This window comes from Sorangium sp. So ce834, assembly GCF_051521425.1.
In the GTDB taxonomy this organism is placed as follows: Bacteria; Myxococcota_A; Polyangia; order Polyangiales; family Polyangiaceae; genus Sorangium; species Sorangium cellulosum_D.
Genome location: NZ_CP150351.1, coordinates 6,387,501 through 6,502,843, shown reverse-complemented (window position 1 = coordinate 6,502,843; position 115,343 = coordinate 6,387,501). Strand labels below are relative to the sequence as shown.

The 115,343-nt window shown below is 71.9% G+C and carries 86 protein-coding genes and 1 pseudogene (1 of these 87 only partly in view); 35 read left to right on the top strand and 52 right to left on the bottom strand.

Translation table 11 applies throughout. The features are described from left to right. Window positions 1-1,057 carry the 5' portion of a sensor histidine kinase gene (locus WMF20_RS23535; protein ID WP_437616850.1) on the bottom strand. Its footprint begins 218 nt before the window's first position, so 1,057 of the gene's 1,275 nt are visible here — the first part of the coding sequence; the start codon lies at window positions 1,055-1,057; its stop codon lies off the left edge, out of view. A gap of 195 nt (window positions 1,058-1,252) precedes the next feature. Beyond that, window positions 1,253-2,752, bottom strand: a complete 1,500-nt coding sequence (locus WMF20_RS23530) for a cobalamin B12-binding domain-containing protein (protein ID WP_437616849.1) — start codon at window positions 2,750-2,752, stop codon at window positions 1,253-1,255. A 199-nt stretch (window positions 2,753-2,951) separates the two neighbouring features. Between WMF20_RS23530 and pucL the strand changes: the two genes are divergently transcribed. From pucL to WMF20_RS23500, 6 genes are all read left to right on the top strand, one after another. Beyond that, window positions 2,952-3,797, top strand: a complete 846-nt coding sequence (pucL, locus tag WMF20_RS23525; protein ID WP_129576441.1) for a factor-independent urate hydroxylase — start codon at window positions 2,952-2,954, stop codon at window positions 3,795-3,797. Between the two features lie 33 nt (window positions 3,798-3,830). Beyond that, window positions 3,831-5,510 (top strand): lipase maturation factor family protein, encoded by a 1,680-nt coding sequence (locus WMF20_RS23520; RefSeq protein WP_437616848.1) that lies wholly within the window; start codon window positions 3,831-3,833, stop codon window positions 5,508-5,510. 446 nt (window positions 5,511-5,956) lie between these two features. Next, complete coding sequence (locus WMF20_RS23515; RefSeq protein WP_437616847.1) at window positions 5,957-7,669, top strand: DUF1592 domain-containing protein; 1,713 nt, start codon at window positions 5,957-5,959, stop codon at window positions 7,667-7,669. A 1-nt stretch (window position 7,670) separates the two neighbouring features. Next, entirely contained in the window at window positions 7,671-9,041 is a 1,371-nt protein-coding gene (locus WMF20_RS23510) for a DUF1552 domain-containing protein (RefSeq protein WP_437616846.1), read from the top strand. Between the two features lie 164 nt (window positions 9,042-9,205). Next, complete coding sequence (locus WMF20_RS23505) at window positions 9,206-10,213, top strand: NAD-dependent epimerase/dehydratase family protein (protein WP_437616845.1); 1,008 nt, start codon at window positions 9,206-9,208, stop codon at window positions 10,211-10,213. A 140-nt stretch (window positions 10,214-10,353) separates the two neighbouring features. Further along, window positions 10,354-12,024 (top strand): RICIN domain-containing protein, encoded by a 1,671-nt coding sequence (locus WMF20_RS23500; RefSeq protein ID WP_437616844.1) that lies wholly within the window; start codon window positions 10,354-10,356, stop codon window positions 12,022-12,024. A gap of 39 nt (window positions 12,025-12,063) precedes the next feature. On the opposite strand, the gene WMF20_RS23495 is transcribed toward WMF20_RS23500, so the two are convergent. The 4 genes from WMF20_RS23495 to WMF20_RS23480 all read right to left on the bottom strand — a co-directional run bounded on the left by WMF20_RS23495 (window position 12,064) and on the right by WMF20_RS23480 (window position 19,112). Next, entirely contained in the window at window positions 12,064-12,702 is a 639-nt protein-coding gene (locus tag WMF20_RS23495) for a hypothetical protein (RefSeq protein ID WP_437616843.1), read from the bottom strand. A gap of 6 nt (window positions 12,703-12,708) precedes the next feature. Next, window positions 12,709-14,112, bottom strand: coding sequence for a selenium-binding family protein (locus WMF20_RS23490; protein ID WP_437616842.1), 1,404 nt, complete (start codon window positions 14,110-14,112; stop codon window positions 12,709-12,711). A gap of 283 nt (window positions 14,113-14,395) precedes the next feature. Next, window positions 14,396-16,387, bottom strand: coding sequence for a hypothetical protein (locus WMF20_RS23485; RefSeq protein WP_437616841.1), 1,992 nt, complete (start codon window positions 16,385-16,387; stop codon window positions 14,396-14,398). A gap of 181 nt (window positions 16,388-16,568) precedes the next feature. Beyond that, window positions 16,569-19,112: a heavy metal translocating P-type ATPase gene (locus WMF20_RS23480; protein ID WP_437616840.1), complete on the bottom strand. Its 2,544-nt coding sequence runs from the start codon at window positions 19,110-19,112 to the stop codon at window positions 16,569-16,571. A 183-nt stretch (window positions 19,113-19,295) separates the two neighbouring features. Here WMF20_RS23480 and WMF20_RS23475 point away from each other — a divergent pair, with 183 nt between their 5' ends. The 3 genes from WMF20_RS23475 (at window position 19,296) to WMF20_RS23465 (ending at window position 21,905) form a co-directional block, all read left to right on the top strand. Further along, complete coding sequence (locus WMF20_RS23475) at window positions 19,296-19,913, top strand: cadmium resistance transporter (RefSeq protein ID WP_437616839.1); 618 nt, start codon at window positions 19,296-19,298, stop codon at window positions 19,911-19,913. Window positions 19,914-20,259: 346 nt separating this feature from the next. After that, entirely contained in the window at window positions 20,260-21,060 is an 801-nt protein-coding gene (locus WMF20_RS23470; protein ID WP_437616838.1) for a hypothetical protein, read from the top strand. Between the two features lie 365 nt (window positions 21,061-21,425). Continuing rightward, complete coding sequence (locus WMF20_RS23465; RefSeq protein ID WP_437616837.1) at window positions 21,426-21,905, top strand: hypothetical protein; 480 nt, start codon at window positions 21,426-21,428, stop codon at window positions 21,903-21,905. Between the two features lie 362 nt (window positions 21,906-22,267). On the opposite strand, the gene rsmG is transcribed toward WMF20_RS23465, so the two are convergent. Further along, entirely contained in the window at window positions 22,268-22,987 is a 720-nt protein-coding gene (gene rsmG, locus WMF20_RS23460; protein ID WP_437616836.1) for a 16S rRNA (guanine(527)-N(7))-methyltransferase RsmG, read from the bottom strand. Between the two features lie 180 nt (window positions 22,988-23,167). On the opposite strand from rsmG, the gene WMF20_RS23455 reads away from it, so the two are divergent. Then, on the top strand, window positions 23,168-23,488 hold the full coding sequence (locus WMF20_RS23455; protein ID WP_437616835.1) for a hypothetical protein: 321 nt from the start codon (window positions 23,168-23,170) through the stop codon (window positions 23,486-23,488). On the opposite strand, the gene WMF20_RS23450 is transcribed toward WMF20_RS23455, so the two are convergent. Beyond that, window positions 23,437-24,789 carry a sigma 54-interacting transcriptional regulator gene (locus WMF20_RS23450; protein WP_437616834.1) on the bottom strand — a complete coding sequence of 451 codons (1,353 nt, stop codon included), beginning with the start codon at window positions 24,787-24,789 and terminating at the stop codon, window positions 23,437-23,439. The genes WMF20_RS23455 and WMF20_RS23450 overlap by 52 nt on opposite strands. Window positions 24,790-24,933: 144 nt before the next feature. Beyond that, complete coding sequence (locus tag WMF20_RS23445) at window positions 24,934-26,508, bottom strand: serine/threonine-protein kinase (RefSeq protein ID WP_437616833.1); 1,575 nt, start codon at window positions 26,506-26,508, stop codon at window positions 24,934-24,936. A gap of 75 nt (window positions 26,509-26,583) precedes the next feature. Here WMF20_RS23445 and WMF20_RS23440 point away from each other — a divergent pair, with 75 nt between their 5' ends. The 4 genes from WMF20_RS23440 (at window position 26,584) to WMF20_RS23425 (ending at window position 33,972) form a co-directional block, all read left to right on the top strand. Further along, window positions 26,584-30,831 carry a protein kinase domain-containing protein gene (locus WMF20_RS23440; RefSeq protein ID WP_437616832.1) on the top strand — a complete coding sequence of 1,416 codons (4,248 nt, stop codon included), beginning with the start codon at window positions 26,584-26,586 and terminating at the stop codon, window positions 30,829-30,831. Window positions 30,832-30,995: 164 nt separating this feature from the next. Continuing rightward, window positions 30,996-31,847, top strand: a complete 852-nt coding sequence (locus WMF20_RS23435; protein WP_437616831.1) for a hypothetical protein — start codon at window positions 30,996-30,998, stop codon at window positions 31,845-31,847. Between the two features lie 273 nt (window positions 31,848-32,120). Then, window positions 32,121-32,819: a hypothetical protein gene (locus WMF20_RS23430; protein WP_437616830.1), complete on the top strand. Its 699-nt coding sequence runs from the start codon at window positions 32,121-32,123 to the stop codon at window positions 32,817-32,819. A 247-nt stretch (window positions 32,820-33,066) separates the two neighbouring features. Beyond that, complete coding sequence (locus WMF20_RS23425) at window positions 33,067-33,972, top strand: hypothetical protein (RefSeq protein WP_437616829.1); 906 nt, start codon at window positions 33,067-33,069, stop codon at window positions 33,970-33,972. Window positions 33,973-34,159: 187 nt separating this feature from the next. Here the strand turns inward: WMF20_RS23425 and WMF20_RS23420 are convergent, their stop codons facing one another. Beyond that, on the bottom strand, window positions 34,160-34,960 hold the full coding sequence (locus WMF20_RS23420; protein ID WP_437616828.1) for a DeoR/GlpR family DNA-binding transcription regulator: 801 nt from the start codon (window positions 34,958-34,960) through the stop codon (window positions 34,160-34,162). Between the two features lie 187 nt (window positions 34,961-35,147). On the opposite strand from WMF20_RS23420, the gene WMF20_RS23415 reads away from it, so the two are divergent. Further along, entirely contained in the window at window positions 35,148-36,377 is a 1,230-nt protein-coding gene (locus WMF20_RS23415) for an MFS transporter (RefSeq protein WP_437616827.1), read from the top strand. Window positions 36,378-36,449: 72 nt separating this feature from the next. On the opposite strand, the gene WMF20_RS23410 is transcribed toward WMF20_RS23415, so the two are convergent. Next, window positions 36,450-37,070: a class I SAM-dependent methyltransferase gene (locus WMF20_RS23410; protein ID WP_061626501.1), complete on the bottom strand. Its 621-nt coding sequence runs from the start codon at window positions 37,068-37,070 to the stop codon at window positions 36,450-36,452. A 51-nt stretch (window positions 37,071-37,121) separates the two neighbouring features. Then, the gene (locus tag WMF20_RS23405) at window positions 37,122-37,973 is read right to left on the bottom strand and encodes an alpha/beta fold hydrolase (protein ID WP_437616826.1); all 852 of its coding nucleotides are present in this window, start codon (window positions 37,971-37,973) and stop codon (window positions 37,122-37,124) included. A 145-nt stretch (window positions 37,974-38,118) separates the two neighbouring features. Here WMF20_RS23405 and WMF20_RS23400 point away from each other — a divergent pair, with 145 nt between their 5' ends. After that, window positions 38,119-38,877, top strand: a complete 759-nt coding sequence (locus WMF20_RS23400; protein WP_129576420.1) for a class I SAM-dependent methyltransferase — start codon at window positions 38,119-38,121, stop codon at window positions 38,875-38,877. A gap of 73 nt (window positions 38,878-38,950) precedes the next feature. On the opposite strand, the gene WMF20_RS23395 is transcribed toward WMF20_RS23400, so the two are convergent. Beyond that, window positions 38,951-41,260, bottom strand: a complete 2,310-nt coding sequence (locus tag WMF20_RS23395) for a response regulator (protein ID WP_437616825.1) — start codon at window positions 41,258-41,260, stop codon at window positions 38,951-38,953. A gap of 841 nt (window positions 41,261-42,101) precedes the next feature. Between WMF20_RS23395 and WMF20_RS23390 the strand changes: the two genes are divergently transcribed. Next, window positions 42,102-43,001, top strand: coding sequence for an S-adenosylmethionine decarboxylase (locus tag WMF20_RS23390; RefSeq protein WP_129576418.1), 900 nt, complete (start codon window positions 42,102-42,104; stop codon window positions 42,999-43,001). A gap of 571 nt (window positions 43,002-43,572) precedes the next feature. Next, window positions 43,573-45,045, top strand: coding sequence for a serine/threonine-protein kinase (locus WMF20_RS23385; RefSeq protein WP_437616824.1), 1,473 nt, complete (start codon window positions 43,573-43,575; stop codon window positions 45,043-45,045). Between the two features lie 24 nt (window positions 45,046-45,069). Here the strand turns inward: WMF20_RS23385 and WMF20_RS23380 are convergent, their stop codons facing one another. Together WMF20_RS23380 and WMF20_RS23375 are read right to left on the bottom strand one after the other, a co-directional pair. Next, entirely contained in the window at window positions 45,070-45,867 is a 798-nt protein-coding gene (locus tag WMF20_RS23380; protein WP_437616823.1) for a helix-turn-helix domain-containing protein, read from the bottom strand. A 158-nt stretch (window positions 45,868-46,025) separates the two neighbouring features. Continuing rightward, window positions 46,026-47,237 (bottom strand): IS701 family transposase, encoded by a 1,212-nt coding sequence (locus WMF20_RS23375; protein ID WP_437604873.1) that lies wholly within the window; start codon window positions 47,235-47,237, stop codon window positions 46,026-46,028. A gap of 244 nt (window positions 47,238-47,481) precedes the next feature. Between WMF20_RS23375 and WMF20_RS23370 the strand changes: the two genes are divergently transcribed. Then, window positions 47,482-47,880, top strand: a complete 399-nt coding sequence (locus WMF20_RS23370; protein ID WP_437616822.1) for a hypothetical protein — start codon at window positions 47,482-47,484, stop codon at window positions 47,878-47,880. Between the two features lie 74 nt (window positions 47,881-47,954). Here the strand turns inward: WMF20_RS23370 and gstA are convergent, their stop codons facing one another. The 9 genes from gstA to WMF20_RS23325 all read right to left on the bottom strand — a co-directional run bounded on the left by gstA (window position 47,955) and on the right by WMF20_RS23325 (window position 57,102). Further along, window positions 47,955-48,560, bottom strand: a complete 606-nt coding sequence (gene gstA / locus WMF20_RS23365) for a glutathione transferase GstA (protein ID WP_437616821.1) — start codon at window positions 48,558-48,560, stop codon at window positions 47,955-47,957. 25 nt (window positions 48,561-48,585) lie between these two features. After that, on the bottom strand, window positions 48,586-49,092 hold the full coding sequence (locus WMF20_RS23360; protein ID WP_437616820.1) for a GNAT family N-acetyltransferase: 507 nt from the start codon (window positions 49,090-49,092) through the stop codon (window positions 48,586-48,588). 146 nt (window positions 49,093-49,238) lie between these two features. Next, entirely contained in the window at window positions 49,239-49,931 is a 693-nt protein-coding gene (locus tag WMF20_RS23355; RefSeq protein WP_437616819.1) for a Uma2 family endonuclease, read from the bottom strand. A gap of 212 nt (window positions 49,932-50,143) precedes the next feature. Further along, window positions 50,144-50,746 (bottom strand): TlpA family protein disulfide reductase, encoded by a 603-nt coding sequence (locus WMF20_RS23350; RefSeq protein WP_129576412.1) that lies wholly within the window; start codon window positions 50,744-50,746, stop codon window positions 50,144-50,146. A 4-nt stretch (window positions 50,747-50,750) separates the two neighbouring features. Then, window positions 50,751-53,900, bottom strand: coding sequence for an efflux RND transporter permease subunit (locus WMF20_RS23345; protein ID WP_437616818.1), 3,150 nt, complete (start codon window positions 53,898-53,900; stop codon window positions 50,751-50,753). A gap of 9 nt (window positions 53,901-53,909) precedes the next feature. Beyond that, a complete protein-coding gene (locus WMF20_RS23340) occupies window positions 53,910-55,274 on the bottom strand; it encodes an efflux RND transporter periplasmic adaptor subunit (RefSeq protein WP_437616817.1) in 1,365 nt (454 codons plus the stop codon). A 1-nt stretch (window position 55,275) separates the two neighbouring features. Next, window positions 55,276-55,605 (bottom strand): hypothetical protein, encoded by a 330-nt coding sequence (locus WMF20_RS23335; protein WP_437616816.1) that lies wholly within the window; start codon window positions 55,603-55,605, stop codon window positions 55,276-55,278. 336 nt (window positions 55,606-55,941) lie between these two features. After that, window positions 55,942-56,265 carry a hypothetical protein gene (locus WMF20_RS23330; protein WP_437616815.1) on the bottom strand — a complete coding sequence of 108 codons (324 nt, stop codon included), beginning with the start codon at window positions 56,263-56,265 and terminating at the stop codon, window positions 55,942-55,944. Window positions 56,266-56,502: 237 nt separating this feature from the next. Beyond that, complete coding sequence (locus tag WMF20_RS23325; protein WP_437616814.1) at window positions 56,503-57,102, bottom strand: cation diffusion facilitator family transporter; 600 nt, start codon at window positions 57,100-57,102, stop codon at window positions 56,503-56,505. Window positions 57,103-57,541: 439 nt separating this feature from the next. On the opposite strand from WMF20_RS23325, the pseudogene WMF20_RS23320 reads away from it, so the two are divergent. The 3 genes and pseudogenes from WMF20_RS23320 to WMF20_RS23310 form a co-directional block, all read left to right on the top strand. Beyond that, window positions 57,542-57,802: pseudogene (locus tag WMF20_RS23320) on the top strand (RNA polymerase sigma factor); the annotation flags it as partial. Between the two features lie 93 nt (window positions 57,803-57,895). After that, window positions 57,896-58,228, top strand: a complete 333-nt coding sequence (locus WMF20_RS23315; RefSeq protein ID WP_437617159.1) for a YnfA family protein — start codon at window positions 57,896-57,898, stop codon at window positions 58,226-58,228. 815 nt (window positions 58,229-59,043) lie between these two features. Continuing rightward, complete coding sequence (locus WMF20_RS23310) at window positions 59,044-61,776, top strand: RICIN domain-containing protein (RefSeq protein ID WP_437616813.1); 2,733 nt, start codon at window positions 59,044-59,046, stop codon at window positions 61,774-61,776. Between the two features lie 248 nt (window positions 61,777-62,024). Here WMF20_RS23310 and WMF20_RS23305 read toward each other — a convergent pair whose 3' ends face one another. From WMF20_RS23305 to WMF20_RS23295, 3 genes are all read right to left on the bottom strand, one after another. Next, complete coding sequence (locus WMF20_RS23305) at window positions 62,025-63,236, bottom strand: IS701 family transposase (protein ID WP_437604873.1); 1,212 nt, start codon at window positions 63,234-63,236, stop codon at window positions 62,025-62,027. 134 nt (window positions 63,237-63,370) lie between these two features. After that, window positions 63,371-65,005 carry an amidase gene (locus WMF20_RS23300; protein WP_437616812.1) on the bottom strand — a complete coding sequence of 545 codons (1,635 nt, stop codon included), beginning with the start codon at window positions 65,003-65,005 and terminating at the stop codon, window positions 63,371-63,373. A gap of 40 nt (window positions 65,006-65,045) precedes the next feature. Beyond that, window positions 65,046-66,170, bottom strand: coding sequence for a hypothetical protein (locus WMF20_RS23295; RefSeq protein ID WP_437616811.1), 1,125 nt, complete (start codon window positions 66,168-66,170; stop codon window positions 65,046-65,048). Window positions 66,171-66,713: 543 nt separating this feature from the next. On the opposite strand from WMF20_RS23295, the gene WMF20_RS23290 reads away from it, so the two are divergent. Further along, window positions 66,714-67,847: an acyl-CoA dehydrogenase family protein gene (locus tag WMF20_RS23290; RefSeq protein ID WP_437616810.1), complete on the top strand. Its 1,134-nt coding sequence runs from the start codon at window positions 66,714-66,716 to the stop codon at window positions 67,845-67,847. Between the two features lie 21 nt (window positions 67,848-67,868). Here WMF20_RS23290 and WMF20_RS23285 read toward each other — a convergent pair whose 3' ends face one another. From WMF20_RS23285 to WMF20_RS23275, 3 genes are all read right to left on the bottom strand, one after another. Then, on the bottom strand, window positions 67,869-73,880 hold the full coding sequence (locus WMF20_RS23285; protein WP_437616809.1) for an AAA family ATPase: 6,012 nt from the start codon (window positions 73,878-73,880) through the stop codon (window positions 67,869-67,871). A 61-nt stretch (window positions 73,881-73,941) separates the two neighbouring features. Continuing rightward, window positions 73,942-74,928: a response regulator gene (locus tag WMF20_RS23280; protein ID WP_437616808.1), complete on the bottom strand. Its 987-nt coding sequence runs from the start codon at window positions 74,926-74,928 to the stop codon at window positions 73,942-73,944. 635 nt (window positions 74,929-75,563) lie between these two features. Then, window positions 75,564-76,106, bottom strand: coding sequence for a hypothetical protein (locus WMF20_RS23275; protein ID WP_437616807.1), 543 nt, complete (start codon window positions 76,104-76,106; stop codon window positions 75,564-75,566). Between the two features lie 537 nt (window positions 76,107-76,643). On the opposite strand from WMF20_RS23275, the gene WMF20_RS23270 reads away from it, so the two are divergent. From WMF20_RS23270 to WMF20_RS23260, 3 genes are all read left to right on the top strand, one after another. Further along, on the top strand, window positions 76,644-78,371 hold the full coding sequence (locus tag WMF20_RS23270; protein ID WP_437616806.1) for a hypothetical protein: 1,728 nt from the start codon (window positions 76,644-76,646) through the stop codon (window positions 78,369-78,371). Between the two features lie 433 nt (window positions 78,372-78,804). Continuing rightward, window positions 78,805-80,793: a transketolase gene (gene tkt / locus WMF20_RS23265; RefSeq protein WP_437616805.1), complete on the top strand. Its 1,989-nt coding sequence runs from the start codon at window positions 78,805-78,807 to the stop codon at window positions 80,791-80,793. A gap of 384 nt (window positions 80,794-81,177) precedes the next feature. Continuing rightward, window positions 81,178-82,125 (top strand): AEC family transporter, encoded by a 948-nt coding sequence (locus WMF20_RS23260; RefSeq protein ID WP_437616804.1) that lies wholly within the window; start codon window positions 81,178-81,180, stop codon window positions 82,123-82,125. A gap of 47 nt (window positions 82,126-82,172) precedes the next feature. Here WMF20_RS23260 and WMF20_RS23255 read toward each other — a convergent pair whose 3' ends face one another. Next, window positions 82,173-82,478, bottom strand: coding sequence for an acyl carrier protein (locus WMF20_RS23255; protein WP_437616803.1), 306 nt, complete (start codon window positions 82,476-82,478; stop codon window positions 82,173-82,175). A gap of 217 nt (window positions 82,479-82,695) precedes the next feature. Then, a complete protein-coding gene (locus tag WMF20_RS23250) occupies window positions 82,696-84,246 on the bottom strand; it encodes an Hsp70 family protein (RefSeq protein ID WP_437616802.1) in 1,551 nt (516 codons plus the stop codon). A gap of 110 nt (window positions 84,247-84,356) precedes the next feature. Between WMF20_RS23250 and WMF20_RS23245 the strand changes: the two genes are divergently transcribed. Continuing rightward, on the top strand, window positions 84,357-84,842 hold the full coding sequence (locus WMF20_RS23245; protein ID WP_129576397.1) for a hypothetical protein: 486 nt from the start codon (window positions 84,357-84,359) through the stop codon (window positions 84,840-84,842). A 22-nt stretch (window positions 84,843-84,864) separates the two neighbouring features. On the opposite strand, the gene WMF20_RS23240 is transcribed toward WMF20_RS23245, so the two are convergent. The 5 genes from WMF20_RS23240 to WMF20_RS23220 are packed head-to-tail and all read right to left on the bottom strand — an operon-like array spanning window position 84,865 to window position 92,046. Further along, on the bottom strand, window positions 84,865-85,266 hold the full coding sequence (locus WMF20_RS23240; RefSeq protein WP_437564079.1) for a DUF4150 domain-containing protein: 402 nt from the start codon (window positions 85,264-85,266) through the stop codon (window positions 84,865-84,867). 13 nt (window positions 85,267-85,279) lie between these two features. After that, a complete protein-coding gene (locus tag WMF20_RS23235) occupies window positions 85,280-85,930 on the bottom strand; it encodes a DUF3540 domain-containing protein (protein ID WP_129576395.1) in 651 nt (216 codons plus the stop codon). Next, window positions 85,923-87,005, bottom strand: coding sequence for a pentapeptide repeat-containing protein (locus WMF20_RS23230; protein ID WP_437616801.1), 1,083 nt, complete (start codon window positions 87,003-87,005; stop codon window positions 85,923-85,925). Before WMF20_RS23230 ends, WMF20_RS23235 begins: the two co-directional genes overlap by 8 nt. Next, complete coding sequence (locus WMF20_RS23225) at window positions 86,992-89,634, bottom strand: DUF2169 domain-containing protein (protein WP_437616800.1); 2,643 nt, start codon at window positions 89,632-89,634, stop codon at window positions 86,992-86,994. Before WMF20_RS23225 ends, WMF20_RS23230 begins: the two co-directional genes overlap by 14 nt. 18 nt (window positions 89,635-89,652) lie before the next feature. Then, window positions 89,653-92,046 carry a type VI secretion system Vgr family protein gene (locus tag WMF20_RS23220; RefSeq protein WP_437616799.1) on the bottom strand — a complete coding sequence of 798 codons (2,394 nt, stop codon included), beginning with the start codon at window positions 92,044-92,046 and terminating at the stop codon, window positions 89,653-89,655. Between the two features lie 218 nt (window positions 92,047-92,264). Between WMF20_RS23220 and WMF20_RS23215 the strand changes: the two genes are divergently transcribed. Continuing rightward, window positions 92,265-92,696, top strand: coding sequence for a carboxymuconolactone decarboxylase family protein (locus WMF20_RS23215; RefSeq protein ID WP_437616798.1), 432 nt, complete (start codon window positions 92,265-92,267; stop codon window positions 92,694-92,696). Between the two features lies 1 nt (window position 92,697). Beyond that, entirely contained in the window at window positions 92,698-93,660 is a 963-nt protein-coding gene (gene sigJ / locus WMF20_RS23210; RefSeq protein WP_437616797.1) for an RNA polymerase sigma factor SigJ, read from the top strand. Window positions 93,661-94,148: 488 nt separating this feature from the next. Here sigJ and WMF20_RS23205 read toward each other — a convergent pair whose 3' ends face one another. Together WMF20_RS23205 and WMF20_RS23200 are read right to left on the bottom strand one after the other, a co-directional pair. Beyond that, on the bottom strand, window positions 94,149-95,069 hold the full coding sequence (locus tag WMF20_RS23205; protein WP_437616796.1) for a transposase: 921 nt from the start codon (window positions 95,067-95,069) through the stop codon (window positions 94,149-94,151). Window positions 95,070-95,521: 452 nt separating this feature from the next. Further along, a complete protein-coding gene (locus WMF20_RS23200; protein WP_437616795.1) occupies window positions 95,522-95,923 on the bottom strand; it encodes a PEGA domain-containing protein in 402 nt (133 codons plus the stop codon). A gap of 121 nt (window positions 95,924-96,044) precedes the next feature. Between WMF20_RS23200 and WMF20_RS23195 the strand changes: the two genes are divergently transcribed. After that, a complete protein-coding gene (locus WMF20_RS23195) occupies window positions 96,045-96,560 on the top strand; it encodes a hypothetical protein (protein ID WP_437616794.1) in 516 nt (171 codons plus the stop codon). Next, complete coding sequence (locus WMF20_RS23190; RefSeq protein WP_437616793.1) at window positions 96,560-97,153, top strand: hypothetical protein; 594 nt, start codon at window positions 96,560-96,562, stop codon at window positions 97,151-97,153. The genes WMF20_RS23195 and WMF20_RS23190 overlap by 1 nt, the downstream gene beginning before the upstream one ends. Window positions 97,154-97,620: 467 nt before the next feature. On the opposite strand, the gene WMF20_RS23185 is transcribed toward WMF20_RS23190, so the two are convergent. The 5 genes from WMF20_RS23185 to WMF20_RS23165 are packed head-to-tail and all read right to left on the bottom strand — an operon-like array spanning window position 97,621 to window position 100,977. Next, window positions 97,621-97,995 (bottom strand): hypothetical protein, encoded by a 375-nt coding sequence (locus tag WMF20_RS23185; RefSeq protein ID WP_020736711.1) that lies wholly within the window; start codon window positions 97,993-97,995, stop codon window positions 97,621-97,623. Window positions 97,996-98,047: 52 nt separating this feature from the next. Further along, entirely contained in the window at window positions 98,048-98,605 is a 558-nt protein-coding gene (locus WMF20_RS23180) for a hypothetical protein (RefSeq protein ID WP_437616792.1), read from the bottom strand. Continuing rightward, window positions 98,577-99,380, bottom strand: a complete 804-nt coding sequence (locus WMF20_RS23175; protein WP_129576385.1) for a ParA family protein — start codon at window positions 99,378-99,380, stop codon at window positions 98,577-98,579. Before WMF20_RS23175 ends, WMF20_RS23180 begins: the two co-directional genes overlap by 29 nt. Further along, window positions 99,377-100,252 carry a DUF4388 domain-containing protein gene (locus WMF20_RS23170; RefSeq protein ID WP_129576384.1) on the bottom strand — a complete coding sequence of 292 codons (876 nt, stop codon included), beginning with the start codon at window positions 100,250-100,252 and terminating at the stop codon, window positions 99,377-99,379. Before WMF20_RS23170 ends, WMF20_RS23175 begins: the two co-directional genes overlap by 4 nt. Then, the gene (locus WMF20_RS23165; protein ID WP_129576383.1) at window positions 100,252-100,977 is read right to left on the bottom strand and encodes a tetratricopeptide repeat protein; all 726 of its coding nucleotides are present in this window, start codon (window positions 100,975-100,977) and stop codon (window positions 100,252-100,254) included. The genes WMF20_RS23170 and WMF20_RS23165 overlap by 1 nt, the downstream gene beginning before the upstream one ends. Before the next feature lie 695 nt (window positions 100,978-101,672). On the opposite strand from WMF20_RS23165, the gene WMF20_RS23160 reads away from it, so the two are divergent. Further along, the gene (locus WMF20_RS23160; protein WP_437616791.1) at window positions 101,673-102,431 is read left to right on the top strand and encodes a hypothetical protein; all 759 of its coding nucleotides are present in this window, start codon (window positions 101,673-101,675) and stop codon (window positions 102,429-102,431) included. 342 nt (window positions 102,432-102,773) lie between these two features. On the opposite strand, the gene WMF20_RS23155 is transcribed toward WMF20_RS23160, so the two are convergent. Together WMF20_RS23155 and WMF20_RS23150 are read right to left on the bottom strand one after the other, a co-directional pair. Beyond that, window positions 102,774-103,157, bottom strand: coding sequence for a VOC family protein (locus tag WMF20_RS23155; protein ID WP_020736704.1), 384 nt, complete (start codon window positions 103,155-103,157; stop codon window positions 102,774-102,776). Window positions 103,158-103,717: 560 nt separating this feature from the next. Next, entirely contained in the window at window positions 103,718-104,068 is a 351-nt protein-coding gene (locus tag WMF20_RS23150) for a hypothetical protein (protein WP_437617158.1), read from the bottom strand. 914 nt (window positions 104,069-104,982) lie between these two features. Between WMF20_RS23150 and WMF20_RS23145 the strand changes: the two genes are divergently transcribed. Next, the gene (locus WMF20_RS23145; RefSeq protein ID WP_437616790.1) at window positions 104,983-106,818 is read left to right on the top strand and encodes a M2 family metallopeptidase; all 1,836 of its coding nucleotides are present in this window, start codon (window positions 104,983-104,985) and stop codon (window positions 106,816-106,818) included. Window positions 106,819-106,858: 40 nt separating this feature from the next. On the opposite strand, the gene WMF20_RS23140 is transcribed toward WMF20_RS23145, so the two are convergent. From WMF20_RS23140 to WMF20_RS23120, 5 genes are all read right to left on the bottom strand, one after another. Continuing rightward, window positions 106,859-107,659: a GNAT family N-acetyltransferase gene (locus WMF20_RS23140; protein WP_437616789.1), complete on the bottom strand. Its 801-nt coding sequence runs from the start codon at window positions 107,657-107,659 to the stop codon at window positions 106,859-106,861. A gap of 286 nt (window positions 107,660-107,945) precedes the next feature. After that, the gene (locus WMF20_RS23135; protein ID WP_437616788.1) at window positions 107,946-108,503 is read right to left on the bottom strand and encodes a hypothetical protein; all 558 of its coding nucleotides are present in this window, start codon (window positions 108,501-108,503) and stop codon (window positions 107,946-107,948) included. Window positions 108,504-108,738: 235 nt separating this feature from the next. Next, on the bottom strand, window positions 108,739-109,050 hold the full coding sequence (locus WMF20_RS23130; protein ID WP_129576379.1) for a DUF3817 domain-containing protein: 312 nt from the start codon (window positions 109,048-109,050) through the stop codon (window positions 108,739-108,741). A 109-nt stretch (window positions 109,051-109,159) separates the two neighbouring features. Further along, window positions 109,160-110,374 carry a ferritin-like domain-containing protein gene (locus tag WMF20_RS23125; protein WP_437616787.1) on the bottom strand — a complete coding sequence of 405 codons (1,215 nt, stop codon included), beginning with the start codon at window positions 110,372-110,374 and terminating at the stop codon, window positions 109,160-109,162. Window positions 110,375-110,726: 352 nt separating this feature from the next. Further along, window positions 110,727-111,401 (bottom strand): DUF1349 domain-containing protein, encoded by a 675-nt coding sequence (locus tag WMF20_RS23120; RefSeq protein WP_437616786.1) that lies wholly within the window; start codon window positions 111,399-111,401, stop codon window positions 110,727-110,729. Window positions 111,402-111,566: 165 nt separating this feature from the next. Here WMF20_RS23120 and WMF20_RS23115 point away from each other — a divergent pair, with 165 nt between their 5' ends. Next, a complete protein-coding gene (locus WMF20_RS23115; protein WP_437616785.1) occupies window positions 111,567-111,956 on the top strand; it encodes a hypothetical protein in 390 nt (129 codons plus the stop codon). Window positions 111,957-111,993: 37 nt separating this feature from the next. Here WMF20_RS23115 and WMF20_RS23110 read toward each other — a convergent pair whose 3' ends face one another. After that, complete coding sequence (locus tag WMF20_RS23110; RefSeq protein WP_437616784.1) at window positions 111,994-113,523, bottom strand: hypothetical protein; 1,530 nt, start codon at window positions 113,521-113,523, stop codon at window positions 111,994-111,996. 569 nt (window positions 113,524-114,092) lie between these two features. Between WMF20_RS23110 and WMF20_RS23105 the strand changes: the two genes are divergently transcribed. Beyond that, window positions 114,093-114,701, top strand: coding sequence for a hypothetical protein (locus WMF20_RS23105; protein ID WP_437616783.1), 609 nt, complete (start codon window positions 114,093-114,095; stop codon window positions 114,699-114,701). Window positions 114,702-115,343: the final 642 nt, after the last annotated feature.

Sequence of the window (115,343 nt, the reverse complement as noted above, 5' to 3'; positions counted from 1 at the left end):
CGAGGGCGATCTGGCGCGCTTCGTCCCGCGCGCGGATCGCGATGCGGCCGTTCCCCGGGCCGCGGCATTCGACCGCCTGGGCGGCGTTGATGAGCAGGTTCAGGAACACCTGGCTGAGCTCCGCCGGCTTGCACCGCACCTTCGGCAGGTCGGCCCACGCCACCGTCACCTGGACGCCGCCGCTCCTCAGCGCTGGGCCCGCGATCGCGAGCGTGCTCTCCAGGCTCTCCCTCAGGTCGGAGCGCTCCACGTCCGCCTGGTCGAGCCGCGCGAAGGTCCTGAGATCCTCGACGATCTTCTGCACGCGCGCGAGGCCGCCCAGGGTGCCTTTCACGAGATCGCCCGCGTCCTCGCGGAGAAATTCGAGGTCGGCGTCCTCGCGGAGCGCCTCGGCGACGCTCGCCACGTCGTCCGGGCGCCCGCGGAGGGCGGCCGCCTCGAGCGCCTCGTAGGCGGCGAACAGCCGCCCGAGCGACGCTCCCAGGGTGTGCACGTTGCTGCGGACGAAGGCGAGGGGGTTGTTGATCTCGTGGGCCACGCCGGCGGCGAGCTTGCCGAGGGCGTTCATCTTCTCCGAGTGGACGAGCATCGATTGCGTGGCGCGCAGCTGCCCGAGCGACCTCTCGAGCGCCTTCTGCTCGGACACGAGCCGCCGCTGGAGGCTCGTGATCCGCGAGTTGAGCGCGGACACCTCGGCGACCACACGCTCGAGCTCGACGACGTCGAACTCGGCGAGGATCAGCAGCGCATCGCCGAGCCGCCACACCTCCCCGCGGACGCTGTGCGCGATCGAGCGGAGATCCCCGAAGTGCAGGATACCGCGGTGGACCGGCGCGTCGCCGCCGCGCCCCGCCGCCGCGAGCTGCGCAAAGCTCGGGCTGACGAGGCGGGCCGGCTCTCCCGCGCGTCCGAGCAGCCTGCGCATGCCGCGGTTCGCGAGCCGGGGCGCGCCGTCCGTCGCGAACACGCCCACCGCCAGCGCGGTGGAGTCCATGAGGAAGGAGCCGGCGAGCTCTGCGAGCCTGCCGTCGAGCTGCCCTGTCGCCGGCAGGGCCAATCGCCGCTTTTCTTCGTTATCTCCTGTGCTTCGCGGCTCGCGCGGTGCCATCGGACTCCGGGCCTCACCTTCGATTCCGGCGGGGACGACCTGTTTTTGGCAGGCCGGCGCGAAGGTCGCTAGACGAAACGCACCGCGCTGGCGCCGTCGCTCGCCCGCGCCTTCGGGAACGGCGCGCGGACGCGCCGGGCAGGGTCATGCGCCGCGCGCGGCGAGGAGCTGCTCCGCCGCGCGGACGGCCCCCTCTGCGGTCGGCGCCGAGCCGTCGGCGCCGACCTGCCTCCAGAGGTCGGGAGCGGCGCAGAACGGCCGGCCGCCGACCAGGACGACGACCCCCTTGCACCGCTCGTCGCGGCGCGCGGCGGCGATGAGATCGCCGACGCTGGCGAGGTGCTCGCCGAGCGCGGCCGAGACGGCGAGGACGTCGGCCTCGCTGCGGACGACCTCGTCAATCACGTCCTGGGCCGGCGTGCTGGCCCCGAGATAGAAGGTGTCCCACCCCGCCATCTCGAAGAAATCGGCGACGAAGCGCGCGCCGATCTCGTGGAGGTTGCCGTCCACCGCGGTGGCCACGAGCCGCAGGCCGGCGCGATCGGAGCTCGGGACGAGCGGATAAAGCTGATTGATGACCATCTGGGTGACCGCCGTGCAGTAGTGCTCCTCGGCGATGCTGAGCTGATGGAGCTGCCAGAGCCGGCCCACCTCGTACTGGCACGGCTGCAGGACGTGAACATAGATGTCCCTGATGGGCGTGCTCGCCTCGACCGCCTCCCGGATGAGCTTCACGGCCCGGCGCCGGTCCCGCTGGAGGAGCGCGTCGAGGTAGCCGCACGCGAGCACGCCGAGCGGGGCCTCGGGCCGGACGAAGCTGGGAGGCTCGACGTGCGCCGAGGTGAGCCGAAGGGTCGCCGCGGACAGGTACCTCCGCGGCGCCTCGGCGAGGTGCTCCGGCAGCGCGATCGCGAGGACGTCGCCGAGCGCGCCGAGGTGGCCCACGAGCTCGGCGGGGTCGAGGCCGAAGCCGAGCAGCAGCGTCTGCGCCCACTCCGCGTACGCGCCGAAGAGCTCGGGCGACTCCACCTCGACGGCCGCGGCGAGCTGCGCGAGGTGGCGCCGGGCGTCCTCCAGGCAGCGCGCGCGCCGCTCGCCGTGGGCGAGCGCGTCCCCCGGCCGCCGCGCGTAGCTGAGCGCCACGCTCAGCGCGGCGATGCGCGCCGCCGACATGCGGAGCGCCTCCGCCGCCGAGGCGGCCTCGCCGGACGCGGGGCCGGCCGGGGGGATGGCCGCCAGCGCGGCCGGCGTCACGAGGGGCGCGTCGTCGAGGCGCCGCCGGCCGGCGGCGAGGACGTCCTGCGCCAGCGCGGCGAGCGCCGGGTCGAGCTGCTCGCCGATGCTCTCGCGGAGCGCGTCCAGCGCGGCGGCGAGCGCGCTCCGGGGCACGCCGAGCCCCTCGAGGAACACCGCCGCGAAGGCGCAGCGTTCGCCGAGCTCCTCGCCGCCCCCAGCGCGCAGCGCCGCCGCGAGCGCGTCGATGTGCGCGCCGAGGTCCAGGCGGCACCGCGCGAGGGCCTCGCGGGCGCCGGGGGAGGGCTGAGCGGCCGCCGCGCCCCGCAGGCGCGCGAGCGTGGCGGCCATCAGCGCTTCGCGGGAGGCGAGGAGTCGATCGGCCGCCCTGTCGCGCTCTGCGATCACCATATCGACCCATCTTGCGACGCGCGCTCGCCGGCGCACGCCCCGTATCGCACGAGCCCGCCCGGGGCGTTCCGGCGGGCGGCGGGCGCGGTCGCTCTCGCGCCGGCTGCCCGCCGGGCTTGAGCGGGCGTCCCGCTTCAAGGTACGGTATCTCCCGCATCGCGACGAAGCGTCGTTGCGCGGGCGCGGGAGCTGAAGAACGATGTCGATCTCCTTGGTGCGGAACAGCTACGGCAAATCGAGGGTGCGGCTCGTCAAGGTCCGCCGCGCGGACGGGCGGCACGAGCTCACCGACATCGACGTCGACATCGAGCTCGAGGGCGATTTCGACGACGCCTACACGCGGGGCGACAACAGCAAGGTGCTGCCCACGGACACGATGAAGAACACCGTGTACGCCCTCGCCAAGGGCCACCCGGTCGAGCCGATCGAGGACTTCGGCGTCCTGCTCGCCGAGCACTTCCTCGGAAAGGCCCATACCCGGCGGGCGCGCGTCGCCATCGCGGAGAACGTCTGGTCGCGCATCGACGCGGGCGGCGCGCCGCACCGGCACGCCTTCCTCCGCGCCGGGGCCGAGCGGCGGACCGCCGAGATCACGGCGGCGTCCGGCGGGGTCGAGATCGTGTCCGGCATCGCGGATCTGCTCGTCCTGAAGACCGGCGGCTCGGCGTTCTCGGGCTTCCCCCGCGACCAGTACACGACGCTCAAGGAGACGGACGACCGCATCCTCTCCACGCTCATCCTGGCGCGATGGCGCGCGGCGGCCCGCGACGAGGCCCCCACGGCGACGTGGGAGCGCGCCCGCCGCGCCCTGCTCGAGACGTTCGCCGAGCAACACAGCCTCTCGGTGCAGCACACCATGCACGCGCTCGGGGAGGCCGTGCTCGCGGCCTGCCCGGCCGTCGACGAGCTGAGCCTCTCGCTGCCGAACAAGCATTGCCTGCTCGTCGATCTCTCGCGCTTCGGGCTCGGCAACGACAACGAGATCTTCGTCCCCGTGGACGAGCCGCACGGGCTCATCCATGCCACGATGAAGCGCGGTGGATGACCGGCGCGCAGGGGGGCTATCCTCTCGCGCCCGATGGCTCGCGAAGCACCGCCCCCCGCCGCAGCGCCGGCCGACGAAGCCGCGCCGGCCGACGACGACGGCGCGTTCCTCCGCCGCATCCGGAGCCACCCGCTCCGCCGCTTCCTCGGCCCTCCGCGCACGTACCTGCTGACGCGCTTCGTCCTGCTCCGCCTGCTCGGCTTCGTCTACTTCATCGCGTTCTTCTCGCTCGCCCGGCAGCTCGGCCCGCTCCTCGGCCCGGACGGGCTCCTGCCGGCGGACCGGTTCCTCGAGCGCCTCCTCGCCGTGACCGGCTCGCCCGGCGCCGCGTTCCGCAGGCTCCCCACGCTCTTTCTGTGGCTCGGCGCCTCCGAGGGCGTCCTCCTCGCCGCCGCGTGGGCCGGCGTCGCGCTGTCGCTCGCCGTGTGCGCCGGCGTCACCAACGCGATCGTGCAGCTCGCGCTGTGGGCGCTTTACCTCTCGTTCGTGCACATCGGGCAGGTCTTCTACGGTTACGGCTGGGAGCACCAGCTCGCCGAGACCGGCTTTCTGGCCATCTTCCTCTGTCCCGCGCGCGGCTTCCGCCCGTTCCGGTCGCCGCCGCCGCCGGTCGTGGTGATCTGGCTCTTCCGCTGGCTCATCTTCCGGATCATGCTCGGCGCCGGCCTCATCAAGCTCCGGGGCGACCCGTGCTGGCGCGACCTCTCGTGCCTTGTCTATCATTACGAGACGCAGCCGGTGCCGAACCCGCTGAGCTATTACCTTCACCAGCTCCCGCGGCCGGTGCACGCGCTCGGCGTGCTGTTCAATCACCTCGTCGAGCTGGTCGTCCCCTGGTTCGCGTTCGGCCCCCGCCGCGCCCGGCACGCCGCCGGCGCGCTCCTCGTGCTCTTCCAGGTCCTGCTCATCGCGAGCGGCAACCTCTCCTTCCTCAACTGGCTCACCATCGTCCCGGCGCTCGCCTGCTTCGACGACGGCGCCCTCGGCCGGCTCTTCCCGGCGCGGCTCAGGGAGCGCGCCGCGGCCCTCTCCGAGCATCGCTCGCCGTCGCGCGCGCACCGCGCCGCCGCCGCCGTGCTCGCGGTCCTGGTGCTCTGCCTCAGCGTGAGCCCGGTCATGAACCTGCTCTCGCCGCGGCAGGCGATGAACGCCACGTTCGACAGCTTCGGTCTGGTGAACACCTACGGTGCGTTCGGCAGCGTCGGCCGCGAGCGCTACGAGGTGATCCTGGAGGGCACGAGCGACGAGGCGCTCGGGGAGGGGACGCGATGGCTCGAATACGAGCTGCCGTGCAAGCCGGGCGACGTGCGACGGCGCCCCTGCGTCATCACACCGTATCATTATCGCCTCGACTGGCAGATCTGGTTCGCCGCCTTCGGGAGCTACGAGAGCGAGCCGTGGCTCGTCCACTTCGTCTACAAGCTCCTCACGGGCGACCCGGGCGCGCAGCGCCTGCTCGGGACGAACCCGTTTCCCGGCGCGCCGCCCCGGTACATCCGCGCCGAGCTCTATCGGTACAGCTTCACCCGCATCGGCGACGGCAGCGGCGCGTGGTGGCGCCGCGAGCGCGTCGGAGAGTACCTGCCGCCGCTGTCCGCCGACGACCCGGCGCTGCGCCGCTTCCTCGCCGCGCACGGATGGCTGCGGCTGCCTGCCTCCCGCGCGGCCGCGCCCGCGAAGGATGGCAGGAGCGGAGTCGAGGACACCCCGTAATCCTTCGGAGCGCGCGCTCGTCGCGCCGCGCGCCGGCGCTCCCCCGGAGAGCAGCCCGGCGCCCGCGCGCGGTCGGATTTCTGGCGCGCTCGTGATCAAGGCGCCGCAGCGCGGGCATTCAGGGGATCGCGGTCCTGGTTTCGGCGCGGTGGCGCGGAGAGACATGATGGCTTCGGCGTGAGTGCAATTTTCTTGGCCCGAGTCGCCGAGATGGCGCGGTGCGATCTGCTGCGTTGACGCGGCCAGTCAATCGAGCCGATCGGGCCGCATCGAGGCAGGCTTTGAATCGCCGCTCGTGCTAGCGGTGAAGTCCGTCATCGATGATTTTACGACAAGGGCCGATCGAGCCTTGGGCGCCAGTTTTCGGATCCATCGTTGGCCGGAACAGCGCTTGACGCGTGCCGAAGCTTCACCGTAGGTTGTGAACGACGGTAGGAGGTCACGGTATGGCTGACTTAAGGTGTCGTCGCTGGCGAGGCTGTCTCGCGGCCACCGCGACGCTCGCGCTGACGCTCGCGGCCGGGTGCGACGGGAGGATCGGAGCGGCGGGCGCCGGGGACGGGGAGGACGTCCCCGGGTCCGGACAAGGCGGTCCGCAGGCGTGCGCGGGGACCGAGCGGCTCCTCGCGCCGCAGCGGCGCCTGACGCGATTCGAATACAACAACACGGTTCGAGATCTGCTCGGAACGTCGCTTACCCCTGCCGATCAATTCCCGGTGGACGAGGTCGCCGGCGGGTTCAACAACAACGCCTCGGTGCTGACGATATCGTCGCTGCACGCCGAGAAGTACCTGCTGGCCGCCGAGCAGCTCGCGGCCGAGGCCGTGGCGGGCGATCTGTCGAAGCTATTGCCGTGCGACCCGGCCGCCGTCGCGGGCCAGGCCGAGGCGGAGGCGGCGTGCGCGCGGAAGTTCATCGAGACCTTCGGCCGCCGCGCGTTCCGCCGGCCGCTCGCGCCGCAGGACGTCGACCGGCTGATGCGCGCCTACGACGCGGGGCGCACGGGCGGGTCGCTGCGCGAGGGGATCGAGGTGGTCCTCCGGGCCGTGCTGCAGTCGCCGAAGTTCCTGTTCCGCCTGGAGCTGCGCCACGATCTCGACGACTCCGCGCCGAAGGTGCGCCTCGATCCGTACGAGATGGCGTCCCGCCTCTCCTACCTCGTCTGGGCGTCGGGGCCCGACGACGAGCTGCTCGCGGCCGCCGAGGCCGGCTTGCTCGAGACCCGCGAACAGCTCGCCGAGCGAACCCGCGAAATGCTCGAGAGCCCGCGGGCGCGCCTGGCCATTGCGGAATTTTACAAGCAATGGCTCAACCTCGGGAGGCTCCAGACCATCGTGAAGGAGAAGAGCGCCTTCCCCGGGTTCGACGATGAGCTCGTCGCGGGGATGCGCGCCGAGACGCCCGCGTTCATCGAGCACGTGCTGTGGTCGGGGGATCGAAAGCTGTCGAGCCTGCTCACGCTGCCCGTCGGCTTCGCCACCGAGCCGGTCGCCGAGCTGTACGGCGTGTCGGTCCCGCCCGGCACGACCACGCCCCAGCTCGTCGAGCTCCCGCCCGAGCAGCGCGCCGGGCTGCTCACGCAGCCTGCGTTCCTGGCCGTCCATGCGCACCCGGATCAGACGTCTCCGGTCCTGCGCGGCAAGGCGATCCGGCAGAAGTTCCTGTGTTACGATCCGCCGCCGCCCCCGGACAACGTCGACCTCACGCCGCCCACGAGCGAGGAGGGCGCCACGGCGCGCGAGCGGTTCCAGCAGCACTCCTCCGACCAGTCGTGCGCCGGCTGCCATCAGCTGATGGATCCCATCGGCTTCGCGTTCGAGAACTTCGATGCTGTCGGCGCCTACCGCACCGAGGAGGGCGGGCAGGTGATCGACAGCTCCGGCGAGATCTTCCGGTCCGCGGACGTGGATGGCCCGTTCGTCGGCGTCCGCGAGCTGGCGGAGCGGCTCGCCGGGAGCGAGCAGGTCCGCGAGTGCATCGCGACCCAGTGGTTCCGCTACGCGGCGGGTCGCTTCGAGACGGACGGCGACGGCTGCTCGCTCGACCAGCTGCGCGGCGGGTTCGACGCCTCCGAGGGCGATCTCGTGGAGCTCATCGTGGCCACCACGCAGACCGAGGCGTTCATGTTCCGCAGCGCGATCGCGGCAGAGGAGGAGTGAGATGAGACAGCGAATGATCTCGAGGCGGCGGATGCTCCAGGGCGCGCTGGCGGCGACGGCGACGATCCCGCTGCTCAACTCCGAGCTGGCCCGCGGGGACGAGACCACCGCGCCCAAGCGCTTCGTGGTGTTCTACACGCCGAACGGCACGCTCGAGTCGCAATGGATGCCCCAGGGCACCGAGACCAACTTCACGCTGAGTCCGCTCTTGCAGCCGCTCTCGCCGTACAAGGCGAAGCTGCTCCCGCTGCGCGGGATCAACATGAACGTCGTGGTCAACTCGAACATCGGCTCCGAGCACGCGCGGGGCATCGGCGGCCTGCTCACCGGGCGGGCGCTGCTCCGGGGCAATTTCCGGAGCTTCAACTCGAACAACGCCGGCTGGTCGTCGGGGATCTCGCTCGACCAGCACATCGCGAACAAGCTGAAGCCGCCGACGCTGTTTCGCACCCTGGAGCTCGGCGTCCAGGTCCGCGACGCGGAGGTGCGCGGCCGGCTCTGCTACGCCGGGCCCGACCAGCCGATCCCGCCGCGCGAGGATCCCTACGACACGTTCCAGCAGCTCTTCGGGGCCTCGGTGCCGGGCCAGGGCCAGGGCAGCTCCGACGCGCTCGATCGGCTCCGCGCGCAGCGGCGGACCGTGTTCGACATCCTGCGCGAGGACATCGCCGACGTGCGGCCCCGCATCGGCCGGGAAGATCGCGTCAAGATCGACGCGCACCTGCAGTCGATCCAGGACATCGAGGCGCGCCTGGCCGGCGGCAGCTCGTCGAGCGGCGGCGGCCCGACCGCGAGCTGCCAGGGCCCGTCGCTCGGCGCTCGCATCGACCTCTCGGACGACGCGAACATGCCTGCCATCGGCAAGCTCCAGATGGATATGGCGGCCGCGGCGCTCGCGTGCGACCTCACCCGGATCTGCACGATCCAGTGGTCGTACGCCGAGAGCGAGCACCTCTATCCGTTCCTCGATCTCCAGGGGAACCACCACGCCATCTCCCACCAGTGGGACGCCGCGGGCAAGGCGCAGTACTCGAAGATCCACACGTGGTTCGCCGAGCAGCTCGCCTACTTGCTCGGCAAGCTCGACTCGTACGCGGAAGGGGATCGCACGCTCCTCGACAACACCGTCGTCCTGTGGGTCACCGAGATCAGCGAATCGACGCAGCACGCGCTCACGAACATGCCGTTCCTGCTCGCCGGCAGCGCGGGCGGGGTCCTCCGCACCGGCCGCTTCGTGGATTACCTGGCGAACGGCGGCTCTCCCCGCCAGCACAACGATCTGCTGGTCTCGATCGCCAACGCGATGGGGACCGACGACACGACCTTCGGCGACCCCCAGTTCAGCACCGGGCCGCTCCCCGGCCTCACCTGACCGCGCCTCGCCGGCGGGACATACCCTCCCCGTAGCGTCGCGATCTGCCTCGGTCGCGGGCGTGCCTCGCCTGCGCCGCGCCCTCTCGGGTCTTGCATTTTTGCCGCCACCGCTTGCAGTTTCCGGGCGTTGTCTTGCGCCGTTGCAAGAACCATCCTGGGCTCATGGACAACGCATCGCCCGCCCCCAGCCCCTCTTCTCAGCTCCATGTCGTGCTCGGCGCCGGCCAGATCGGCCCGCGCGTCGCGGAGCTCCTGCTCGCGCGCGGCCATCGCGTGCGCCTGGTGCAGCGCACCCGCCGCGCTCCGGAGCGGCCGGGGCTCACGTCGGTGTGCGGCGACATCACCGACCTCGCCTTCGCCGAGGAGGCCACGCGCGGCGCCAGCGTGGTCTACGATTGCATGAACCCGCCTTACCATCTCTGGCCCACGCAGCTCTTGCCCATCGCGCGGGGCGCCGTGCACGGCGCGAGCAAGGCGGGCGCGAAGCTCGTGGCGCTCGATTGCCTCTACATGTACGGCGTGCCCGATGGGCCCATGCGCGAGGGCTCGCCGCGCCGCCCGTGCAGCAAGAAGGGCGCGCTGCGCGTCGACCTCGAGGAGATGCGCCTCGGGGCCCAGCGTCGCGGCGACGTGCGCGTCGCCATCGGGCGCGCCAGCGACTTCTTCGGCGCCAACGTGCCGCTGTCCGCCTGGGGCGAGCGCTTCTATACGCGCGCGCTCGCCGGAAAGGCCGTGGAATGCATGGGCGATCCCGACATGCCCCACTCCTATACATACGTGGAGGACGTGGCGCGCGACCTCGTGACGCTGGGCGAGCGGGAAGAGGCCATGGGCCACGTCTGGCACCTGCCTACGGCGCCCGCCGAGAGCACGCGCGCGCTCGCGCGGCGCCTCGGCCGCGCGCTCGGGGTCGAGGTGAAGGTCGCGCGGCTCCCGCGCCTCGTGCTGCGCGCGGTCGGCCTGTTCTCGCCGTTCGTGCGCGAGGCCGTCGAGATGGCGTACCAGTGGGACGTGCCTTATGTCATCGACGACACGCGATTCCGCGAGACCTTCGGCGTGTCGGCGACTCCCGTGGAGCGGCAGGTCGCGGACGTCGCGGCCTGGGCCCGGAACAGGTACGAGCTCGCCGCCCCGAGCGCCGCGCCGGGGATTCCGGCGCGCGCGCGCTGATCGGCCGGCACGAGCGGCCGAGATCGCCGAGGCAGGGTGTTCGCACGAGAGCGGAACATCCCAGCGCCGCCACCGCGCGCGCGAGGGCCTTGACAAGCCCGGTTGAAGGCCTGGAGATGGTGCTCTTTCTGGAGGGCATCATGCGTCTCGATTCCTTGTCTCCGATGGTGTGCCTGCTGGTCGCGGGGGTCGGCCTCGCGGCCTGCGATGCCGGCACGGCCGAGGGCGCCGGGAGCGCGACACCTGGGGACGGCGTCACCTCGGGGGTCGGCGCCTCCGGCGGCGGCGGCGCGCCCGGCAGCGGCGGCGCGCCCGGCGGCGGCGTCACCTCGGGGGTCGGCGCCCCTTCCGGCGGTGGGCCCGGAGACGGCGGCGCGCCCGGCGACGGCGGGTCTGCCGGCGAGGGCGGTGGCCCGGAGCCGCTCCCGCCGGTCGGGCCCCTGGTCAACGGCATTCAGTGGGCCGACACCTCGGGCAACCCCATCCAGGCGCACGGGGGCGGGGTGATCAAGGTGGGCTCCTATTATTACTGGTTCGGCGAGAACCGGAACCCGAACGGGACGTTCTATGCCGTGTCCGCTTACCGCTCGTCGGACCTGCGGCGCTGGGAGTTCAGGAACCATGTGCTCACCATGGACTCCGACGAGGACCTCGACCCGGCCAACATCGAGCGCCCGAAGGTGGTCTACAACGCATCCACGGGCAAATATGTGATGTGGATGCACTGGGAGAACGGGGTGAACTACGGCGAGGCCCGGGCCGCGGTCGCGAGCTCGAGCACCGTGGACGGCGACTACACGTATCACGGCAGCTTCCGGCCGCTCGCGGGCACCGGGGTGACCGACCACGGCAAGCCCGGGTACATGTCCCGGGACTGCGGCCTCTTCGTCGACGACGACGGCAAGGGTTACTTCATCTCGGCGTCGAACGAGAACTACGATCTCAACCTCTACGCGCTGACCCCCGACTACCTGGCCGTCGACCGGCTGGCGGCCGTGCTCTTCCCCGGCGGACACCGGGAGGCGCCGGCGCTTTTCAAGCGCAACGGCGTCTATTTCCTGCTGACCTCCGGGGCCACGGGCTGGGACCCCAACCAGGCCAAGTACGCGACGTCCCGCTCGCTCGAGCGCGGCTGGTCGACGATGACCAACGTCGCCGACGGCACGACCTACCACTCCCAGTCGACGTACGTGCTCCCGGTCCAGGGGAGCGCGGGGACGGCCTACCTGTACATGGGGGATCGCTGGGCGGGCGCCTGGGGCGGGCGGGTCAACGACTCGACCTATGTCTGGCAACCGATCTCGTTCCCCTCGGACACGACCATGAGCATGAGCTGGAACAACACGCTGACCATCGACACGGCGGCGGGGAACGTCACCGGGGCGACGAACCGCTTCAAGCTCATGAACGAGAAGAGCGGCAAGGTGATGACGGTCGCGGGCGCGTCGTCCGAGGACGGGGCCGCGGTGGTCCAGAGCGCGGACGACGGCGGAGACAACCAGAAGTGGAGCCTCAACTACAACGGCGCGGGCTACTTCCGGCTGACCAACGTCAAGAGCGGCAAGGTGCTGGACGTCCCCGACGAGTCGAAGAGCGACGGGATCGCGCTGAAGCAATGGACGGACCACGACGGCGACAACCAGGCGTGGCTCTTCATCGATCTGGGCGGCGGCGACTTCCAGATCAGGAACAAGAACAGCGGCAAGCTGGTCGGGGTCGTCCAGGGCTCGACCGAGGACGCCGCCGCGATCGAGCAGCGGGGGAGCAGCGGCGGCGAGGAGCAGCGGTGGCAGCTCGTCGTGGCGAATTGACGGCGAACTGACGGCGAATCGACGGGCGGGTGACCGGCGTCAGACCAGGATCGAGATGACGCCGGCGCCGATGAGCGCGACAGCCCACGCCCGATCGAGGTTGAACCAGGCCGTGCGGAGGATCGCGACGCCGAGCCTGTGATAGACCACGAGCGCGACCGCCGCGGCCGCCGCCATCATGGCGGCCGTGTGCACGAGGACGGCGGCGAGGTAGCCCGCGGGGCTCGTCAGCGACAGGCCAGCTGCGTTGTGACACCCGGCGCCATGGCACGGCGCCGGGTTGCCTTCGCCGAGCAGGAAGACCGGGAGCAGCATGAGCCCGGCGCCGTGCGCGGTGGCCATCAGGAAGGACCACCAGGTCAGATCGCGGAAGCCGACGCGCATCCCGACCCACCTCGGGTGGCGCGGCCTCACGAGCTTGAGCGCGCCGAACGCGACGAGCGCGATCGCCGTGATCCAGCGGAGCGCCGCGGCGGGCACGCTCGCGAGCCCGAGCCCGAGCAGCGCGACCGTGAGCCCGATCGAGGCGGCGTGGCCGATCGCGATCGGCACGAGCGCCCGCCGCACCGCGCGGCCGCTCTTCTCCTGCAGGCCGAGCGCGACGGCGAACAGCCAGCCCATGCCAGGGTTGATGCCATGATAAGCGCCGAGGAGCGCCAGCGTGAGCCAGGGCGTCATGGCGAGCTAGGGATAGCAGAACGAATCCGACGACGCGTCGCCCCCCTCGAGCCGCACCTGGTGCGGGCGCAAGGGGCCGAAGTCGACGAAGAACTCGGGGTCGAGCGCGATGCCGCCGCCTTGGGCCGCGTCGACCTTGGCCATCCAGCCGCCGACGCCTTCGGGATAGAACTGCTCGTCCCACGAGGCGTAGAGCGAGTTCGTGAAGTAGATGCGCCGCCCGTCGCGGCTCACCTCGACCATCTGCGGCCCGCCGCGCAGCGGCCCGGAGCGGCGGTGCGCCGCCCTGCGGACCACGCCCCCGAGGTGCACCGAGCCGGTCAGCTTCGGGTGGAACGGGTCCGACACGTCGTACTGGCGGAGCTCGCCCGTGCCCCAGCAAGACACGTAGAGGAACCGGTCGTCGAGGGAGAGGTTGATGTCGGTGATGAGGGGCGGGACGGCCTTGAAGCCCTTGAGCAGCGGCGGCAAGAGATCGGGATCCGCCGGCTCGGCCGGCACCTCGATGACCTTGCGGATCGCCCACCGGTCGCCGTCGCGATGCCAGAGCCAGACCGAGGCGGAGAGGTCCTTGACGCTCACGACGACGCCGACGAAGCCATAGGCCTTGGTCGGGTCGTGCGCGGGGCGGAGCTCCAGCGCCATCTGGTGCTCGTCGCCGAGATCCAGCGCCTGGAGGTGCTTCCGCTTCCGGAGATCCCAGACATGGATCTTGTGGCCGTATTTCTTGCCGAGCAAGAGCTCCGGATTCACGCCGTCCTCGATCATCTTCGGCGTCCCCCACTCGCTCGTCAGCAGCGTGTCGTGGCCGAGGTGCCACCAGAAGTCGTAGTGGAGGAACTGCGGCCCGCGGTCGATCTCCCAGCGGCCGAGCACGTCGAAGCTCTCGCAGTCGAGCACGAAGATGCCCCCTGGCCCTTCGCCCTGGGGGTTGCCGAGCGCGCTCACGTAGATGCCGTCGGGCCCGCAGTGCAGCGTGTGCGGGCGCGAGTAGCCGGCCCGCTTCGCGATCTCCTCGGCCCGGACCGTGTGGACGAGCTCGGGGCGGCGCGGGTCCGGCTTGACGTCGAAGACGAAGATGTTCGACGAGCGGAGCGCGGGGAGCAGGAGGAAGCGGCGCTCCACGTGGGGGTGCGGCGCGTACGGGCACAGCGAGGCGCTGCACGCGTTCCAGCCCGAGTGGTGGAGCTCGTCGCCGTAGGTCGGCAGCTCGTTGACCGAGACGAGGGTGCCATACGCGGGCGATCTCGGGTCGAGGTCGACGACCGTGAGCGCGTCGTGGCGGAGGTTGCCCGGGCGCTTCAGCGCGGCGCCCGCGTCGAGCGCCGTCACGTAGGCCAGCCGCTCGGGCGGCGCATCCATCGCCAGGCGCGGCGACGGGTAGAAGGTGGGATCCGGACGAAAGCGCATGCGCTGCGTCTCCTTGGGTGCTGGGCGTTCGCGTGTTCTCCGGGGCGCCGCCGCCGTTCCCGGCGGGACCGGCGCGCGACGCTCGCGGCGTGAGGCGGTGATGGACGGTTCGTGCCGGGTCGATGCGCTTCGTCCCACACGGCGGCGCCGCGCATCGGCGTGGACCCGATCGGAGCGTGGACGTGCGTCCGTTATAACAGACGCCGCGGGCGGGATCTACGGTCGCGGTGGGTTTCCGGCGGCGCCAGGGCCCCGGGTCGGCGGCGAGGTGCCGCGGGGCGCGCTACGAGCGCGCGCGGCTGCGGCGCGCGAGCGCGAGGCCCGCGAGCGCCGCGGCGAGCGCGGCGGCGCCGCCGGCAGAGCCCGCCGGGCCCGAGGTGCTGCACCCCGCCCCGGCCGGCGCGATGTCGGCGCCCGTGTCCGTATCGACGTCGCCGAGCAGCTCGGCGCCGTCGGCCGACACCGGCAGCGCGTCGGGCTCGTGCAGATCCCGAGCCCACACCGTCGCGTCGAGCGCCTCTCGCTCGGCGAACGACGTGGACAGCACCTCGCGCTTCCCGAGGCCCTCGCCCCGCGCGAGCTCCTCGATCCCCGTCGCGGCGAGCCGCGCGGCGGCGCTGGCCGGGGTCGAGACCTGGAACAGCGTGTTGCCGATGGTCACATACCAGCTCCCGTCGAGCCAGCGGCCGTGCCCGAGCTCGGTGCTGATCGGCTCGGGGGCTCCCCCCGGCCGGCCGATATAGCGCTTGCCTTCGTACAGGAACAGGACCTCGCCGGCGTCGCTGATGCCGTCGTGGCCGACCCGGAGCTTGGCCTGGTCGAACCGGCTCGACTTCGGGAAATCGCTGATCTGGTGCTGCTCGCCGTCGGGGGTCCGCAGCCAGATCTGGTTGGCGTCGCCATCGCTCTTCAGGAAGGCCGCGTGGCCCGCGTGCGCCAGCAGCCCGGCCGAGGTGTTGGTGAGCGAGTCGCCGAGGAACACCTCCTCACCCTCCGCGGTGTAGAGGTAGCTCGAGCTCGTCATTCCGTCCCACCACCGGCCGACGACGTTCGTTCCGTCGGTGATCGGCCGCTGCAGGTTGCCCGCGTGATCCCCGAGGAGCGCGTTGCCCGGCCCGACGATCGACGCGTTCTCGTAGGTGCCGAAGAAGACGCCGCCCGAAGCCGGGATGTCGGCCTGGAACGGCGATCGGCTCCCCGGGTTGTACCAGAGGGTCCGGTTCGTGCCCGTCGACAGCGAGTGCTCGTGCGCCCAGTCGTCGTTGTACGATGTCCACACGGCCGTATTGCCGTTCACGGCGTCGAGGCGCGGCGTTATCGTCGCGCTCGCGATCTGACGCCGGACGCCGTCGACCCAGGAGAGAATGTAGCCGGTCGCCGACTGGTACACGGACCCCGACGGCGTGAGCGCCCCGTAGACGGCGCCGAGCTGGGGGGCCGCCCATTCCGGGATGGCCTCGACCCACGTGATCTGGTGGGTGTTGCGATCGAAGATCCCGATGCGCCGGAGGTAATCCAGGAAGAGGAACCGCGTGGCGTCGAAATCGAGGATGGTGCCGGGAGCGCGCTGGACGGCGGTGAGCCTCGGGCTGCGGTCGACATGGATGGGGCCGACCGTCCTTGTGACGCCGGGGCCGACGCCGACGTTCGCCGAGACCGTGAGCGTGTACGTCTTGCCCGATGGGAGCCAGTAGCCACTCCCGCCATTGTCCTCCTTGACGTAGAGCCGTCCCGGCACGGGCTGCGGGTAGGGCGACCGCACGTCGTTGTAGAACTGGTAGCTTCCGCTCGGGCTGTCGAACCGCGCCGAGAGCTCCTTGCACTCGTAGGGCGGCGTCGGGATGCACTTCGCTTCGAAGCGCCAGCCGGCCGTGAGGGTGTCGTGCGGCAGCACGTTCCACGCCACGGTCGGGGGCGCATACTGGTGCACGATGCCCTCAACGCTCGCCCCCTCGCCGAACGTGTCGTACGCGTTGACCGTCACGACATAAGGGCCGTAGGGGAGCTCGCCGCCGAGCTCGCCGAGATCGAACGCGCCCTCGTAGTAGCCGTCTCCCGTCGGCGTGAGCTCGATGGTGAGGCCCTCGAACTCCGCCTCCACGTAGTAGATTTCGTCGAGGGACGACGCTTCGACGCGCACCGGGATCGTGCCGCCCTCGATGATCGTGTTGTTCGGGTGGACGATGTTGACCGCGACGGCGGCGTCAGCGGCCTGCGCCGCGAGGAGCACGGTAAGAGCAACGGCTGTGCCAGTATGCCGGTCGTAAGTTCTCATAGATCCTCCATATTTCTGGGACTTTGGTGCGCCCGCAGTTTCTAGCATTCACCCCCGTCGGCGTCCGGATGATGCTTCGCGGCGTGCGTGTGGGCGTGCGGCGGAGCGCCCGCGCGCCATCGCTGCGAGCGGACGTCGACGTACGACGCGGAATCCCGTCATCGAGCGTTCATTCTCGACGTCAGCCGCGGCCGAACGCGCGCAATCTGAGGGAGTTGGTGAGCACCGACACGCTCGACAGCGACATCGCCGCGCTCGCGAGGACGGGCGAGAGGAGCCACCCGGTGAGCGGGTACAGGAGGCCCGCCGCGACAGGGATGCCGAGCACGTTGTAGATGAACGCCCAGAAGAGGTTCTGGCGGATCGTGCGCAGCGTGGCGCGCGCGAGCCCGAGCGCCACCGGCAGGCCGGCGATCCCGCCGCGGAGCAGCGCCACGTCGGCGGACGCCACCGCGACGTCCGCGCCGCTGCCGAGCGCGATCCCCACGTCCGCGCCGGCGAGCGCGGGCGCGTCGTTGATGCCGTCGCCGACCATGGCCACCCGGCGGCCGGCGGCCCGCTGCTCGCGGACGATCCTCGCCTTGTCCTCCGGCCTCACCTCCGCGAACACCGCGCGGATGCCGAGCTCCTCGGCGACGGCGCGCGCGGCGCCCGCCCGATCGCCCGTCACCATGGCCACCTCGACGCCGAGCTGCCGCAGGGCCGCGACGGCGCGGCGCGCCCCCTCGGTCGGCCGGTCGGCGACCGCCACGAGCCCCGCGAGCCGCCCGTCGATGGCCACGAACGACGGCGTGCGGCCCTGCGCGGCGAGCCGCTCGGCCTCGGCCTCCAGCGCGCCCGTGTCGATGCCCGCCCGGCGCAGCCACGCCGCGGTGCCGGCGCGCACGAGGCGTCCCGCGGCGCGCGCCTCGATGCCGTGGCCGATCTCCGCGCGGAAATCCGAGGCCGCCGGGAGGCCCACGCCGCGGCCGCGCGCGCCCTCGACGATCGCCCGCGCCACCGGGTGCTCGCTCTCGAGCTCCGCGGCCGCGGCGAGGCCGAGGAGCTCCGCCTCGCCGTGGCCCGCGAGGGCGACGACGTCGGTGAGCTCGGGCCGCCCCGAGGTGAGCGTCCCGGTCTTGTCGAGCAGCACCGTGTCGACGCGGCTCGCCGCCTCGAGCGCCGCGCCGCCCCTGACGAGGACGCCGAGCTCCGCGCCGCGCCCCGTCCCGACGGCCACGGCCGCCGGCGTGGCCAGGCCGAGCGCGCACGGGCAGGCGATCACGAGCACCGCGACGAACCGCTCGATCGCCGCGGCGAGGCCCGCGGCGGTCGGATCGACCGCGAGCCACGCGACGAAGGCGAGCGACGCGACGGCGGCGACGACGGGGACGAAGACGCCGCTCACCACGTCGGCGAGGCGGGCGATCGGCGCGCGCGACCCCTGCGCCTGCTCCACGGCCTCGACGATGCGCGCGAGCGCGGTGTCGGCGCCGGTCTTGGTGACGCGGAAGGTGAGGGCGCCGCTCTGGTTGAGCGTCCCGCCGAGCACGGCCGAGCCCGCGGTCTTGTCGACCGGCATGCTCTCGCCGGTGAGCATCGACTCGTCGACCGCGGACGCGCCGCGGACCACCTCGCCGTCGGTCGCGATGCGCTCGCCGGGCCGCACCAGCACGAGGTCGCCGGGCGCGAGCGTGGCGGCGGGCACCTCGTCCTCGGCGTCGCCGCGGAGGCGCCGCGCGGTCTTCGGCTGCAGCGCCACGAGCCCGCGCACGGCGTCGGCGAGCCGCTTCCGCGCGCGCGTCTCGAGCAGCCTGCCGATCAGCACGAAGGTGACGATCGCGGCCGCGGCCTCGAAGTAGACGGGCGGCAGGTGACCGTGCTCGGCGTGCGGGAAGAGGCCGGGCGCCACGACCGCGGCGGTCGAGTAGAGCCAGGCGGCGCCGGCCCCGAGGCTCACGAGGGTGTTCATGTCGGCGGCGCGGTGCCGGAGCGCGCCGAAGGCCAGGCGGAAGAACCGGCGCCCCGGCCCGAGGACCACGACCGTGGCGAGCGCGAGCGAGAGCCAGCGCCCGAAGGCGCCTTCGAGCGCCGGGATCGCGCCGTGGGACATGGCCACGGCGAGCAGGGGGGCCGTGAACGCGGTGGCGATCGCGACGTCGCGCCGGAGCGCGCGCCGCTCCCGCTGCTCGGCCGCGTCCATGGCGGCGGCGCGCTCGGATGCGGCCGGGGCCGGGCGCGGCGGCGGAGCGGCCGCGGCGGCCGCGCGGGCGGCGGTGTCGGCGGATGCTGCGGTGTCGCCGGCGTCGGCGGATGCTGCGGTGTCGCCGGCGTCGGCGGATGCTGCGGTGTCGCCGGCGTCGGCGGATGCTGCGGGGGCGCCGGTATCGGCGGATGCTGCGGTGTCGCCGTCGACGGCGGGCGCTGCGGGGGCGCCGTCGACGGCGGAGGCGTCGGGCACCTCGGGCACCTCGTAGCCCGCCTCCACGATGGCGTGGGCCAACGCGGCCGGCGTGGTCGTCTGCGCGTCGTAGGCGATCGTCGCCCGCTGGGTCACGAGGTTGACCGTCGCCTCCGCGACGCCGGGCGTCGCGCGCAGCGCCTTCTCCACGCGGCGCACGCACGCCGCGCAGGTCATGCCCTGCACCGGGAGGTCCGTCCGCGCGCGCTGCTCCACGGTCGCGGCGTTCGCTCCGGGCGCGGCCGTCGCCCGGGTCGGCTCCGCGAGCTGGGGGTTCGTCGTCATGGCCTCTCCATTTCGCGAGCGCGCGGCTCGCCTCCCGTCCGCCTGCTCAGGCGCAGCCGCTCCGGCCCACGCTATCTACCCCGGAACGACCGACACGGCTCCCGCGGCGCAGGGCCGAAGCCGCTCCGGCCGCGCCGCGCCGAGCGGTGGCCGGCCGCGGGAGGTGCTACGCCCGCGGGCGCCATGGAGCAGATCCTTCCGGCGCTCGGGGTGAGCGTGGTCGTGTTCATCTCGACGAACATCGACGACATCCTCCTGCTGTCGGCCTTCTTCGCGGACCCCGGCTTCACCCCCCGCCAGGTCGTCGCCGGCCAGTTCCTCGGCATGGCGGCGCTCGTCCTGGCGAGCGTCGCGTGCGCGCTGCTCGCCGTCCGCGTGCCGGACGGGTGGATGGGCCTGCTCGGCCTGGCACCCCTCGCGCTCGGCCTGCGGGGCCTCCGGGCGCTCCGGCGGGGCCCCGGGGCCGGCGACGACGGCGCCGGGAAGCCGCCCGGCGGCGCGGCGCGGTTCAAGGCGCTCGCGGTGGCGAGCGTGACCCTCGCGAACGGCGGGGACAACCTCGGCGTCTACATCCCGCTGTTCTCGAGCACCCCGGGGCACGTCCCGCTCCACGCGGCCGTGTTCGCGGTCATGACCGGCGCCTTCTGCGCGCTCGGCCACCACCTCGTCCACCATCCGGTCCTGGGCAGCCGCATCCGGCGCTACGGCCGCGCGGCGCTGCCGTTCGTCCTGATCGGCCTGGGGCTCTGGATCCTGTCCGACGCCCTCGCGCTCGCCCGCCCAGCGGGCCCAGCGGGTTGACCGGCCGGCGGGAGCGGGCGCTCGTTGCCTGCGCCGGGCTGCACCCGCCGCCTGCTGCAGCCAGCACCCGGGCGCCGGGAGCGCCTCGGCCGCCGCCCGCCGCGCTCGCCGCCCGCCGCGCGCGGGGGTCCCCGCACCCCCGCCGAAATCACGGCCCTCCGAGGTGGCGCTCGCCCTCGCCTCGGCCCGCGCCGCGCGTGGCGCGATGCCTGCTTGAGAGCGCGCGGCGGCGGCAGGGCGCCATCTCCCCGTCCACCTCGCCCGCCGTCGAGTGTGACCACCATGTTTCAAGCAAGAATCGAATCATCCGTGACCACGCACCATCGCGAGCGCACAGGAGGCCACCTTGCCGGTCGCGCGATTTGACGCCGCAGGCAAGCTCGCCGTCGACGAGGCGCTCGCGCGCGGCGAGGCGGTCGTCCTGCCCACCCCGTCGCCGCTGGCCTACGTGATCGCGGGGACGACGGCCGCGGCCGTGAACCGCGCGCGGGGCCGACCTCACAACCACCCCGTCGCCGCGTGGGAGCCGCGCCTCGACCGGCTCGCGCCGCACCTCGCGCTCGACGAGGCGGAGCGCCGCCGCCTCGGCTGGCTGCTCGCGGTCGAGCGCGTGACCGCCCTCGTGCCGCAGGCCCGCGACGTCGCCGCGCCGAGCTGGCTCGAGCCCGCCGCGAGCTACGGCATGGCGCTCCTCTTCGGCGTCACGTGGGAGCCCATCGCCTGGCTGCTCGAGCGCCACGCGCCGCTCTTCGTGAGCAGCGCCAACCGCGCCGGCGCGCTGCCCGCGGTCGACCTGCGGCAGGCCGTCGCCGCCTTCGGCCCCGAGGTGTGGGTGCTCGACGGCGACGCGCTGCGCGAGCGCGCGCGGCCGCACGCGTCCACGACGACGCTCCGCTTCGTCCCCGGTCGCGGCTGGGAGATGCACCGGCGCGGCATCCAGGACTCCCTCCGCGCGAACGCCGGGGGCAGCGACTACCTCGCGGACGTCCTGGCCCGCGCCGACGCCGCCCTCTTCCGGAGACCGTTCCCCCGGCGACAGGACGGACGCGCAGGGCGCCAGGCGCGGCGCTCGCCGCCAGCGGACCGCGACGGCCCGGTGCGCCTTCACGGTCCCAGGGGCCGTCGCCCGAGGCATCACGCAGCGTAGCTCGGCCGCCCAGCGGCGCGCCGCAGGGAGCCCTGGCGGGACGGTTCTGCGGGGGCGATCTGTCGCGATCCGTCGGGTCGAATGTGCGGTGCCCAACCATCACCCGCCAGCCCTCCCACCCCCGCTTCGGGCCGAGCCGTTCACATGTGAATCGCACTCGTTAACACGTGATTTTGCATGACGAGGTTTGGACGGCGCAGCACCAGGACGGTCGTCAAGACCCGCGTGGCGGCCTGCATTGCCGCGCGCTCGCTGCACTCCGACGACTACATCGCCGTCGGCGACCCGACCTGCCAGGGCGGCGGCTGTCTGCCCCAGGGCGCCCCTGCGACGCCACGCTGCCCTGTTGCAGCGGCGCGACGTGCGTGCTCGGCCTCTGTCTCCCGATCTGCAACCCGACCACGTGCGAGGCCCAGGGCGCGACCTGCGGCACCATCCCCGACGGCTGCGGCGGCACGCTCGCCTGCGGCGCGCCCTGCGGCCCCGTCTGCCCCTGCGCCGGGAACCCGGCCTGGGAGGCCGCGCTGGACGGGACGATCGTGAACGACGGACGGTGCACGAATTACTCCTTCCCCGCTCCCTGCCGCACTTCGGGCGCCTATTCCTGGGCAGTCTCCGATGAGGGCACGTCGGTCGTGGAGTTCATGGCCGGAACGGACTCCGTGGACGGAGAAGAATACAGCTTCTGTGGTGTGCAGGTGATGAACGTGAGCAGCCAATTCCCCGGTCAGTGCAGCGGGGGTGCCTTCCCCGTCATGATGACGACCCTCACCGCGGCGGAGGTCGCGTCGTGCAGGGCCGATATCGCGAACTTCGCGGCGGCCCAGAACGTCACCTGCAACTGAGCCTCCATCTCCCACCTTCCAGGCGCGCCGCCCTCCCCGGGCGGCGCGCGCTGCCCGCGGCAACGTCGTCGTGGCCGCGTGGACACCTCGCGTCGGCGATGGGCCACGCTTTTCTCTCCTCCGTTCGGGCTTGCGCGGGCTCCCTCGGCCGCGCGCCCCGGACTCTTCTCAGGGGCGATCTCCGGCCGCATGCCGCGCATGCCCAGCGCCCGCAGGGCCGGCGGATACGCACCGGGTCCGCTTGCCTGACGAGCACCGCGACTTCGACCTCCACATCGCCGACGGCGGCGCGGGCCCGAGCTGCGGCCTGGCCCCTCGTGACGCCTGGACGCCGGACGCGCGGCAGGAACACCCGCCGGCGATCACCGCCCGAGACAGCGCTTCGGCTCCTCCCCCGACTTCCGCAGCATCACGATCTTCCCCGTCGGCGTCCCCACCGTCTTCACGAAGGCGGCCCGCTGTCGCCCGAGGACCCGGCTCGCCTCGGCGAGCTCCTCCTCGGCGCGCTGCCCCTTGACCAGCAGCACCATCCCGTCGGGCCGCACGAAGGGCACCGTCAGGGGGAGCAGCACGACCAGGCGCGCCACCGCGCGCGCCGTCACCGCGTCGAACGCGCCGCGGAGGTCGCCCTTGCCGAGCTGCTCGGCGCGCTCGGCGCGCACCGACACGTTGGTGAGCCCGAGGCACGCGGCCACCGCGACGAGGAACGAAGCCTTCTTCTGGGTCGCCTCCACCAGCGTCACCTTCAGATCGGGCCGAGCGATGGCGAGCGGAAGGCCGGGGAGGCCCCCGCCCGAGCCGATGTCGGCGAGGCTCGCCCCCGCGCTCAGCTCCTCCAGGAGAGGCACGAGCGTGAGCGAATCGAGGATGTGCTTCTCCCAGCCCTCGACCGGATCCGTGATCGCGGTGAGGTTCATCAGCTCGTTCATCGCGAGCAGGCGCGCGAGGTAATCGCCGAGCTTGGCGATCACCGCGGCGTCGAGGGTGACGCCGAGCGCCGCGAGGCGCTCCGCGAAGCCCTCCGGAGGCGTGAGCGGAGCGGGGGCCGGCAGCGGGAGAGGGGCGCGTTCTTCAGGGATCATGGGGGGCCGTGCACCCTAGCAAGCTCCCGCTTGGCGTTCGCGTCATCGATGGACGGGATGAGCACGTCGCTCCGCTGCGTGAGGCGAAAAGGGCACCAGACCGGGGGGCCACCGGGGGGCTGAATCGAAAAGGGCACCAGACCGGGGGGCCACCGGGGGGCTGAATCGAAAAGGGCAACGGTGGAGCGGTTCGGGGCAACGGTGGAGCGGTTCGGGGCAACGGTGGAGCGGTTCGGGGCAACGGTGGAGCGGTTCGGGGCAGCGGTGGAGCGGTTCGGGGCAGCGGTGGAGCGGTTCGGGGCAGCGGTGGAGCGGTTCGGGGCAGCGGTGGAGCGGTTCGGCGCCGGCGCGTTCACGAAACGCGCGGCGCCGCCCCCGGCGGAGCCTCCCGTTCAGGCGCACGAGGCGACCGCGAACCGCAGCCGCTCCACCCCGCCGCTCGACGCCGTCTATGACTCGGTCGCCGTGACCCCGTGCCGGCGCAGGAGCTCCCGCAGGTAGTTCCGATCCATCCGGCCGGCGCGCGCGGCGTGGGAGAGGTTCCCCCCGTTGGCCCGGATCAGCGCCCTCACGTACGCCCGCTCCCAGCGCGCGACGGTGCGCTCCTTGGCCTGGCGGAACGAGAGCTCGAGGTCGTCCGGCCGGAGCGCCTGATCGTCGTCGCCGACCTCCCGCGCCGCGGCGCAGCCCTCTCCGATCGCGGGATCGCCGGTCAGCACGGCGCGCTCCACCGCGCTGCGCAGCTCGCGGACGTTGCCGGGCCAGTCGTGGTGGAGCAGCCGCTCCACGAGGTCGGCCGGCGGATCCGCCTTGTCGGCGAACTGCCGGTAGTAGTGCGCGACGAGCAGCGGGATGTCGTCCCGCCGCTCGCGCAGCGGCGGCACCCGGAGCCGGACCACGTTGAGCCGGTAGAACAGGTCCGAGCGGAAGGTGCCGCGGTTCACCTCCTGCCGGAGATCGCGGTTCGTGGCCGCGATGATCCGCACGTCGAGCGGGACGGTATCGAGGCTGCCGATGCGGCGGATCGAGCGCTCCTCGAGGGCGCGCAGCAGCTTCGGCTGGAGGTCGAGCCGGAGCTCGCCGATCTCGTCGAGCAGCACCGTGCCCCCGCGCGCCGCCTCGAAGGCGCCGGCGCGCGCCTGGTGCGCCCCCGTGAACGCGCCCTTCATGTACCCGAACAGCTCGGCCTCGATGAGCGTGGGCGGGATCGCGCCGCAGTCGATGACCACGAACGGCCCGCCCGCGCGCGGGCTCTTCTGGTGGATCACCTCGGCGAGCAGCCCCTTGCCGGACCCGGTCTCGCCCTCGAGGAGCACCGTGGCGTCCGCCGCGGCGATCCGCGGGATCATCGCGAAGAGCCGGCGCATGGCCGTGCTCTGCCCCAGCACCCGCCCGGAGAGCTCCGCGTCCCCGAGCGGCTCGTGGACCTCGTCGGGCAGGTGATCGAAGCGCAGCGACGTCTGGCCCACGCCGAACGTGGCGCCCGGGGTCAGGTACGCCGCCTCCACGCGGAAGCCCCCGAGCAGGATGCCGTTCGTGCTGCCGAGATCGCGCAGCTGATAGCCCTTGGGGGTCGCGGCGATGACGCAGTGATGGCGCGACACCGATGGATCGGTGAGCACCAGGTGATTGCCGGCCGCGGTGCCGATCGCGAGCTCCGGCGCGTCGGCCACGTGCGAAGCGCCCTGATCCGGGCCGCTCACCACCTGCACGCTGAATCTGCCGAACGTCACCTCGCGCGGGTGGACCTTCAGCACGGTGGTCGCGTCCTCGCCTGGTGTGGGTATCGCAGTGCGGATCACACGCACCACCTTACCATGTCAAACGCGGCCCGAGCGGTGTCCCGGACATCGCATCTGCGGTGCAGACGCGGGCACGCAGCTGCTGATGGCTCTCGCAGGCAGCACCCAAGATGGACTTTTCCGGCGCGGTGTCGGAGCGCGCCGCTACCGCGCTGCCGTGGGCTCGGCCCCGGCGAGGACGAGCATCGTCCCCTCGAGCGCCAGCGGCCCGGCGACGATCCCGAGGCCTGCGACGACCTCGGGCGAGGCGAACACGCCCGCCTGCGCCCCTTCGGGCGCCCAGGCGCCGACCTCCGCGAGCTCGCCGCCGAGCAGCTCCCCCGAGGGGCCGAGGAGCAGCTCCCCCGTGTGGAGGCACAGGCGCACCTGCACCCTGGGATCGCGCCCGGGGCGGCCCTCGAGCCGCCGGAAGATCCGGAGCGCGGCGTCCACGGCGCGGCGGCGCGCCTCCGCGTCGGCGTCGGCGTCGGCGTCGGCGGGGCGCTCGGCGGTGAAGAGCAGGCTGCTGCCGGTCTCGGCCCCGGGGGACAGCCCGGCCTCGGTGAGCTCGGCGGCCACGAACGGCAGGATCGCCTCCAGATCCGCGAGCAGGCGATCGTCCGGCGCGTCGAGCGCCTCGGGCGCGGCGCCCACCTCGGCGTAGACCGCCACCCCGGGGCGCGCGCGCGCCCCGCTCGGCGCGTCGCTCGCGCCGCGCGAGGCCTCGAGCGCGCCGCGGAACTCCTCGAGGAACGCGCCGGGGCTCGGGGGGCGCGCCGCGGGATCCTTGGCGAGCGCGCGGAGGATGACCTCGTCGAAGCCCGACGAGAGCCGCGCCTTCGCGCTCGGGCGCGGCGGGCTCGCGAACAGGTGCAGCTGGCGCAGGAGCGCGCCGATGTCCCCGCTGAAGAGCGGCTCGCCGACGAGCATGCGGTAGGTGAGGGCGCCGAGCGCGTAGACGTCCGCCCGGATGTCGACCGGCTGGCCGAGGAGCTGCTCGGGGGCGACGCTCGAGGGGCTCCCGAGGACCTCGCGCGAGGAGGTCAGCGACGGCCCGGGCGCGTCGAGCAGCTTGGCCACCCCGAAGTCGAGCAGGACGACGCGGCGGCGGTCACCGTCCTCCTCGAGGAAGACGTTCGACGCCTTGAGGTCGCGGTGCACGACGGCCTGCGCGTGCGCGGCCTCGAGCGCGTCGCAGAGCGGCTCCAGCACCGCGAGGGCCTCCTCGGGCGACAGCCGGCCGCGCGACCGCAGGTGCTGATCCAGGCTGACCCCGGCGAGCAGCTCCATGACGTAGTAAGGCCGCCCGTCCTCGAGCTGCCCCTGCTCGAAGACCCGGACGATGCCGGGGTGCTCCAGCCGCCGGACCGTCTCCACCTCTCGCTGGAAGCGGATCACAACGTCCGGCTGCGCGCTGAGCTCCGGGTGCAGCACCTTCACGGCCGCCGCCGTGCCGCGGTCCGCGTGCCGGGCGCGGTAGATCACGCTGAAGCCGCCCGCGCCGAGCGGGCCCTCGATCACCCAGTCGCCCGCCCGCTCCCCGGGCAGCAGGGCGTCCAGCGCGAGGCCGGCGAGCGCCGCCGCCGGGGGGCGCGTGGCCGTGGCGGTCGGCGTCATCGGCGTGAAGGTGATCGGCGCGGCCGGCGCGGCGGGTTCGGCCGAAGCCGGCTGCGCGGTCCGGACCGTGCGCTCGCTGGGGATCCCCGCGCTGGGGACGGTGTCGGGCTCTTCGCTCACCATGGACCGGCCGAGCGACGGTACCATAAGCGGCTGCGGCGAGCTGACGGCTCTCCGCCGGCCCCAGGGAGCAACGACGTGTCCCGCTGCCCACAGTGCCACCGCCGGCTCCCCCCGGCGGGGGCTTGCCCTCGAGACGGCGGGACGGCGCCGCCGTCGGCCGAGCGCACGCCCGCGCCGGGGCCGCCGCGCGTCCCGGGCTTCCAGGTCGGCGGCTTGCTGGGGCAGGGCGGCTTCTCCGCCGTGTGGTCCGCGCGGCGCGAGGCGGACGGCCTCCCCGTCGCCCTCAAGGTCGGCCGCTCCCCCCGGCCGACGGTCCAGGCGCGGTTCCGGCGCGAGGCGGGCGCGCTCCGGCTCATCGGTCCGCCGCACGTCCCGCGGGTCCACGCCGAGGGGCGGCTCGACGACGGCCGCCCCTGGTTCGCCATGGATCTCGTCCCCGGCGAGACGCTCGCCGAGGCGCTCGCGGCGCTGCCCGGGCCTCCCGAGCCGGCCTGGGCGGCGGCGCGCGCGGCCGCGCTGCTCGACGCGCTCGCGGCCGCGCACGCGCGGGGCGTCGTCCACCGGGACCTCAAGCCGGAGAACGTGATCCTCACGCCGCGGCGCGCGGGCGCCGCGGCGGGCGCGGCGCCCGCGGTGCTGCTCGACCTCGGCCTGGCGCGGCCCGCCGGGGCGCCCCACGACGACGACATCGAGATCACGCGCGGGGGCACGGTCGTCGGCACGCCCGAGTACATGGCTCCCGAGCAGCTCCGCGCGGAGGCCGACCTCGACGAGCGCGCGGATCTCTACGCCTTCGGCGCGATCCTGTTCGAGCTGCTCACCCTCAGGCCGCCGTTCGTGGGGGACACGGGCGCGGTGGAGCACGGGCACCTCACGCTGCGCCCGCCGCGGCCGGGAGAGCTCGCGCCGGTCCCCGAGGCCCTCGAGGAGCTCGTGCTCTCGTGCCTCGCCAAGGATCCCGGCCGCCGCCCTCCGAGCGCGGCCGCGCTCCGCCGCGCGCTCGACGAGGCCTGCGCGCTCGGCGCCGCCGCCGCGGAGCCCGGCGCGGCGGCGGAGCCCGGCGCGGCCGCGATCGCGGAGCACGGCGCCGCCGCGGAGCCCGGCGCGGCCGCGATCGCGGAGCACGGCGCCGCCGCCGGCTCGGCCGCGATCGCGGAGCGCGGCGCCGCCGCTGCCGCGGAGCCGACCTCGCGGCCCGCGATCGCGCCGGGGCCGCCCTCCGGCCGCGGAGGCGGCAGGCTCATCGCCGAGGGGCTCCAGCCGGCCGTCGTGCTTGTCGCGGAGACCGGCGCCGCCACGCCGGTCGTGGTCGCCGCGCTCGCGAGCCGCAGGGGGATCTGCGTCCGCCAGCGCCGGCGCCGCTACACCGCCGTCTTCTCGGCCCACGACGCCGAGGACCCGGTCCGGCTCGCGCTCGCCGCCGCGCGGGAGCTCGTCGAGCGGCACGGCGCCCGCGCCGCGCTCCACCTCGCGGGCGTCATCATCCGTCCGCGCGACAAGGCCCCGCCCGCCGTCTACGGCGCGGCCGTGGATCGCCCGGAGACCTGGATCCCTGCGGATCCCTGGTCGGGCGTCGCGCTCACCGAGGAGTTCGAGCGCGCCCTCGCCGAGGCCGAGGCGACCATGACCCCCACCTCGCCGCAGGGCGCGCCGGCGGCGGAGCTCGAGGCGCCGCCGCCGACCACGGTGGGGCGGGGCGACGTCATCGCGGCGCTCGAGGCGAGCGCCGCCGCGGCGTTCAGCGGCGTCTGCCCCGCGCTCGTCACGGTGCTCGGCGACGACGGCCTCGGCAAGAGCCGGGTCGCGGCCGAGGCGGCCGCCGTGGCGCGGCGCCTCCGCCCCGGCGCCGCGGCGCTCGTCGTGCGCGCGGCGCAGCCCCTGCCGGGCGAGGCGAGCAAGGACACCGCGGCGATCCTGCGCTTCGCGCTCGCCGCGCCCGCGGCCGCGCCGGCCGATCCTCGGGCCTTCTGCGAGGCGCGGCTCGGCCCGGAGATCGGCGCCTCGACCTTCGCGTCCGTGGCCGCGGCGCTCGGGTGGCCGCGCCCCGGCGCCGCGCCCGCCGCGACGCCGCACCACCTCGCGCGGGCGATCGCCGAGGGGCTGCGCCGCCGCGCGCGCCGCGCCCCCGTCGCGGTGATCGTGGACGACGCGCAGTGGGCGGACGTCCCCGTGCTCGACGCGCTCGAGGTCGCGACGCTCGACGGCGCCGGGGTGGCGCTCTGGGCGGCGGTCGTCGCGCACCCGCGCTTCGAGCGCTTCCGCCCCGCGTGGGGCGCGCGCACGCAGCGCGCCGACCGGGTGACGCTCGCCCCGCTCGACGAGGCCGCCGCGGCGGACCTCGCGGCGCAGCTGCTCCTGCCGGCCGCGTACCCGCCCGCCGACGTGCTCCGGGGGCTCGCCCGCTGGGCCGGCGGCAACCCGGGTTGCCTCGCCGCGATCATCCGGTCGCTCAAGCAGGCCGGCCTCGTGCGCCGCCGCCCCGGGGGCGGCGACTACTGCGTCGAGGCGGCGGAGCTCGACGGCCTGCCGGTCTCTCCGGCGTGGCAGTGGCTGGCGATGCGGCAGCTCGGGGGGCTGCCGCAGGAGGTCGCCGCGCTCGCGCGGCTCTGCGCCGTGCTCGGCGAGTCGTTCACGCGGGCCGAGCTGGAGTGGGTGCAGGACGCCGTGGATCGCGCCGGAGGCGCCGGGACGCCGGTCGACGCCGGGTACGGGCTCGGCGTGCTCGTCGAGCAGGGCATCATCGGGCGCCGCGCGCGGGGTGACGGCGAGCCCGCCGCGCACGGCGAGGGCGACGGTCGCCGCGCGCGGGGTGATGGCGAGCGGTGGTGGTTCCAGAGCGGCCTCTTCCGCGACGCGGTGTACGAGACGCTCGATCCCGAGCACCGCGCGCAGATCCACCGGCACGCGCTCGCCTTCTGGCGGGCGCGCGTCGAGCGGGGGCTCCCTCCCGCGTCCTCGGCGACCCCGCGGGCCGACCCGGCCGCGCCGCCCGTGGAGCTCGCGGCGCAGCCGGGGCCGGAGGAGCTCGAGCCGCTCGCCCGGCACGCGGGCGCGTGCGGGGCGGGGGAGGAGGCGGCCGAGGCGCACCTCCGGCTCGGGGATCTCGCGTTCGCGCGGCACCGGCACGTCGAGGCGGAGCGCTGCTACACCGCCGCGTTCAAGCTCGCCGGCGGGGGCGATCGCCGCCGGCGCGCGCTCGCGCTGGCCGGCCGCGGCCGGATCCGTTACCGGCTCCACCTCATCGAGGAGGCCCTGGCCGACCTCTCCGCCGCGCTCGAGCTCGCGGACGACGAGCTCCGCGCGGACGTCCTGCTCGAGGAGGCCACGGCGCTCGACTGGACGGGCGCCTACGAGGCGTCGTCGCGGCGGGTCGAGCTGGCGCGGCCGCTCGTGGAGCGCGCGGGCTCGCCGCGGCTCTCGGCGCGCCTCTGCGTGGCCGAGGGGCGCACGCGCCTCAGGCGGGGCGAGGTCGCGGAGGCGATCGCGCTCCTCTCGGAGGGGGCGTCGCTGGCGGAGTCCGCGGGCGAGGAGGAGGGCCGGATCATCGCGCTCGTGCTGCTGTCGACCGAGCTCGCGCACGCGGGCCGCTTCGCCGAGGCGGAGCGGCGGGCCGAGGACGCGATCGCGCTCTGCGAGCGGGCCGAGGATCTGCCGCACCTCTGCGTCGCGATCATGAACCGCGTCGTGCTCTGGGCGCTGAAGAAGGATCTCCCGCGCGCGACCGCGGATCTCCGGCGCGCGATCGCGCTCGCGCGGGAGATCGGCAACCCGTGGCTGGAGCGCGTCGCCACGTACAACGTCGCCGAGCTGCTCTACTGGAGCGATCAGCAGGACGAGGCGCTCTCGCTGGCGCGCCGCGCGCACACGCTCGAGCAGCGGTTCGTGGATCGCCCCGTGCCCGAGTGCTCGCTGCTGCTCGCGCGCATCCTCGCGGCGCGGGGCGAGCTCGGCGAGGCGCGGCGCCTCCTCGCGTGGATCGCCGCGTCGTGCCCGCCGGAGCCGTCCGCGAAGGCGGCGCACGGCTGCTACCTGATGCTGCGCTGCCTGCTCTCGGACGGCGGCGACGGCGTCGCGCCGCGTGACCTGCTCGGCGGCCTCGACGAGGCGGAGCTCGAGGCCGGCCCGTTCCAGTTCGCCGACGAGCTCCTCGAGGTCCTCTACTGGCGCGGCCGTGCGGCATTCCGCCACGGTGCTGTCGAGGTCGCTGTCGCGAGCTTGAGCAGGGCCGGCGCGCTGCTCTCGGAGCATCCGGCCTGGCGCTCGCGGTTCGACGGGCTCGCGCGCCGGCTCGGCGCGTCGCAGGCCGCCGCGAGCCGCTGCTGACCGCGCCGCACGTCGCGGCTGAGCCCGGTTGCCGCGACCGCGGCGCGAGGACCGCCGGAGCGGACGGCCGGCCGGACGCGGCCTCGGATCAGGAATTGCTTAGGCGTGGCCGCTGGACCGGGTGTGATGCGCACGCACGTGCGCCTTAACTGGAGCATGGGGTCATGCTTCGCGTAAGGATCGATGCTGCCGGGGTGATCGGTTGCTGCGTGCTTGCGGTCGGGTGCGGCGCGGCGCCGGCCGACGACGCCGAGTCGGTCCTTGTCGCCGAGCAGGAGATCATCGTGATGAACGGCCTCGAGCCGGCCGATTTCTGGAAGCCCTCGACGCAGCAGGCGCTGCGGGCGCTCGCGCAGGCGCCGCTCGCGGCCGGGCTGGACGGCGGCGCTGGGGCGGTGCTCCTCGCGAGCGAGCACGGCAGGCAGCTGGTGGAGCGCGTGGTCGCCTGCGCCCTGCCTGCGGGGGCGGCGGTGGAGGCGCGCTTCGAGCGGTCGTTCGCCGGGTCGATCGGGCTCGCGCCGTCGTGGGCCACGTCACCGCTCTCGGACGGCGCGTCGCGGCGCTGGATGACGGCGTGCCTGCTGCAGTCGCTGAACGCGCTGGGCGCGCACGTCGCCGTGCACCTGACCGGCGGCCACCCGGGGCTCGCCGACGCGTCGGACAGCGAGGCGTCGGAGTACACGGTCCGGGACGCGATCATGTTCGGCGATCTCTTCGAGCCGGCCCATCCGACCGCGTTCGCCTGCGCCGACAACGCGCTGATCGACGACTGCGGCGTGGCGCTGAGCGCGAAGACCCTCGCGCGCGTCTGCGGGCAATCGCACACGTGCGGGCTCACCCTCCTCGGCCATTGCAATGCGGTCTGCGACCGGGACGGCGCGGGCGCGCCGACCTGCTGGGCCCGCCGGAGCGGGGTTTACCCGGAGTCGATCGCCTCGCGCCTGGAGCCCCTCGTCGCGCTCTCCTCGGGGGGCCTGACGTGCGGTGTCCTGGGGCTGGTCTCCGGGCTCCTATAGGTTGCTGGAACGCCGATAACGTTGAAGTTCGGCGAAGATCGATCGATGGGAAGAGGACCGCAAGGGCACAAGGGACGCAAGGGGAAGAGGAGAATACAATTTTATCTCTGTCCCGTTGCGCCTCTTGCGCCCTTGCGGTCTCTCCCCATCATGATTGGTCGCGCACGAGCGGCGGCAGCATCTCCAGCGGCGTGACACCGTAATTGTCGCGCAGCGTGGCGTTGCTCGAGGGCACCACCGTCTCGCCGCACGAGGAGGAGGCATAGGAGCGCCATGAACGTCTTGGATTCTCCCTTCCCGCTGGGCTGGTATACCGCGGGCTCGCACGAGAGCTTCTGGGGGCACGGGAACACCTACATGTTGATCCCCTACGATCAGCTTCCTGAGCTCGAGCAGCACCATTGGGATGGCTCGTTTCGGTGGCTCCCTGCCCCGCCTGAACGCGACACGGTTTTGGGCGTTCACGAGGAGAGCTGCGAAAAACAGCTAGATCTCAGCCAACTGTACGGGGAGGCACAGCAGGCAGGGATCAGGATTCCTGATGCCTTCGCCACGTTCCTGACGACGCCGGAGATTCATCGTCGAGTTCCGACGTGCACAGCGTGTTATCTCGAACTGTCCACGCGCCTCCTTGAACCTCCGAGCAACCAGCCGGGCCGCCTGCTTCGGTTCATGAACGACCAGCAGGCGTGTGTATTATGGTACCTGTACCTCCCGCCGGACGATGTGCCTGCCGTCGTCGCCGGAATGCCCGAATGGCTCGATGACGCCTCTGAAGGCTCGCTCGATGACGACGACGGCGTCGTATTCGAGCAGCTTGTGTTGTGCGCTCCAGACTTCGAGACCTTCATCTATCGCTTCTGGATCGAGAACGCGATTTGGTACGCGCTGGTCGAGCGAAGGCCGCTGACGAGCGCGCAGAGCGCATACCTCGACGCGGTTCAACGTGCCCGGCGGCAATCGAGGGCGTGACCCTGCTCCGTTGCGCGCAGGATGCAGCACCGTGCTGGGCCCGCCCAGCAGGGGCTTGTGGCCGACGGGTGGATGCGCTTCGCGCCCTTGCCCGCGGCACAGCCTCGAATCGTTGGGCCGTCGCGCCGTGGCGCGGGGAGTGGTCGCCGCCGCCTCCGCCATGGCGCCGCCACCCCCTGATCTGACCCTCTCCACGGGTTTTCCCGTCGTTTCGTGCCGGCATGGGGCGTGCTCGAGGCCGAGCGTCATGCCGACGCTCGAGCACAACGCCCTCGTCGAGATGTTCCGTGACCAGCCGGCGCTCGCGCCCCGCTTGCTCGCGACGCTCTTCCACGTCGAGGTGCCGGCGCACGCCTCCGCCGCCGTGGTCGAGTCGTCGCTCGACCAGCTCATCCCCGTGGAGTTCCGCGCTGACCTGGTGCTCGAGCTCCGGGACGCGAGCGGCGCGCTCGTGCTGGCGATCGTCATCGAGGTCCAGCGCGACACGGATCCGAACAAGAAGTTTTCGTGGCCGACGTATGTCACGGTCGTGCGCGCCAAGAGGCGCTGCCGCACGGTCGTGCTCGTGGTCGCGCCGGACGCCGGCGTCGCTGCCTGGGCGGCGGAGAGCATCGACCTCGGCCTGGGCCTCGGCCACGTCGAGCCGCTGGTGCTGGGCCCGGCCGTCGTCCCCGAGATCACCGATCCAGCCGACGCGGCGGCGGACACCGAGCTCGCCGTGCTCTCGGCGGTGGCGCACGGCAACGGGCCGAACGGGCTCGCCGTCGTCCAGGCGGCGCTCGTTGCCGTCGGCCAGCTCGACCAGGAGCACGCGATGGTCTACTTTCAGCTCATCTGGAACGCGTTGCGTGAGCCGATGCGGCAGGCTCTGGAGGCGTTGGTCATGGAACGACAGATCGAAGGCGAGGCGACTTTCCCCCCGTTCGTGAGGCAGCTCATCGATCGCGGCAAGCTCGAGGGCATCCGTGAGGGCAAGCTCGAGGGCATCCGTGAGGGCAAGAGGGATACGCTGCTGCGGCTGCTCGCGCGTGCGGGGATCGGGCTCACCGCGAACGAGAGCGCGCGCATCCAGGCATGCACCGACATCGCGACCCTCGACCGCTGGATCGATAACGTCCTTGGTGCGAAGACCGCCGCCGAAGTGCTCTCTTGACGGTGGACGGATGCGTCCCGACAAAGGCGATGAGTCACCGCTGATTATTGCCAGGCCGTTATACCTCGGGAGGTGATGGGCGTGGCTCGTCGAATGTCACCGGAAAGACAACGCGAGTGGCAACACAGCGTTCGGTTTTGGCTCCCGCAGCAGCGCGGCATCTCCCCCGCGCACCTGTCGAGCGCCGCTACGCCGGCTCCTCCTCCAGCGCCTGCGTGATGGTGACCCCCGCCTCCCGATAAGGAGCGAGCGCCTCCTTCGACACCCCGCGCTCGGTGAACAGCCACGTCAGCTCGCCCAGCGGGGCGACGACGTACGGAGACACCGTGCCGAGCTTGTCCGCGGTCGCCAGCGCGACGACCTCCGCCGAGGCCTCGACCATCGCCCGCTTCACGTACGACTCGTCCAGATCCACCGTGGTGATCCCGAACGTCGGATCCAGCGTGCACACGCCGAGATAGCAGAGGTCCGCCCGGATCTGCCGCACCCCCGCGATGGTCACCGCGTCCGCTGCGGCCAGCGGATCCTTCCGCATGCGCCCGCCGAGCAGCACCACCTCGACGCGCGGGTGCTCGGACAGCGCGATCGCCACAGGAGGGCTGTTGGTCACGACCGTCGCCTCGAGATCGCGCGGCAGGTGGCGCGCCACGGCCACGTTCGTCGTGCCGCTGTCGATGAACACCACCTGACCCTTCTTGATCAACGTGGCCGCCGCCCGCGCGAGCTCGTCCTTCACACGCGGCTGCTGCCGCTCGCGCGCAGGGAAGCTCGGGTTCACCCTGGCGAGCGGCAGGCCGCCGCCGTGCACCCGCTGCAGCAGCCCCTCGTTCGCCATCTCGCGCAGATCGCGCCGGATCGTGTCCTCCGAGACGCCGAACGAGCGGCTCAGCTCGGCCGCCACCACCTTCCCGTCGCGTTCCAGTACGGCGAGAATATGCCGCCGCCGTTCGGCGACCATGAGCCCGGAGTTGTCTGCGTTGTTTTGCACGTTTGTTCCTATTTGTGCACGTAATTGCTTGCGAAGGCCGCGTCAGGCTGCAAGATTCTTCCTTGATGTTCACGAAATTGCACGAAGATTCTGGAACGCTTCCTGCCTTGTCCGCCGTCGACTGGACGGCCATCCTCGATCGGCGCAGCGCTGGCGCCCCGTCCGGCCCGGCGCGGAGGGTGCCGTGATGCTCGCGCCCCCAGCACCCGACGGCGACGTCGCGCGCGCCCGGCGCGCCGTCTCCGTGATGTTCGTGGCGAACGGCATCGCCTTCGCCTCCTGGGCCGCGCGCGTCCCCGCGGTGCGCGAGCGGCTCGCGCTGCGCGACAGCGCGCTCGGCCTCGCCCTGCTGGGCGTCGCCGTCGGCGCGATGCTGGCCTTTCGCGCCGCCGGGCCGGTCATCGCCCGCTTCGGCAGCCGGCGCGTCACCCGCGTCTCGGCCGTGCTCCTCTGCGCGGCGCTGCCCCTGCCCGCGCTCGCGCCCTCCTTCGCCGCGCTCGTCGCCGCGCTCCTGCTGCTCGGCGCCAGCAACGGCCTCATGGACGTCGCCATGAACGCGCAGGCCGTCGAGGTCGAGCGGCGCCACCGCAGGCCGATCCTCGCCTCGTTCCACGGCATGTTCAGCCTCGGCGGCCTGATCGGCGCGTCCCTCGGCGCGCTCGCGGCCGACCGGGCGCTGTCCCCCGCGGCGCACCTCTTCGCGGTCGCCGCCGTCCTCGCCGCCGCCGTCACCGCCGCGGGCGGGGCGCTCTCGGCCGACGCGCGCCCCGAGGCCCCGGCCGCGGCGGCCGCGGGCGCCCCCGCGGAGCGCCGCTCGACCCGGCTCCTCGTGCTCGGCCTCATCGCGTTCTGCTCCTCCATCGGCGAGGGCGCGATGGCCAACTGGTCGGCGGTCTACCTCCGCGACGAGCTCCACACCACCGCGGCCGTGGCCGCGACCGGCTACGCCGTGTTCTCGCTGGCGATGCTCATGGGGCGGTTCTCCGGGGACGGGCTGACGCAGCGGTTCGGCGCCGAGCGGCTCGTGCGCGCGGCCGCGCTCCTCGTCGCGGCCGGGCTGGGCGCGGCGCTGCTCGTCAACGTCCCGATCGCCCTGCTGGTGGGCTTCGGGTGCGTGGGCGCCGGCCTGTCCGTCGTGGTGCCGCTCGTCTTCCGCGCCGGGGCGAGCGCCCCCGGCGTCGCGCCGGGGAGGGCGCTTTCGACGCTCGCCACCCTGTCCTACGGCGGCTTCCTCGTCGGGCCGCCGGCGATCGGCCTCCTCGCCGACCTCCTCACCCTGCGCGGCGGGCTCGTCCTCGTCGTGGCGCTGGTCCTCGTGATCGTCGCCCTGGCCCCGGCGGTGGGCCGCGGCTCCGCCGCCGGCGCGCCGGCCGCGTGCCCGCCCACGGCGTGCCGACCCGCGCTCAGGGCGCACTGACGCGGGCGCCGTCGCCGCGGGCCGGAGCGCCGGACCGGAGCGCCGGGCCGGCGCTCGACGGCGCGCCGCCGCTCAGCGCTTGCGCCACACCGTCGCCAGCCACGGCTGCTGCTCGCGCGGCCGGCCCGCGGGGCGGTAGTAATGCTCGATCTCCTCGAACCCGGCGGCGCTCACGTGCTCCCGCCACCGCTCCAGCGACCAGTAGCAGCCGTAGCGATCGCCCGACCACCCCTCGCGATCGTCGCCGCGCGGGTTCGAGCTGAAGAGCACGCCGCGCGGGCGGAGCGCGGCGTGGAGCTCGCGGAGCACGCGCGGCAGCTCGCGGCTCGGCACGTGGAACAGCGACGCGTTCGCGAAGATCCCGTCGAAGCGCTCGGCCCCGAGATCGAGGCGCAAAAAATCCTGGTGGAGCACCTCGCACCCCGCGTGCTGCCGCGCCATCTCGACGAACCGCGCCGACCCATCGAGCCCGACCGGGATGTGCCCCGCGGCGCGGAACGCCGCGAGGTCGCGCCCGGGGCCGCAGCCGAGATCGAGGATCGTGAACGGGCCCGCCCCCTCCAGCGCCGCGAGGAGCGCCGCGCGGTTCTGCGAGACGTCGTGGTCCCGCGTGCCCTCCCAGAACGACAGGGCGTGATCGTCGTAGTGACCCAGGGTCCTCGCGGTGAGCCGGGAGAGGTCGTCGTCGCGCATGGCGGCAGTGTGCGCCGGGCGGGCCGCGCCGCAAAGGCGGGGGGCGTCCCTTCAGGGGGCGTCGAGCCAGGCCTCGAGCGCCGCGGCGAACGCGGACGGGGCGTCGAGCATCAGCCAGTGGCTGGTCCCCGGCAGCACGACGGACGTCAGCGCGGGCCGCAGCACGTGCAGGCTCAGCGGCCACGCGTTCGACGGGGCGAGGAGGGCGTGGGCGCGAGCGCCCGGGGAGGCCAGGTACCGATCCAGCGCGTTCGCGGCCTCGAACTCGAGCAGGTGGCGGGACATGCCGAGCATCCGGTCCTGCGTCGTGGCGGCGGCGCCCGCCAGTATCGTCTCCCGCGTCGCGGGCGTGCTGCCCGCGAGCGCCTCGTCGAAGGTGGCCACGGCGGTGTCCCGCCAGCCGTCCGACTCGAGCGCGGCGATGTAAGGCGTGAAATGCTGCGCCTTGCCGGCCGCCGGGACCTGCGAGAAGTCGCGGGGCGGGTCCGCGAGCACGAGGCGCGCGACCCGCTCCGGATGGGCGGCCGCGGCGGCGAGCGCCACGAGCGCGCCGTAGCTGTGGCCGACGAGCGCCACGCGGGGGAGCGCCAGGGCGTCGAGGACCGCGAGCACGTCGGCCGCGCATGCGGAAGGAGCGTAGTCCGCGTCGGCGGGGGGCTCGGACGCGCCGTGTCCCCGGAGATCGATGGCCACGGCGCGGCGCCGGCCGGAGGCGTGCGCGAGCGGCGCCTCCCAGAAGTCGGCGTGGGCGACCATCCCGTGCACGAGCACGAGCGGCAGCGCCTCGCGCGAGGGATCCGCGAAAGCGACGGGACGAGCGCCCGCGGGGGAATCGGCGCCCACGGCGGGATGATCGACGACGTGGAGCGCGCCCGCGGGGCCCGCGACGGTCAGGGAACGCATGTGCGTCGGCTACCTCGGTGTGTGCGGCCGCGTGACGGCGACGCGAGGGCGGAGCGTAGGCGAGGGGCTCGTCCGAAGCAACGCCGCGGCCCTCCGGGTGCCTTCCGATTGACGGCGCCGGAGGGCCCATCGGATAAGCAGGGCCATGAAGAACGAAGCGGCATGGCGAGAGACGAAGTTCGTCCGGCGGGGCGGCAGGCTGCGCGCGTCGACCGACCTGCGGGAAGTCATCATGGGCTCCCGCCTGACCGGGGACTGCATCGCGAGGCTCTACGACGAGTACCTGCCCCGGTACGCGCACGGCGCCGCGGCGGACCTCGGTTGCGGGACGGTGCCGCTGTACGGGGCCTACCGGAGCCATGTCTCGTCCGTGATCTGCGTGGACTGGAGCAATTCGGCGTTCGAGACGCCGCACCTCGACTTCGAGTGCGATCTGAACGGCGCGCTGCCGCTGGAGGATGCCTCCCTCGATACGTTGATCCTGTCCGACGTGCTCGAGCACATCGCGCGGCCGGAATCGCTCTGGGCGGAGATGGCGCGGATCTTACGCCCTGGCGGCGTCGCCTTCGTGAACACGCCGTTCTTCTACTGGCTGCACGGAGAGCCCTACGACTACTACCGGTACACCGAGTTCGCGCATCGTCGTTTGGCAGAGCAGGCCGGGTTCGAGGTGCTCGTGATGGAGCGCATCGGCGGGCTGGTGGAGGTGGCGTGCGACGTCTTCGCGAAGAGCGCCTCCGCCGTCCCCGTGGTGGGGAATCCGATCGCGGCGCTGGCGCAGGGCGTGGTCAGCGCGTGGTCCCGGTCGTCGCCCGGCCGGAAGGTCGCGCACTGGAGCGGCAGGAAGTTCCCCTTGGGGTACTTCCTCGTCGCGCGCCGCCTCCCCGCGCCGCCGCAGGCCTAGGGAACGCCGAGATCTTGTTCTCTTCTTGGCGTCCTTGGCGGTTCATTTCTCGGTCGATCGACGAGACGGTGGTCTAGGCCTCGGCGCGGTGGAGCTCCTGCACGAGCGCGGCGAGCCCCGGCGGCGATGACGTGAAGTGGATGCGCACCACGTCGTCGGCGCGCGGGTCGAGCTCGATCACCTTCGCGTGCAGCTCGCCGCCGAGCTGCTCGGCGAGCGCGACGGACGGGTGGAGCTGGAGGTTCGTGAACGGCGCGGGCCGCGGGTGCAGCCGCAGCACGGCGCCGAAGGGGGAGAGCCCGAGGATGAACGCGGACTGCGGCTCGCCCTCGACGCGCTTGCCCGCGAGGCGCGCGCACACGACCGGCAGCGGCGACGAGAGCGCGAGGATCTCGACGCGCCGCTCGGGCAGGTAGAGCCGCTCGGGGTTGTCGAGGCCGAGGAGCTCGTGGACGAGCACGCGGTTCGAGAACCCCTTGACGGCCAGCGCGTGGCTCTGGCCGAGCAGGAGGCCGGCGCCGGCGGCCCGGCGCGTGGTGTCCGCGATGAGGATCTGGCGGCCCACCGTGCACGACTCGATGCGGGACGTCAGGTTCACCTGCGAGCCGACCACGCCGTATTTCGTGCGCGCCTCGGAGCCGATGTTGCCGACGACCACCGGGCCGGTGTTGAGCGCGATGCCCATCTGGAGCGTCGGCAGCCCCTCCGCGCTGTTCTTCTCGTTCACCGCGTCCATCGCGATCTGCATCTCGAGCGCGCAGGCGACCGCCCGGCGGGTGTCGTCGCCCGTGGCGAACGGCGCGCCGAAGAGCGCGAGGATCGCGTCGCCGATGAACTCGATGACCGTGCCGCCGCGCGCGATGATGATGCGCGCCATCTCGCCGAGGTAGCCGTTCAGGAGGCGCATCACGACCTCGGGCGGCATGTTCTCGGTCATCGTGGTGAAGCTGCGCAGGTCGGTCATCATGATGGTGACCTCGCGCTCCTCGCCGCCGAGGAGCTGGGCCTCGGGCGAGGAGAGCAGGCGGTTCACCACGTCGTCGCTCAGGTAGCGGCCGAACGTCTTGCGGATGAACTCGCTCTTGACCGACAGCTCCGCGGCGAGCTGCGACAGCTGCTCGCGCGAGCGCTTCAGCGTGAGCTGCGTGTCGAGGCGCCCGAGCAGGATGTCGAAGTCGATGGGCTTCGTCACGTGGTCGTTGGCGCCGAGCTTGAGCGACTCGACGACGTCCTCGCTCGCGCCCCGCGTGGTCACCATGATCACGGGCAGCTCCGCCGCCGACCGGCTCTGGCGCAGGGCGGAGAGCACGCCGAGGCCGCTGATGCCGGGCATGTTCACGTCGAGGAGCACGGCGTCGAAGCGCTCGCGCGCGGCGAGCCCGAGCGCGCGCGGGCCGTCCTCGGCGGCGACGGCGCGGTAGCCGTTGTTCTGCAGCACGCGGCAGAGCACGTCGCGGTTGCCCCGGCTGTCGTCGACCACGAGGATCGCGCCGCGCCCGCCGCCCTCGATCTCCGTGTGGAGCGCCGGCTCCTCGCGCGGGGAGGCGACGTTGACGTTCACGCTCGAGGGCGCGTCCTCCTCGCCGTTCTCCATCGCCTGCACGATGCCGAGCAGCTTTCGCGAGGCGAGCTCGATGTTGCGGATGTCCTCGATGTGCTGCGGCGCGACCTTGCCCTGCAGCGACGCGACGAGCAGCCGCGTGTAGCCGAGGATCTGGTTGATGGGCGTGTACGGGTCGTGCCCGCCGCCGTGCGGCTCGTGGAGCCGCTGCGGCTCGCGCGCCGCCGCCGGGCGGGCCGCCGGCTGGGGCGAAGGCGGCTGGGGCGAAGACGGCGAGGCGGGCGTGATGCGCCTGCCCGGCGACGAGGCCGGCGCGTGCCCGCGGCCCCCGTCCTCGTGGCGCGACAGCTCCGGCACGCGCGAGCTCGGCGGCTCGGGCGGCTGGGTCGCGGGCATGGTGGGCGGCCCCTCCGGCGGGTCCCACCGGTCGAACGGATCCTGCAAGGTGTGGCCGCTGCGCGCCGCGGCCGGGCCGAGCGGCCGATCGCGCCAGCGCGCGTCCGGCGAGGGGTGGCCGCCGTGCACCGCGCCCGTGGCGCTCGGCCGATCGCGCCGCACGCGCGCGTCGGTCGGGAAGTGGCTGCCGCGCGCCGGGGCGGCGGCCGGGTGCTGCGGGGGCGGGAGGGTGCTGCCGCCCCGGTTCGACGCCGGCGCCGGCGGCAGGCAGCTGCTGTTGTTGCGCGCCGGGGGCGGCGCCGGCGGCACGTAGCTTCCGCTGGTGTTGCCGCGCGACGGGATCGTCTCCGGCGGGGTCCCTCGCGACGACACTGGGCTGACCGGTGCCTTTTTGTTCGCGTCCTTGTCGGAGGGGGATCGGGTCATAGCTACGGCGATTCTACGCCTGCGCGCGTCCTGGCAACGATGGATGACACCTGGGCTTCAATTTTTATCGCACCTCGACACCGTGATCCACGGCGGGTGGATTTCCTCCGCCGGCGCAACGCGCGCGCTCCGAGGGCGTCCGGGCTGTCCTGGTGAACTCTTTCAGTGAGCCGGCATCCCGAAACCGAGAGAGGTGTTGGCCACCTCCCGGCTCAACTGGCCTGTCGCAGCGCGTGATCCTGGGCGCGGGCGCCGCGCCGGGCCGCGGGACCGGGCCAGTGGCCTCGCGGCGCCCAAAGGCGGCTTCGAGCGCGCCGCGCGCCACGTCGACGACACGCACGTCTCGGACGCCGAGCGCCCCATCGGAGTCGCTCGTTCCCCGCGACTCCTGCGCTGCATGACCGACGCGAGCGCCGCCGGTCGCGCGGCCTGGAGGCGATTCGCCTCGTGGTCTCTGCGCGATCCATCACGACATCTCGAAGCCAAATGAAAGACTTTTTTTGAAGTCAAGCGTCTCCTGTCCTCCCGCGAGCCTCGCTTGCGGCTGCTGGGCGTCCGGGGGCGAGGGCCGTCGCCGCGGGGCGCGGGCGGCGGGCGAGCGCTGCAGTGTCGTGCGCCGTCCCGGCGAGCTCATCGTGCACGACGAGGTGAGCCGATGCGTGAAACAGCGGCGGATCGCGGGCCATGGCTGCACGACACCCATATTCGTACCCTGCTTCCCCACCTGATCATCGGGTGGCGCACACGCGCGCGGGCAGGCGAAAGGCGGCGCGCGAAATTTCTCCGATCGCGCCTGCGCCATGTGGAGTAGCATCGCTCAACTCGTCGACGAAGGGGTAACATGCATAAGGCACGCAAGAACCTCACCCATTTCACGATGGATGGCTTCCACGGCTTCCGGAGCCGTTTTGATGACGTGAAGCTGGCGCAGGAGCTTCTGGAGGAGGTGCCCGGCGTGCTCCGGCTGAAGCCGGTGATGCCTCCCTTCATCCTCCCGTATTACAACGGCGTCGTGGCCGAGGACTGCGGCATCAGCGCCTTCGTGCTGCTGCTCGGGGGCCACCTCACGATCCACACCTTCAGCTTCCGCGAGTGCTTCTTCGCGGATCTGGTGTACCCGGGGGCCTTCGATCCTCAGCGCGTCCAGATGATGCTCCAGACGACGCTCCCGTGCCGCAGCGTGTTCACGCAGACGGTCGATCGCGGCGAGGGCGGAGATCTCGTGGAGCGCCGGGGGCACGAGGTGGTGAGCCCGGAGGCCGACTTCGGGCCCCACCTCTTCCTGCAGTTCAGCCCGTACCGCGGGCCCACGTCGCTCGACGCGCTGTTCGACATCTTCGATCACCTGCCCTCGAAGATCGGGATGACGCCGATCATGCGGCCCTTCGTGGTGAAGACCGCGACGAAGGACGGGGTGCCGGTGATCAGCGCGATGGTGATGATCGCCGAGTCGCACATCACGCTGCACATCTTCCCCGACAGCGACGAGGCGTTCTTCGATCTGTTCAGCTGCAAGTTCTTCGACGTGGAGCCGGTCGTGCGGGTGCTGGCCGAGCAGTTCGGCGGCAACGTGACCGAGCAGGTGCTCGTCCCCCGCGGCCAGCGCTACCTGCAGCTCAGGACCGAGCGCCCGCACGTGATGAGCCACGTGAACCAGTGGCTCGCCGCCTCGCACCCCGGCGTCTACGCGCGGATGCCGGGCGACGGGGGGCCGCTCGGGCCGAAGCCTTCGAAGGGCTGAGCCGAGGATAGGCCGCCCGGGCGCGAGCGCGGCGGCCTGGGCGCCAAGCGAAGCAAAAGGCAAGAGAAGAAGCCGCCGAGCGGAGAGAGAGATGGGCTCCATACTCTCTCTCCTCTTGGCGTCTCGGTTTTGTGTTTCTGCATCCATGCCCTCGTCGCCTGGCCGCGGCCCGCCACGACGAGACGACCTCGCGGGACGAGGGCGAGGGGGCGATTCCCTTGCTCTTCGTCGCCGTGTGCGATGAGCGCGCCTCCGGGATCTCCCGACGTCGCCCGCGCCGAAGCATGATTTCGACCGGAGGAGCGATATTGGTGCTCCTCTGCGCCCATGCGCCGACATCGGTGCATGCCCGATGCCCGTCCATGCCGTTAACCCCGCGCTATCGCGCGGGAATCCTCGGTTGCCTCGGGGCTGGAAGCGCGGCGGTGACTGCGAGCGAGGCGCCGCGGGAGAGCACTTGTTTCTCTTGCGGAGCGTGGGAAGGCGTCGTAGTGATCTAGGTACGCGAGTTTTGGGCTAGAGCTGACATGAACCACCGGCTCTAGCTTCTTTGAGAAGGAGTAGCAGAGGTATGCCCCTGCACACCGGACAGATGGTGACCCCTGCGCTGCGGCTCGTACGCATCCTCCGGCGGGGCGGGATGGGGAGCATCTGGGTCGCCGAGCGCCTCCCGCTGAAGGCGCAGGTGGCCGTGAAGTTCATGTCGCCCGAGTTCGCGGACGACCCGGGCTACGTGGAGCGGTTCCGGCGAGAGGCGGTCGCGGCCGCGCAGATCACGAGCCCGCACGTCGCCCAGGTCCTCGATCACGGGCTCACGGCCGAGGGCATGCCGTACATCGCGATGGAGCTGCTCCGCGGCGAGGACCTCCGGGCCCGCATCCGCCGCCTGGGCCGGCTGCCGCTCGGCGAGGTGGCGCGCATCGTGACGCAGACGGCGAAGGCGCTGAGACAGGCGCACCGGCTCGGCATCATCCACCGCGACATCAAGCCGGACAACCTGTTCCTGACCGAGGTGGACGGGGAGACCTTCGTCAAGGTGCTCGACTTCGGGATCGCCCGGCGGGCCCGGGACATGCGCGTCACCTCGACCGGGAACGTCGTTGGGACGCCGCTCTACATGAGCCCCGAGCAGCTCATCTGCTCGAAGGACCTCGATTTCCGCGCGGATCTCTGGTCGCTCGGCGTCGTCGCCTACCACGCGATCACCGGGCAGGCCCCGTTCGCCGGGGATTCGCTCGCGGCGCTGACGCTGCTCGTGCACACCGCCAAGTTCAAGCCGCCGAGCGCGCTCCGGCCCGAGGTGCCCCCCGCCCTCGACGACTGGATGCGCCAGGCGCTGCAGCTCGACCCGAGCGCGCGCTTCGGGTCCGCCAAGGAGATGGCCGACGCGCTGGATCGGGCGCTCTCGCCGCGCAAGCGCGGCGCCGAGGCGTGGGCCACGACCGGCGACTCGGGCGTGGAGAGCCCGATCACGATGCGCGTCCCGAGCGCGCCGGACACCGCGGTCACCCGGCGCCACCCCGCGCCGGCGCCCCCCGCGTTCGCGGTGGCGGAGACGGATCCCTGCGAGGCCGACGTCCCCGATCGCACGACGACGGTCATGATGACGACCTCGAGCCGCAAGAAGCTCAGGCCGCCGTCGGTGCGGCTCGCCACGGCCGCCGCCCTCGGCGCGATGCTCGCCGGCGCCGGCGTGTTCCTCGGCGCCCGCTACGGCGCGCCCGTGGCCGACGGCGCCGCGCTCGCCGCCGTCGCCTCCCGCAGCGCCGCGTTGACCGGCCCGGCCGAGGCGACGCTCCTCGCCAGCGTCGTGGAGACGCAGCGGCAGCTGCGCGCTCCGGAGATCCCGGAGCCCGCCCCGGCCACCGCCGCGGCAGCCCAGCCCGACGCCGCGCCGGCGATCGAGGCGACCCGACCGGCCGCGAAGAAGCCCGCCGCGCGCCCCGCGCGGACCCCGGGGCGGGCCAAGCCTGCCCCGTCGACGGGGCGGGTCAACCGGCGCATCAAGCCCTTCCCGCGCAACGACATCGCCATGCACCGATAGAGCGCCGATCACGTTGATCGCCCGTCAGCGCGCGCGCAGCGCGTCCGCGGTCGCCTGGTCTGCAGGGAAGAACGACTCGACCGCGAGCTCGGACAGGGTGACGTCGACCGGCGTGCCGAAGACCATCGTCGTGCTGAGGAAGCTCAGGACGCCGTGCTCCGTCCGGAGCCTGAGCGGGACCGCGATGGCCACCGGGCTCGGCTCGCGGCCGGGCTCCGGGCGCCGCGCGGCCTCGGGCGGCGGCGGATAGCGGCTGAGATCCTCGAGGAGCTTCACCAGGACGGGGTCGGCGCTCACCTCGATCTGGCGGCGCAGGCGGGCGAGGAGGTGCGCGCGCCACTCGGCGGCGTTCTCGATGCGCGGCGCGAGGCCCTGGGGGTGCAAGCTCAGGTGCAGCACGTTGATCGGGGGCCGGAGCAGGGCAGGGGCGGCGCCGGCCAGCAGCGGGCCGATCGCGCCGTTCGCGGCGACGAGGGTCCAGTGCCGATCGATGGCGACCGCCGGATAGGGCTCGTGGCCCGCGAGCACGAGATCGACCGCCCTGCGGGCCGCCGCGAGCGCGGGATCGTCGAGGCTGCGCTCGGGATAGAGCGGCGCGAACCCCGCGGCCACGAGGAGCTGGTTGCGGTCGCGCAGGGGCACGTCGAGGCGCTCCGCCAGGTGGAGCACCATCTCGCGGCTCGGCTGCGCGCGGCCGGTCTCGAGGAAGCTCAGGTGGCGCGTCGAGATGTCGGCCTGACACGCGAGCTCCAGCTGGCTCATGCGGCGGCGCTGGCGCCACTCGCGCAAGAGACCCCCGACCGGTGGATGGGCGCTCATCATCGAGGGCGACCCTAGCACCACTGTGTCACAGCCGGAGGGACTGGAGCCTGGGGACCTCGGCGTGTCGACGGTGGCAGCTGGGACACCGGGGCAGCCAGCGGGTCAGCACGCGGGCGATGGCAAGACGGCAGGTGGCGAAGGAGTCGCTAACATGGCGCTCAGGCCGCGAGTGGGAACGGCGTGGGGAAACGCGTTCGTTCGGCCGAGGGGGGAAAATGCCGCGCGCGTTCGGCGACAACGAACGCGTAGCAGCTGAGGGCGACGGTCACATGGTGGTGCCAGCCGGGAAAGCGCCGGCCTTCGAAGTGATCCAGGCCGAGCTCGCCCTTCAGCTCCTCGTAGACCTTCTCGGTACGGTAGCGCTCCTTGTAGAGGCGCACGATCTCCCTCCGGGACATCCGGGCCGGCAGTGTCGTGAGGGCAAACTTCGTCGGCTGACGTTCTCCGTCGAGCCATTCGATCAGCAGCCAGACCGGCTCGTGCTGCGCGACCGGAATGCCATCGCGGCTCGCTACGCGCACGCGCCGCAGCGCGAAGCGCGACGAGAGCGTGCGTCCGGTCCCTTCGCGCCAGGCAATCCGCCGAAAGCCCCGACGGCCGAGACGTCGCCCCAGCTCGCCCACGCTCATCGGGGTGCAGCGCTCGGAGTCGCTTCCGCTGAGCAGCAGGACTTTGGTGGGCGCTTCGATCCCCACGGCGTAGTCGAACCCCAGCAGGCGCACCGTCTCCCGGAACTCATGGGCGTTGCCGTAGAGGGCGTCGGCGAGCACGATGTCACCGGGGATCCCTTCGCGCACGGCGCGCTCGATCATGCCGAGCGCCAAGTCGACCTTGCTCTTGTACTGCACGGACGCAGGTATGCGGGCTTCGCGCCGTCGCGCCGGATCCTCGGCCCAGCTCCGAGGCAGGTACAGCTCGAAATCGATGGGCACGTGGTGGTAGCGCGTCGCCACGCTCAGGCTGAGGCCGATCTGGCAGTTGGTGATCTTGCCGGCGGAGCCGGTGTACTGCCGTTGAACCCCCACCGAGTGCTCGCCCTTCTTCAAAAAGCCCGTGTCGTCGATGAGCCACGCCGAGACCGGAGCGTGCTCAGCCATCGCCGCGATGGCGTAGCGGGCCGCGTACCGGCGCACGGCGTGATCGTCCCAGTGCGCGTTCGAGATGAAATGCTGCAGGCTCTGGTGCGCCGCCTGCACGCGCGCCGGGTCGGGGCAGGCTCGGGCAGCGAGCGGCTCAATGCTCTTGCGTTCCGCCTCGCCGAGCAGCCCCATCGCATAGATCGCGAACGACTCGCGCCGCAGCGGATGGGCAAGGATGTCCCCGATGTCCGAGAAGTAGGCGTCCAGCCGCCGCTGGGCGGCGGCGTTCATTGTGTACTCCACGACACATCAGGCTGTGTCGCCCCTGCAGGGCGGCAAGCTCCGGTCCGCAGAAAGGCTCCAGCCTTCCGGGAGATTCCTGCGGGGAGCGTCGGCTCACCCCGCCCGGTCGCGACACAGTGGTGCTAGCACGCCGGAAAATGACGCCCATTACCTGGGAGGTAATCGACCCCGGTCCCGGCGCCGCGCATCGTAGGCCGTGTCGGAGCACGACTCTCAGCGAAAGGAACTCGCCATGTCGTTCATGACCTCTCCTCGTTTCCTGCGCCGCGCCCTCCTCGCCGATGCCATCGTCAGCGGCGCCACTGGCCTGCTCATGGTCGCGGCCGCGGCGCCGCTCGCCGGCCTCACCGGCCTCCCCGAGGCGCTGTTCCGCTGGGCCGGAGCGGGCCTGCTGCCGTTCGCGGGCCTCGTGGCCTGGCTCGGCACGCGGGAGAAGCCGGCCCGCGGGGCGGTCCTCGCCGTCGTCGTCACGAACGCGCTCTGGGTCATCGACAGCGTGCTCCTCCTCGCGCTCGGGTGGTTCGAGCCGACGGCGCTCGGCTACGCGTTCGTCGCGGCGCAGGCGCTCGCCGTGGCGCTCTTCGCCGAGGCGCAGGCGATCGGGCTGCGCCGCGCGCAGGCGCCGGCCTGAGCGGCAGGGCGAGCACGGGGCGAGGAGCGCGAGGGCGGCGCGCTTGCGCGTCGAGGCAGCCCGGGGGGCGCGCGTTACTTGCCCTTCTCGGCCGCGATGGCGGCCTGCACGGCGGGCCGGGCGCCGACGCGGTCCTTGAACTGGCCGAGGACGGGCCAGGCGCCGAGATCGACGCCGGCGAACTTCGTCCAGGTGAGCACGGTGAAGAGGTAGCCGTCCGCCACCGTGAACTGCTCGCCGAGGAGGTACGTGGCGCCGTCGAGCCGCTGCGCCACGTAGCCGAAGCGCCGGCCCAGGGTTGCCCGCGCCGCGCTCTTCTGCTCGTCGGGAAGCCTCGGCTTGAAGAGGGGCGCGAACTGCTTGTGCAGCTCGGTGCCGATGAAGTTGAGCCACTCCTGGAGCCGGTAGCGACCGAGGGTGCCTGCAGGCGGCGCGAGCCCGGACTCGGGCCTCCGATCGGCGATGTACTGGACGATCGCCGGCCCCTCGGTGAGCACCTCGCCGCTCTCGATCTCGAGCGCGGGGACGTAGCCCTTGGGGTTGATCAGGGTGAAGTCGGCGCCCGATCTCGTCTTCTTCGTGCCGAGGTGGACGCGCTCGAGGTCGAACTCCAGGCCAGCCTCGCGCAGCGCGATGTGGGGAGACAGCGAGCACGTGCCGGGGCTGAAATAGAGCTTCATCGGGGCCTCCGTGACGAGGGGGGCGTCAGCGCGGCGGCTCCGCGCCGCCGCGCGGGGCGGGGTCGGTCAGCGGATCGGCGTAGACCCCGGGGGTGGAGTCGGGGATGAGCGTCGCGCCGACCGTGCGCGCGTAGAACTCGGCGGGCCCGACGCCGCCGATGATGCCGTACGCATAGCCCATCTGCGCGAGGCCGTGCAGCGAGGCGAGGAGCAGCGCCTTGCCGACCCCCCGGCCGCGCTCGCTGTCGGCGACGCCGGTCGGGCCGAAGAAGCCGCGGCGGGTGCACTCGTAGGCGGAGAAGCCGATCACCTCGCCGCCGCGGATGGCGAGATAGACGCTGACGGGCTTGTTCGCGTAACCGACGCTGATCTCATCGGCCCAGTACGTCGTGAAGTGCTGCTCGACGAACCGCCGGACGCGCGTGATCTCGTAAGGCGCCGCCCGCCGGACGACCACGGAGGCCCGCCGCATGGCCTCGAGCGCCGGTTCGAGCGGCGGCAGCTTGAGCAGATTGACGAGCATGTCGGACATGGGCCCTCCCGAGCGACGAGATGACGAGCGCGGAGAGCGGCCCGGAGAGCGGGCCCGCTCCGGCCGGCGTTCTACCAGGATCGGGGCGAGCAGGCGATGCGACGGCGCGCGCCCCGCGCTGCGGCGGGGCGCGCGGGCCGCGCTCGCTACTTCAACGTGTCGGGATCGACGCCGAGCTCCCTGAGCTTCTCCGCCAGGCGCGCCGCCCGCTGCTCGGCGGACTTGGCCCGCTCAGCGAGCTCCTTGCCCGCCGGCACGAGCTCGCCCTCGCGGGTGAAGAAGCGGAGCTGCCCCTGCTCGACGCCCAGGAACAGCTCGAGCTGCGCGCTCCAGAGGCGGCCCGAGGCGTCGGGAGAGAGCGGCTCGTACTGCCCGTCGACGAGGTGGAAACCCGAGAGCTCGAGCGTCTCCGGATGGAACCAGAAGTAGTCCGGCGTCCGGAAGACGTCCTGGTACGTCTGCTTCTTGAGGCCGCGATCGATGCTCTCGGTGCTGTCCGAGAGCACCTCCACGATCACGTTCGGATACCGGCCGTCCTCCTCCCAGACGACCCAGCTCTTGCGCGGCCTCCGCTCGGTGCCGAGCACGACGAAGAAATCCGGACCCCGGAAGTGCTCGGACTTGAGCTGACGAGGGCTGAAGTGGATCGTCAGATTGCCGGCCGCGAAGAAATCCGTCCGCTCCTTCCAGAAGAGCTCCAGGCTCTCGAGCAGCAGGAGCATCTGGACGAGGTGGACGTAGCTCTCCATGGGCGGCTCGTTGCTGTCCAGATCGCCCGGAGGAGCGACGACGTTCGGGTCGACGATCTCCACCGGCATCGAGAAGGCCAGGGACGTCATGCCTCCAGCCTGCCGGAGGATCCACACCGCAGCAAGGTCGGCGGCGCATCTTCTCAATTCGGCGCGGGCTTACGAATCCAGGTATCGTTCATTTCGAGATCGGCATCCCGCCGCGTCCTGCGAGGCGCCCCGCGTCCGTCCTGCCGGGCGCGCGCAGCGCTCGCCGCCGCCGCGCGTCGCCCGCCCGGCAGCGCCGCGCCCGGCAGCGCCGCTCAGCGCGGCGGCGCGTCCGGCGTCGAAGGCCACGACCCCGCCTGCCCGGCGACGAGCAGCCGCGCTTCGGGCGCCCTCCAGTCGCGCGCGCCCGTGAACCGGAGCGCCAGCGTGCCGTCCGGGCGCACGAGGAACGTGTCGGGCAGCGTCGAGACCCCGAGCCGCCGCCCGAGGGCGGGCGAGCCGGCCCGCGCGACCTCGGGCGGCACCTCGCCGTCGAAGAAGGCGCGCACGACCTCCCAGCTCTCGTCGACGCTCACGGCCACGAGCTCGACGCCTCCGTCCCGCCGGAGCTCCCGGCCGAGATCGAGCAGGGCGGGGAGCTCGGCGCGGCACGGCGCGCACCACGTCGCCCAGAGGTGGAGCAGCACGGCCCGGCCGCGCAGCGCGCTCAGGCGAAGCTCGCTGCCGTCCGGCCGCGTGAGGACCTCGTCCGGCGCCAGCTCGGCCCCGGAGAGCTGCTCGTGCGCGAAGGGGCGCCCCGGCCGCCCCGCGTCGCGGCGGTGCTCCACCGCCCAGTAAAGGCCCACCGCGAGCGCCTGGAGGAGCATCAGGACGCCGGCGGCGCGGGAGGCAGCGCGGAGGTGCGGGTGCGCGCCCATGGGCCTACTCCGCGGCCGGCGGCAGGGCCGCCGCGGCGCCCGGCGGGGGGCCGGCGGCGCCCGGCGCGGCGAGAGGGCCCGGGGCGGCCGCCGCCCCCGCGCGCGCCGTGCCCACGACGCTGTAGAGCACCGGCAGGACGAGCAGCGTGAGCAGCGTGGAGGAGATCACGCCGCCGATCACGACCGTCGCCAGAGGGCGCTGGACCTCGGCGCCGACGCCCGTGTTCAGCGCCATCGGCACGAAGCCGAGCGACGCGACGAGCGCCGTCATCAGGACCGGGCGGAGGCGCCGCTCGGCCGCGAGCTCGATGGCCGCCCGCACCGGCATCCCGGCCGCGGTGAGCTGCCGGATGGTGGAGACGAGCACCATGTCGCCGAGCACCGCGACGCCCGACAGCGCCACGAACCCGACGCCGGCGGAGATGCTGAACGGCAGGTCGCGGAGCCAGAGCGCGACGACGCCGCCGATCGCGGCGAACGGAACGCCCGTGAAGACGCGGACCGCGTCGAGGAGCCGCCCGTACGTGAGGTAGAGCAGGAGCAGGATCAGCCCCAGCGCCGCCGGCACCACGACGAGCAGCCGCGCCTGCGCCCGCTCGAGGTGATCGAACTGCCCGCCGAAGCGGACGTAGTAGCCGGGCGGCAGCTCGACCTCCCGATCGAGCCGCGCGCGCGCCTCCTCGACGTAGGTGCCCACGTCGCGGCCCCGGACGTTCGCCTGCACGACGATCCGGCGCTTCGCCCACTCGCGGTTGATCGCGGCCGGCCCCTCGGTCGTGCGGATCTTCGCGAGCCGCGCGAGCGGGATGCGCTCGCCGCCGGCCGACGTGACCAGGATGCGGCCGATCGACGCGGGGTCCTCCCGGTAGCGATCGTCGATGCGCAGCGTCACGGGGAAGCGGCGCTCGCCCTCCTGGAGCTGCCCCACCTCGCGCGCGCCGAGCGCCTCGACGACATCCAGGACGTCGGCGGCCGCGATGCCGTGCCGGGCGATGGCGGCGCGGTCGATCTGGATCTCGAGCACGGGCTGCCCCGTGACCTGCTCGGTCACGACGTCCGCGGCGCCGGGGATCTTCTTGAGGACGGCCTCGATCTCGCGCGCCTTCTGCTTCAGCGTGTCGAAGTCGTCGCCGAACAGCTTCACCCCCAGATCGGCCCGGATCCCGGCGACCATCTCGTTGACCCGCATCTCGATCGGCTGCGTGTAGATGACGCGCATGCCCGGCATCCCCGCGAGCTCCGACTCCATCGCCTGGACGAGCTCGTCCTGCGTCGCGGCGCGCTTCCACGCCTCGCGCGGCTTCAGCGTGATGAACACGTCGGACAGCTCGAGCCCCATCGGGTCCGTCGCCACCTCCGCGGTGCCCGTGCGGGTCCAGACGCGCTCGATCTCGTCCGGGAATCGCTCGAGCAGGACCCGCTCGAGCCGGGTGCCGTAGCGGATCGACTCGCCCGCCGAGACCCCCGAGAGCCGCACGGTGTTGGCGACGATGGTGCCCTCGCGGAGCCGCGGCACGAACTCGGCGCCGAGCCGCGTCGCGAGGAGGACCGCGTTGCCGAGGAGCAGCACGGCGCCGGCGAGCACCGCCCAGCGCCACCGCAGCGCGAGCTGCAGCACGGGCCGGTAGGCCCGCTTGAGGAGGCGCACGAGCGCGTTCTCGCGCTCCTTCATGCGGCGCGGCAGGAGCAGGCTCGCGAGCACCGGCATGAGCGTGAGCGACAGGATCATCGAGCCGACGAGCGCGAAGATGACGGTGAGCGCCATCGGCCGGAACAGCTTCCCCTCCGCCCCCTCGAGGGCGAGGATCGGCAGGTAGACGATCATGATGATGAGCTCGCCAAACATGGTCGGCTTGCGCACCTCGATCGACGCGTCGCGCACCACGTCCGTCGCGCTCCGGTCGCTCGCGTCCTCCGAGAGCCGCCGGACCGAGTTCTCGACCATGATCACCGAGCTGTCGACGACGAGGCCGAAGTCGATCGCGCCGAGGCTCATCAGGCTCCCGGCCACGCCGGCGCGCAGCATCAGATCGAACGCGAAGAGCATCGACAGCGGGATGGCCGAGGCCACGATCAGCCCTGCGCGGAGGTTGCCGAGGAAGGCGAAGAGCACCGCGACGACGAGGAGCGCGCCCTCGAGCAGGTTCTTCCTTACGGTGCCGAGCACCTTGTCGATGAGCTCGGTGCGATCATAGACGACCGCGACGTCGACGCCTTCCGGCAGGCTCTTCTCGACCTCCGCAAGGCGCGCCTTGAGCCGCGTCGTGACCTCGTGGCTGTTCTCGCCCATCAGCATGAAGCCGAGGCCGAGCACGACCTCGCCCTGGCCGTCCGCGGTGACCGCGCCCCGCCGGATCTCGCGCCCCTCGACCACCCGGGCGACGTCGCGCACGCGGATGGGCGCCCCGCCCCTGGCGGCGACCACGATGTCCTCGATGTCGCTCACGCGCGTGGCGATGCCGATGCCCTGGATGAGGCTGGACTCGCCGGCCTGGTCCAGGGTGCCCCCACCCACGTTGGCGTTGTTGCGCTCCAGCGCCTCGGAGAGGTCGTGGAGCGAGAGCCCCCGCGCCGTGAGCTCCGCGGGGTCGACGAGGACCTGGATCTGCCGCTCGTCGCCGCCCCAGGCGTTGACCTCGGCCACGCCGCGCACCGAGCGGAGCTGCGGCGCGATGACCCAGTCGTGGACCGTGCGCAGCTCGCTCAGCGACTTGCCCTTGCCGGTGACCACGTAGTGGAACACCTCGCCGAGCCCGGTGGCGACCGGGCCGAGCTCGGGGCGGTCGATGCCCGGCGGCAGCGCCACGGTCTGAAGGCGTTCCATGACGACCTGGCGGGCCAGGTAGATGTCCGTGTCGTCCTCGAACCGGGCCGTGACCTGGGAGAGGCCGAAGCGGGACAGCGAGCGGACCTCCTCGAGCCTGGGCAGCCCCGAGATCGCCTGCTCGACGGGCGCCGTGATCTGGCGCTCGATCTCGACGGGCGAGAGGGCAGGGGCGACGGTGTTGATCTGCACCTGCACCGGCGTCGTGTCCGGGAAGGCGTCGATCGGCAGGCGGCGGAACGCGAGGATGCCCGCCAGGGAGAGGCCGATCGAGGCCAGGATCACGAGCAGCCGGTGGCGGAGCGACCACGCGATGACGGCGTTCAGCATGATCGCGCCTCAGTCCTCGCCGCAGCAGCCGGCGCCGATGCTCTCCTTGAGGGTCTCGGTCTTGAGCAGGAAGCTCCCCTCGGTCGCGACCTCCTCGCCCGGGCGCACGCCCTTCGTCACCTCGACGAGATCGCCCTCGATCGCCCCGATCTCGACCCGCCGCGCCTCGAACTGGTCGTCGGCGAGCCGCACGAACACGAGCTTCACCGTCTTCGCGCGCTGGACAGCGGCGCGGGGCACCATGACCGCGGCGCGCGCCGGGGCGAGGATGCGCGCCCGGCCGAACATGTTGGCCCGCAGCGCGCCGCCCGGATTCGCGAGCGGGACGCGCGCCTTGGCCGTGCGCGTCGCCGGATCGATGGCCGGCGCCACGTACGTGATCTCCCCCTTGAGCTCGCGCCCCTCGAGGCCGTCGACCTCGACGACCACCGGCTGCTTCAGCGAGACGGCCGGGAGCTCGGTCTCCGGCACGTCGAGCTCGGCCCACATGCTCGAGACGTCGACCACCTCGAACAGGGTCTCCTCGACGCCGACGAGCCGGCCCACGGTCGCCCGGCGCTGGGTCACGACGCCGGCGAGCGGGGTCGTGAGCGTGTAGCCCCCGCTCCCGCCCGCGCTCGCGCCCACGACGGCCAGGGAGGCCGCGAGCGAGGCGCGCTCGGCGCGGGCGGCGTCGAGCTCCTGCTGCGCGACGAGGACGCTCTTGCGCGCGGCGAGCCCTTCCTTCTCGAGCTGCTCCTCGCGCTTCAGGTTCTCCTCGGCGACCTTGAGGCGCGCCACCGCGCCGGCCAGCCGCGATCGATCCGCCCCCACGTCGGCGCTGTCGATGACGGCGAGCGGCGCGCCCCGCTTGACCTCCGAGCCCACGTCCACGAAGAGCTTCTGGACGACGCCCGGCGCGCGCGCGTTGAGCTCGGCGACCTTGAGCGCGTCGTAGGCGATCCGGGCGGTGACGGGGATCCCTCCGCCGCCCTGCCGCTCGACGGCCTTCGCCGTGAGGATGCCGGCGAGCCGGGCCGTGTCCTTGGTCTTGAGCTTGACCTTCGTCCCGTCCGCCGGCGCGCCGTCGCTCGCCACGTCGGCCGCCGGCTTGCCCCCGCGCTCGGGGTGGCAGATGGGGCAGATGGACTCGGGGAACTCGTGCTCTTTGCACCAGTCTCCCTTCGCCTGGAAGATCGGGACGAGCTTCGGATTGCACTTCGTGCAGAGCGCTTCCAGCACGCCGTGCTCCTTGCACATGGCGCCCTCGACGGCCGACGCGGCCCTGGGCTTCGCCTCGGCCTTCTGCGGCGCAGCGTTGTCGGTCCCTTTGGCCCCGCACCCGGAGAGGACGGCGAGCGCCAAGAGCACCACGACGTGAACGCGGCCGGGCATCTCAGCTCCCCTTCGGCGGCCTGACGATCTTCAGATCTGGGTTGCACTTGAGGCACTGCGACTCGGGCAGCCCGTGCTCCGCGCACCAGTCGCCCGTGGCCTTGAACGCCGGGATCAGATCCGGGTTGCAGCGGGAGCACTGCGACTCGGGCACCTCGTGCTCTCCGCACCAGTCCTCGTGGGAGCCGGGCTTCACGTCGGCGGGCGCGTGCGCCGCCTTTGCCTGCGTCTGCTCGGGCGTGGCCTTTCCGGCGCTCGGCGCTTCCTTCGCGCACGACGCAGCACCGAGGGCGAAGACGCAGAGCACGAGCGAGATGGAACGAAACTTCATGGACCTCTTCTCCTTGCTGTTCGCAATGTCACGTGAAGGACGAGTCTCGGGCATGCCTGTCGCTCTCGCGCACCTGCGCGCTGCCGCTCGGCGCAGCGCCGCGACCACCGCCGCCGACCCTGCCCGCGAGCGTCTTGCGCGGCTGGGTAGAGCAGATCTGGGCGGGCGAGCTGAAGCAGGCGCATGACGCGTGGCGATCACGCCCTCCGCTCGGACCTAGCAGGGCGCTGAACCACGCCGCGATCACCTGAGGCCACCGAGGGCGGACAAGGCCCACGTGGAGCTCGCCAGAGCGCGATCGACGGCTCGGGCCGCGGAGCGGCCATCAGCGCCGCGCTAGGCGAGGTGCCTTGGGACGTGGAGCACTTCGCGCGCCTCAGGCGACGGGGGCGCACGCTGGGGCAGGAGCAGCAGAAGCTCCGCGGAGGCGGGCGCGAGCAAGACCGGAACGCTGGGCGAGGGCGGGACGGCCGGGATCCTCGCCGCGCAGCACCCCGAGGCGCAATCCAGGGGACAAGGGCAGCCCCCCTCGTCGCCATCCTCGGGACACGACTCGCCGCAGTCGTCGACGGCCACGAAGGCGTACGCCACCGTCAGCTGGCTCATGAACAAGGCGAGCACGACCATGGAGAGCAGCCGGACGAGCCGCCGCGTCCACATGGATCGGGGATGTTGCCTTCGCTGCCGAGTCACGAGCCGGCAGAGCCTACCATGTGGACTGAGCGGCGCGAGCACGAATCGCGGGGTCGCCCGGGGGTCGGCGCCCGGTGCTGGGTGAACGGGCGCGACACGCCACTCCCAGAAGGATCCCGATGGGGCACCTGCACGGGGGAGCAGCTCCGCTTTCATGTTCCTCGTCCTCCCGAGAGTTCCATTTCCATCCGTGCAGGAGATTCTTCAGCAGCAGTCGTGCTCACCGCGCCACGCGTCCGCGCCCTCCTTGACGACGAGCAAGGCGATAACCAAGGCAGCGATCGGGTCCGCCCACCACCAGCCGAGCGCCCCGTTGAGCCCGATCCCGACGAGCGTTGCCAGCGAGAGCCAGACGCAGGCGGTGGTCTGAAAGGCGTCCGCTTCCATCGCCCGGCTGCCGAGCTGCCGAGCCACGCGACGCTTCGCGCGCGCCAGCCAGCGCATCACGAGGAGCGACAGGCCCGTCAGCCCGACGCCTACGAGAGTGAACTCGGGCCGCTCACCCTCCCAGAGCGCCTGACCCGCGTCGAAGGCGACGTACGCAGCGAGCAGGAACAACGACACGGCCACCAGTCGCTGAGCTCGGTGCTCGACGGCGTCGAGGGCCTGGCTTGACAGCCGGTGCGCCTGTTCCGCCCGGAGGCGCCAGATCATCACGAAGCCCGAGGCGCACTCGACGAAACTGTCGATGCCGAAGCCAAGGAGCGCAACGCTCCCGGCGAGGACGGCCGCCGTCACGGCGACGACGCCCTCGACGATGTTCCACCCGACCGTCAGGTACTCGAGCCGCAGCGCCAGCTCCACGTGCGCCGGCCGTCCTCGCTCCTCCGTATCTGACGAGCAGCTCGTGCAGTGGTCGCAGCTAGCCTCCTTGATCATTCCCATCGCGGCCTCCTCGCAAGGATCGACGGCTCGACCCCTCCAACCTTACGCGGACGCTGCGAGCTGAGCCGTGACGGCAACTGAAACCGCTGGCGCCTCTCGTCGCGACGAAAATTTTCCGGAAGAGTTGAGAGAAGAGCCCGTCGGGAGCAGAATCCGAGGTGCCTATGACCCCAGACAAGCCGACCCGAGCGGCTCACGCCGTGCGCGAAGCCCTCGCGACCCAGCGCGGCGAGTTGTTGGAGAGCGTGCGGCGCAGGGCCAAGGCAGCGGTCGACGCCGAGGAGGTGCTCCAGCGTGCCTTCGAGCGAGCGCTTCTCCGCAGCGACCAGGTGCGTGATCCCGCCGGGCGGCGGCGTGGGTGGGGCGGGTCGCACGCAACGTCCTCCACGACGAACTGCGCAAGAAACACGACGCGGTGCTCCCGGTCGATGAGCTCGAGCTGGCGTCCGTTGAAGAGGAAGACGTCGACTGCTGGTGCGTGCTCGTTCAGGCGGAACGATTGAAGCCCGACGATGCGCTCATCTTGAAGCGCGTCATCGTCGACGGCATGGCTGTCAAGGACGTTGCGGCCGACCTCGGTGTGACGCCGGGCAACGCGATGGTGCGACTGCACCGCGCTCGAAGAGCGTTGAGGGATCGCCTGAAGGAACACTGCGGGACGACGTCGGCGCGGTCCTGCTCAGAGTGCGGCTGTGACGAGCGAGGCTGTTGCGTGACTCTCCTGCGAGCCCGCGGATTGTTCGTCATCACGGCGCTCGCCGAGATCGTCGGCTGCTATTTGCCCTATCTCTGGCTCCGACAGGGGAAATCCGCGCTCCTGCTCCTGCCGGCGTCGGCGAGCCTCGTAGCGTTCGCCTGGCTGCTCACCCTTCATCCGACCGGCGCTGGCCGCACCTACGCGGCGTACGGCGGCATCTACGTGCTGGTTTCGCTGCTCTGGCTCTGGGTGATCGAGGGGCAGCGCCCGACGCGCTGGGACATCCTCGGCGGCGCCGTGACCATTGCGGGCATGGCCATCATCGTTCTCGGCGCGCGGAGTCGATAAGCCCGCCATCTGCCTTGTCGGCGCGGCGGTCATGGGCACTGGCGAGTCGTGCCTCGATGTGCCCATCCACGGTGCCCATACGCATCGCCTGATGCCGCCTCTACACGCCCGCCGCCATCGCCGGCGCGGCGCTCGGCGGACCCTGCCGCAAAGGCCTGGATCAATCCGTCGAGGGTGCCAAGGGCGCAAGAACACCAGCGAATTTCGAAATTTCTTGTCTCGCGGTGCTCTGCGCGCCCTGGCGCCGCCGCGTAAAAATTCTTCTCCAGACGTCCCGATCGCCTCGGCATTCCTCGGAGGGCTCGTATCCTCGCCGTCCAGCCACCGCGCCGGAGGACCAGCTAGCCTGGATTTCTGAAGCCGCTGGGGCACGCGACGACCTGGTCGCTGGCGGATCCATTTGGCCGCGTTAACGTTCTCATTTCGAACGAGGCTCAAGCAGTTCAATCTCACGGGCGGTAGAGCCCGTTTGAGCTTCGGTTGATGTCGGATATTGCGCTACCCAACATCACCTAAAAGATGCGGTTGTTGTGACTTCGGAATAGTCACGTCGGCTCGCAAAACGCCGCGAAACGCAGGTTCGGCTTGACGGGCTAGCCAACATGAAACAATAACTATCCTCGTCGCAGTGCCTGACCGAACACGGACCGAGCCCACTCGCTCCGTGGACCTCGAGAGCGAGATTCACCGGAGGGCAACCGCGGCAGTACCTCGGCAGCCTTCACCGCGCGGCGAGCGCACCCGATCAACGAAGGGCAGCGTCGAGCTGCAGACAGATTTGCTTTTTACCTGGTTAACATAATTAGGAGAATCACATGAGATTCGCATCCAGGCAACTCTTGCTTGCCGCCGCGACGGGCCTTCTCGCCGTGTCCTGCGTCGGCCTGGCGGAGGACTACGAGGACGAGGAAGGCGGCGCGCTCGACGAGGGCCTCACGATCGACCCGAGCGCGGCCTACACGCTGGTCGGCGTGCAGAGCAACAAGTGCGTGGAGATCCGCGGCGGGAGCACGGCGAGCTCGGCGGCCGCGCAGATCGCCTCGTGCCGCAGCGGCGACACGAGCCAGCAGTTTCGGGTGGAGTCTGCGGGGAGCAACTACTACCGGCTGCGCAACGTGAAGAGCGGACTCTGCCTCGGGGTCAACGGCTCGTCGACGTCGAACGGCGCCACCATCGTCCAGTCCAGCTGCGGCAACGCCACGAGCCAGCAATTTTCTATCTCGGACGTCTCCTCGACCGCCCAGCGGCTCACGAACCGCGCCAGCAACAAGGTGCTCGACGTCATGGGGCGGTCGACGTCGGACGGCGCGAGCCTCCAGCAGTGGGGCTGGGCCAACGGAGATAACCAGAAGTTCTCGCTCAAGTCGGTGGGGGGCTCCTCGAGCTCGACGACGACGTCGAGCTCCTCCAGCTCCGCGAGCTCGTCGAGCTCGTCGAGCTCGTCGACCACGGGGACCGGCGGCGCGGGCGGCGCTGGGGGCGCAGGCGGCGCAGGCGGCGCGGGCGGCTCCGGGGGTGCCGGGGGGACCGGCGGCGGCGGCACCGGCGGCTCGGGCGACCTCGGCGTCGCCCCGGCGTCCGGCTGCGGGCTCGGCTACAGCCAGCTCCCGAACGGCAAGGGCGGCGTCAACGTCGAGCCCGTCTGCATCCCGAAAGAGATGAACTTCAACATGGCCGCGTCGCTGGAAGCCTTCAAGACGACGGTCTATCCGCTGCTGCAGACCAACTGCTCGGGCTGCCACAGCTCGACGGGCAAGGCCCAGGCGCCCCTCCACTCCGACGTCGATCCGGCGCTGGCCCACGAGTACGCGCTCACGCGCGTGAACTTCAAGAAGCCGGCGGACTCCAAGCTCGTCGTCCGGATGGGCATCGACCGGCACAACTGCTTCGGCTCGAGCTGCAGGGACGCGAACACGCAGATGCTCGCCGCCGTCACGGCGTGGGCCAACGCCGTCGCGCCGAGCCTGCCGACGACCCCGCGCCCCGTCGCGGCCGGCGAGCAGGTCACCGAGGCCCAGGTCAAGTCGTGGATCGCGACGGACAAGGCCACCATCCCCGCGGCGGACGCGGAGTTCATCAAGTACGCCTCGCTGCACGAGATCCACAACAAGGGCGCCTCGGCGGAGGAGATGAACGTGGCCCGCGTCGGCCTGTCGAAGGCGCTGAACTCGACGGCGCGCTGGGCTCCCAGGATCGTGAACCCGGTCGACATCAACGGAAAGGGCATCGTCTACCGCTTCGATACCCGCAGCTACTGGGGCTACAACAAGGGCGTCACGAAGCTCCACTTCGGCGGGTCGGACGACGATGTCTTCTTCGGGAGGACCAGCGTCAACTACCTGGGCGAGCCGGTCGGCTCCGACGTCACCTTCCGGGAGAAGTACCGGTACACGTCGGACGTCCAGGTGGATCCGAGCTTCGCGCGGCTGGTCTGGGGGCGCGTCCTCGCCGGCAACGTGGAGGGCGCGACGGACGGCGGCGTGCTGCCGCCCTACGTCGACGGCTTCAAGACGGATTACATCGAGGCGAGCCAGCTCGTTTACACGCTGACCCGTCCGGACGTCTACAACGCGATCATGGCGATCCCCTGGTATGCGCACGACCTCGAGACCGAGCTCGGCGTCATCAAGGACCAGGGGATGAAGTCGTACGAATACATGCTCACCAAGCAGGCCATCACGGTCGACTCCCGCATGTACTTCAGGGCCAAGACGCGGCGCGGCGGGTACTACTGGAAGACCTGGGACGTCTTCACCGGGCAGCTCGACGGCGGCGTGAACACGATCGAGCAGGCGTGGGAGACGGGCCAGATCCGGTTCCCCTTCTGGGCGCACCCGATCCCGAAGTTCATCAGCGGGACCGGCATCGGCGGCTCGGCGAACAACTGGAGCTTCATCGCGACGCTGGCTCAGCCGCAGGGCACCGAGCCTCCGGGGTGCGATGGGCAGCCGAGCTACGCGGGCGGCGGCTACGTGAACTGCCGCTACTACACCGGGACCGACGGGCTGCAGCAGTCGGCGGAGGAGGTCATCTGGGATCTGCCGAACGGCCTGCAGGGGTACTCGCTGTGGGGCGGCTTCAACCAGCGCCGCGTGGACGCCTTCGTCAACATCGTGCGTGATCCGCGCATCCAGCGGAACGCGACGGACGCGCAGATCAACAGCAACGTGGGCTTCGCCACCCAGGATCGCCGCCTGAACACCGGCAGCTCCTGCATCGGCTGCCACGCGGACGGCATGAACCGCGGCAACAACGATCTGCGCGACTGGCTGGACGCCGGCGGCGAGCGCCTGCCGAAGGGCGAGCACGGGGTCGACGGGTGGATCAACGACACGGCGGTCGTGTCGCAGGTCAAGGAGCTGTACCCGCCCTCGAGCGTCATGCGGTCGCGCATGGAGGACGACCGCCGCGTCTTCCTCGCGGCGATGGCGAAGATCAAGAGCGAGATGGTCCTCGGCGCGGACAAGAACGTGTACGTGGAGCCGACGATCTGGACCATCGAGTGGGCGCAGAACTTCTACAAGTACGCGCCGACCCGCTCCAACTGACGTAGCGCCAGGCTCTGTCGGACGGCCGCCGCCCGGAGGCTCGTCCGGCAGGGCCCAGCCCGCCCCCGCTGCATCCCTGGCAGGACTTCGGGCGGGCGGAGCTAGCACCACTGTGTCACAGCCGGAGGGACTGGAGCCTGGGGACCTCGGCGTGTCGACGGTGGCAGCTGGGACACCGGGGCAGCCAGCGGGTCAGCACGCGGGCGATGGCAAGACGGCAGGTGGCGAAGGAGTCGCTAACATGGCGCTCAGGCCGCGAGTGGGAACGGCGTGGGGAAACGCGTTCGTTCGGCCGAGGGGGGAAAATGCCGCGCGCGTTCGGCGACAACGAACGCGTAGCAGCTGAGGGCGACGGTCACATGGTGGTGCCAGCCGGGAAAGCGCCGGCCTTCGAAGTGATCCAGGCCGAGCTCGCCCTTCAGCTCCTCGTAGACCTTCTCGGTACGGTAGCGCTCCTTGTAGAGGCGCACGATCTCCCTCCGGGACATCCGGGCCGGCAGTGTCGTGAGGGCAAACTTCGTCGGCTGACGTTCTCCGTCGAGCCATTCGATCAGCAGCCAGACCGGCTCGTGCTGCGCGACCGGAATGCCATCGCGGCTCGCTACGCGCACGCGCCGCAGCGCGAAGCGCGACGAGAGCGTGCGTCCGGTCCCTTCGCGCCAGGCAATCCGCCGAAAGCCCCGACGGCCGAGACGTCGCCCCAGCTCGCCCACGCTCATCGGGGTGCAGCGCTCGGAGTCGCTTCCGCTGAGCAGCAGGACTTTGGTGGGCGCTTCGATCCCCACGGCGTAGTCGAACCCCAGCAGGCGCACCGTCTCCCGGAACTCATGGGCGTTGCCGTAGAGGGCGTCGGCGAGCACGATGTCACCGGGGATCCCTTCGCGCACGGCGCGCTCGATCATGCCGAGCGCCAAGTCGACCTTGCTCTTGTACTGCACGGACGCAGGTATGCGGGCTTCGCGCCGTCGCGCCGGATCCTCGGCCCAGCTCCGAGGCAGGTACAGCTCGAAATCGATGGGCACGTGGTGGTAGCGCGTCGCCACGCTCAGGCTGAGGCCGATCTGGCAGTTGGTGATCTTGCCGGCGGAGCCGGTGTACTGCCGTTGAACCCCCACCGAGTGCTCGCCCTTCTTCAAAAAGCCCGTGTCGTCGATGAGCCACGCCGAGACCGGAGCGTGCTCAGCCATCGCCGCGATGGCGTAGCGGGCCGCGTACCGGCGCACGGCGTGATCGTCCCAGTGCGCGTTCGAGATGAAATGCTGCAGGCTCTGGTGCGCCGCCTGCACGCGCGCCGGGTCGGGGCAGGCTCGGGCAGCGAGCGGCTCAATGCTCTTGCGTTCCGCCTCGCCGAGCAGCCCCATCGCATAGATCGCGAACGACTCGCGCCGCAGCGGATGGGCAAGGATGTCCCCGATGTCCGAGAAGTAGGCGTCCAGCCGCCGCTGGGCGGCGGCGTTCATTGTGTACTCCACGACACATCAGGCTGTGTCGCCCCTGCAGGGCGGCAAGCTCCGGTCCGCAGAAAGGCTCCAGCCTTCCGGGAGATTCCTGCGGGGAGCGTCGGCTCACCCCGCCCGGTCGCGACACAGTGGTGCTAGAGCGTCAGCTCGGGCTCGACCCTGTGCCGGGTGGCCTGCTCGTAGTCATAAGCATACCCCAGCAGGCGGGGCTCGCTCCAGAGGGGGCCGACGAAGATCAAGCCGAAGGGGGCCCCGTTCTCGTACTGGCCAGCAGGCACGACCACCCCGGGCAAACCGGCGATGTTGATCGCCGACTCCGTGGTCGCCGCGTAGGTGTCCGTGCTGAAGAGCTCCGGGTTCACCTCGTAGGTCTGCGGAAACGCCAGGGCATCCAGATCGTGCTCGGCCATCACGGCGTCGAAGACGCTCAGGTACTGGCCCCGAAGGGCCCAGAAGCTCGATAGATCTGGCGGAGCCTCCGGGTGAAGCAGCGAATCCGCGAGGACGGGGAGCTTCTCGACGTACCAGAACAGCGGGCCGCCGTCCTCTTGAAACGGAGATACCCCCGCGATGAGCGAGAGCTCGTCGATCGAGCCGACCACGCCCCCGTCGAACGTCAATCCCTCGAGATATCGCTGAAAGTCATGGGCGAGCGACTCCGTTCCTCGCATGTCGTAGGGCTCGCCGGGCAAGGCCAGCTCGGCGAAGCCGCTGCCGGCGAACGGATCGTCGACGACCGTCGCGCCCTGGCGCTCGAGCTCCAGGGTGGCGCGCGCGTAGAGATCCTGCGTCTCCGGCGACAGGGCACTGAGGCGAAAGCCCGGGCCGTACAGCCCGATCCGCTTCCCGCAGAGGGCGGTCTTGCTAAGCTCGCTCGTGTACCCGTGCGGGGGCAGCCGGCCATCGGAGGCGCTCGTCTTGGGGTCCTCCGGGCTGTAGCCGGCGAGCACGTCCATCACCAGGGCGGCGTCGAGCACCGTCTTCGCGATCGGCCCTGCGACGTCCCTCGTGCTGGCGGCCAGCGGCACGATGCCCGCCGTGGGGACCAGGGCGAACGTCGGCTTGACGCCGACGAGGCTCTGCGCCGCCGCGGGGTTCTGGATCGAGCCCCCCGTCTCCTCCGCGAGGCCCAGCACCGCGAAGCTGGCGGCCACCGCCGTGGCGGTCCCGCTGCTGCTCGCGCCGGGCGAAAGGTCCCTGTCGACGGCGTTGTACGTGGGACCTGCCCAGCTGCTGTTGGCCCGGGTCCCGTCGTCGCTGAAGGCCGGGATGTTGGTCTTCCCGAGGATGATGGCGCCCGCTCGAATCAGCCGCTCGACGACGACGGCGTTCTCGATCGGGAACAGATCGACGCCGCCTGCCTCGGAGCTGATGGGCGCCCAGCCCGCCGTCGACGGCAGTCCGACGACGTCCATCGATTCCTTGATGACCACGGGGATCCCCGCCAGCGGGCCGAGCGGCTCGCCGTTCCGCCGCTTCCTGTCGATCGCGCGCGCCGCTTCGAGCGCGCCCGGGTTCAAGAAGGTGAAGGCGTTGTAGGACGGCTCGTACTGCTCGATCCTGTCGAGGTAGGCCTGGGTCAGCGCCTCTGCCGTGTAACGCCTGCTCCTGTACGCCTTCCGAATCTTCGAGATCGTGAGTTCGGTCACGTCGATGTGGTGGGCGCGGACGGGGCCCGCCGCCGCGTCGGCGGCGCCAGGGGCCCCCAGGACGACCCCAAGCAACATGGCGGCGATCCGCTCGCCGCCTGGACGTTTGTGCTTCTTCATGAAGAATCGCTCGCTCTCGCTTCGAGACGCAGGTTCGGCGTCAATTGATGATGGCCGGATCCTCGATCGTGAAACACTCGACCGACGACGCCGCGTATTTGATCGCGTTGTACCAGAACTGCGAGATCTGGAAGACCTGCGACGCCGATCGCTCGTAGCAGGGGCTGTTCGGGTCCATGTACATCTGGGGATTGAGGCACGCCGCCGTCCCGAGCCACTGGCCCGAATAGGTCACCCACTCGTCGCCATAGGCGACGACGTGACCCTTGCCGACCTCCTTGTGCACCGCGAAGTTGTTCGTGCCGTCGGTGCAGTCGACGGTCGCTGTCGTCGATTTGATCGAGCGCGCGATGTATGCGCCGACGCTCCGGATGTCCTTGCCGATCGGCGTGTCCTGGTTCCAGGTGCCCACGCTCCCGGGGAGGGAGCCGCCGAGCGGCACGGGGCCGCCCCAGCAGTTGCAGTTCGGGCAGCCGGTCCGCGCAGGATCGAGCACGCCGTCGGCGTTGAACTGGATGTCCGCGAATGAAAGCAGCTGGTTGGTCGCCGTGACGTCGTGGATCATGCACCCCTGTCCATTGCACTGATAGCCGCTCAGCGCGATGAGACCACCTCCGCCGTTGACCCAGTCCTCGAGCGCCTTCACCTCGTCAGGCGTGAACTGCCAGGGCTGCCCGTCGTCGTTCTGCGCGCCCTTCGTCACCATCCACTGGAGGAGGATCACGTCGTACTTGGCGAGGAACTCCGGCGTGAGCGTGGGCTTCTCCCTGTTGTAGTTGTCGACCTGGGCCGTGCTCTGCGTGTTGAGCCAGTTCTGAAGCGCCGTGGTGCTGTCGCTGCTGCACGGGCCCCAGACGCCTTCATGGCCGATCGACGCGATGTTGATGCAGGTGCAGTTGCCCTCGTCATCGCAGGTCGTCTGATGCCCGGCGTCAGCCGGCGGCCCGCCGCCCGGACCCGAGCTCGTCAGCCCGATGTCGCCGCCAAAGTCGTCGCCGCCGCTGCTGCTGCTGCTCCCGGCGCCGGCGCCGGTCGCGCTCTGCCCGCCTTCGCCATTTCTCGTGGTGTTGCCGTTGCCGTCGCCGCTCGCCGAACAAGCGATGACGGGCAACCAGAAGGCTGCGAGCGCGGCGCAGAAGCGAGTCACGAAACGAAGTCTTGTCATGATCCACAGACTATCATTCCCGCGACGGGTCGGAGGTCTGAAAGAGTAAGGAAGCCCTCGGCCCGCAGGCGTAACAGGGGCCTCGACCCCGCCGCGCCAGCCCCCCGGCGCGACAGCTCCGGCGTGAGCGCTGTCCCTTTCTCTACCGGTCGGAGTTGAATATCAGCAGCGACACGAACAGGGCTATCGGCCTGCGCGGCGCGTCAGACGAAGAGTTGCGCGCGGGTGGTGCGGGTGAAAGAAATCGACGCGAGAGGAACGGTCGGAGCGCGTGCTCGCCATCTCTACGCAGATGGGGCCGAGAGGGGCCGGGGAGAATTGAATTCAGCCCGTAGGCTGCCGAGAGGGGCCGGGAGAATCGAAATGAAACCCGACGCCGCCCCGCGGCGGGACGCTGGCCGCCCGCCTGGTCGAAACGCGCGCGAGGGCGCCCCGCGTTTAGCGCTAATAAGTTAATTATTTCAATTGCTTACGCCGCTTCCAGGGCCGACCGCGGCCCGCGTCGGGTTCCGGGGGCGCAGCCGCAGCCTACACTGCCGTCGCATGTCCCCCGCATCGCCCACGCCGCCCGCCGGGGCCGACGCGATCGCGCTGGTCGAGCGCGCCCGAGAGCTCGCGGCGCTCGTGCTCGCGCCGGCGGCGAACGCCACGGATCAGGCCGATAGCGTCCCCCGCGAGCACCTCCGCGCGCTCGCGGACGCCGGTCTCCTCGGGATCGCGACGCCCGCGCGCTACGGCGGCCTCGGGGCGCCCGCGCAGGTCGCGCGGGAGGTCCTGGAGATCCTCGCCGGCGCCTGCGGGGTGACCGCGTTCGTCCAGATGCAGCACACCACGGCCGCGTGCGCGCTCATCGCGCGCGGCGACAACGAGGCGCTCAAGGAGCGCGCCCTGCCTCGCCTGGCCTCCGGCGAGCGCCTCTGCACCGTGGGCTTCTCCCACGTCCGCCGCCCGGGCCCGCCGATGGTCCGGATCGAGCCCGACGGCGACAACGTTCGCCTCCACGGCACCGTGCCGTGGTTGACCGGCCACGGGATCGCCGACGACGCGGTCATCGCCGGTACGCTCCCCGACGGCCGCCTGATGTACGTGCTGACGCCGCTCTCGGCCGGCGACTCCATCGAGCCGTCGCCGCCGCTCCGCCTCAGCGCGATGAACGCCTCGGCCACGGTGTCGCTGACGCTGCGCGCGCTGCGCGTCGGCCCCGAGCAGGTGATCGCCACCGTGACACGCGAGCAGCAGGCCGCTCGCGACGTGGCGGGCCTGCTGACGCCGGCGGCGCTGTCCCTGGGCGCGGCCGGCGCCGCCGCCGCCCTGCTCGCGTCGCTGGCCGAGCGCCGCGGCGACGCGCAGCTGGCCGGCGCCGCGCGGGCGCTCGAGGACGAGCGGGAGGCCGCCCGCGCCGAGGTGGACGCATGGGCGGACCGGCCGGAGGCGGAGGGCTACGCCGAGCACGCGGTCCGCGCCCGCGCCTGGTGCGTCGAGCTGGGCGTCCGCGCCGCGCACGCGGCGGTCGCCGCGACCGGCGGCAGCGCGAACCGCCTCGACCACGCCGCGCAGCGCCTCTTCCGCGAGGCGATGCTCTACTCGCTCACGGCCCAGACGCGCGATCTGCAGGCGGAGACGGTGCAGCGGCTGCTCGGCCGGGGCCGCGGGGCGACGGACGGCGCGCGGCCGTGAGGGCGGGGCCCGCCCGGCGCGCTACGCCGGTTCCTGGGGAGCCGCGCGACCGTCGACGTGGTCCGCGCCCCCCGCTGCGTACGCGCCGACGAACTCCCGCAGCTTCCGGGTCTGGTAGCCGCGCGCGAGCGCCGTGAGCTGCTCGATCCAGGGCGTGAGCCGCGGATCGTGCAGCCTGAGCCGCTCCGCCTCGTCCAGGATCCTGTGGACGAGCCCCTTGCTCGCGAGCGCCGACAGCGTGGCCAGGTCTTCGGCCGAGGGCGGCGTGAGGCGCCCGCCGTCGCCGTCCGTGGTCCGCTCGGCCGGCGAGCCCTGCGCGGGCGCCTCGTCGCGGCGGAGCCACTCGATGCCCAGGAGGCGCGATATCTTGTCGAGGAGCGCGCTCGCCTGGACGGGCTTGGGGAGGAAGTCATCGCAGCCGGCAGCGGCGCACTTCTGCTGCTCGGCCTCGGAGACGCTCGCCGACGAGGCCAGGATGACGACGCCCCGGAGCTCGGGCATGCGCTTGAGGCGGCGCGTGGCCTCGCAGCCGTCCATGCCCCGCATGTACACGTCCATCAGGATGAGCGCCGGCGCGCGCTGGGCGGCCATGCGCAGCGCCGCTTCGCCGCCGTCGGCTTCGCACAGCTCGAAGCCGAGCGGGCCGAGGAGCCCGCGCACCACCGCGCGATTCTGGGGGTTGTCGTCGACGATGAGGATCGTGCGGCGCTCCCCCCGATAGCCGACGATCGCGTCCCACCTCAGGGCCTCGCCCGGGCTCGCCGCCTGGTCCGCCGGCCGCGCCTCGGCGAGCGGGAGCGTCACGGTGAACGCGCTGCCCGCGCCGACCTCGCTCTGCACCTCGATCGCCCCGCCGAGCTGCTCCACGAGCTTCTTCGTGATGGCCAGGCCGAGCCCGGTGCCCTCGCTCCTCGCGCCCTGCTCGCCCACCTGCTCGAAGGGCTCGAAGATGCGCGACAGGTGCTCCGCGGCGATCCCAGGACCGGTGTCCTCGACGCGGAAGCGCACCATCCGCCCCGCAGGGACGCTCTCCTCCAGCACCTCGACCCGGAAGAGCACGCCGCCGCGCTCGGTGAACTTGATGGCATTGCCGAGGAGGTTCAAGAGCACCTGCGTCAGCCGCTTCTCGTCGGCGCGGACGGCCTCGAGCGCTGGGCCGCGCAGCTCGTGGGTGAACGCGATCCCCTTGGCCTCGGCGCGCACCCGGCACAGGTCGACGACCATCTGCACCAGCGCAGGCAACCGGACCACCGTCACGACGGCGTCCATCTTGCCCGCCTCGATCTTGGCCAGCTGCAGCAGGTCGTTGATGAGCGAGAGCAGGTGCAGGCTCGATTTCTGGATGACGCTCAGCCCATCCCGCCACGCCGGCGGGAGCTCGGGCGTCCGCTCGAGGATCTGCGCGTAGCCGATGATCCCGTTGAGCGGCGTGCGCAGCTCGTGGCTCATGCTGGAGAGGAAGTCGCTCTTGGCCTGGCTGGCGCGCTCCGCCGCCTCCTTGGCGACGCGGAGCTCGGCGGTGCGCTCCTTGATCTTGGCCTCGAGGTCCCGGTAGAGGAGGGCGTTCTCCACGGCGATCGCGGCCTGCGCGGCGAGCATCGACAGGAGCTCGACCCGCCGCTCGGGGAACGCCGCGGGGACCTCGCGGTGCTCGAGGTAGAGCACGCCGAGGAGGCGCCCTCGATGCGAGAGCGGCAGCGAGAGGAGCGAGAGGACGGGGTGCGCGGCGAGGTACGGATCGGCCGCGAAGCGCGCGTCGGCGCGGGCGTCGTCGGCCACGACCGGCTCGCTCGTGCGCGCGACGTAGTTCACGACCGTCCTCGCGACATCCGCGCTCTGCGAGAGCGGCTCGGACAGGCCCGTCTCGATCCGGCCTCCGTGCACCGAGAGCCGCGCCACCACCGAGAGCTCCTCGCCTTCGCCCAGCAAGAGCGCGCCGCGCTGCGCCCCGGCGCTCTCCAGCACGAGCTCCATCAGCCGGCCGACGACCCGCTCGGGGTCGAGCTCGCTCGACAGCGCCCGCGCCGCGCGCACCGCGGTGTTCACGTCGAGCTGCGCGCCGCCGGCGACGCCGGTGGTGGTCAGCGTGGAGACGCCCGTCGTGAGGCGGCGCTCCGCGGCCGAGGGCTGGGCCGGCGCGCGCAGCAGGGCGGGCCACCGCGCCTCCAGGTGGGCGACCACGGCGTGCGCGCCCCAGCGGAGATAGGCGTCGCGGGCCTCGCGCAGGTACAGCGCGCCGATGCGGCGCCTGCCCGCCTCCAGGTGGAACTCGGCGGAGAGCTGGGCGGCGAGGGCCTCGATGTGCAGGAAGCGCTGCCCGCGCGCGAGCTCGATGGCCTCGTCGTACCTGGCCATGGCCTCGTCGGTCTTGCCGTGCACGCGGGCGTGCTCCGCCTCGAGGAGGCGCAGCTTGTGCAGGAAGTTGTCCGCGCTCCCCTCGGCGAAATACCGGAGGCGCGCGAGGCCTTGCTCGATGTGATCGCGGAGCCTGGCCCGCTCCTCCGCGTCCGTGACCTCCGGCCAGCACCTCGCGGCCGCGAGCGCGAGCCAGAGCGGCACGTCGGTCACCGGCGGAAAGCCGAAGATGGACATGCGGAACTGCTCGGCCTCCCGAGCCCGCGAGAGCGCCATCGGATACGCGCCGGCGGCGAGGAACAGGTGGGCCTCGAGGATGCGCGCGAGCTCGGCCGCCATCACGTCCCCGTCGGCCAGGAGGGAGCGGGACCCTCGTGCAAACGGCTCTTCCGAGCGGAGCCTCGCCGCGCCGTCCGCGGTCGACAGGAGGCCGCACCACGAGGCGGCCGCCTCGAAATAGTGGGTCCCGAGCGCGGTCCCCGCGCGCTGCATCAGCCCCCAGCGGGCCGCGCGGTGCGCCTCGATCTGGCCGAGCGGCTGGCCGCGCCACACCCGGTAATAGAACAGGTCGCCCTCGAGCCCCCAGCTCGCCCCCTGGAACGAGCCGACCTTCAGGCCGGTCGCGCAGGTCCGCTCGAAGATGGGCGCCATCTCGTCCGCGGGGCGGGCGTAGGCCGTGTACTGGCCCTCGAAGGACAGGCACTCTGCCAGGAAGGGGGACGCCACGCGCTCGGCCGCGCGCACGCCAGGCCCGACCCAGCTCGCGGCGCGACGATAGAGCCCGGTGGTGAGCGACCAGACGTTGGCGAAACAGACGATGATGAAGGGGGAGACCGGCGTGAGCACGCCCTGCCGCCGCACGCGGAGCACGGCGCGGACGATCACGAGCGCGGACAGGATCGGCTGGCCGCCGATCGCCGCGCAGACCATCAGGTGCATCGTCAGCGCGTCGACGAGCACGTGCGCCGGCGATGGATCGGAGGGCATCCGGTCGAACGCCTCCGCATCGCCCTCGAACCATCGATCCAGCTCGGCGGACTCCTCGAGGAGCGCGGCGCGGCGGGCGTCGTCGGTGTCCGGAAACACGACGTCCTGCTCCGCGAGCGCGGCGAGCCCCAGCTCCACCCCGCGCGCGAACTGGCCTGCTGCCTGGATGCAGCGGACGCGGAGCTCGTGCACCGAGAGCCTGGCGAGCGCCGGCAAGGGCATCGCGAGCAGCCGCACGGACCGCGCCTCGACGTCGTCGAACTCCCGCATCAGAAAGGCGGCCTCGAGGCGCTCCAGCGCGAGCTCTGCCGACAGCGCGGGGTGCTCGCGCCACGCGTCGTCGCCGAGCAAGGCCTGCCCCGCCTCGGCGAGGCTGGCGAGGAGCCGGTGCGAGCTCGCCGCCTTCGCGGCGCGCGCGGCCTCGAGGTTCAGGCGCGCGAGCGACTCGCGCTCGTCCGCGGCGTCCATCCGCGCCGAGCCCAGGTTCAGGTGCCGCACGAGCTCCAGGAGCTGCTGCGGTGTGCCGCCCTGCGCCCGGTGCCGCGCCCAGAGCCGCCGGCCGATCTCCAGGTGCGCCAGGACGCGCTGCTCCGGCGAGGCGCGCTCGTAGCTCGCCTGTTGCACGCGGTCGTGCAAGAAGCGGTATTCCGCGTCCAGCGCGCCCTCTCCGCTCTGCCCCAGCGCCTGCGCGGTCCGGTAGGCTCCGTCGACCGGCACGAGGAGCTCCTCCTGCAGCGCGGGCCACAGCGCCCCGGTCACCCGGGCGCGCTCCCACCCGCTGAGCCGCTCCAGATCGTGGAGGTGGAACGTGTGCCCCGCGCACGCCGCGAGCCCGAGGAGCTGCTGGGTCGCCTCGGGCATCTCGAGCACCTTGTCCGTCAGGAAGGCCACGACGTTGTCGGTGATCTGCGCCTGCGCCAGCTCCTTTCGATCCCAGCGCCACGCGCCGCTCTCTGGGTCACGGACCACCTTGCCCTGCTTGTGCAGCGAGAGCAGCAGCTGCTCCATGAAGAACGGGTTTCCTCGGGTCTTGTGCCATAGCACCCGCGCGAGCGGCTCGACCCGCGTCGCCTCGCCGTCGAGCGCCCGCGCCGCCCACGCCTGCACGTGCTCTTCCGACAGGGGGCGCACCGACATCCTCGACACCCGCGCTCCGCTCTCTTCCACCGACGAGACGAGCCTCCACAGCGGGTGCTCGGGGGGCGCCTCGTTGTCGCGGTAGGCCGCGATCACCAGGAGATCTCTGCGCTCCGCGTCGGTGAGCAGCGTCTTCAGGATCTCCAGCGTGGCGCTGTCGGCCCATTGCATGTCGTCGAGGAACATCACGAGCGGCGCGTTCGGCGCCGTGACCGCCCGCACGAAGTCGAGCCAGGTGATCCGCTGGCGGGCGAGCACCTGATCGCCCTGCACCGGCGGCACCGGCGCGAGCTTGCCCATGATCCGGTCGAGCTCCGGCACCACGTCGGCGATGAGCCGCGCGTTCTCCCCGACGTCGGCCTCGATTCGAGCCTGCCACGCGTTGAGCACCGGCTTCGGGCTCGCCAGCCACTGCTGCATGAGCGCCCCGAACGCCTGCGCCATGGCCGCGTACGGCGTCGACCGCGCGAGCTGGTCGTGCTTGCCGGAGATCAAGAGGCCGCGCCCTCGGGCCGCGATGTCCCCGTAGACGGTGCGCACCAGCGCCGTCTTGCCGATGCCGGACGGACCGCCGATGAGCACGAGCTCCGCCGCGCCCTCGGCGGCGCGGCCGAAGCACGCGCCGAGGAGCTCGCGCTCGCGCTCTCGTCCGACGAGGACGTCGGGCAGCCGCAGCTTGCGCGAGAAATCCCTGCTTCCGAGCGGGAATCGCTCCACCGTGCCGCGCTCGCGCCACAGGTGGAGCGCGCGCTCCAGGTCTTCCGCTGCGCCCCGGGCCGTCTGGTATCGCCGGTCGGGGTTCTTCGCCAGGAGCCTTCCCGCGATCGCCGCGAGGCCCGCGGGCACCTCCGGGGCGACCTCGTCGAGGGCGGGCGGCTCTCTGGCCAGGTGCGCGTGCACCAGCGAGAGGGGGTCGCGGTCGGTGAACGGCAGCCGGCCCGAGAGCGCCTCGAAGAGGGTCACGCCGAGCGAGTACAGGTCGGTGCGCGCGTCGATCGCCCGCGCCGTGCGGCCCGTCTGCTCCGGCGACATATACGCGAGCGTCCCCTCGAGCCCTTCGGGGATGCTCGCCGCCGTCGCCTCCAGCGGCAGCGACGAGGCGATTCCGAAGTCGAGCAGCTTGACCTGCGAGTACGTCGCATCGACCAGCACGTTTTGGGGTTTGACGTCCTTGTGCGTCACGCCCGCCGCGTGCACGGCCTCGAGGACCCGCGCGAGGAGCGCGCCGAGCCTCAGCCCCGCCTCCACCGGCAAGCGCCCTCGCTCGGCGAGGACGCGATCCAGCGACCGGAGGCCGGGGTCCTCGAGCGCCAGCCCGACCGTGCCGCCCTGCTCCAGGAGCTCCCGCGCCCGCGGTATCCCGGGCACCGCCCCGAGCTGCGTCAGGATCTGATGCTCGTGCAGGAGGCGCCCCGTCACGCGCGAGCTCGGCTCGGGCGCCGCAGGGAGCTTGAGCACCACCCTGTCGCCCGAGGGGCGATGGACCGCGCGGCACACGCGGGTCTCGGTCCCTTCGTGCAGCACCTCCCCCACGGCGTAGTCTCTGAGATCCATCCGGGTTCAGCTCCTCTTCGGGTCCGGCGGAGATGCCGGGGAACGACGATTCATCCGGACGTCAGAGCTCGCCCTCGCGCCGGCGACGGCCGCGCGTCCGCAGCGCGTGCTCCACGCCCGACTGCAGGGTGGCCTTCGTCACGACGTGATCGAGGTGCAGGTCGAGCCGCACGAGCGTCTGCGCCGCCTCGGCGCGGATGCCGGTGACGACCGTTCGCGTGCCGAGCAGCGACAGCGCCGTCGCCGCCTGCACGAGCATGCGCGCGACCGTCTCATCTACCGATCTGACGCCGGTGATGTCAATGATGAGGTGGTCCGCCCCGCGCTCGCTCGCGCCGTGCAGCGCGGTCTCGACCGCTTGCCTGGCGCGCTCGACGTCGACCGTGCCGACGAGGGGCATCACGAGGATGCCATCGATGATCGGGATGAGCGGGGCGGAGAGCTCGAGGAGCCGCTCCCGCTGGGCCGCGATGATCTGATCTTGCAGCGCGGCCCTCGCCGCTTCGGCGCGCTCGCTCTGGAGCAGCTGGTCGGAGAGCCGAGCGTTCGTGTCGCGCAGCGTTCGCACGGCGTCCGCCAGCGCCTCCTCGGCCCTGACGCGCTCCCGGATCTCCTCCGAGAGCCTCCGATTCTGCTCCTCGATGGCCCGCGCCGCGCGCCGGAGGGAGATCTGCGTGTGCACCCGCGCGAGGAGCTCGGTCTTCTCGAACGGCTTGGTCACGTAGTCCACGGCGCCCACGCGGAAGCCCTGGATCCTGAACTTCGCTTCGGCGAGCGCCGTCATGAAGATGACGGGGATGCTCCGCGTCGCCGGGTCGGCCTTGATCCGCTGGCACGTCTCGAACCCGCTGAGGCCGGGCATCAGCGCGTCGAGCAAGATGAGATCCGGCTGAGTCAGGGCGGCCAGCTCGATCGCCTCCTCGCCGTCGCACGCCACGGCGACCTCCAGCCCATCGGAGATGAGCGCGTCCGACAGCACGTTGAGGTTGTCCGCGCTGTCGTCCACGATGAGGACGAGCCCGGTGGGCCGAGATTCTTGCGCTTGCATAGGTGTCTGCCAGTCTCAGGGGGCCCGAAGGCGCCTCCTGGGCTTGGCCGGCGCGTCCCGCCGGGCGGCGAGCGAGCAGGCGCACGCGCGGTGAGCTGGCATCTCTGTCACGGAAGGCGTCCCTCTGGCATCGTAACGTTCGTACCATGGGATGGCCGGCGTTAACACGTCTTTTGTAGGCGGTAGAGGAGAGGGGGTAGGCTGAGTCACACCGGGCGTCCTATCATGCACGCACGCCCACGTCGGTCACGCGTCGGTGCGCTGCTGCCGGCTGACCTCGGCGTGGTCCGTGCCGAGGCGGTTCGGACGCCCAGCGCGGCCTCATTGCCGTCGCGCGTGTGGCCGCCGCAAAGATCGGCTGATCGATGGCGTGGGTCCAGGTGGGTGCGAGAGCGCTCGACCCCATGAGCCGATCGAGGAGCGGGTGGGCCTCGACGAATCAGGGGATCGCCGCATCGGCGCGTCCCGTGGCCGACCGCGAACGATAGCATGGGTACGAGAGGGATAGAGAATTGGTCGAGTGCCATGCTCGTGGGGCCCGCTCGGTCTGGTTCTCTTCGAACGCTTCTGGGTCTTTCGCTGTGGCGGAAATGGGGTGAGGTGAAACCGGACTGGGGTTGAGTGCCGGCGTCCGTTCATGGTGCGATGCGGCGTGCTTTGTAGATGTCGGTGCCGCCGGAGCGCTCCGAGGCGTCCCGGCTTGCGCGCTCGGACATCCAGATGCCCGCTCGTTCCGCGCTGCCGCGAAAGAACCACATCCTGAGCCCGTCGTTCGAGATGGCCGGCGTGTCGTCGTTGTCCTCGGTGTCGAGGTTCTCCGCGAGATCGAGGGTCGGCGTCTCCCAGGGCGAGTCCTGGTCCGCCCGGCGCGAGATCCAGATATCCTGGCTCGTGCCGCGCTCGGACATGAAGTGGATCTCGAGCAGATCGCCCGTCAGCGTCGGGTCTTCGTCCCTGGCGGTGTCGTCGTTGAGCGTGGCGACCTTCTGCGGCGCCGTGAACCGCGGCCGCTCCGGCGCGAACACGCCGATGACGACCTGCTGATCCGCACAGGCAACCCCGCCGAGCGCGAGCGCCAGCCCCCAGGACGCGCCGAGCCAGGTGGAGCGCCGCGCCGAGGAGGTGCATTCGGGCAGACCGTCGGAGGGGGTGGGCCGAGCGGATTTTTGTTCGGACATGCAAGTCTGGATGCTTCGGGCACAAGGAGCATAGGACGCCTGCCCACGATGTGCGCCGAAGATCTTGCTGGAGCCGACCCGACCCAGGTTGGGGTGAGCCGACCCAGGTTGGGGTGAGCCGACCCAGGTTGGGGTGAGCCGACCCCGACCCAGGTTGGGGCGCCCCGCCGCGGCATGCCGGCGACGCTCGCCGGCCTGCCTGAGCAGCCGCCCCAGGTTGAGGCCGGGGGGCACCCGGCGCAGCTTGAGGCCGGGGGCACCCGGCGCAGCTTGAGGCCGGGGGCACCCGGCGACCCAGGTTGGGGGCGCGAGCTGACGGCGCTGCGACCAGGAGCCATCCGCGACGTTCGTGCGGCTTCTGGAGCGCTCGTCGGTATCGGCAGAAGCGCGCGCCGGATCCTCGGGCCGTACTGTTCTCCGGGGTGAATGCGCGCGCGCGTCGCGGCATCTAGCACCTCGTCGCCTGAGCTCCGCCCCGCGTCCAGGAGCGGGGTAGCGCTCGGGATATCTGTTGCCAATCAGCGAAAGATGGAGCGCATGGGATACGAAGGCACCGGGGTGTGGCACGGGCTCAGCGGGGCCGCGATGCTGGGAATGATGCTGGCGATCGGCTGCACGATCGAAGTGGGCGGCGGCCAGGGCGGCGGAGGAGAGCCGGCAACGGGCGGCGGCGGCCAGGGCGGCGGCGGAGGAGAGCCGGCAACGGGCGGCGGCGGCCAGGGCGGCATCGGCGGCGGCGGAGGAGAGCCGGCGACCGGCGGCGGCGGCGGCGGAGGAGAGCCGGCGACCGGCGGCGGCGGCGGAGGAGAGCCGGCGACCGGTGGCGGCGGCGGAGGAGGAGAGCCGGCGACCGGCGGCGGCGGCGGCGGCACAGCTGTTTGCATGCCGGGGTCACAGCAGAGCTGCTACTCGGGGGGCCCGGGGACGCAAGGGGTAGGGCTCTGCACCGCCGGCGTCCAAACCTGCCTGCCAGACGGCTCTGGCTATGGCTCGTGCACCGGCGAGGTCACGCCATCAGCCGAAGACTGTGCCACGAACGCCGACGAGGACTGCGATGGCATCGGGCAATGCTCGCCTGCGCCGCTGTGGTCCGCCGGTCTGGGCGGCGCTGGCAGCGACGCCGCGTACGCCGTCGCAACCGACGCCGCCGGCAATCTCTATCTGACGGGCTGGTTCGAGGGGACGGTCGATTTCGGCGCGGGGCCGCTCGTGAGCGCAGGAGCCAACGACGTGTTCTTGCTCAAGCTCGACCCGGCAGGCCATGCGATATGGAGCAGGCGGTTCGGCAGCAGCGATTACGGGGAATCAGGAACCAAAATCGCGCTCGACGCGAGCGGCAACATCCTCCTCGGCGGGAGCTATGGCGGCGCCTTCTCCGACGGTCCGCCGCCCGTCGACTTCGGCGGCGGACCGCTCCCCTGGTACTATGATTTCTCCTCGAGCGCCGTCTTCTTGGTCAAGCTCGATCCGGACGGGAACCACCTCTGGAGCCGCGGGTACACCGTCCCGACCGGCGCGTTCTCGATCAACCTACGAGACATCGCAGTCGATGCCGCGGGCAACTCCGCTGCACTGCTTGCCTACCCGAGCTCCGTGGATGACGGCATGAGCTTCTTGACGCTCAACGCGGCGGGCGAGTACATGTGGGGGTTCACCCATCGGACGTTCAACGGCTCTCCAGGCGGCGTCGCCATGGACAGCGCCGGCAACGTCCTGGTGGCCGTGGCGCACTCGTCGGGCGCGGGGACATGTCCCTGCGACTCCGCCTTCCGCGTCGAGAAGCGGGCCCCTGCGGGCACCGTGCTCTGGCGAAAGGTCGTGTCCGGACCGGACGCCTGGGACGACGGTGGCGAGGCAAAGGATATCGCCGTCGATCCCGAGGACAATCTCCTGATCGTGGGCCGCAGCCTGGGAAATCTGGATCTGGGCGGTGGACCAATCCCCGCCGGGACGCACTTCGTGGTGAAGATGAGCCCGCTCGGCGACTACATCTGGCACCGAGAGGCACCGAGCGACGCCGTGTTCGCGGACTCCGCCGGGAACGTCATCGTCCTGGGAGGAGGGTCGATCGTCAAGCTCGATGCTTCCGGCGCGGAGCTCTGGCGCCGCACGTTCACGGGCACGCCGGCCACGATTCGAGGCCTGACGACCTATCACGACGACCGACTCGTGCTCGTCGGCGACTTCACGGGTACAGTCGACTTCGGCGCCGGCCCGCTCACCGCCGCAGGCAGAGACGGCTTTGTGACGGTCCTAGCTCCCTGACGTACGCGATCGCGCTTGCGTCAGGGGTGACGGATCCTGGTGTCCGCGAGCTCCCACGACGCCTGAGCCGGCGCTCGCCGCGCCATCCCACCCCGCGCCGTCCTGCCAACCTGGGTCGGGTCGGGCAACCTGGGTCGGGTCGGGCAACCTGGGTCGGGTCGGGCAACCTGGGTCGGGTCGGGCAACCTGGGTCGGGTCGGGCAACCTGGGTCGGGTCGCGCCCGCAGCACGGGAGCGCGCTGAACCCCTCCGCTGCACACTTTCAGCCTGACCAAGCTGGCGATCCGCGACCCCCGCGCATCCCGAGAAAGCGTGGACTCCGAGCGCGCGCCGAGGAGCCCTCCAGGCAGACCAGACGCCGCTCGGCCGGGGGAGGGAGGGCAGGGTGCGCGAAAGGGCGCGCTTCTTGACGAAGTGGGTTAGAGTGCGCCCCATGCCTGATTTCGCCAAGCTCGCCGCCGCGTGCACGATGGCCCGCGGCCTCGCCATGGACGCCGTCCACGCCTGCTCCTCCGGTCATCTCGGCCTGCCGCTCGGGGCCGCCGAGATCGGGGCCGCTCTCTATGGCGACCTCCTCCGTCACGACCCGAGCGAACCGCACTGGCTGAACCGCGACCGCTTCATCCTGTCCGCCGGCCACGGCAGCATGTTCCTGTACGCCTGGCTGCACCTCTCGGGCTACCCGGTGTCCATCGACGACATCCGCCGCTTCCGGCAGTGGGAGTCGAAGACGCCCGGCCACCCGGAGTACCACTACACCGAGGGCGTCGAGGCGACGACGGGCCCGCTCGGTCAGGGCGTGGGCAACGCGGTGGGGCACGCGGTGGCCGCCAAGATGATGGCCGCCCGCTACAACACCCAGGAGCACACGATCTTCGATCACACCGTCTGGTGCCTCGCGGGCGACGGCTGCCTCCAGGAGGGCGTGGCCGCCGAGGCGGCCGCCTTCGCGGGGCACTTCAAGCTCGACAACCTGATCCTCATCTACGACGCCAACGACGTCACCCTCGACGCGATGGCCGTCAAGACCCAGAGCGAGGACACGGCCAAGCGCTTCGAGGCCTACGGCTTCGAGGTGCTCCACATCGAGCACGGCAACGATCTGCAGGGCGTCCACCGGGTGCTCAGCCAGGCGCGGGCGTCGAAGAGCGGCAAGCCGAAGTTCGTCGTGGCCCACACCCTGATCGGCAAGGGGATCCCCGAGGTCGCCGGCACGCAGAAGGCGCACGGCGAGGGCGGCGCCAAGTTCGTGGACCAGGCGCGCAAGAACCTGGGGCTGCCGCCGGAGCACTTCTACGTGAGCGAGGAGGTCAAGCAGTTCTTCGCGAAGCGCAAGGAAGAGCTCGGCAAGGTGCGCGCGGCGTGGGAGTCGATCTTCCAGGCCTGGCGCGCGAAGAACCCGGAGCTCGCGCAGAAGCTCGACGAGGGCACCTCGGGGAAGGTGCCCGCCGATCTCGACGCGCGCGTCCCCGCCTTCGCCGCCGGCACCAAGGTCGCCACGCGCAAGGCCGGCGAGACCGTGCTGCAGGCCGTCGCCGAGGCGGTGCCCGCGCTCATCGGGTCGAGCGCGGATCTCTACGGCTCGACGTTCAACTACATCGCGTCGAGCACCGACTTCGATCCGGAGCACCCCGGCGGCCGGAACATCCGCGCGGGCATCCGCGAGCACGGCATGGGGGCGATCCTGAACGGCATCGCCTACCACGGCGGCCTGCGCCCGAGCGGCGCCACGTTCCTCGTGTTCGCGGACTACCTGCGGCCGAGCATCCGCCTGGCCGCGCTGTCGCACCTGCCGGTCATCTACATCTTCACGCACGACTCGGTGGGCGTGGGCGAGGACGGGCCGACGCACCAGCCCGTCGAGACCGTCGCCGGGCTGCGCGCCATCGTCGATCTCGACGTCATCCGGCCGGCGGACGCCGAGGAGACGGCCGGCGCCTGGATCGCCGCGCTGGAGCGCACTGACGGGCCGACGGTCCTCGCGCTCACGCGGCAGGCCGTCCCGATGCTGCCGGGCGACGCCGCCCTGAAGCGCGAGGGCGTCCGGCGCGGCGCCTACGTCCTCGTCAAGGAGACGGCGGCGCTCGAGACGATCATCATCGCGACGGGCAGCGAGGTGCAGCACGCGGTCGAGGCCGCCAAGCGGATCGGCCCCGGCGTCCGCGTCGTCTCCATGCCGTGCGTCGAGCGGTTCGCGCGCCAGGACCGCGGCTACCGCGAGGCCGTGCTGCCCGCGGCGTGCACCCGGCGCGTGTCCATCGAGGCCGGCGTCACCTTCGGCTGGCACCAGTGGGTGGGCTCCAAGGGGCTCGCCCTCGGCATCGACCGCTACGGCACGAGCGCCCCCGGCGACATCGTGATGGACCGGCTGGGCATGAACCCGCAGGCCGTCGTGCAGGCGGTGCAGGACCTCGTGCCCTGAGGCTCGGAAGAGCCGCCCGTCAAGACGCCGAGGACGTCGGGGAGCAGAGCGCCCCCGGCGTCCTTGGCGCCCTTTCCTCCGCTGTTCCGGCGGGCGCCGGCCGGCTATAGTCCGCCGCGGTGCGCTGCCGGCTCTGCGCTTCACCGCTCGCCTATATCCATGGCCACGCCGCGTGCGTGAACGGCCGCTGCCCGATGTTCGGCGCCAACCAGGCCGAGTGCTGCAGCGGCGAGACCGCGGAGAGCTGCCCTGCCGCGGCCGACGGCGGCGCTGTGCCCCGGTCGACCGCCGGGAGGCCGGGAGGGCGCGCGCCGTGACGCGGGCCGCTCGATCGACGAGAGCGCTGGCGACGAGAGCGCTGGACGCCGCGCGCCGCGGAGCTACATGCCGCCCGTGCCGTCGGGCGACCTGATCTCGCAGCTCCTGGCCCTCTTCGCGGTGCTCGGGGTCGGTGTGCTGCTGCGCGCGCTCGGCCGCGGCGGCCAGGCGGACGCGGCCGCGCTGAACCGGCTCGTCATCGACGTGACCACGCCGGCGCTGATCGTCTCCGTGCTGCGCCGCTCCGGCATCGGCCACGGCGCGTGGGGCGCCGTCGCCGCCTCGGCGATCGCGCTCTTCGCGTGCGCCCTGGCGGGCATCGCGGTCGCGCGCGCCCTCGGGCTCCCGCGCGCCGCGCAGGGCGCCGCGGGCCTCGTCGGCAGCTTCTCCAACACCGGGTTCCTCGGCGTGCCCGTCGTGCTCGCCCTCTACGGGCGGGCGGGCGACGCGGCGGGGACGGCGATCCTCGTCGACAGCATCGTCACGACGCTGATGCTCTGGACCTTCGGCGTCGCGCTCGCCGCGCGCATGGGCGCGGGCGGCGACGTGGACGCGCGGAGCTCGCTCCGGGTGATCCTGCACCCCAACGTGCTGTCGATCGCCGCCGGGCTCGCGCTCTACGCGCTGCCGATCCCCTTGCCGACGTGGGTGGAGCGCGCGCTCGACGCGCTCGGGAGCGCGACCCCGACGCTCGTGTTCCTCGCGCTCGGCCTGAGCCTCGACCTGCGCTCGCTGCGCGGCCGCGTGCGGCCGCTCGTCGCCGTCGCCGCGGTGAAGCTGCTCGTCGCCCCCGCGGTCGCGCTCGGCGCCGCGGTCGCGCTCGGCCTCCGGCGGCCGGTGTCCGAGGTGGCGGTGCTGCAGTCGGCCATGCCGACCTCCATGGTGTCCGTGATCGTCGCGGCGCGGTACGGCTGCGACGGCGAGTTCGCCGCGGCCACCGCGGTCGTGACGACGCTCGGGGCGCTGGCGACCCTGCCGGCCGTGGTCGAGGCGCTGCGCCGGCTCCTCGCGTGACGCGCGCGACGCCGGAGGGGCGCGGGCGAGGCCGCTTCACCTGGCGATCATCGCCCGGGGCGCGTCGCCCGCGAGGCGCCGCCCCGCCAGCGCGGAGCCATCAAGCCCGCCACGAGCGCGACGAGCGCGTTCACCGTGCGGGCCTCGATGAAGGCGCCGTCCGGGATCGAGACGCCGAGCTCGTCCTCGAGGGAGACGAGCAGCACCAGCGCCGCGGGCAGGCTGATGCCCATCGTCATGAACAGATCGGCATGGGCCGGCAAGGCCTCGGGGTGCTCCGCCCTCACCAGCCGCGCGACGATCGCGCGCACGCGGGCCTCGGCGCGCCGCGCCGCGGTCTCGGGATTGTGCATGATCCTGCCCCCCAGCAGGACAAGCGCAGCAAGCCACGCTCGCCGGAAACAGCGCGGAGTATGGTCGGGCTGAAGGATGCCGCAAGCGCGGGCTGCCTCCGCCGGCCGCGCCCGGCCGCGCGCGGCGCGACTGCGTCCGCGACGCTGCCGTCCAGCGAGGGCGCGGCGCGCGCGGCCGGGAGCGGCGCGGAGGCATCCGGGCCCGCGGCCGGCGCGCTCACGCGCCGACTTGATAGACGCGCTGGTAGCCCGCCTCGACGTCGGTGATCGTCACCTCGACGATGCCGTGCGAGGTGATCGCGTACTGCTCCTCGATCAGCGGCCCCTCGTCGCTCATGCGCTGCACGGGCACCGCGCCGAGCTCGGCGGCGCGCTCGCGGAGCCGCCGGTCGAAGGGGAACACGACCTCGTTGAACGCCGTGATGTCGCCGTGGGGCACGCCGAGCCGGTCGAGCGCGGCGCACTCGACGAACCGGTAGCGGCCGACGTTGTGCGCCGCCCGGTACACGCGCCGCGAGACCACCGGCGCCTCGTGGCTCGACGGGACGCGCGCCTCCCGGTCGAAGATCGGGTCGAACACCACCTCCTCCCCGCCGCTGCTCTCCCGGAACACCCCGAAGTGGCGCGACAGCCGGTCGGACAGCTCGAAGCCCGCGTCCTCGTCGACGGCGATGGCGAGCCCCATCGCGATCGCCGCCGAGGGGTAGGGGGAGCGATGGACGCGGCGCCCGAAGCGCTCGCGCAGCGTCCGCGCGACGATGGGCAGCGAGCTCGCGCCGCCGACGACGTAGATCCCCGCGATGTCGGCGAGCGCCTCTCCCGCGCTGGCGTCGAGGCGCGCGATCACCGGATCCATCGCGGTGATCGTCGCCTCCACGAGCGGCACGCACCGGTCGTAGAAGTCGGAGGCCGAGATCGTCACCTCGTGGGCGGGCGCGAGGTCGCCGAGGCACGCCTCCAGGTCGATCACGATCCGCCGGGAGTTCGGGTTGAGCCGCTCCTTCGCCTCGCGGCACTGGTCCGCGAGCGCCGCGAGCGCGCGCGCCGGCAGCGCCTCGCGCTCGATCTTGGCCGCGGCGAGCGCCATCTCGCTCAGCGCGGCGTCGAAGTCGTCGCCGCCGAGGTGGTTCAGCCCCGCGGTCGCCACGGCGTCGTGGCTCCGCCCGGTCATGTGGACCAGGGAGGCGTCGAACGTGCCGCCCCCGAGGTCGTACACGACGATGTGCTCGCGCTTCGACGTGATGGTGCTGCGGTAGCGGTGCGTGTACTCGAAGCCGGCGGCCGAGGGCTCGTTCAGGAGCGCGATGACCTCGAAGCCGGCGCGGCGGAAGGCGTCGAGCGTCACGAAGCGCTGCGTCCCGTGCGCGTTCGCCGGGGTCGCCACGACGCAGATGAGGCGCCCGTCGTCGTCCTTCTTCTTGGGCCGGTTCGACCGGTGCAGCACCGCGTCGCGGAGCGACCGCAGGAACAGGGTGAGGAGATCGAGCACCCGGAGCTTCGTCCCGCCGATCTCGACCTCGAAGTCGGGCGACGCGCGCGGGCCCGAGAGCACGCGCTTGAACGAGCGGAGCACGGTCCACTCCGGGTCCGAGGCGACCGCGAGGGCGTCGAAGCCGAACCGGAGCTCCCCCCGTCGCTCGGCCGCCACGGAGGGGTAGAAATCCACGGGGTCCCCCGCCGTGTCCTGGAAGCTGATGACGGGGTAGTTCCCCCGGTCGCAGCACGCGACCACGGTCCGCGTGGTCCCAAAATCGATCCCGAGTCGCAAGGCGGGTCTCCTCCGGCCCGCATGCTGCCACACTCGGCCTCCCGCGGTGCAGATCGCTGCACGCGGCCCGCGGGAATGTCGGGGAAGCGCTTTTCCAGTACACTGCCCGCGTGGACCCCTCCGGCCTGAACCTCCCGACGCCGCCGGATCAGGGCAAGCAGTCGCAGCTCCTCGGCGGCGTGATCAGCACCTCGATCGGCGTCGTCCTGCTCGCGGTGGGCCTGATCCAGCTCCTTTTCTTCTATCTCCCCGGCAAGACGCCGCGCCTGACCATCGAGCTGATCCTGATCCCGATGGGGCTCCTGTTCGGGATCCCGGGCGCGCTCGATCTGCGGCGCTCGCTCCTGAACCGCTGGGTGATGCGCCACGGCGTCCCCGCCCAGGCGGAGGTCCTGCGCCGCGACTTCACGAAGAAGCAGTACAACGGCAACCCTGTCAGCCGGCTGCGCCTCCGCGTCCTGCCGCGCGACGGGGAGCCTTACGTGGTCACGATCGAATGGATCGCCCACACCGAGCTCATGATGCTGACCCCCGGGCGCGTCGTGCCGGTGAAGGTGCACCCGACGAAGCCCCGGGCGGTCGTGATCGCCGCCTGATCGCGCGGCGCCGCGCGCCGGATCAGGGCCCGAGGCTCAGCACCGTCGGCTGGCTCGGGACGATCCGCATGCCGGGGCAGTTCGTGTTGTTCTGGAGCGACACGCTCGTCAGCTTGGTGACGGGCATGCCCCCGATCAGCACCGAGAACGAGCCGGTCACGTGCCGGACCGGCCCCATCACCGTCCCCGAGGCCACGCCCGTCGCGACGCCCGCGTTGTCGCCGTTCGACAGCGGGATCGTGGTCCCGAGGTTGTGCGTCGGCGCGCCCATCGTCAGGACCGTGTAGACCGCCGACACGCCCATCGGACCGACGCCGACGTTCGGGTACGGCACCGGCACGGGCGCAGGCGCCGGCGGCGCCGGCGTCAGGCAGACGTCCGGGAAACCCATGGACATGCCGCCCATCTGCGTGTTCACAAACATCGCCGCTCCTCCTTCAGTTCAGGTGGACCTGCTCCGCGCTGATCTTGACCACGTCGGTCGCGGTCACGAGCGCGTTCTCGCCGCGGATCTGCGCGTTGCCCTCGGCCGCGTAGTCGAGCTGCCGCGCGCGGACCTGGTCGATCTCCTCGACCGCGCGGTAGACGCGCTTGGCGCGCTGGCTGAGCCGGTCGAGCACCGCGTCGAAGGTCGACGCGACGAGCTTCACCTTGCCGAGCTCCGCCTTCACCGCGGCGCCGAAGACCTCGATCCGCTCGAGCGTGACGCGCCCGCTCAGGGCGGCGATCTCGAGCGCGGAGGACGTCACGCGCACCGCGGCGCCCGAGGCGAGGTCGACCCCCTCCTGGGCGGCGATCCCGACCTTGCCGCGGCGGGACCGGAGGACGAGATCCCCGTCGGCCGTGAGCACCGTGGGCGCCGGCGCGGGCCGCTCCAGGACCGACAGCACGAAGCTCTCTCCGCCCTCCTCGGTCGCGACGAGCACGCGATCGCCCGCCTGCGGCTCGACCAGGCAGCCCACGGCCCGCCGCGCCGCGAGCTCGGCCAGGGCCGTGCGGACGCGGACGCCGTCCGGGCCCGCCGAGATCACCTCCCCGAACTCCTGGTAGACCGCCCGCGCCTCCAGCTTGGGCGCCGCGCTATGCATCGCTGTCTCCTTTCCAGACCGTCTTGTGCCGCTCCCACCACAGCTCGGCCTCGGCGAGATCGGCGTCGTCGCCGAGCGCGCCGGCCCGCAGGAGGGGGTAGATCGCGCCGGCGTCCTTCACCCGGTGCAGGCGCGCCCGGAGCATCGTCGCGCCCGAGAGATCCGCCCCGTCCAGGATCGCGTTCGAGAAATCGGCGTACGTGAGATCGCTGCCCCGGAACACCGCGCCGGCGCACTGCGCCCGGTGCCAGATGCTCTGCGCGAGGTCGCACTCGTCGAAGCGCGCCCCGGCCGCGCTCGCCTCCACGAAGAGCGCCTGGAACAGGCGCGCCGCGCGCAGATCGGCCCCGTCGAGCCGCGCCTTGACGAACTGGGCGTTCGTCGCCTCGGCGCCGGCCATCCGGGCGCGCCTCAGGTTCGCGCCCTTGAAGTTCGTCTGGACGAGCCGCGCCCGCTCGAAATCGCACCCCTCGACGTTCGCGTCGATGAGCTGAGCCATGGAAAGGTCGGCCCCCGCGAACGCGTGGCCGGCGAGGTTCGCCTCGGTGAGCACCGCGGCCTGAAGGCGCGCCCCGGCGAGGCGGGCGCTCGCGAGATCGGCGCGGAAGAGCGCCGCCCGCCGGAGGTTCGCGCCCGAGAGATCCGCGCCCTTCAGGGTGCATTCGAGGAGCGAGGCGCGCTCGAGGTCGGCCTGCGCGAGCGTCGCCTCGTCGAGGCACGCCTTCGTGAGCGTCGCGAGCACGAGCTCCGCGCCGGCGAGCGACGCCGCCGTGAGGTCGCAGTCGGACCAGGTCGCCGCGCCCAGGTCGGCGCGGTCGAGCCTCGCCATCGTGAACCGGCTCCGCAGCGCGACGGTGTGGCGCAGCTTCGCCCCCTCGAGCGCCGCGTTCGCGAAGTCGCACGCGGTCAGCGTCGCCTCGCGCAGGGTCGCGCCCGCGAGGTTCGCGCTCCGGAACGAGGTGTTCGCGAAGCACGCGCCCCGGAGATCGGCCCCGGACAGGTCGAGCCCGCCGAGATCCTCGCCGTCGAACAGCTCCCCCTCGCGGACGCGCCGCTCGAGCTCAGCTTTGTCCATCGTCGCCCCGTTCCTGCACGTAGCGGAGGTGCTTCACGTTCGCGTCGCGGAAGCTCGTGCGCGCGTCCCCGACCATCCTCGCGCCGTCCGCGCGGAAGAGGCTCGCCTGCTCGAAGCTCGCGCCGGACACGTCGGCCCGGCCGAGCAGCGCGTCGCGCAGGTCCGCGCCCCGCGCGTCCGCGCCCGTCAGGCTCGCCCGCTCGAAGCGCGCCCCCACCGCGCGCACCCCCGCGAGCTCCGCGCCGGTCAGAACGGTCTCGCTGAGGTCGGCGGCGCTCAGGAGGGCGCCGGCGAAGCGCGCGCCCGCGAGGTTCGCGCCGCGCAGGTTCGCGGTCGTCAGATCGGCGTCGCGGAAGTCGGCCCGCGCGAAGCTCGACCCCCGCTCGGCCTTGACGACCCGCAGGTTGACGAGGCTCGCCCCGCGGAAGATGGCCCCGTCGCCCTGCGCGTCGACGAACGCCGACGCGTCGAGCCGCGCTCCGGTGAAGTCGGCCCGGCTGCAGTCGACCTCGAAGAAGTCGCACTTCACGAGCGTCGCGCCCGAGAGGTCCGCGCCGGCCAGGGAGACCTTCGAGAAGAGGAGCTGCTCGGCCCGGCAGCCGCGCAGGCCGGCCCCGTCGAGGAGCGCCTCGCCGAGGTCGGCCCCGTCGAGCGTGGCGCCCTCGAACCCGGCGCCCGACAGCGCCGCCCGCGCGAGCACCGCCCGGCCGAGATCCGCGCCCGCGAAGTCGGCCCCCGCGAGGTCGGCGCCGCCGAGGTTCGCGCCGGCGAGCGACGCCCCCCTGAACCGCGCGCCCCGCGCCCGCGCGTGGGCGAGCACCGCCCGGTCGAGGCGCGCGCGGTCGAAGCAGCACGCCTCGACGCGCGCCGACTCGAGGAACGCCTCGGAGAGATCGGCCCTCGTGAAATCGAGCCCCGACAGGTCGATCCCGGAGAGATCGCGGCCGGCCAGGCTCTCGCCGCGCCGGAGCGCCGCCTCGACCTCCTCGCGCGCGCGCCGCGCGTCCTCGGCGTCGAGCGGCGGCATCGGCTCGTTCTGGTGCACCGACTGCCGGTACGCCTCCTTGAGCTGCTCCTCGATGGCGGCGAGCTTCGCCGCGAGATCGGGGTCCTCGAGCTTGCGGTGCACCTCCTCGGGCATCTCGACCCCGGTCCGCTCGGACAGCTCCCGGAGGCCGCGGAGCGTCGCGAGCTCCTGCTCGGCGCTCCACTTCGGCGGCCCGAGCGACCGCCGGCGCGCGCTCTCCAGCGCCGCGTCCGCGTCGACCCCCGCGGCGCGGCACTGCTCGCGGAGCTCGTCCATCGCCTGCGCGCGCCGCGCCTCGGCCTCCTTCAGGATCGCGGCGGTGCGCCGGTCGACCTCGTCCATGAGCTCCGCGAGATCGCCGGTCTCCATCGCCTCGTCCAGCGGGGGCTCCTCGGGGAGCGAGGCGTCGGGGTCGACCCCGAGCGCGCGCACCTGCTCCCGGGCGCGCTCGAGCTCGAGCTTGATCCGCCGCTCGAGGTTCGCCTCGAGCGACCCCTCGCGCTCGAGCAGGAGCGCCACGTCCTTGCCGCTGCTCGGCTTGAGCACCGCGAGCCCCTCGGGCAAGAGGTCGCGGTCGCGCAGCGCGTGGAGCGGCCCGCGCTGCTTGTCGAGCCGCTTCTCCCGCACCTCCTCGTAGCGCTCGCGCGGGGCGGGGCGCCCGATCCGGTCGAGGCCGACGAGGACCTCGGTCACCTCGAGCTCGTCGTCGGTCGCGGCCGGGAACACGCCGCGCCACACCAGGGCGACGCGCTCGACGTGCGGGAACAGCCAGACCGTGTCGCAGTGCATCGGGACGTCGGCGAGCCGGTCGTCGGACCGCGTCCTGACGAACGCGCGCGCGGCCAGGCCGGGGAGCGACCCCTCGAGCCGCGGCTGGTCCGGGTGCATGTGCTCGACGACGAACGCCTCGTCGCCGCGGAAGTACCCGGGCAGCCACTGGTCCTCGGGCGCCATGCTGAAGAAGCGCGGGTCGAAGTCGTCCGGGAGCTCGGGGTAGCGCGTCTTCAGCCAGCGCTGGCCGTACGTGCCGGCGCGCCCGATCCGGGGCTCCCAGGTGAGGTCGACGGGCCCGAAGCCGGCCGGCGGCGGCGCGTCGCCGGGCGACGTGACGAGCTTCCCGGGCCACTCGACGTTGGGCAGCGGGTGGATCGCCTGGCCGCCCGCGGCCACGGGCCTCGCCCCCTTGCCGGCGGGGTTGCGCGGGTCGCCCTCGCCGCCGAACGCGTTCGCCCAGGAGATCCGCACCTTCCGGAAGGGGACCGGCTCCGACGGGCCGGTGGTCTGCCAGACGCGGTCGCCGATCACGTAGAGGCGCTTGTCGATCGGGCCGAGCGCGACCCGGACCTGCCGGGCGATCACCGGCTCGGGCGAGAAGGCGTAGCCCTCGACGAGCACCTCGCCGCTGACCTTGGGCAGGCCCGGGTCGAACGTGCTCGACCCTTCCTCGGCGAACGTCCTGGCGAGGTCGGCGTCGTTGAGCAGGCTGGGGCCGCCGTCGCCGAGCTGGAAGGCGGCGGTCACCGACAGGCAGCCCCGGCCGGGGAGGCCGATCGCCTGGACCCGGACCATCGGCAGGAGGCCTGCGGGCTTGAGGGTGCGCACGGGGAGAGCCTCCGGGGGTCAGTTGATGAGCTGGATCGCGGACCGGGACAGGAGCGCGTTGCTCATGAGGACGATCGTCGGCGTCTGCACCATGAAGGTGGTGCCCGCGCTGAACATGAAGCCGACGTCGGCCTTCTGGATGTTCATCGCTGCCTTCCGGAGATCGGTGACCTTGTTGATCTCGGCCTTCCAGCCGTTCGTGTACGAGAAGTTCCCCGAGAAGGCCCCGCTGATGAAGAGCCCCGCCTTGAGGTCGAGCTGCGCGGCGAGGGTGATGCTCGCCGAGGCGGCGAGGCTGAGCTTGAGGTCGCCCGAGATGTTGATGACCTTGGTGATGCCGTGGGTGAACTCGGTCTTGTCGGCGTTCACGTTCTTGAACGACGCGCCGAGGATGTTGACCGTCTCGGTCGCGCCCCGCGTCGTGAGCGGCCCCTCGGCGATGATGTTCATCGCCCCGTGGGCGAGCACGTCGACGGTCGACGCCTCGCTCTGGAAGACGGCCGGCCCGGCGCTCTTGAGCTCCATGCCCTCGTCGGTCTGCACCTTGATGTCGCCGCCGGTCACGAGGACCTTGTAGCTGCCGGCCTTGACCGTCGTCGTGGTGTCGCCCTGGACGGTGGTCTGCAGGGTGCCCGTGTCGACGTCGGTGAAGAGGTTGCCGCTCGTCACGTGGAGCCACGTGTCGCCCTTGACCTCGGTGTACGAGGAGCCGGACTCGACGTAGAGCTCGTGGATCCCGCTCTGGACGTGGGTGATCCAGTTGTCCTTGACGGTGATGTTCCAGGAGCCGCCGCCGCGCAGACCCACGTTGAGATCGAAGGTCTTGCCGGAGTCGAGGAGCGCGTTGTCGTCGGTCTTGGCGATGAGCTCGTGGCCCTCGTTCGGCGAGCCCATGCGCAGGTACGTGTTCGAGTAGGGCGTCGACATGGTGACGCGCTGCTGGCCGGCCATGTCCTCGAGCTCGATCCGGTTGCGGCCTCCGGTCTGGATGACGTTCTTCGTGTGGTTTCCGCTGGTGACCGGGCTCGGCGTGAGCGCGTTGGGCACGACGCCCGAGATGACGGGGCGGTCGGGGTCGCCGCCGAGGAAGCTGAGCACCACCTCGGTCCCCTTGCGCAGCGGGAAGTGGAAGCCCTCGATGCCGCCGCCGTGGGGCTGCATCATCCGCACGAGCGTGGAGGCCTTGCCGCCCTTCAGGTTGCTCTCGTCGAAGTTGAACTTGACCTTGTAGCGGCCCTGGTCGTCGATCTGCGCGTACTCGGTGTCCGCCTCGCCGTCGACGACGCCGTTCTCGTAGCCGTAGATGCGTGGCCAGGGCGTGCGGCTCTGGGGCCGGAGCTGCGTGCTGGCCGGGATGGCGACGATCTCGACGAAGTAGACCTCGTCGTGCGCGAGGTCGACGAGCTCCTTGAAGAGCGGGTCGCCCATGGCCTGGTTGCCGTGGTGGTGCGCCTCGACGGTGAGGTGCTTGCCGTTGAGCGTGGCGCGCGGGTGGTCTTCGAGCTCGAACGTGGTTCCCGGCCGCAGGTGCGTCCGGGTGCCCGAGGCGTGGGAGAGCACCTGCCGCGCGAGCATCTCCTCGGCGCGGATCCTGGCGAGGCGAGCGCCGGCGGCCGGCGTGAAGAAGCGCTCGCCGTAGAGGCTCACCTCGCCGACCCCGTTCGGCGCGACGCTCGCGGCGCCGGCGACGTCGAGGTTGGGTCGGGCGTAGTCGTAGTCCTTGAGCTTGATCTTGGCCGGGAGGGTCTTGTGCCTGCAGGTGAAGCTGCGGAACGACGCCCCCGCGCTGTGGTCGTGGCCGATCCGCGGGTGGTAGCGGACCGGCTGGCCGACCGGGTCGTCCGGGTACGACTTGCCGTCGCAGACGATGAGCTTCTCGCCTTCGGGGCGGTGCTCGAAGTAGTAGTAGATGCCTTCGCGCTCCATCCACCGCGAGAGGAAGTCGAGGTCGCTCTCGCGGTATTGCGTGATGTGCTCCTCGACCTCGTACTTGCCGAGCCTGAGCTCGAACTCATTCGTGCTGAGCCCGTTGTCCTCGAGGACCGCCTTGATGACGTCGGGCAGCGTCATCTTGGTGAAGACGCGGCTGTGCCTGGAGAGGCCGAGCTGCCAGATCTCCGGGACGAGGAGGGCGCGGACGAGCGCGCGGCCGTCGAGCTCGTGGAGCAGCTCCACGCTGGCGAAGAGCCCGGCGAACACGAAGGGGGGGAGCAGATCCGTCGCGCGATCGATGACGAGCGCCGCCTTGCCGCCGATCGCGTCGCCGAGGTCGAAGCCCTCGCCCTCGGCGTCCTGGAGGGCGAGGAAGATCTCGATCTCGTAGGGGGTCGAGATCGCCTCGACGCCGCGGAAGCCGACGACGCGCGCGGACGAGGGGAGCACGCTCGAGGAGATGGAGATGAGGTCTTTCATGCCCGGTGTGCGGCGCGCGGCGAAGGGCGCCGAGCCTCGGAACCTACCACCGACCGGATCGTTCTCGGAAGAGGACGCGCCATGTGGCACAAAGCTTGCTGGTTCTGTTAAAGCAAAATTTGCTGAATGACCGCGGGCGTCGGCCAGGCGTCACAGGCGGGGGGGTTGGATCGTCGTCAGGTGGAGGGGCTTGCGGGCCCAGGACAAGGAGAGCCACTGTGAGCGACAGAACCGCTGTGAAATATGAGCAGGAGATCCCGGACGTGCTGCAGGCGCTGGCCGGCGTGCACCAGGCGATGGGCAGGCACGGCTTCGACAGGAAGATCATCCACCTCGTGCAGCTGCGCGCGTCGCAGGTCAACCAGTGCGCCTTCTGCGTGAAGATGCACACGCGGGAGGCGCGCCAGGACGGCGAGACGAACGAGCGGCTGGACCGGGTGATCGTGTGGGAGCACGTCAGCGATTTCAGCGAGCGCGAGCGGGCCGCGCTCGCCTGGACCGAAGCGCTGACCGTCCTCGACCGGCGGACCGACTATGCGGCCTTGCGCACGCGGCTGCGGGAGCACTTCTCGGAGCAGGAGATCGGCGTCCTGACCTCCGCCGTCGCCATGATCAACCTGTGGAACCGCATCCAGGTGTCGAGGCACTGAGATGGCGCACGAGGACGACGTCTCGGCGTTCGAGGCCACGAGGCCCATGCTCCTCGGCCTCGCTTACCGCATCCTCGGCTCGCGCGCGGAGGCCGAGGACGCGGTGCAGGACACGTACCTGAAATGGCGGAGCGCCGACAGGAGCGCGATCGAGAACCCGGCCTCGTGGCTCACGACCCTGTGCACGCGCCGGTGCATCGATCTCCTGCGGGCCGCCCGAAACGCGCGTGTCGACTACGTGGGGGCCTGGCTGCCAGAGCCGATCCACGCGTCGACCGAGGGCGAGCCCGGCGAGCGGCTGTCGCTCGCGGCGTCGCTCCAGACGGCGTTCCTGCTGGTGCTCGAGCGCCTCACCCCGAAGGAGCGGGCGGCGTACCTGCTCCACGAGGTCTTCGACGTGTCCTATCCCGAGATCGCGGCGACGCTCGGTCTCCAGGAGACCACGTGCCGCAAGCTGGTGTCGCGGGCGCGCGCGAACGTGGCGCAATCGAAGGTGCGGCACACCACCCCGCTGGACCGGCAGGAGCAGCTGCTCGCCGCCTTCCAGGCGGCCGTGGCGAGCGGCGGCACGGAGCAGCTGTCGGCGCTGCTCTCGGACGAGGTCGAGCTCTGCGCCGACGGGGGGGGCAAGGTGCCGACCGTGCGCGAGGTCCTGCGGGGCAAGGCCGAGGTGCTCGAGTTCGTCGGCCGCGCCCTCCACGCGTACTGGGGCGACTACACGTGGGAGGCGACGGACATCAACGGGGGCCGGGGCGTCGTCCTGTGGAAGGACGACGCGGCCGTGGCCTGCGTGTCGTTCGCCTACGACGAGCAAGGCGCGGCGACGAACGTCTACATCGTGCGCAATCCTGACAAGCTGGCCCGCCTGGGCGAGGGCGGAGGCGTCGCGCGGGGCGAGGGCGGAGGCGTCGTGCGGGGCGAGGGCGGAGGCGTCGCGCGGGGCGGAGGTGCGGTCGCGGGGTGACGGCGGAGGCGCGCCGGGCGTCACCTGACCTGGGTTGACCCGCCTCACCGGGTTAACCCGCGGACCAACCCGCGGACCCGGGTTGACCCGCACCCCACCCGACCCAGGTTGACCCTCACCCGACCCAGGTTGACCCTCACCCGACCCAGGTTGACCATCATCCGGCCCCGACCCAGCTTGGTGCGCGTCACCCGACCGGGGTTACCCCGCGGGCGAAACTCCCGGCGCCGGCGCGATCGACCCAGGTTGAGCCATCAATCCGGGTGCTTCGACCGGCGACGGAACAGTCGCGGTCGGTCAAGCAGAGACTCGGCGGCTTGGCTCTGCGCCATGCGCGCTCGGTGCGGCGTGACGCATGCGAAGCCATTCGCGGAATGCTGCATCGCGGACCCGCCACCCGCTCCGCCCCCGCCACCCGCAGTTTCCCAGGACCGTGCGGAGAGGTGTCCCCCTCCTACCCGTCTCGCTCTCTCGCTCCGCGTGCGGTGCTATCCCGTGAGCACCGCGTCATTGACGCAGGCGCCGTGAAATGTACGCATCCACCATGTGCCCACCGGGAATAAAACGCTGCGCACGCCAGCACGCCATCGTTCGAGCGCAGTACGGTACGACGCGCGAAACGCACGTACGGCGGCAGCAGCGGTTCGCCAGGCGTCGCCCTGGTCACGGCCGACGGCGAACGTTGGATTGCGCCCGCGCAGGTCCTCGGAGCTTGTGGCTCGCTCATAGGGGGAGTTCTTGGTGACTTGCTCGGCGCCCAAGAAGCGGAGCCCTCTCCGCTCCACGTCCGCATGCGCCAGCTCTTCTTGGCGCTCGAGCTCAGCTGCGACTTGACGGCGAAGGCTCTCCGCATCCTCCGGCGCAATGTCCGGCGGCAGCGCCAGCGGGAGCGTCGCTTCCTCGACCCACTGCGGGTTCGCCGGATCGAGATACACCGAGGGACGTGTCGCGCGCAGCACGCCACAGCCGAGCTCACCCACATGCACCTTGACACCCGGCCATTCCGTCGCATGCCGGACCAGACCAGCGGCCACTGGGTTCGCGAGCACGTAAGCAATCTTTTCCACCACCGCCGCCGGCGTCATCAGCCGTACCACGCTCGTGGCCTCGTGGTCCCATACGGGACCTTCCCACTTGCGCAGCACCTTCGTCCCCAGAGCGACGAGGCGGTGAAAATACTGCAAGAAGCGCGGCAGTACGCCCTGTACATCGGTCACCACGAGGTGCAGATGCGTCGACATTGCGCAAAGAGCGTGAACCTCGACGCCGTAGCGGCGGGTTGAGACTGCGAGGGCGTAGACCAAGAGCTGGTTGATGGCCGCATCGGGGCGCAACAGGAAATGACGGCGTAGGATGCGACGGGTGACCAGGTAGGTTGCGCCGGCAGCGATCTCGCGAGGCTGGCTCATGGTCGGAGTGCAGAGGCAAGCGCGGTGCCGTGAGTCGCTGTGAATCATTTCAAGGGGTTACCATCGCGCGGTGGGTGGCGGCCGCGGATTCCGCCGCTTTCCGCCACCCTGGGCTGAAGCGCGGCACCATGCCTATCCGCGCTGCGTCGTGTTTCGCAATCTGCACGCGCTAGGCGTCGCCAACCTGGATCGCGTCGACAATTGGGCGGGCGTTGCCAACCTGGGTTGGGTGGTCGTGGCCAACCCGGGTCAAGTGGCCGACCCGGGGCGGAGCGCCACAACGCGAGGTCAACCCGGGGCGGACCGCCGGTGGTCGTGGCCAACCCGGGTCAAGTGGCCGACGCGAGGTCAACCCGGGTCGGAGCGCCAACCCGGGTCGGAGCGCCAACCGGCTCGGAGCGGAGCGCCCAACCCGGGTCGGGTCCCGCGCGGGTCCGGTCCCGGGTCCCGCGCTATTTCCTCTCGCCCGGCTTGTCGCTCTTGGCATCGCCGCCACCGCTCTCCTGGATGGAGGGCGGCGGGTCCGACTGGACTGTCTTCGCGTCGCCGGGCTCCAGCGTCACCATCATCGTCCGGTTGCCGCGCTCCGGGTCCACGAACGTCACCTCGTGTGTCCCCGGCGCGACCTTGCGCCCCGTGATCGGCGTCGTCCCGATGGGCTTACCGTCCAGCAGGATCTCGGTCGGCTGCGCCGAGACCACGTCGAGCATCGGCGCGTCGTCCAGCGGAGGCTCGGGCTCAGGCTCGGGCTGGGCGGCGATCGGCGCGGGCCGCGGAGGCTCCGGCGGGGGCTTCGGTGCCCCGCCGCAGCCGGCGAGCGGGATGACGAGGAGAAGAGCGGCAACACGGAGCATGCGCGGAGGCTAGACACGAAATCTCGCGCGAGGAAATGGCCCGTCGCCATCGCGCACGCGCCGCGAGCGCCTGGAGCCCGAACGTTGCCTTGTGCGACCGGCCCAGGTACCCCTGGTCGCCATGTCGACCGTGGCGATCCGCGGAACGGGGAACCCGCGACAGCCGACGGAGCACGTCGACTGCGCGTCGACGGCGAACCCCAGCAGGACCCGCGAGCACGCCGCGGACGCCAGTATCCCGTTTTCTGATGAGGCGGTACATTTCGACAAATTTTGCCGAGGACACGTCGCCCTCCGCGAGCTCGTGGCCTCCTGCGTCGAGTGGTCTCTCGACCCCCTGTCCCTGGAGGGGCGCGCCCTTGCGCTCGAGGAGCGCCTCCGCATCGACGAGGGCCTCGTGACGACCGCGTTCCTCCACGCCCTCATGGCCGTGCGCGACGTCGAGGTCGACCGCATCAAGACGCGCTGCACCCGCTGCGCGCTCCCCGAAGGGTGGCTGATGTCTGGCTGCGCGTACCACAACCTCGACCGCGGCAGCGGCCCGCGCACCACGACCTCGGTGATCCGCGCGCGGCGCCTTGCGCTCGAACCCGCCTACGTCACCGGCCAGACGACGAGGGGCGACGGAGGGCGCTGATGGCAGCGCCGTCCTCGTCGCGGCTCCGGGTGATGGGCGGCCTCGCCGTGATGGCGTTCGTCGTCCACGGCGGCAACCACGTGCGGCGGGGCTCACCGCACGACCTGCTCTGGATGTGCAACGTCGCGCCGCTCCTGCTCGCGGTCGGCTGCTTCCTCGCCAAGCCGGATCTCGCCGCGATCGCAGCGCTGTGGCTCGCCTTCGGCACGCCCATCTGGCTGCTCGACATCGCGACGGGCAGCGGGCTCATCCTGACCACGTTCCTGCCGCACGTGCTCTGCCCGATCCTCGCCGTCCTCGCGGTGCGGGAGTTGGGGCTCCCGCACCGCGCCTGGCTCAAGGCCACCGCGGCGCTGCTCGCCTTGATAGGGCTCACGCGCGCGCTCACGCCGGCCGAGACGAACGTCAACCTCTCCCGCCGTGTCTGGGCGGGCTGGGAGGCGCTGTTCCCGCGCTACGATCTGTACTTCGCCCTCGTTGCAGCCGCGGCGGCGCTCACCTTCCTCGCGATCGATCGCGCGCTCGCGGCGTGGCTCGGCCCGCCGCGCCGGGGCGCCGCGGGCGGCACGACCCGCGGGGCGAGCACCACCTGACGCGCGATCTCCTCACGCGACCGAATCACGTCCGGCGAACCCAGCCGCAGCGCGCGAGCTGAAGACGGCGACCCTGCGCGACGAGGTCCCGCACGATGACCCCCGGACGCGGCGCTGCGCGAGCGCGAACTTCCTCAAGACGACGCCGCGAGCGGACTGCGGCGCCCCGGCCTGGGCGCGGTGCTTCACCGATGACGTGCTCATCCGTGAGGTCTTCATGAACAGCGACGCCAAGCTCGCCGATGCCTTCGTTCGAGACCTACGGCCCGCGCCCCGCCGGGACATGCTGCGGCTGCTCGATGTCACGGGCGGCCTGCGGCACTGGCGGCGAGGCCTGCGCGCGGCGCGCAACGCGCTCGCGCCGCACGAGCGGCTGCGCGCGTCGAGCCCTCTTCGCGACGTGTCCCCGGATGCGGCGCCGGATTTCTGGTGGTGCGTTCGGAGCCCGAGCGAGCGGGCCCGGCAGCTCAGGGCTCGTACGCCTGCGCGATGGTCTCGATCATCCGCGGGATCGCGACGGAGATGAGGATCCCGAGGTTCGCCCGCTTGTTGTCCACCAGCATGCCCTGGAGCAGCTTGCCGTGGTTGACCACCACCACGGTGTGGTTGCCCGCCATGTCGAGCATGTAATACCGCCCGAGGGGCGGGAAATTCGAGTCGCGCAGCGAGCTGTCCAGCTCCTCGGTGATGCGCGTGAAGAGGGCCACCGCCACGGGCTGCTGGTTGAAGCCGGCGAGCGACAGGCCCGCCGTGCGCTCCCAGATGTCGCTGGCGAGCAGCCCGTCGCGAAGGATGTTGCGGAGGTCGTGGACTGCCGCCTCGAGGACTTTGGTGTCGATCATCGTGCTTCCGTCGCTCCTGGGCGCGCGCGCCCGCATTGAAAATTCGGATGTATCACAGCCCGCGCACGGTCGTCTCGAGCGCCTCCTTCAGCTGCTCGAGCGCCCGCGTGGAGAGAGCCTCGTCGCCCACGGTCCCGAGGCAGAAGCCGCCGCGCGCCGTGCGCGTCTCGACCCAGGACATCATCTGCGCGCCCAGCCAGAGCGCGCCCGCCGTGGCGTCGACGCCAGGGACGGTGCGCACGCCGACAAGCGCCGAGAGCAGCGGGCCCACGAGCGACACGTGCGCCTCCGAGATGCCGTGCGCCGCCAGCGTGAGGCCGTTGTCGTCGGCGACGAACGCGCCCGCGCACGCGTGGTGGGCGAGCGTCCATGCGACGAGCGCGTCGAGCCGGTCGGCCGGGTTGTCGGAGGTCTGCACGAGGCGCGGCACCTCCTTCGCCTTCGGCGCCGCCTTCACCGGCGCGGGCGCCGCCTTCGCGGGCGCGCCGGCGCGCGTCGACCCCATGGCGCTCACGAGCGCCGCGGGCTCGCGCGCAGGCGTCGCTGACACCCGCGCGAGCAGCGAGCTCACCCGCTGCGCGTCAGTCCACGAGACGGATCGGACCGTCATCCTCGCCTCCTGCCGTGGTGCCGAGGCGCTCCTCGATCTCGGCCACCAGCTTGTCGAACACCGCGGAGACCGCCGGCGGGCGGCGGCTGAGCAGGCCGAGCGGCACGCCCGCGCGGCTCGCCTGGAGGAACGTGCTGTCGCGCGGGACCGCGGTGTCGAAGACCTGGTCGCGGTAGAGCGACCACAGCTCCTCCAGCGAGGCCAGCAACACCGGATCGCGGAACGAGCTCATGGTGCCGACCACGCCGAGCAGCGAGCACGCGGAGCCGATGTCGCGGAGCCGCGCCAGGAGCTCGAGCAGCCGGGGCATGGCCCGCAGCGCGAGCGGCTCGCACTGCGCCACGGCGATGACGTTGTCCACCTCTTCCAGCGTGAGGCGCGACATCCCGCCGAGCCCGGCCGGCGTGTCGAAGAGGATCAGGTCGAAGTCGCGCTGGCTCTGCTCCAGGATGCGCCCGACGAGGTTGGCCTCGCGCGCGTTGATGGAGAAGCGATCCTCGTCGAGCGCGTCGACGGGGCCCATGGGCAGGAGACAGAGCTCCGGGAGCCGCGTCTTCACGAGCCCCTCGAGCGGGGGGCCGCCGCGCGCGAGGCTCGCGGCCAGGCCAGGGCGGTCGCTGACGCCGTCGAGCGACATGCCGATGGCGCCCTGCAGATCCGTGTCGACGAGGAGGGTCCGCGCGCCTCGGCGCGCGAAGGCGAAGGCGCAGTTGAGCGCCACGGTGGTCTTTCCGACTCCGCCCTTCAGGCTGGCGAATGCGATGGATCGGGTCATTTGGGGTATCCGAGCTTGCGTAGCTGTTCCAGGTTAGCGCGCACGAGACTCGATGCGGGGTCGAGGGTGGAGAGGTCGGTGAGCACGCGGGCCGCGTCGCTGTAGCTGCGTTCCATGAGGAGGCGCCGCGCGTCGGCGTTGAGCTGCTTGATGCGGGCCGCGCGCTGCTCGGGCGAGAAGAGCGCGACCTCGATCCGCCTCGAGGAGATCGGCGGCGGCATCTCCACGCAGCCCTCGTCGATCCGGCGGAGCGAGTCGAGCACGAGCTCCGCGAGATCCTTGAAGATGGTGCGCTCCTTCGTCGAGCCGACGGTCGGGTTGACGCGCACGCGCATCTCCGGCCGGATGAGCCGCGCGAACGCCTCCTCGCCCACGCCGAGGCCGTCGAACGCCGTCCACAGCTGGCCGCGCCGCACCTCGATGAGGCCCACGTCGCCGCTCTCGTTGCTGACCACGAGGACGTGCGAGTCGCCGGACATGCAGATCATCTGCAAGAAGTCGACGGGCACGAAGTTCATCCCGATCGGCGCCGACTGCGCGCCCGCGGCGTGCCCCATGAGGACGAGCGTCTCCTCGGCGATGGGCCACGTCACGCGCGTGACGTTCATCGCGCCCGGGACCTCAACGCCCTCGTTCACGGCGAGCACCAGGCGCGCCGTGCGGCGGAGCAGCTGCGCGACGGCGTCCTCCGGCCCGCCCGGGAGCGACGGCGCGTAGATGATGAGCTCCGCGCTCTCGGCGACCTCGAGCGCCTGCTCCAGCTCCTCCCACGTGGCGGCGCCGATGGCGCTCACCGGCGTCTGCCCCGCGATGACGCGGATGCACCGCATGCGTTCGCGCAGATCGGGATCCGCGACCACGACGATCGGCATCAGCCTCCGAGGTCGCGCCGCGCTCGGCGCAGCATGACCGACGACGCCGTGTCGCCTGGGCGCATGCGCGCGCAGGCCTCGAAGGCCGCGATCGCCTCGTCGTAGCGGCGCTGCACGAACGCGGCGGTGCCGCGGGCGAACTCCTCGCGGTAGCGCCGATCCTCCTCCGTCTCGTAAACCCGCGGCGTGAACGGCGCGCTGGTGGGGGCGGGCGGCTCCGGCGCTCGCCGCACGAGCCCGCGCTCCGGCATGGTCGGCGGCGCCGGATCCGCGCTGCCCGCGGACGGCAGCGTGTCCATCTGCCGGCGCCAGGACTGCGGCGTCTTCTCGCTGAACGGCGACGCCACCTCCCGCCCCGTATAGAGGCCGACGAGCACCTGCAGCGTGCGGAGCCGCCCGAGCGGGCACATTTGCACGATGTCGTCGAACGTCGACGAGCCATCGATGTACCGCGCCACCAGGAGCGCGTCGGGCGAGCGACCCGCCGACACAGGGATGGGCCCTGCCACCTGATCGAGGCCGCCGAGCCGCTTGGCGTAGGCGCCGGCGAGGAACTCCTTGATCCGCTCGATGCTGGTCTGCAGCTCGCGATCGTCGGGGGACTCCGAGCGCGCGCGGTAAAGCACCGCCAGCGCCTCCTCGTAGCGCTTCTCACGGACCAGCCGCACGACCTCCGCCCGCACGGGTGCGCTCTTCGGGACCTCGCGGCTTTCGGGTTCCATCATCAAGGCCGATTCGTGTTGGTCTTTCACGGCACAACTCGGCAAGTTACATGCCTCGACCGCCGACCTTCAAGCGGTTTGGTTGCGCCTCCGTGGCCGCCGCCCCGCGAGCGCTGTCCACACCTGGATCGCCGTCGTTCAGGTGCGAGCGTGTGGGACCAGCCAGCGCCCCACTCTGAGAACATGGGTGCTGCGGCATGGGCCCATGTGGAGACCATGGAGACACGCACCCGGCGACGACTCTGCCCATTTCTTTAATGCGTGGCGGGTCGGCCCGCCGGCGCTGTCGGACGCCGGCCGAATAAATCGCCGGGCGATCACGATAATCGGAATGGGTGTCGCACCTTGGCGCCCATTCGACCACCCAGCTACCGAGCTTGATTTCGATGGAGATCCCTGAAGATACTGGATGCAGCTTACGCGGAACTTGCGCTAGAGTGGTCTCACCGAGTGGAAGCACCCCCCAACGTTTCATAAACGTCTGAGGTGGTTCGTGGGAAATTCCAAAAATCAAGCTCGGAATGCGACGAGGGGGGGGTCGTGCAGGATTTTAACCAAGGTGAGATCCAGCCGCAGCGTCCATTGGGGGTACGCCGTGGTCTTGTCTTGTTGCCTCACGAAGCGCGTACGACGCTTGACTTACGCAAACAGAGGGATCGCTCGATCAACTGACACCACCAGCCGAAAGGAGATCGCTTATGCGGCAGGTCTTGCGGCACATTTTTCAGAAGAAGCAGGCATACGCTCGTCTACCCCTGTTCGAGCGGATGCGTGACGAGCGGCTCGACCCGAGCGAGCGGCTCGCATTCTATCCGTGCATGGCTTACTTCATCATGAGCTTCGGTGATCTGAACAAATTCGTACTGAGACAGGAGCCCGCGGCGGACGAATACCAGGAAATGGTGAACGTCCACAGCCGCGAGGACGACCATCACTGGCCGTGGTACCTGGAGGATTTGACCAAGCTGGGCTACGACGTCGAGGGGCGGAGCTCGGACCTGTTGCACTTCCTCTGGGGCGAGGAGACGATCGAGAATCGGATCCTCACCGCGCGGCTCACCGAGCTCATCAAGGGCACGACGGGCCTCGAACGGCTGGTCATCATCGAAGCGATCGAGGAGACAGGCAACGTCCTCTTCGGGGCGATGCTTCCCCTGGCGGAGGCGCTGGAGAAGCGGCTCGGAACGCAGCTGCGCTACTGCGGCCCGTTCCATTTCGAGCGCGAGTCGGGGCACACGGTGGACGCCGATCACGCGGCGCTCGCGAGCATCTCCCTCGACGCGGAGACGCGCGCGCGCTACAAGGCGCTCGCGGACGAGGTGTTCGCGCTCTTCGAGCCGTGGACGCATGAGCTCCTGCGCTATGCCATCGCCCACCCCGCGGCCGTCCCCGTGGCCGACCCCGAGACGGACGGCGTGAGCCAGATCATGACCCGCTCGTCAATCCTCGCCGCGTGAAGCAGCGCGGTTGAGCTCTCCAGCTTCGCCTTCGCGGCCCCCTCCACGATATCCATCCCATCGCGCTCGCCACGCGCCGCGCTCTCTGCACAAGACGCTGCGCATGGCGATGACGCCCTCGTTCATCCATGGCGGTGAGCGCTGTCCGACGAACGTCGCGAGCGGCCCGAGCCCAGGGAGAGCGAGCGAGGAATGCTGCACGATTCGAGCCGCCTCGAGCGGCCGCTCGGGGGCGCGGCGAGAGCCTGCGTATGCCGCGCACGCCCTGATCGACGTCGAGCGCCGCCGTTCGGAGCTTCGGCGCGATCGGCGCCGGCCCACGGGACGGACGGCGCGCCGGGATCAGCCGCCGCTGCCGTAAGGACGGGTGATGATCTCGAGGTAGTGCCCGGCGGGGTCGGGGAAGTACACGCCGCGCCCGCCGTCGTGATGGTTGATCTCGCCGGGGCGTTGCGCTCTGGGATCGGCCCAGTACGGCAGCTTCCGCTCGCGGATCCGGCCGAAGATCTCGTCGAACTCGGCCTCGCTGACCAGGAACGCGTAGTGCTGGGGGCGGACCTCGTCTGGGGTGTCGATGAAGTCGAGCGTGACGTCGTTGTCGAGCCGCACCGTGAGGAAATGTCCGAACGGCTCCGGGGCGGGGAGGCCCAGGATCTCCGTCATGAAGGTGGCGGACACCTTCTTGTCCTTCGCGGCGACGATGGTGTGGTTCAGCCGGACGGTCATGCGCGCGTCTCCCTTCCGCGGCGCCCGAGCCGGCCTCGTGGCCGCTCGGCCGTGGCCATCATTTCACCCGTCGGCCTGGTGTCGTTCATCTCTGTACCCTCCATCCGGCCGAGCCCCGCCCAGCGAGAGCCGCTGTACGACGCTCGCCGCGCGTGGCCGCCCGGGAACAGGGCGAGCGTGCCATGGTGGGCTCATGCGAGCAACCATGCCGGCCGGGGCACGCCGACCGGCGTGCCATCCCGCCTGTGCTGCTCTCCTCGCCCGATCGCGCGCGAGATGGTCTCGCGATACGCCGGATCGGGGCGCGTTCTTCCTCACGTGCGTCGTCGCCCATCGCGCGATCACCCGCGTGCTCGCGGCGGCCGCCTCACGTGCGGTCCGGGGAGGGGAGGGTGAGACGGCTGCAGGGGCGGTTGGGAATACGGTGGTGGCGCTCGTGGTAGCCGAGGCTCAGCACCGGCCCTGTCGGCCGTCGACGTGCGAGTTCTGGTCGGAGGATCCGCGGTCGCTGTTCCGCCGCGGGATCGGGATCTGGCCCTATCGGGCCGTGGGAGATGGGGTCAGGAGCGAGCTCCTCGAAGCCGCGCGCCGACCCAGGCGCACGGCAGCGCGATTGCGATGTTCGCGAGAGAGTACCAGGCGGGGCCGTGCTCCCACATCATGACGGCGCCCAGGGTAGCGAGAGCGAGGCCGACGAAGCCGAGGGCGAGCGCGTGGCGCATCGGGCGAGCCGGAGCGAGCCGGGCCGCGATGTAGCAGCCGGCGGCGTTCAGCGGGATTCGGTAGGCGAGCGCGAGCACGAACAGCAAGTCGGCCATCCGTTCACCGTGCGGCGGGAAGATGCCGGATGCATGCAACGCCAGGTCCACGGCGGTGGTGAGTATGGCCGTCGAGATGAGACCGCAGAGCACCGCGCCGACGCTGCGGAGCGCGGTTTTAGCTGGGGCGGAATCTGTCGTGACGATGAGCGTTTCTTGAAGAGCTTCGCTGGTGTTCATGGGGTCCCGTCCGCGTGATGGAACGCCGTCCTCGGCGCTACACGGAGATGTCGGAGCCGCCGACGCGTCCTCGACATCGGCAGTGACGATTTTTTGCGGACGACCTCGGACGACCCGACCCGGGTTGACGGGTCGGGGGGTCGGGTTGGGACGACCCGACCCGGGTTGGCAGCGATCCGACCCAGGTTGAGGTGAGCCTGAGCGGCGAGACGACCCGACCCAGGTTGAGGTGGGCCACCGGACCGCCCGACCCAGGTTGGGACGACCCGACCCGGGTTGAGGTGGGCCACCGGGCAGCGATCCGACCCAGGTTGAGGTGAGCCTGAGCGGAGACGACCCGACCCAGGTTGAGGGGCCGAGGGGCCGAGACGACCCGACCCAGGTTGAGGTGGGCCACCGGGCCGCCCGGGCCGCCCGACCCAGGTTGAGGTGGGCTGGGCCACCGGGCCGGGCCGCCCGAACCAGGGTGAGGTGGGCCAGGTGGGCCTCACCGTGGGGCGACCGACCGACCCAGTTGGGGCGACCCGACCTGACCGGGGTTGGGGATCGGCCGAGGGGGCGCCCTGCGGCTGGCCCATCTCTGGACGACCTTGGGAGATGTCGTGGCGAGGGGCCATCCTCCAGGCTGACGTGACGGCGCGAAAGGAGCGGAGTTTGCCGCATCTCGGCCCCTCGCGAGGAGGCCCCCCGAGGATTGCTCGAGCGGCCGAGCGGCCTTAGAGCCCCACCAGGATCGCGGCGCCGAAGCGCACCCCGCGCCCTCTGCGCGTCCGGGGTGGACGGACCCTTGCACGCCGGAGCTGCCCGCGATCGAGGAGCGGCGGGAAATGGTGCGCATCGTTCCGGTGTTGGTCGTCGCCTTGCCGTGCGGCGCGCTCGCGCTCACGGCGGCCTGCTCCGATCCCACCCCTCCGCCGCGCCCGCGGCCCGGCTCACAGCCTGCGGCGGAGGAGGCCCAGAGATTCATCGAACAAGCGGAATCGGAGCTCCACGAGCTCAGCACTCAGAACAACCGGGCCGCCTGGGTCGCGTCGACGTACATCACGGGCGATACGCAGATCCTCGCGGCCGCGGCGAGCGCGAAGCTGCTCGGCGCGCAGACCGACTATGCCAAGCGCGCGGCCCGCTACCGCGACCTCGATCTGCCCTACGACGTCCGCCGGCGGCTCGATCTCCTGCGCACCTCGCTCACCCTCTACGCGCCCGCCGACCCGGCGAAGACGCAGGAGCTCGCGACCATCGCGGCGAGGCTGGAGGCCACGTACGGCGCGGGCAAATACTGCCCCTCGGCCGGCCAGTGCCTCGATCTCGAGGAGCTCGGCAGGATCCTCGCGAAGAGCCGCGATCCCGAGGAGCTCAAGCGAGCGTGGGTCGGCTGGCGCACGGTCTCCGCGCCGATGCGCGGCGACTTCACGCGGCTCGTGGCGCTGGCGAACGAGGGCGCCCGCGAGCTCGGATTCAAGGACACCGGCGACGCCTGGCGCTCGAAATACGAGATGCCGCTAGAGGCGCTGCCCCGGGAGGTCGACCGCCTCTTCGGTCAGGTCAAGCCGCTCTACGATGCCCTCCACTGCTACGTGCGCGGCCGCCTCGCCGCGCGCTACGGCGAGGACGTCGTGCCCGGCGCGCGCCCGATCCGGGCCGATCTGCTCGGCGACATGTGGGCCCAGGACTGGAGCAACATCCACGATCTCGTCGCGCCCGAGGGGGTCGCGCCGATCTACGATCTCGACGCTGCGCTCCGCGCGAAGGGGTTCACGCCGATCGAGATGGTGAAGACGGGCGAGCGCTTCTTCGTCTCGCTCGGGTTCGAGCCGCTCCCGGCCACCTTCTGGGAGCGATCGCTCTTCGTCAAGCCGGCCGATCGCGACGTCGTCTGCCACGCGAGCGCGTGGAACATCGACGACGAGGAGGATCTGCGCATCAAGATGTGCATCGACATCACGGCGGACGACTTCCAGACGATCCACCACGAGCTCGGCCACAACTTCTATCAGAGGGCGTATAACCACCTGCCGTGGCTGTACCGCGACAGCCCGAACCCGGCGTTCCACGAGGCCCTCGGCGACACCATCGGGCTGTCGGTCACGCCGGCGTACCTCCAGCGGATCGGGCTCGTGGACGCGCTGCCCCCGCCGTCGAGCGATGTCTCGCTCCTTCTCCGCGAGGCCCTCGCCAAGGTGGCTTTCCTGCCGTTCGCGGTCCTCGTCGACCGGTGGCGCTGGGGGGTCTTCTCCGGGGACATCCCGCCGGCGGAGTACAACAAGGCCTGGTGGGATCTCCGGAGGAGATACCAGGGCGTGACGCCGCCGGTGCCCCGCTCCGAGGCGGACTTCGATCCCGGCGCGAAATACCATGTGGCGGCGAGCGTCCCGTACCTCCGGTATTTCTTCGCGCATATCCTCCAGTTCCAGCTCCACCGCGCGCTCTGCGAGGAGGCGGGGCACAAGGGGCCGCTCCACCGCTGCACGATCTACGGCAGCGAGCAGGCCGGCGAGCGGCTCCGGCGGATGATGGAGATGGGGCGGAGCCGGCCGTGGCCGGAGGCGCTCGAGGCCGTGACCGGATCGCGGCGGATGGATGCGTCGGCGATGCTCGACTACTTCGCGCCGCTCAGAGGCTGGCTCGATCAGCAGAACCGCGGCAGGACGTGCGGATGGTAGGCGGCGGCCGACGCGGGACGCGCGCGCGCCGACCCGGGCTTCAGGCCTGCGGCGGCGCGTAGAAGGCGAAGCGCGTGACCGCGCGGTAGCCCATCCCTTCGTACACGGGCCGCCCCATGTCCGTCGCGTGGAGGACGGTCCTCTGGATACCCGTTCCGCTCAGCGCGTCGTCGAGGCAGCCGCGCATCACCGCCTCGGCGTACCCTTTGCGCCGGTGCTCGGGCGCGGTGACGACGAAGCCCACGTAGCGGATCCCCTCCACGATGAACGTCGCCGCGGAGCACACGGGCTTTTCGTCCACGTAGCCGACCCGGCCGAACGCCCGGTCGCCCCACATCGCCTCGTGGGCCACGGAGGCGCGCCCCGCGGGGATCGGGACGCTGTAGGCCGCCGCGTTGAGATCCGCGATGGCGGTGCGCGTCTCGGCGTCGGCCACGCGCCGCAGATCGAGGCCGGAAGGTGCGCGCCGCGGCGGGGTGATCGCGTCGGCCACCATGCCCACGAGCGACACGGCCGGCTTGAAGCCGAGCCGGCCGAGGAACTCGGCGGTCGCGCCCCCGTCGCCGCCGGGCGACCAGCTGTCGGACAGCGCGAAGAGCCACGGCACGCCGCCGGCTCTGGCGAGCTCGACGGCCCTGAGCGCCCGGCGCTCGAGATCCTGGAGGTCGGTGGCCGGCGAGGAGAGCGTGGCCATGTTGAGCAGGACCATGTCCGTGCCCGAGAGGACGACGGTGACGCCGTCGGTGCCCTCGATCCGATGGCCGGGGAGACCCTGGCTGAAATAGATCCAGGCGGCCAGCAACTGAGCGTTGGACTCTTCGATCTCGATCGCGTCGGGCATGCGAAACCTCCTCGGCGCCGAGAGTAGCCGGAACTGGGTGTCCGGGGATCGGGCTGCCGCTGTCGCGCTGCGTGCGGCGCGATGGTGCCGGGCCGCCGGTCGCGGCGGGGCTCCGTCGGAGGAGATGAGGTGGCCTGCCCGGCAAGAGCCCTGATGGCAAGAGCCCTGATAAAGAGGCGGCTCGGCACGCCGACGCCGAGCCGCAGGGGGCGCAAACCAGGGAGAGAGCGGCGCTGGCGGGCGAGGGCGCCGCGAGCCGCGAGGCCCGCTCGCGCCCCGGGTCGCGTCACGGCTCGACGTCCTCCACGGTGTGGCAGTTGGCGCAGGAGAACTCGCCGGTCATCGTCGTCGGGTCGAACCTGGCGACCTGGAGCAGGTCGGCCATCTCGGGCACGACCTGGTTGAACATGAAGTCGGTCCACTCCATGCGCTCCGGGTGCTCCGGATCCTGCACCCACTCGGGGAACACTTCCTCGTTGGGGAGCGCGGCGATCTGCCCGCTGGGCATGGCGTAGGCGCGCTCGACCGCGTCGTCGCCGTGGCACGTCGTGCAATCCATCGCCTCGTACTTCGCGTCGTACGCGACGAAGACCTCCTTCATCCGGGGCATGACGACGTCGGTCATGTGCGCGGTGCGCTCTTCGAAGGTCATGTCCTTCCACGCGACCGGCTCGGGCTCGCCGTCGTCCGCGCCGCCGCACGCGGCGACGAACAGGCACGCCGCCATCGAGATGCGCCCCATGACCGTGCGGCCCCTCCTCGTCCAGCGATCGGACGGTGTCGCATGAGCCGGCTGCTGCGCGCCCGTCCTCGCCTCGTTCGTCGCCGGTTCCTCGGTGTGCATGGATCGCATCGTCGTGTCTCCTTGGGGTCGAAGCAGGCCGTCCGGCCGTTCCCGACCGGACGCGCCCTGGTTCTATCGTCACGACGAACGGGCGGACGCAGGATCGACACGCCCCTCGATCTTTTTTACATGATCGATAAATATAAGAATTTATTGATTTTTTTGCGGGAGCTCGGCGCGCGGCTGCGGTGGGGCGGGCGCGGCGATCCCGGGATCGCGGCGTCTCCGCCGCCCCCTAGCCTTGGGGCGACGGCAGGGTCGCCTCGATCTCGCGCTGCAGCGAGCGATCGAAGACGAACGTCCCGAAGGGGACGATCGACGACACGAAGGCGAGCAGCGAACGCCCGAGCGGCCACCGGCGCCGGACGGCGGCGTGGACGAGCGCGGCGAGGAACAGCACGAAGAGGAGGCCGTGGGCGCTGCCGACGACGCGAACGGCGAGCGGCTGGCCGGCGAGGTACTTGAGCGGCATCGCGATGAAGAGCAGGAGGAGGTACGACAGGCCTTCGAGGATCGCGATGAGGCGGAGCTGGCGAAGCGCGGTCATGACGGGAAGGTAGGGAAGGGGCAGGGGGCTCGTGGAGTGCTTTTCGGGCGCCGGCGTCGTGCCCGCGTCTTGACGTAGGCGCGGCCGGGCGCGGGATCCAGGGGGGAGGCTACGCCGGGGCGTCCAGGCCGGCGATGGCCGTGGGGGCCGCGGGCGGCGCGGGCGGCGCGGACAGGAGCGCCTCTGCGCACGGCGCGATGACCTCGCGCGCGGCGTCGAGGTGGCAGCGCGCCCGCTCCGCCTCGGTGAGCCGGCCGTGGTCGTGCCACGCGGCGGCGTCGATCCCGGCGCGCTCCGGGCCCCGGGCGGCGCGCACGCCGGCGAGCGCCTCGTCGAACGCGCGGGCCACGGCGGCGCGCACCGGCTCGCCGCCCCGCGCGACGGCCCAGCGCACGAAGGCCCACGCGAGCTCGGCGTGGGCGGCCTCGTCGGCGGCGATCCTGTCGAGGGCGCGGCGCACCTCGGGGTCGCGGGCGCGGCTCCGCTGCGCGCCGGCCTGGAGCGCGGCGAGCGTCTCGCCCACGCAGCCCTCGCGCACCGCGCTGGCCGCGGCGCCGGCGAGCGTGGGCGCGTCGAGCGCGCCGTCCAGCGCGAGCATCCCCGGGCCGAGCGACCGGCCGGCGTAGCGGCTCGCGAGGGTGAAGCAGGCCCGGGCGTGATGCAGCTCGTCCGAGAGGGCGCGCTGCGCGGCGTCGAGCAGGGCGGGCGGCGCGCCGAGGGCGAGCAGATCGAGGGTGAAGCGCGCGAAGGACGCCACGGACGCGTGCTCGAGGCGCGCGTCGGCGAGCCACGCTTCGGCGAGGGCGGCGCGCGTCGTGGGGTCGAGCGCGAGCGGCTCGTCCGTCGCGTCGGCGAGCACCCAGTCGGCCCGCGCCTCGACGCCCGCGAGGCGCGGCTCGCCGCCCACGAAGAACGGCCGGCCACAGGCGCCGACGCCCAGGTTGTTGGTGTCGTAGCAGCACTGGCCGTCCTCCAGCCGGCCATTTTCGTAGACCACGCAGGACACGGGGTTCGGGTGGTACTGGCTGGGGCAGGTCGCGGCGCTTCCCCCCGCGCCGCCGGCCCCGCCAGCGCCGGCGTTGGCGCGGACCTCCTCCGGCGGGAAGCACCTCGTCTCACCGACGCCGCCTTGACCGCCGGAGCCGCCCTGACCGGCGGCGCCGCCCTGCTCGCCGGCTCCGCCGGTTCCTCCCGCCCCGCCGGTCCCACCTGCCGCGGTCCCAGCGCCGCCGGAGCCGTCCTGGCAGCCGAGCGCCAGCGAGAGGCCGGTGAACACGCCAGCTCCCACGATATGCATGATGCGCGCGCGCAGCTCTCTGTTCATGGTGCTGTGCCTCCCTGCGACGTGCCGTCGATCGGCATCGGAACCCTCCTATACCCCGGATCCATCGATGATGGAGGGGCGAGGATGAGGAGCATTCTCGACGAGGACATTGTCCCCTTTGGCATGGACCGAGAGCAGCGTCCTCGAGGCCTCGGCAGCTGGGAACCTGGAAGGACTCGGCTCCTTCGTGCGCGGAGCAGCGTCCAGCGCATCATCGCCGGTGTGCAAGATACAAGATAGACGCGTGATGAGCGCCGGCCGTTCCCCGGCGTCGGGTCGCCATACCAGCACGCATGACGAGGCCGCGCGCGCCGCCGGAGGGCGCGCGGGCGATCGGCGCGTGGCCCGCCCTTTACGACACGTACGTGAGCGGTGAGGCGAGCCCGGTGAGCGGCGGCATCTGACCGGCGCGCGCCAGCGCCGCGTCGCTCTCGGCGCCTCCGCTGCGCAGATCGCCGAGCCGGCGCCGCGTGAAGCGGATGTCGTCGAAGACGGCCGTGCAGCCGTCGCCTGCGGGCGACTGGGCCGAGAAGCCGACGGCGAGCTCGGTCGTGCTGCCGAGCGAGAAGCTGCGGAGCAGGTGCCAGCTCGTCGCGTCGGTGGAGGCGTGGAACGCGCACAGGCGCCCGAGCCGCGAGACGCGCAGCCAGACGTGGTCGCCGTCCACCTCGAAGGATCTGCGATCGTCCGACAGGCCGCGGGTCACCACGGAGGCGACCGTCGGCGCGCGCTCGGGCGACAGCTCGAAGCAGAGCTTGGCCCACGCGCGCTCGTGCGCCCAGAGCAGCAGCACCCCCGCGTCGTGCGCCGCCGCGAAGCCCACGGTCACCCGCGCGCTGGCGAGGAAGTCCCCCTGCGGCGTCCCGAGCAGGCGCGGCGCGTTCAGGAGGCCGGTGGCGCGCTCCGGATCGAGGAACAGGTCGGTCTTGCCGCCCGCCGTGACGGTCAGGCTCGATGCCTTGCCGGTGCTCCAGCTCCTGGGCGGTACCTCCCAGCGGAGCGGCGTCGGCAACGGCGCTAGGTGCACGGGCTCACTCACCTTGTATGTCTCCCCCCTTCATGGCGACTATCCTACCTGAGTCTGCTCCTGTCTTGTCATCGAATCGTTCCGGTGTGTATGCAGGATCTCAGGTTCATGCGAATTACCGCCCTTCTGGTGTCCTGCTGTATGGCTGTAAGCCTGTCCGGTTGCTTGAAGGCGAGGCGCGGTCCGCCCGAGTTCCTGGTGGGCGCGCGGCCCGTGTCGTCGGGGGGCGCCTCCTATGCGGACGCCGCGGCGGTGCTCGTCGCCGCGGCCGGGGCGGCGGCCGTGAACCGCGAGGTGTACGACACCTGCTACACGATCTGTGAGCCCGGGACGGCGTGCGATCCTGCGACGGGGCTGTGCGTGCGGCTGCCGTGCGGCGGGAAGTGCCCCGCCGATCGCCGCTGCAAGGTGGTGGAGGGGAAGGAGGCCTGCGTCCTCGGGGAGCCCGACCGCGGCGTCGTGCCTGTGCCGGCCGATCCGGGGGCAGGGCACGCAGGGCCGGGCGAGGCGGCGGCGGGAGCGGCAGGCGACGCCGAGGGGGCCGGAGCGAACTGACGAGAGGGGCGCGGGAGCGCGGCTCGTCGGGCGGTGATCACCGTCGCGACAGATCGAGCAGCGCCCTCGCGCGCGAGTACGCGATGTACGGGTTGTCTCCGGAGCCGCCCAGATCGTCGCTGTCCTCGCCCGCGCCCTGCGGCCTCACCGGCATCCAGAGGAAGTCCGGGTGCATGGCCTTGCCGTTCACGCCGTTGGCGAGAGCGGGGTTCTTGATCCACTCGCCGCCGAGCACCGTCAGCCGATCGTCGAGCTCGAGCACGTAGTGGAGCTCCGAGGTGAGGAGCGGGACGTTGCGCAGCGCAGGCGGCCGGAGGAGGTCGGCGGCGCTCACCTCGTCCGAGATCATCCCGTAGCGCGCCCCGACGCGGACGAAGCGCCTGGCGTTCGGGTTGAACACGTAATTGTAGCAGTCGGCCCCCTGGTACCCGCCGTTACAGACGAGCCGCGCCGCCTCCTGCGCGCTCACCTCCGCCATCGTGTCGATGGTGAACGAGGTGACCGGGTAGCTCCACACCTCGCGGTGCCACGTGTAGTCGACGATGAACGAGCGCTGCGCTCGCCCGCTCGACGCGGAGCTGATGGAGCTCGCGCCCAGCCCGAGCAGGCCGGTCATGGCCACGTGCATCGTCCCCGGGTTCAGGTCGCGGCACGCCGGATCGACCGGCCTGCCGTAGACGTCGCGCTGGATGAGGTCTTCCCGCGTCTCGCAGCGCCGCCCCGACATCGTGGCGGAGTCGTTGTGGTACACCTCGGTCATGAGCGCCTCGATGTCCGCCGTGCGGAACAGGACGCACCCGCGCTCGACCGACGCGCACTCGACCAGCGTGCTGCCGGAGAGCTTCACCCGGATGTCGCGCCGCGGCGGGCCGCCGCCCTCGGCGACGACGTAGGCCGCCCAGCCGTTGCAGTGTCCCCACCAGTACTCCGGGGTCACGCCCTGGTACAGGCCGTGGTGCGTCAGCTCCCAGTACGTCGTCGGCCCCACCACCCGCGCCGCCCGCGGCGCCGCGCGCGCGCCTTCCGGCAGGCCCGCCTCGCCGGCGACGGCGCCCTCGGGTGGCTCCAGCGACCGCGCCTGCCCTGCGTAGAACAGGAGATCGTACTTCTCCGCCGGCGAGAGGTTGTCCGGATCCGACGTCAGATCGCCGTAGTCCTTGACCGCGGAGTTCCAGCGGTCGGCGATGCCGTTCCTGCTCTGGGGCCACCACTGCGAGGCGAAGGGGCCCGTGGACTGGCCTTGCAGCAGCGTCGAGTTCAGCGCCGCGTAGGTGCCCCGGAGCTCCGGGTGCAGGTTCGTGGGGAGGTTCGCGGCGTCCATGGGCTCGCGCGTCCCCGTCAGGGGGATGAGGAGCGTGTGCGAGCCGCCGAGGATCTGCCCGGTCTCCTGCGAGAACCCGAGCACGTACGGCACCGAGCCGCCCTCGATGAAGCGCGCCGCTGCCGGCTCCGCGCCGCTCTGGAGAGCGGCCGCGCCGTCGCGCAGCGGCTCTTGCCGATCTTGATCCATACAGCCCAGCGCGAGAACCGCCGAGCTCACCGCCACCGCCCCGATGCGCATTGTCATGGCTGCTTCCCCCTCTGACGCCTACCTTCTGCCACCTGCGTCGCCGATGTCTGCAGAGGTCAGGCCAGCGGCGAGGTGGACGCGTCGCGCAATCGATGCACGCGCGGCCAGAGCACCGGTCACGTCGATCGACCGAGAAATGAACCGCCAAGGGCGCCAAGAACACCAAGAAGAGAACAAGATTCCGCACGCTCGATTTCGCCATCGAGGGCGCGGCGTGCCCCTGACGGAGATGGCGCCGCGTGCTGGTCGGAAAGGGCGAGAGCGCCCGAGGGGAAGGCCGCGCCGCGCGTGCTGGTCGGAAAGGGCGAGAGCGCCCGAGGAAGGCCGCGCCGCGCGCGGCGTACGGGCGCCTCGCCGACGCGGCTCAGCGCCGGGTCGGCGCAGCGCTCCGCCGCTGCACGATGCGCCCGAGCGAGCACGCGTCCGTCCTGGGCCCGAACGGACGTGATGGGCGGCAGGGCAGGGGGCGACGTCGACCGTCCTGGCGGCTATCGTCCGACGCGACGTCGAGCTCTGCGGGCGTGCGCGGCACCGAGGGCTATAGATCGCAGATGGAGCATGCCTCCGTGACGGTGCCAGTCGGGGTGATCGAGGGCTCTGCGTACGAGCTCATCGAGATACCCTCGGATCAGGTGGACACGGAGATGCTCGTCGCCGGTCCGTCGAGCGGGATCCCGGAGGCGCTCCAGGGTCTCTTCTGGATGGATGGGAACCCGCTCCCCGACGAGGTGGTGTCGCTCGGCGGGTCGACCTGGGACGCCGCGACCAGCACGACCCGGATCCATGTCTACGGCGAGCGGGTCTGGAGCTGGCACGCCGATCTCTGGGGGCGCGGGCTCTACGCGCTGGTGCGCGCTGCGCGCCTCGTCTACGAGCTCCGGCTCAACCCCGAGCTGACCTTCGGCGAGATTGTCCCGTTCGTCCGCCTGGCCGGTCGGCGGGTCCGCGTCCCGGAGCAGCTCGCACGGCTCACGATGCGCCGGGTGAGCGATGGCCACTGGCTGCGCGAGAGCTGGTTCTTCGGCTTTTTTCATCACGTCTACGATCTGCGCCGGATCGTCTGCGGCGATGGATCGAGGACGGACGCGTTCGTCGCGTACGCGAGCTCGGCGCCCGCCCGGTCGGCCCTCGCGGTGCGACGCCCCGCCGCAGCTGCGCGCGCCGCCCCGGCGTGACCGACCGGACACATGGGCGGTCGCTCGCTCGGGCACGCTGACGCAACCGACGCAGACGATGCGCGGGCCGACCCCTCGAAAGAGGTTCAAAAGAGAGTTGACAGGTTCGAGGCAGGCCGATAGAAAGCCCGCCCCGAACGGCGAACCGGAGAGCTGAGCAGCGAAGGCGCTGCAACTCCGGGTCGCCCGGTCGGCGGGTCAGCCTCCCAAAAAGGAGGTTGACAGGTTCGAGGCAGGCCGATAGAAAGCCCGCCCCGAACGGCGGACCGGAGAGCTGAGCAGCGAAGGCTGCTGCAACTCCGGGCTGCCTTGTCAGCTGGGTTGCGCCTGGTTGGCAGGTTGACTGGTTGGCAGGTTCAACCTTCTCGAAAGAAAAGGTTGACAGATTCGAGGCAGGGCGCTAGAAAGCCCGCCCCCGAACGACGGATCCGGAGGATCGGCAAGCGCGAGCTTGCGACTCTCTGGTCCGATCGAGGCCGGTTCTGATACGAGGCGAACGCGCGCAAAGGTGCCACCCTAGAAGGGTAGCTCCTCTGCGAGGCGGCTCCTCCGAAGGCCGGCGCGGATTGCAGATTGTCGAGGCGAACTGACCCGCGGAAGCGGGCTGATCTCTCCTCCTCGGTCCTTGAAAACTGGGTTGTA

Coding starts and splice junctions, on each gene's coding strand:
- WMF20_RS23530 (WP_437616849.1), bottom strand. CDS start 2,752: ATGGTGATCGCAGAGCGCGACAGGGCGGCCGATCGACTCCTCGCCTCC.
- pucL (WP_129576441.1), top strand. CDS start 2,952: ATGTCGATCTCCTTGGTGCGGAACAGCTACGGCAAATCGAGGGTGCGG.
- WMF20_RS23520 (WP_437616848.1), top strand. CDS start 3,831: ATGGCTCGCGAAGCACCGCCCCCCGCCGCAGCGCCGGCCGACGAAGCC.
- WMF20_RS23515 (WP_437616847.1), top strand. CDS start 5,957: ATGGCTGACTTAAGGTGTCGTCGCTGGCGAGGCTGTCTCGCGGCCACC.
- WMF20_RS23510 (WP_437616846.1), top strand. CDS start 7,671: ATGAGACAGCGAATGATCTCGAGGCGGCGGATGCTCCAGGGCGCGCTG.
- WMF20_RS23505 (WP_437616845.1), top strand. CDS start 9,206: ATGGACAACGCATCGCCCGCCCCCAGCCCCTCTTCTCAGCTCCATGTC.
- WMF20_RS23500 (WP_437616844.1), top strand. CDS start 10,354: ATGCGTCTCGATTCCTTGTCTCCGATGGTGTGCCTGCTGGTCGCGGGG.
- WMF20_RS23495 (WP_437616843.1), bottom strand. CDS start 12,702: ATGACGCCCTGGCTCACGCTGGCGCTCCTCGGCGCTTATCATGGCATC.
- WMF20_RS23490 (WP_437616842.1), bottom strand. CDS start 14,112: ATGCGCTTTCGTCCGGATCCCACCTTCTACCCGTCGCCGCGCCTGGCG.
- WMF20_RS23485 (WP_437616841.1), bottom strand. CDS start 16,387: ATGAGAACTTACGACCGGCATACTGGCACAGCCGTTGCTCTTACCGTG.
- WMF20_RS23480 (WP_437616840.1), bottom strand. CDS start 19,112: ATGACGACGAACCCCCAGCTCGCGGAGCCGACCCGGGCGACGGCCGCG.
- WMF20_RS23475 (WP_437616839.1), top strand. CDS start 19,296: ATGGAGCAGATCCTTCCGGCGCTCGGGGTGAGCGTGGTCGTGTTCATC.
- rsmG (WP_437616836.1), bottom strand. CDS start 22,987: ATGATCCCTGAAGAACGCGCCCCTCTCCCGCTGCCGGCCCCCGCTCCG.
- WMF20_RS23445 (WP_437616833.1), bottom strand. CDS start 26,508: ATGGTGAGCGAAGAGCCCGACACCGTCCCCAGCGCGGGGATCCCCAGC.
- WMF20_RS23435 (WP_437616831.1), top strand. CDS start 30,996: ATGCTTCGCGTAAGGATCGATGCTGCCGGGGTGATCGGTTGCTGCGTG.
- WMF20_RS23430 (WP_437616830.1), top strand. CDS start 32,121: ATGAACGTCTTGGATTCTCCCTTCCCGCTGGGCTGGTATACCGCGGGC.
- WMF20_RS23425 (WP_437616829.1), top strand. CDS start 33,067: ATGCCGACGCTCGAGCACAACGCCCTCGTCGAGATGTTCCGTGACCAG.
- WMF20_RS23415 (WP_437616827.1), top strand. CDS start 35,148: ATGCTCGCGCCCCCAGCACCCGACGGCGACGTCGCGCGCGCCCGGCGC.
- WMF20_RS23410 (WP_061626501.1), bottom strand. CDS start 37,070: ATGCGCGACGACGACCTCTCCCGGCTCACCGCGAGGACCCTGGGTCAC.
- WMF20_RS23405 (WP_437616826.1), bottom strand. CDS start 37,973: ATGCGTTCCCTGACCGTCGCGGGCCCCGCGGGCGCGCTCCACGTCGTC.
- WMF20_RS23400 (WP_129576420.1), top strand. CDS start 38,119: ATGAAGAACGAAGCGGCATGGCGAGAGACGAAGTTCGTCCGGCGGGGC.
- WMF20_RS23395 (WP_437616825.1), bottom strand. CDS start 41,260: ATGACCCGATCCCCCTCCGACAAGGACGCGAACAAAAAGGCACCGGTC.
- WMF20_RS23390 (WP_129576418.1), top strand. CDS start 42,102: ATGCATAAGGCACGCAAGAACCTCACCCATTTCACGATGGATGGCTTC.
- WMF20_RS23385 (WP_437616824.1), top strand. CDS start 43,573: ATGCCCCTGCACACCGGACAGATGGTGACCCCTGCGCTGCGGCTCGTA.
- WMF20_RS23380 (WP_437616823.1), bottom strand. CDS start 45,867: ATGATGAGCGCCCATCCACCGGTCGGGGGTCTCTTGCGCGAGTGGCGC.
- WMF20_RS23375 (WP_437604873.1), bottom strand. CDS start 47,237: ATGAACGCCGCCGCCCAGCGGCGGCTGGACGCCTACTTCTCGGACATC.
- WMF20_RS23370 (WP_437616822.1), top strand. CDS start 47,482: ATGTCGTTCATGACCTCTCCTCGTTTCCTGCGCCGCGCCCTCCTCGCC.
- gstA (WP_437616821.1), bottom strand. CDS start 48,560: ATGAAGCTCTATTTCAGCCCCGGCACGTGCTCGCTGTCTCCCCACATC.
- WMF20_RS23360 (WP_437616820.1), bottom strand. CDS start 49,092: ATGTCCGACATGCTCGTCAATCTGCTCAAGCTGCCGCCGCTCGAACCG.
- WMF20_RS23355 (WP_437616819.1), bottom strand. CDS start 49,931: ATGACGTCCCTGGCCTTCTCGATGCCGGTGGAGATCGTCGACCCGAAC.
- WMF20_RS23350 (WP_129576412.1), bottom strand. CDS start 50,746: ATGGGCGCGCACCCGCACCTCCGCGCTGCCTCCCGCGCCGCCGGCGTC.
- WMF20_RS23345 (WP_437616818.1), bottom strand. CDS start 53,900: ATGCTGAACGCCGTCATCGCGTGGTCGCTCCGCCACCGGCTGCTCGTG.
- WMF20_RS23340 (WP_437616817.1), bottom strand. CDS start 55,274: ATGCCCGGCCGCGTTCACGTCGTGGTGCTCTTGGCGCTCGCCGTCCTC.
- WMF20_RS23335 (WP_437616816.1), bottom strand. CDS start 55,605: ATGAAGTTTCGTTCCATCTCGCTCGTGCTCTGCGTCTTCGCCCTCGGT.
- WMF20_RS23330 (WP_437616815.1), bottom strand. CDS start 56,265: ATGTGGACGCGGCGGCTCGTCCGGCTGCTCTCCATGGTCGTGCTCGCC.
- WMF20_RS23310 (WP_437616813.1), top strand. CDS start 59,044: ATGAGATTCGCATCCAGGCAACTCTTGCTTGCCGCCGCGACGGGCCTT.
- WMF20_RS23305 (WP_437604873.1), bottom strand. CDS start 63,236: ATGAACGCCGCCGCCCAGCGGCGGCTGGACGCCTACTTCTCGGACATC.
- WMF20_RS23300 (WP_437616812.1), bottom strand. CDS start 65,005: ATGAAGAAGCACAAACGTCCAGGCGGCGAGCGGATCGCCGCCATGTTG.
- WMF20_RS23295 (WP_437616811.1), bottom strand. CDS start 66,170: ATGACAAGACTTCGTTTCGTGACTCGCTTCTGCGCCGCGCTCGCAGCC.
- WMF20_RS23290 (WP_437616810.1), top strand. CDS start 66,714: ATGTCCCCCGCATCGCCCACGCCGCCCGCCGGGGCCGACGCGATCGCG.
- WMF20_RS23285 (WP_437616809.1), bottom strand. CDS start 73,880: ATGGATCTCAGAGACTACGCCGTGGGGGAGGTGCTGCACGAAGGGACC.
- WMF20_RS23280 (WP_437616808.1), bottom strand. CDS start 74,928: ATGCAAGCGCAAGAATCTCGGCCCACCGGGCTCGTCCTCATCGTGGAC.
- WMF20_RS23275 (WP_437616807.1), bottom strand. CDS start 76,106: ATGTCCGAACAAAAATCCGCTCGGCCCACCCCCTCCGACGGTCTGCCC.
- WMF20_RS23270 (WP_437616806.1), top strand. CDS start 76,644: ATGGGATACGAAGGCACCGGGGTGTGGCACGGGCTCAGCGGGGCCGCG.
- tkt (WP_437616805.1), top strand. CDS start 78,805: ATGCCTGATTTCGCCAAGCTCGCCGCCGCGTGCACGATGGCCCGCGGC.
- WMF20_RS23260 (WP_437616804.1), top strand. CDS start 81,178: ATGCCGCCCGTGCCGTCGGGCGACCTGATCTCGCAGCTCCTGGCCCTC.
- WMF20_RS23255 (WP_437616803.1), bottom strand. CDS start 82,478: ATGCACAATCCCGAGACCGCGGCGCGGCGCGCCGAGGCCCGCGTGCGC.
- WMF20_RS23240 (WP_437564079.1), bottom strand. CDS start 85,266: ATGTTTGTGAACACGCAGATGGGCGGCATGTCCATGGGTTTCCCGGAC.
- WMF20_RS23235 (WP_129576395.1), bottom strand. CDS start 85,930: ATGCATAGCGCGGCGCCCAAGCTGGAGGCGCGGGCGGTCTACCAGGAG.
- WMF20_RS23230 (WP_437616801.1), bottom strand. CDS start 87,005: ATGGACAAAGCTGAGCTCGAGCGGCGCGTCCGCGAGGGGGAGCTGTTC.
- WMF20_RS23220 (WP_437616799.1), bottom strand. CDS start 92,046: ATGAAAGACCTCATCTCCATCTCCTCGAGCGTGCTCCCCTCGTCCGCG.
- sigJ (WP_437616797.1), top strand. CDS start 92,698: ATGGCGCACGAGGACGACGTCTCGGCGTTCGAGGCCACGAGGCCCATG.
- WMF20_RS23205 (WP_437616796.1), bottom strand. CDS start 95,069: ATGAGCCAGCCTCGCGAGATCGCTGCCGGCGCAACCTACCTGGTCACC.
- WMF20_RS23200 (WP_437616795.1), bottom strand. CDS start 95,923: ATGCTCCGTGTTGCCGCTCTTCTCCTCGTCATCCCGCTCGCCGGCTGC.
- WMF20_RS23195 (WP_437616794.1), top strand. CDS start 96,045: ATGTCGACCGTGGCGATCCGCGGAACGGGGAACCCGCGACAGCCGACG.
- WMF20_RS23190 (WP_437616793.1), top strand. CDS start 96,560: ATGGCAGCGCCGTCCTCGTCGCGGCTCCGGGTGATGGGCGGCCTCGCC.
- WMF20_RS23185 (WP_020736711.1), bottom strand. CDS start 97,995: ATGATCGACACCAAAGTCCTCGAGGCGGCAGTCCACGACCTCCGCAAC.
- WMF20_RS23180 (WP_437616792.1), bottom strand. CDS start 98,605: ATGACGGTCCGATCCGTCTCGTGGACTGACGCGCAGCGGGTGAGCTCG.
- WMF20_RS23175 (WP_129576385.1), bottom strand. CDS start 99,380: ATGACCCGATCCATCGCATTCGCCAGCCTGAAGGGCGGAGTCGGAAAG.
- WMF20_RS23170 (WP_129576384.1), bottom strand. CDS start 100,252: ATGCCGATCGTCGTGGTCGCGGATCCCGATCTGCGCGAACGCATGCGG.
- WMF20_RS23165 (WP_129576383.1), bottom strand. CDS start 100,977: ATGATGGAACCCGAAAGCCGCGAGGTCCCGAAGAGCGCACCCGTGCGG.
- WMF20_RS23160 (WP_437616791.1), top strand. CDS start 101,673: ATGCGGCAGGTCTTGCGGCACATTTTTCAGAAGAAGCAGGCATACGCT.
- WMF20_RS23155 (WP_020736704.1), bottom strand. CDS start 103,157: ATGACCGTCCGGCTGAACCACACCATCGTCGCCGCGAAGGACAAGAAG.
- WMF20_RS23145 (WP_437616790.1), top strand. CDS start 104,983: ATGGTGCGCATCGTTCCGGTGTTGGTCGTCGCCTTGCCGTGCGGCGCG.
- WMF20_RS23140 (WP_437616789.1), bottom strand. CDS start 107,659: ATGCCCGACGCGATCGAGATCGAAGAGTCCAACGCTCAGTTGCTGGCC.
- WMF20_RS23135 (WP_437616788.1), bottom strand. CDS start 108,503: ATGCACACCGAGGAACCGGCGACGAACGAGGCGAGGACGGGCGCGCAG.
- WMF20_RS23130 (WP_129576379.1), bottom strand. CDS start 109,050: ATGACCGCGCTTCGCCAGCTCCGCCTCATCGCGATCCTCGAAGGCCTG.
- WMF20_RS23125 (WP_437616787.1), bottom strand. CDS start 110,374: ATGAACAGAGAGCTGCGCGCGCGCATCATGCATATCGTGGGAGCTGGC.
- WMF20_RS23110 (WP_437616784.1), bottom strand. CDS start 113,523: ATGACAATGCGCATCGGGGCGGTGGCGGTGAGCTCGGCGGTTCTCGCG.